103 protein-coding genes, 2 tRNA genes, 1 other RNA gene, 1 riboswitch and 1 other annotated feature (2 of these 108 only partly in view) are annotated in these 114739 nt (G+C 59.9%); of the genes, 59 read left to right on the forward strand and 47 right to left on the reverse strand.

The window, feature by feature from the left end; genetic code table 11:
• Both WLQ66_RS12295 and WLQ66_RS12300 read left to right on the forward strand, forming a co-directional pair.
• On the forward strand, window positions 1-757 hold the 3' portion of the coding sequence (locus WLQ66_RS12295; protein ID WP_340546636.1) for an ABC transporter permease. It extends 209 nt beyond the left edge of the window; 757 of the gene's 966 nt are visible here — the last part of the coding sequence; its start codon lies beyond the left edge, outside the window; the stop codon is at window positions 755-757.
• A 50-nt stretch (window positions 758-807) separates the two neighbouring features.
• On the forward strand, window positions 808-1728 hold the full coding sequence (locus WLQ66_RS12300) for a hypothetical protein (RefSeq protein WP_340546637.1): 921 nt from the start codon (window positions 808-810) through the stop codon (window positions 1726-1728).
• Here WLQ66_RS12300 and WLQ66_RS12305 read toward each other — a convergent pair.
• The 8 genes from WLQ66_RS12305 to WLQ66_RS12340 all read right to left on the reverse strand — a co-directional run bounded on the left by WLQ66_RS12305 (window position 1723) and on the right by WLQ66_RS12340 (window position 9806).
• Window positions 1723-2754: a LacI family DNA-binding transcriptional regulator gene (locus WLQ66_RS12305; protein WP_340546638.1), complete on the reverse strand. Its 1032-nt coding sequence runs from the start codon at window positions 2752-2754 to the stop codon at window positions 1723-1725. The two genes, WLQ66_RS12300 and WLQ66_RS12305, sit on opposite strands and share 6 nt — an antisense overlap.
• A 194-nt stretch (window positions 2755-2948) precedes the next feature.
• The gene (locus WLQ66_RS12310; protein ID WP_340546639.1) at window positions 2949-3344 is read right to left on the reverse strand and encodes a RidA family protein; all 396 of its coding nucleotides are present in this window, start codon (window positions 3342-3344) and stop codon (window positions 2949-2951) included.
• A complete protein-coding gene (locus WLQ66_RS12315; protein ID WP_340546640.1) occupies window positions 3341-4255 on the reverse strand; it encodes a sugar kinase in 915 nt (304 codons plus the stop codon). Before WLQ66_RS12315 ends, WLQ66_RS12310 begins: the two co-directional genes overlap by 4 nt.
• Window positions 4256-4316: 61 nt before the next feature.
• Window positions 4317-5372 (reverse strand): D-TA family PLP-dependent enzyme, encoded by a 1056-nt coding sequence (locus tag WLQ66_RS12320; RefSeq protein WP_340546641.1) that lies wholly within the window; start codon window positions 5370-5372, stop codon window positions 4317-4319.
• Window positions 5369-6835, reverse strand: coding sequence for a M81 family metallopeptidase (locus tag WLQ66_RS12325; protein WP_340546642.1), 1467 nt, complete (start codon window positions 6833-6835; stop codon window positions 5369-5371). The genes WLQ66_RS12320 and WLQ66_RS12325 overlap by 4 nt, the downstream gene beginning before the upstream one ends.
• Before the next feature lie 89 nt (window positions 6836-6924).
• Window positions 6925-7962 (reverse strand): TRAP transporter substrate-binding protein, encoded by a 1038-nt coding sequence (locus WLQ66_RS12330; protein WP_340546643.1) that lies wholly within the window; start codon window positions 7960-7962, stop codon window positions 6925-6927.
• Between the two features lie 37 nt (window positions 7963-7999).
• On the reverse strand, window positions 8000-9283 hold the full coding sequence (locus WLQ66_RS12335; protein ID WP_340546644.1) for a TRAP transporter large permease: 1284 nt from the start codon (window positions 9281-9283) through the stop codon (window positions 8000-8002).
• A 1-nt stretch (window position 9284) separates the two neighbouring features.
• Window positions 9285-9806, reverse strand: a complete 522-nt coding sequence (locus tag WLQ66_RS12340; protein ID WP_340546645.1) for a TRAP transporter small permease — start codon at window positions 9804-9806, stop codon at window positions 9285-9287.
• Window positions 9807-9998: 192 nt separating this feature from the next.
• Here WLQ66_RS12340 and WLQ66_RS12345 point away from each other — a divergent pair, with 192 nt between their 5' ends.
• From WLQ66_RS12345 to WLQ66_RS12365, 5 genes are all read left to right on the forward strand, one after another.
• Window positions 9999-10934 carry a MurR/RpiR family transcriptional regulator gene (locus tag WLQ66_RS12345; protein WP_340546646.1) on the forward strand — a complete coding sequence of 312 codons (936 nt, stop codon included), beginning with the start codon at window positions 9999-10001 and terminating at the stop codon, window positions 10932-10934.
• A 181-nt stretch (window positions 10935-11115) separates the two neighbouring features.
• A complete protein-coding gene (locus WLQ66_RS12350) occupies window positions 11116-11733 on the forward strand; it encodes a paraquat-inducible protein A (RefSeq protein WP_340546647.1) in 618 nt (205 codons plus the stop codon).
• Window positions 11700-12335 carry a paraquat-inducible protein A gene (locus WLQ66_RS12355; protein WP_340546648.1) on the forward strand — a complete coding sequence of 212 codons (636 nt, stop codon included), beginning with the start codon at window positions 11700-11702 and terminating at the stop codon, window positions 12333-12335. The genes WLQ66_RS12350 and WLQ66_RS12355 overlap by 34 nt, the downstream gene beginning before the upstream one ends.
• The gene (locus WLQ66_RS12360; protein WP_340546649.1) at window positions 12332-14416 is read left to right on the forward strand and encodes an MlaD family protein; all 2085 of its coding nucleotides are present in this window, start codon (window positions 12332-12334) and stop codon (window positions 14414-14416) included. Before WLQ66_RS12355 ends, WLQ66_RS12360 begins: the two co-directional genes overlap by 4 nt.
• 1 nt (window position 14417) lies before the next feature.
• Window positions 14418-14975: a PqiC family protein gene (locus WLQ66_RS12365; protein ID WP_340546650.1), complete on the forward strand. Its 558-nt coding sequence runs from the start codon at window positions 14418-14420 to the stop codon at window positions 14973-14975.
• A 197-nt stretch (window positions 14976-15172) separates the two neighbouring features.
• Here WLQ66_RS12365 and WLQ66_RS12370 read toward each other — a convergent pair whose 3' ends face one another.
• On the reverse strand, window positions 15173-16195 hold the full coding sequence (locus WLQ66_RS12370) for a GlxA family transcriptional regulator (protein ID WP_340546651.1): 1023 nt from the start codon (window positions 16193-16195) through the stop codon (window positions 15173-15175).
• Between the two features lie 54 nt (window positions 16196-16249).
• Here WLQ66_RS12370 and WLQ66_RS12375 point away from each other — a divergent pair, with 54 nt between their 5' ends.
• From WLQ66_RS12375 to WLQ66_RS12400, 6 genes are all read left to right on the forward strand, one after another.
• Complete coding sequence (locus WLQ66_RS12375; protein WP_340546652.1) at window positions 16250-16636, forward strand: RidA family protein; 387 nt, start codon at window positions 16250-16252, stop codon at window positions 16634-16636.
• A gap of 219 nt (window positions 16637-16855) precedes the next feature.
• A complete protein-coding gene (locus WLQ66_RS12380; protein ID WP_340546653.1) occupies window positions 16856-17266 on the forward strand; it encodes a cupin domain-containing protein in 411 nt (136 codons plus the stop codon).
• 257 nt (window positions 17267-17523) lie between these two features.
• Entirely contained in the window at window positions 17524-18978 is a 1455-nt protein-coding gene (locus WLQ66_RS12385; RefSeq protein WP_340546654.1) for a M20 family peptidase, read from the forward strand.
• A 218-nt stretch (window positions 18979-19196) separates the two neighbouring features.
• The gene (locus WLQ66_RS12390) at window positions 19197-19652 is read left to right on the forward strand and encodes an ATP-dependent zinc protease family protein (RefSeq protein WP_340546655.1); all 456 of its coding nucleotides are present in this window, start codon (window positions 19197-19199) and stop codon (window positions 19650-19652) included.
• Window positions 19649-20554, forward strand: a complete 906-nt coding sequence (rimK, locus tag WLQ66_RS12395) for a 30S ribosomal protein S6--L-glutamate ligase (protein WP_340546656.1) — start codon at window positions 19649-19651, stop codon at window positions 20552-20554. The genes WLQ66_RS12390 and rimK overlap by 4 nt, the downstream gene beginning before the upstream one ends.
• Window positions 20554-21597, forward strand: a complete 1044-nt coding sequence (locus tag WLQ66_RS12400) for a succinylglutamate desuccinylase/aspartoacylase family protein (RefSeq protein ID WP_340546657.1) — start codon at window positions 20554-20556, stop codon at window positions 21595-21597. Before rimK ends, WLQ66_RS12400 begins: the two co-directional genes overlap by 1 nt.
• Window positions 21598-21663: 66 nt before the next feature.
• Here the strand turns inward: WLQ66_RS12400 and WLQ66_RS12405 are convergent, their stop codons facing one another.
• Window positions 21664-22554 carry an AraC family transcriptional regulator gene (locus WLQ66_RS12405; RefSeq protein ID WP_340546658.1) on the reverse strand — a complete coding sequence of 297 codons (891 nt, stop codon included), beginning with the start codon at window positions 22552-22554 and terminating at the stop codon, window positions 21664-21666.
• A gap of 286 nt (window positions 22555-22840) precedes the next feature.
• On the opposite strand from WLQ66_RS12405, the gene WLQ66_RS12410 reads away from it, so the two are divergent.
• Together WLQ66_RS12410 and WLQ66_RS12415 are read left to right on the forward strand one after the other, a co-directional pair.
• Window positions 22841-23653 carry an SDR family oxidoreductase gene (locus tag WLQ66_RS12410; protein ID WP_340546659.1) on the forward strand — a complete coding sequence of 271 codons (813 nt, stop codon included), beginning with the start codon at window positions 22841-22843 and terminating at the stop codon, window positions 23651-23653.
• Window positions 23654-23889: 236 nt separating this feature from the next.
• Window positions 23890-26769 (forward strand): Hint domain-containing protein, encoded by a 2880-nt coding sequence (locus WLQ66_RS12415; protein WP_340546660.1) that lies wholly within the window; start codon window positions 23890-23892, stop codon window positions 26767-26769.
• 570 nt (window positions 26770-27339) lie between these two features.
• On the opposite strand, the gene WLQ66_RS12420 is transcribed toward WLQ66_RS12415, so the two are convergent.
• The 5 genes from WLQ66_RS12420 to WLQ66_RS12440 all read right to left on the reverse strand — a co-directional run bounded on the left by WLQ66_RS12420 (window position 27340) and on the right by WLQ66_RS12440 (window position 33177).
• Window positions 27340-29133 carry a TniQ family protein gene (locus WLQ66_RS12420; protein ID WP_340546661.1) on the reverse strand — a complete coding sequence of 598 codons (1794 nt, stop codon included), beginning with the start codon at window positions 29131-29133 and terminating at the stop codon, window positions 27340-27342.
• Window positions 29130-30086: a TniB family NTP-binding protein gene (locus WLQ66_RS12425; protein ID WP_340546662.1), complete on the reverse strand. Its 957-nt coding sequence runs from the start codon at window positions 30084-30086 to the stop codon at window positions 29130-29132. Before WLQ66_RS12425 ends, WLQ66_RS12420 begins: the two co-directional genes overlap by 4 nt.
• Complete coding sequence (locus WLQ66_RS12430; protein WP_340546663.1) at window positions 30073-32211, reverse strand: TnsB C-terminal domain-containing protein; 2139 nt, start codon at window positions 32209-32211, stop codon at window positions 30073-30075. The genes WLQ66_RS12425 and WLQ66_RS12430 overlap by 14 nt, the downstream gene beginning before the upstream one ends.
• Window positions 32208-32708 carry a TnsA endonuclease N-terminal domain-containing protein gene (locus WLQ66_RS12435; RefSeq protein WP_340546664.1) on the reverse strand — a complete coding sequence of 167 codons (501 nt, stop codon included), beginning with the start codon at window positions 32706-32708 and terminating at the stop codon, window positions 32208-32210. The genes WLQ66_RS12430 and WLQ66_RS12435 overlap by 4 nt, the downstream gene beginning before the upstream one ends.
• Window positions 32709-32931: 223 nt before the next feature.
• Complete coding sequence (locus WLQ66_RS12440; RefSeq protein WP_340546665.1) at window positions 32932-33177, reverse strand: helix-turn-helix domain-containing protein; 246 nt, start codon at window positions 33175-33177, stop codon at window positions 32932-32934.
• Window positions 33178-33344: 167 nt separating this feature from the next.
• Between WLQ66_RS12440 and WLQ66_RS12445 the strand changes: the two genes are divergently transcribed.
• Complete coding sequence (locus WLQ66_RS12445; RefSeq protein ID WP_340546666.1) at window positions 33345-33950, forward strand: hypothetical protein; 606 nt, start codon at window positions 33345-33347, stop codon at window positions 33948-33950.
• 313 nt (window positions 33951-34263) lie between these two features.
• Here WLQ66_RS12445 and WLQ66_RS12450 read toward each other — a convergent pair whose 3' ends face one another.
• Window positions 34264-35160: a DMT family transporter gene (locus tag WLQ66_RS12450; RefSeq protein ID WP_340546667.1), complete on the reverse strand. Its 897-nt coding sequence runs from the start codon at window positions 35158-35160 to the stop codon at window positions 34264-34266.
• The gene (locus WLQ66_RS12455; protein WP_340546668.1) at window positions 35161-35781 is read right to left on the reverse strand and encodes a LysE family translocator; all 621 of its coding nucleotides are present in this window, start codon (window positions 35779-35781) and stop codon (window positions 35161-35163) included. It abuts the gene before it with no gap.
• Window positions 35782-35924: 143 nt separating this feature from the next.
• Between WLQ66_RS12455 and WLQ66_RS12460 the strand changes: the two genes are divergently transcribed.
• Window positions 35925-36371: an Lrp/AsnC family transcriptional regulator gene (locus WLQ66_RS12460; RefSeq protein WP_340546669.1), complete on the forward strand. Its 447-nt coding sequence runs from the start codon at window positions 35925-35927 to the stop codon at window positions 36369-36371.
• A 191-nt stretch (window positions 36372-36562) separates the two neighbouring features.
• Here the strand turns inward: WLQ66_RS12460 and WLQ66_RS12465 are convergent, their stop codons facing one another.
• Window positions 36563-36937, reverse strand: coding sequence for a GNAT family N-acetyltransferase (locus WLQ66_RS12465; RefSeq protein WP_340546670.1), 375 nt, complete (start codon window positions 36935-36937; stop codon window positions 36563-36565).
• Between the two features lie 361 nt (window positions 36938-37298).
• Here WLQ66_RS12465 and WLQ66_RS12470 point away from each other — a divergent pair, with 361 nt between their 5' ends.
• The 3 genes from WLQ66_RS12470 (at window position 37299) to WLQ66_RS12480 (ending at window position 40192) form a co-directional block, all read left to right on the forward strand.
• The gene (locus tag WLQ66_RS12470; RefSeq protein ID WP_340546671.1) at window positions 37299-37880 is read left to right on the forward strand and encodes a recombinase family protein; all 582 of its coding nucleotides are present in this window, start codon (window positions 37299-37301) and stop codon (window positions 37878-37880) included.
• Window positions 37881-38094: 214 nt separating this feature from the next.
• The gene (locus WLQ66_RS12475; protein ID WP_340546672.1) at window positions 38095-38982 is read left to right on the forward strand and encodes a tyrosine-type recombinase/integrase; all 888 of its coding nucleotides are present in this window, start codon (window positions 38095-38097) and stop codon (window positions 38980-38982) included.
• Between the two features lie 13 nt (window positions 38983-38995).
• A complete protein-coding gene (locus WLQ66_RS12480) occupies window positions 38996-40192 on the forward strand; it encodes an IS91 family transposase (RefSeq protein WP_340546673.1) in 1197 nt (398 codons plus the stop codon).
• Window positions 40193-40666: 474 nt separating this feature from the next.
• On the opposite strand, the gene WLQ66_RS12485 is transcribed toward WLQ66_RS12480, so the two are convergent.
• Together WLQ66_RS12485 and WLQ66_RS12490 are read right to left on the reverse strand one after the other, a co-directional pair.
• Window positions 40667-45046, reverse strand: a complete 4380-nt coding sequence (locus WLQ66_RS12485; RefSeq protein ID WP_340546674.1) for an NACHT domain-containing protein — start codon at window positions 45044-45046, stop codon at window positions 40667-40669.
• A gap of 28 nt (window positions 45047-45074) precedes the next feature.
• Entirely contained in the window at window positions 45075-48971 is a 3897-nt protein-coding gene (locus WLQ66_RS12490) for a hypothetical protein (protein WP_340546675.1), read from the reverse strand.
• A 153-nt stretch (window positions 48972-49124) separates the two neighbouring features.
• On the opposite strand from WLQ66_RS12490, the gene WLQ66_RS12495 reads away from it, so the two are divergent.
• The 3 genes from WLQ66_RS12495 to WLQ66_RS12505 all read left to right on the forward strand — a co-directional run bounded on the left by WLQ66_RS12495 (window position 49125) and on the right by WLQ66_RS12505 (window position 52662).
• On the forward strand, window positions 49125-49619 hold the full coding sequence (locus WLQ66_RS12495; RefSeq protein ID WP_340546676.1) for a hypothetical protein: 495 nt from the start codon (window positions 49125-49127) through the stop codon (window positions 49617-49619).
• A gap of 233 nt (window positions 49620-49852) precedes the next feature.
• Complete coding sequence (locus tag WLQ66_RS12500; protein WP_340546677.1) at window positions 49853-51001, forward strand: P-loop NTPase family protein; 1149 nt, start codon at window positions 49853-49855, stop codon at window positions 50999-51001.
• Window positions 51002-51433: 432 nt separating this feature from the next.
• Window positions 51434-52662 (forward strand): IS3 family transposase gene (locus WLQ66_RS12505; protein ID WP_340546359.1). Its coding sequence is split into 2 segments (ribosomal slippage): window positions 51434-51722 and window positions 51722-52662, totalling 1230 coding nucleotides; the frame shifts between segments, so codons are not numbered across the junction.
• Window positions 51715-51831: a sequence feature (AL1L pseudoknot), on the forward strand. (Overlaps the previous gene by 117 nt.)
• A gap of 1319 nt (window positions 52663-53981) precedes the next feature.
• Here WLQ66_RS12505 and WLQ66_RS12510 read toward each other — a convergent pair.
• The 4 genes from WLQ66_RS12510 to WLQ66_RS12525 all read right to left on the reverse strand — a co-directional run bounded on the left by WLQ66_RS12510 (window position 53982) and on the right by WLQ66_RS12525 (window position 57449).
• A complete protein-coding gene (locus tag WLQ66_RS12510; RefSeq protein ID WP_340546678.1) occupies window positions 53982-54821 on the reverse strand; it encodes a hypothetical protein in 840 nt (279 codons plus the stop codon).
• A 113-nt stretch (window positions 54822-54934) separates the two neighbouring features.
• Window positions 54935-56770 carry a site-specific integrase gene (locus tag WLQ66_RS12515; RefSeq protein WP_340546679.1) on the reverse strand — a complete coding sequence of 612 codons (1836 nt, stop codon included), beginning with the start codon at window positions 56768-56770 and terminating at the stop codon, window positions 54935-54937.
• Window positions 56771-56871: 101 nt separating this feature from the next.
• A tRNA-Ala gene (locus WLQ66_RS12520) sits at window positions 56872-56947 on the reverse strand.
• Between the two features lie 175 nt (window positions 56948-57122).
• Window positions 57123-57449 (reverse strand): TIGR02300 family protein, encoded by a 327-nt coding sequence (locus WLQ66_RS12525; RefSeq protein WP_340546680.1) that lies wholly within the window; start codon window positions 57447-57449, stop codon window positions 57123-57125.
• A 100-nt stretch (window positions 57450-57549) separates the two neighbouring features.
• Between WLQ66_RS12525 and WLQ66_RS12530 the strand changes: the two genes are divergently transcribed.
• On the forward strand, window positions 57550-58242 hold the full coding sequence (locus WLQ66_RS12530) for a M48 family metallopeptidase (protein ID WP_340546681.1): 693 nt from the start codon (window positions 57550-57552) through the stop codon (window positions 58240-58242).
• An 86-nt stretch (window positions 58243-58328) separates the two neighbouring features.
• Window positions 58329-58985 carry a GntR family transcriptional regulator gene (locus tag WLQ66_RS12535; RefSeq protein ID WP_340546682.1) on the forward strand — a complete coding sequence of 219 codons (657 nt, stop codon included), beginning with the start codon at window positions 58329-58331 and terminating at the stop codon, window positions 58983-58985.
• Between the two features lie 445 nt (window positions 58986-59430).
• Here WLQ66_RS12535 and WLQ66_RS12540 read toward each other — a convergent pair whose 3' ends face one another.
• Complete coding sequence (locus tag WLQ66_RS12540) at window positions 59431-60393, reverse strand: acetyl-CoA carboxylase carboxyltransferase subunit alpha (protein WP_340546683.1); 963 nt, start codon at window positions 60391-60393, stop codon at window positions 59431-59433.
• Between the two features lie 120 nt (window positions 60394-60513).
• Here WLQ66_RS12540 and WLQ66_RS12545 point away from each other — a divergent pair, with 120 nt between their 5' ends.
• Window positions 60514-61350, forward strand: coding sequence for an AraC family transcriptional regulator (locus WLQ66_RS12545; protein ID WP_340546684.1), 837 nt, complete (start codon window positions 60514-60516; stop codon window positions 61348-61350).
• A gap of 3 nt (window positions 61351-61353) precedes the next feature.
• On the opposite strand, the gene WLQ66_RS12550 is transcribed toward WLQ66_RS12545, so the two are convergent.
• Window positions 61354-61950 (reverse strand): LysE family translocator, encoded by a 597-nt coding sequence (locus tag WLQ66_RS12550; protein ID WP_340546685.1) that lies wholly within the window; start codon window positions 61948-61950, stop codon window positions 61354-61356.
• Window positions 61951-62023: 73 nt separating this feature from the next.
• Between WLQ66_RS12550 and WLQ66_RS12555 the strand changes: the two genes are divergently transcribed.
• Window positions 62024-62476 (forward strand): Lrp/AsnC family transcriptional regulator, encoded by a 453-nt coding sequence (locus WLQ66_RS12555; RefSeq protein WP_340546686.1) that lies wholly within the window; start codon window positions 62024-62026, stop codon window positions 62474-62476.
• A 53-nt stretch (window positions 62477-62529) separates the two neighbouring features.
• On the opposite strand, the gene WLQ66_RS12560 is transcribed toward WLQ66_RS12555, so the two are convergent.
• Together WLQ66_RS12560 and WLQ66_RS12565 are read right to left on the reverse strand one after the other, a co-directional pair.
• Window positions 62530-63135 carry a hypothetical protein gene (locus WLQ66_RS12560; protein WP_340546687.1) on the reverse strand — a complete coding sequence of 202 codons (606 nt, stop codon included), beginning with the start codon at window positions 63133-63135 and terminating at the stop codon, window positions 62530-62532.
• Window positions 63136-63187: 52 nt separating this feature from the next.
• Window positions 63188-64150, reverse strand: coding sequence for an L-malyl-CoA/beta-methylmalyl-CoA lyase (locus WLQ66_RS12565; protein ID WP_340546688.1), 963 nt, complete (start codon window positions 64148-64150; stop codon window positions 63188-63190).
• 315 nt (window positions 64151-64465) lie between these two features.
• Here WLQ66_RS12565 and dgcN point away from each other — a divergent pair, with 315 nt between their 5' ends.
• From dgcN to WLQ66_RS12580, 3 genes are all read left to right on the forward strand, one after another.
• Window positions 64466-65467 carry an N-acetyltransferase DgcN gene (gene dgcN, locus WLQ66_RS12570; protein ID WP_340546689.1) on the forward strand — a complete coding sequence of 334 codons (1002 nt, stop codon included), beginning with the start codon at window positions 64466-64468 and terminating at the stop codon, window positions 65465-65467.
• Between the two features lie 174 nt (window positions 65468-65641).
• The gene (gene dgcA, locus WLQ66_RS12575; protein ID WP_340546690.1) at window positions 65642-66607 is read left to right on the forward strand and encodes an N-acetyl-D-Glu racemase DgcA; all 966 of its coding nucleotides are present in this window, start codon (window positions 65642-65644) and stop codon (window positions 66605-66607) included.
• 10 nt (window positions 66608-66617) lie between these two features.
• Window positions 66618-67478, forward strand: coding sequence for a D-amino-acid transaminase (locus tag WLQ66_RS12580; protein WP_340546691.1), 861 nt, complete (start codon window positions 66618-66620; stop codon window positions 67476-67478).
• 80 nt (window positions 67479-67558) lie between these two features.
• On the opposite strand, the gene WLQ66_RS12585 is transcribed toward WLQ66_RS12580, so the two are convergent.
• From WLQ66_RS12585 to ald, 4 genes are all read right to left on the reverse strand, one after another.
• The gene (locus WLQ66_RS12585; protein ID WP_340546692.1) at window positions 67559-68233 is read right to left on the reverse strand and encodes a type 1 glutamine amidotransferase domain-containing protein; all 675 of its coding nucleotides are present in this window, start codon (window positions 68231-68233) and stop codon (window positions 67559-67561) included.
• 30 nt (window positions 68234-68263) lie between these two features.
• The gene (gene curA / locus WLQ66_RS12590) at window positions 68264-69295 is read right to left on the reverse strand and encodes an NADPH-dependent curcumin/dihydrocurcumin reductase (protein ID WP_340546693.1); all 1032 of its coding nucleotides are present in this window, start codon (window positions 69293-69295) and stop codon (window positions 68264-68266) included.
• 73 nt (window positions 69296-69368) lie between these two features.
• Window positions 69369-69953, reverse strand: coding sequence for a TetR/AcrR family transcriptional regulator (locus WLQ66_RS12595; protein ID WP_340546694.1), 585 nt, complete (start codon window positions 69951-69953; stop codon window positions 69369-69371).
• Between the two features lie 143 nt (window positions 69954-70096).
• Window positions 70097-71212: an alanine dehydrogenase gene (ald, locus tag WLQ66_RS12600; protein ID WP_340546695.1), complete on the reverse strand. Its 1116-nt coding sequence runs from the start codon at window positions 71210-71212 to the stop codon at window positions 70097-70099.
• A gap of 137 nt (window positions 71213-71349) precedes the next feature.
• Here ald and WLQ66_RS12605 point away from each other — a divergent pair, with 137 nt between their 5' ends.
• The 3 genes from WLQ66_RS12605 to ppk2 all read left to right on the forward strand — a co-directional run bounded on the left by WLQ66_RS12605 (window position 71350) and on the right by ppk2 (window position 74635).
• Window positions 71350-71808: an Lrp/AsnC family transcriptional regulator gene (locus WLQ66_RS12605; RefSeq protein WP_014875917.1), complete on the forward strand. Its 459-nt coding sequence runs from the start codon at window positions 71350-71352 to the stop codon at window positions 71806-71808.
• Between the two features lie 102 nt (window positions 71809-71910).
• On the forward strand, window positions 71911-73500 hold the full coding sequence (locus WLQ66_RS12610; protein ID WP_340546696.1) for a GMC family oxidoreductase: 1590 nt from the start codon (window positions 71911-71913) through the stop codon (window positions 73498-73500).
• Between the two features lie 217 nt (window positions 73501-73717).
• On the forward strand, window positions 73718-74635 hold the full coding sequence (ppk2, locus tag WLQ66_RS12615) for a polyphosphate kinase 2 (RefSeq protein ID WP_340546697.1): 918 nt from the start codon (window positions 73718-73720) through the stop codon (window positions 74633-74635).
• Between the two features lie 480 nt (window positions 74636-75115).
• Here ppk2 and rpsU read toward each other — a convergent pair whose 3' ends face one another.
• The gene (rpsU, locus tag WLQ66_RS12620) at window positions 75116-75322 is read right to left on the reverse strand and encodes a 30S ribosomal protein S21 (protein WP_005614280.1); all 207 of its coding nucleotides are present in this window, start codon (window positions 75320-75322) and stop codon (window positions 75116-75118) included.
• A gap of 241 nt (window positions 75323-75563) precedes the next feature.
• Between rpsU and WLQ66_RS12625 the strand changes: the two genes are divergently transcribed.
• On the forward strand, window positions 75564-76286 hold the full coding sequence (locus WLQ66_RS12625; RefSeq protein WP_340546698.1) for a COQ9 family protein: 723 nt from the start codon (window positions 75564-75566) through the stop codon (window positions 76284-76286).
• Window positions 76287-76377: 91 nt separating this feature from the next.
• On the forward strand, window positions 76378-77370 hold the full coding sequence (locus WLQ66_RS12630) for an NAD(P)H-quinone oxidoreductase (protein WP_340546699.1): 993 nt from the start codon (window positions 76378-76380) through the stop codon (window positions 77368-77370).
• Window positions 77371-77419: 49 nt separating this feature from the next.
• On the opposite strand, the gene WLQ66_RS12635 is transcribed toward WLQ66_RS12630, so the two are convergent.
• Window positions 77420-78277 carry a DUF2189 domain-containing protein gene (locus WLQ66_RS12635; RefSeq protein WP_340546700.1) on the reverse strand — a complete coding sequence of 286 codons (858 nt, stop codon included), beginning with the start codon at window positions 78275-78277 and terminating at the stop codon, window positions 77420-77422.
• A 214-nt stretch (window positions 78278-78491) separates the two neighbouring features.
• Complete coding sequence (locus tag WLQ66_RS12640; RefSeq protein WP_340546701.1) at window positions 78492-79175, reverse strand: ribonuclease T2 family protein; 684 nt, start codon at window positions 79173-79175, stop codon at window positions 78492-78494.
• Between the two features lie 142 nt (window positions 79176-79317).
• On the opposite strand from WLQ66_RS12640, the gene WLQ66_RS12645 reads away from it, so the two are divergent.
• Window positions 79318-80088 carry a DUF1013 domain-containing protein gene (locus tag WLQ66_RS12645; protein WP_340546702.1) on the forward strand — a complete coding sequence of 257 codons (771 nt, stop codon included), beginning with the start codon at window positions 79318-79320 and terminating at the stop codon, window positions 80086-80088.
• A gap of 255 nt (window positions 80089-80343) precedes the next feature.
• Window positions 80344-80420 (forward strand) — tRNA-Met (locus WLQ66_RS12650).
• Window positions 80421-80572: 152 nt separating this feature from the next.
• Here the strand turns inward: WLQ66_RS12650 and recR are convergent.
• The 4 genes from recR to WLQ66_RS12670 all read right to left on the reverse strand — a co-directional run bounded on the left by recR (window position 80573) and on the right by WLQ66_RS12670 (window position 83939).
• Entirely contained in the window at window positions 80573-81172 is a 600-nt protein-coding gene (gene recR, locus WLQ66_RS12655) for a recombination mediator RecR (RefSeq protein ID WP_340546703.1), read from the reverse strand.
• Window positions 81173-81329: 157 nt separating this feature from the next.
• The gene (locus tag WLQ66_RS12660; protein ID WP_019298230.1) at window positions 81330-81674 is read right to left on the reverse strand and encodes a YbaB/EbfC family nucleoid-associated protein; all 345 of its coding nucleotides are present in this window, start codon (window positions 81672-81674) and stop codon (window positions 81330-81332) included.
• Between the two features lie 10 nt (window positions 81675-81684).
• A complete protein-coding gene (locus WLQ66_RS12665; RefSeq protein WP_340546704.1) occupies window positions 81685-82056 on the reverse strand; it encodes a hypothetical protein in 372 nt (123 codons plus the stop codon).
• Window positions 82057-82073: 17 nt separating this feature from the next.
• Window positions 82074-83939 (reverse strand): DNA polymerase III subunit gamma/tau, encoded by a 1866-nt coding sequence (locus WLQ66_RS12670; protein WP_340546705.1) that lies wholly within the window; start codon window positions 83937-83939, stop codon window positions 82074-82076.
• A 230-nt stretch (window positions 83940-84169) separates the two neighbouring features.
• Here WLQ66_RS12670 and WLQ66_RS12675 point away from each other — a divergent pair, with 230 nt between their 5' ends.
• The gene (locus WLQ66_RS12675; protein WP_340546844.1) at window positions 84170-84721 is read left to right on the forward strand and encodes a protein-tyrosine phosphatase family protein; all 552 of its coding nucleotides are present in this window, start codon (window positions 84170-84172) and stop codon (window positions 84719-84721) included.
• A 125-nt stretch (window positions 84722-84846) separates the two neighbouring features.
• Here the strand turns inward: WLQ66_RS12675 and WLQ66_RS12680 are convergent, their stop codons facing one another.
• From WLQ66_RS12680 to WLQ66_RS12690, 3 genes are all read right to left on the reverse strand, one after another.
• Window positions 84847-85260, reverse strand: coding sequence for a hypothetical protein (locus WLQ66_RS12680; protein ID WP_340546706.1), 414 nt, complete (start codon window positions 85258-85260; stop codon window positions 84847-84849).
• 92 nt (window positions 85261-85352) lie between these two features.
• A riboswitch (cobalamin riboswitch) is annotated at window positions 85353-85593 on the reverse strand.
• A gap of 207 nt (window positions 85594-85800) precedes the next feature.
• Window positions 85801-85899, reverse strand: an RNA gene (gene ffs, locus WLQ66_RS12685) — signal recognition particle sRNA small type.
• An 86-nt stretch (window positions 85900-85985) separates the two neighbouring features.
• Entirely contained in the window at window positions 85986-87854 is a 1869-nt protein-coding gene (locus tag WLQ66_RS12690; RefSeq protein ID WP_340546707.1) for a 5'-nucleotidase C-terminal domain-containing protein, read from the reverse strand.
• A gap of 314 nt (window positions 87855-88168) precedes the next feature.
• On the opposite strand from WLQ66_RS12690, the gene nudC reads away from it, so the two are divergent.
• The gene (gene nudC / locus WLQ66_RS12695; protein ID WP_340546708.1) at window positions 88169-89164 is read left to right on the forward strand and encodes an NAD(+) diphosphatase; all 996 of its coding nucleotides are present in this window, start codon (window positions 88169-88171) and stop codon (window positions 89162-89164) included.
• Window positions 89165-89233: 69 nt separating this feature from the next.
• Window positions 89234-89701 (forward strand): SRPBCC family protein, encoded by a 468-nt coding sequence (locus WLQ66_RS12700; protein ID WP_340546709.1) that lies wholly within the window; start codon window positions 89234-89236, stop codon window positions 89699-89701.
• 102 nt (window positions 89702-89803) lie between these two features.
• Here the strand turns inward: WLQ66_RS12700 and WLQ66_RS12705 are convergent, their stop codons facing one another.
• Window positions 89804-90637, reverse strand: coding sequence for a prephenate dehydratase (locus WLQ66_RS12705; RefSeq protein WP_340546710.1), 834 nt, complete (start codon window positions 90635-90637; stop codon window positions 89804-89806).
• A 118-nt stretch (window positions 90638-90755) separates the two neighbouring features.
• On the opposite strand from WLQ66_RS12705, the gene WLQ66_RS12710 reads away from it, so the two are divergent.
• From WLQ66_RS12710 to fnrL, 6 genes are all read left to right on the forward strand, one after another.
• Complete coding sequence (locus WLQ66_RS12710) at window positions 90756-91259, forward strand: c-type cytochrome (protein WP_340546711.1); 504 nt, start codon at window positions 90756-90758, stop codon at window positions 91257-91259.
• Window positions 91260-91491: 232 nt separating this feature from the next.
• Window positions 91492-93414, forward strand: a complete 1923-nt coding sequence (locus WLQ66_RS12715; protein WP_340546712.1) for an extracellular solute-binding protein — start codon at window positions 91492-91494, stop codon at window positions 93412-93414.
• A gap of 9 nt (window positions 93415-93423) precedes the next feature.
• Window positions 93424-94509 carry a microcin C ABC transporter permease YejB gene (locus tag WLQ66_RS12720; RefSeq protein WP_340546713.1) on the forward strand — a complete coding sequence of 362 codons (1086 nt, stop codon included), beginning with the start codon at window positions 93424-93426 and terminating at the stop codon, window positions 94507-94509.
• A gap of 3 nt (window positions 94510-94512) precedes the next feature.
• The gene (locus tag WLQ66_RS12725) at window positions 94513-95619 is read left to right on the forward strand and encodes an ABC transporter permease (RefSeq protein WP_340546714.1); all 1107 of its coding nucleotides are present in this window, start codon (window positions 94513-94515) and stop codon (window positions 95617-95619) included.
• An 88-nt stretch (window positions 95620-95707) separates the two neighbouring features.
• Window positions 95708-97318 (forward strand): ABC transporter ATP-binding protein, encoded by a 1611-nt coding sequence (locus WLQ66_RS12730; RefSeq protein ID WP_340546845.1) that lies wholly within the window; start codon window positions 95708-95710, stop codon window positions 97316-97318.
• Between the two features lie 293 nt (window positions 97319-97611).
• Complete coding sequence (fnrL, locus tag WLQ66_RS12735) at window positions 97612-98352, forward strand: transcriptional regulator FnrL (protein WP_340546715.1); 741 nt, start codon at window positions 97612-97614, stop codon at window positions 98350-98352.
• 63 nt (window positions 98353-98415) lie between these two features.
• On the opposite strand, the gene WLQ66_RS12740 is transcribed toward fnrL, so the two are convergent.
• Window positions 98416-99255 (reverse strand): universal stress protein, encoded by an 840-nt coding sequence (locus WLQ66_RS12740; protein WP_340546716.1) that lies wholly within the window; start codon window positions 99253-99255, stop codon window positions 98416-98418.
• Window positions 99256-99462: 207 nt separating this feature from the next.
• Here WLQ66_RS12740 and ccoN point away from each other — a divergent pair, with 207 nt between their 5' ends.
• From ccoN to ccoS, 9 genes are all read left to right on the forward strand, one after another.
• On the forward strand, window positions 99463-101073 hold the full coding sequence (gene ccoN / locus WLQ66_RS12745; RefSeq protein ID WP_340546717.1) for a cytochrome-c oxidase, cbb3-type subunit I: 1611 nt from the start codon (window positions 99463-99465) through the stop codon (window positions 101071-101073).
• Between the two features lie 13 nt (window positions 101074-101086).
• Window positions 101087-101815, forward strand: coding sequence for a cytochrome-c oxidase, cbb3-type subunit II (gene ccoO, locus WLQ66_RS12750; protein WP_340546718.1), 729 nt, complete (start codon window positions 101087-101089; stop codon window positions 101813-101815).
• Between the two features lie 12 nt (window positions 101816-101827).
• Entirely contained in the window at window positions 101828-102025 is a 198-nt protein-coding gene (locus WLQ66_RS12755; protein ID WP_340546719.1) for a cbb3-type cytochrome c oxidase subunit 3, read from the forward strand.
• Window positions 102022-102891, forward strand: coding sequence for a cytochrome-c oxidase, cbb3-type subunit III (gene ccoP / locus WLQ66_RS12760; RefSeq protein WP_340546720.1), 870 nt, complete (start codon window positions 102022-102024; stop codon window positions 102889-102891). The genes WLQ66_RS12755 and ccoP overlap by 4 nt, the downstream gene beginning before the upstream one ends.
• Before the next feature lie 154 nt (window positions 102892-103045).
• Entirely contained in the window at window positions 103046-103846 is an 801-nt protein-coding gene (locus WLQ66_RS12765) for a transglutaminase-like domain-containing protein (RefSeq protein WP_340546721.1), read from the forward strand.
• A gap of 555 nt (window positions 103847-104401) precedes the next feature.
• Window positions 104402-105841: a cytochrome c oxidase accessory protein CcoG gene (gene ccoG, locus WLQ66_RS12770; protein ID WP_340546722.1), complete on the forward strand. Its 1440-nt coding sequence runs from the start codon at window positions 104402-104404 to the stop codon at window positions 105839-105841.
• On the forward strand, window positions 105838-106308 hold the full coding sequence (locus tag WLQ66_RS12775; protein ID WP_340546723.1) for a FixH family protein: 471 nt from the start codon (window positions 105838-105840) through the stop codon (window positions 106306-106308). The genes ccoG and WLQ66_RS12775 overlap by 4 nt, the downstream gene beginning before the upstream one ends.
• Before the next feature lie 6 nt (window positions 106309-106314).
• Complete coding sequence (locus tag WLQ66_RS12780) at window positions 106315-108495, forward strand: heavy metal translocating P-type ATPase (RefSeq protein WP_340546724.1); 2181 nt, start codon at window positions 106315-106317, stop codon at window positions 108493-108495.
• A 43-nt stretch (window positions 108496-108538) separates the two neighbouring features.
• Window positions 108539-108697: a cbb3-type cytochrome oxidase assembly protein CcoS gene (gene ccoS / locus WLQ66_RS12785; RefSeq protein WP_024095921.1), complete on the forward strand. Its 159-nt coding sequence runs from the start codon at window positions 108539-108541 to the stop codon at window positions 108695-108697.
• Between the two features lie 81 nt (window positions 108698-108778).
• On the opposite strand, the gene WLQ66_RS12790 is transcribed toward ccoS, so the two are convergent.
• The 3 genes from WLQ66_RS12790 to WLQ66_RS12800 all read right to left on the reverse strand — a co-directional run bounded on the left by WLQ66_RS12790 (window position 108779) and on the right by WLQ66_RS12800 (window position 111772).
• Window positions 108779-110359 carry a D-alanyl-D-alanine carboxypeptidase family protein gene (locus tag WLQ66_RS12790; protein ID WP_340546725.1) on the reverse strand — a complete coding sequence of 527 codons (1581 nt, stop codon included), beginning with the start codon at window positions 110357-110359 and terminating at the stop codon, window positions 108779-108781.
• 322 nt (window positions 110360-110681) lie between these two features.
• Window positions 110682-111008: a hypothetical protein gene (locus WLQ66_RS12795; RefSeq protein WP_340546726.1), complete on the reverse strand. Its 327-nt coding sequence runs from the start codon at window positions 111006-111008 to the stop codon at window positions 110682-110684.
• Window positions 111009-111058: 50 nt separating this feature from the next.
• Window positions 111059-111772, reverse strand: a complete 714-nt coding sequence (locus tag WLQ66_RS12800; protein ID WP_340546727.1) for an HAD family hydrolase — start codon at window positions 111770-111772, stop codon at window positions 111059-111061.
• An 88-nt stretch (window positions 111773-111860) separates the two neighbouring features.
• Here WLQ66_RS12800 and clpS point away from each other — a divergent pair, with 88 nt between their 5' ends.
• The 4 genes from clpS to hemF all read left to right on the forward strand — a co-directional run.
• A complete protein-coding gene (clpS, locus tag WLQ66_RS12805) occupies window positions 111861-112202 on the forward strand; it encodes an ATP-dependent Clp protease adapter ClpS (protein ID WP_340546728.1) in 342 nt (113 codons plus the stop codon).
• A gap of 14 nt (window positions 112203-112216) precedes the next feature.
• Entirely contained in the window at window positions 112217-113209 is a 993-nt protein-coding gene (locus WLQ66_RS12810; RefSeq protein ID WP_340546729.1) for a class I SAM-dependent methyltransferase, read from the forward strand.
• A gap of 106 nt (window positions 113210-113315) precedes the next feature.
• Complete coding sequence (locus tag WLQ66_RS12815; RefSeq protein ID WP_340546730.1) at window positions 113316-114119, forward strand: SDR family NAD(P)-dependent oxidoreductase; 804 nt, start codon at window positions 113316-113318, stop codon at window positions 114117-114119.
• Between the two features lie 33 nt (window positions 114120-114152).
• Window positions 114153-114739, forward strand: the 5' portion of a protein-coding gene (gene hemF / locus WLQ66_RS12820) for an oxygen-dependent coproporphyrinogen oxidase (protein WP_340546731.1). It continues 307 nt past the right edge of the window; the window shows 587 of its 894 coding nt (coding positions 1-587); it begins with the start codon at window positions 114153-114155; the stop codon falls past the right edge of the window.

A 114739-nucleotide genomic window follows, 5' to 3' on the forward strand; every position in this document is an offset into this window, starting at 1 on the left:
CTCCATGGTGGCCGTGTCCGCCTGTCTGACCGCCTGGATCGTCGAGAAGCTGGCCGGAAACGCCATTGAACCTGCCACCTGGACCGTCATTGCCGCCTTTGCCGGGACGCTGCTGTTTGCGGCCTCGGTCGGGTTCATGTCGGGCAAACTGCGGCAATTGGTTCAGGTGCCGACCTTCATCACGTCTCTGGCGATGATGGCAACCCTTGCGGGCTTGGCCAACCTGATCACCAATGGCGTCCCGATTTCGAGCTTTCCAAGCTGGTATTACGTCATCGGGTCAGGCCGTTTCTGGGGTGTTCCGGTTCCGGTTTTCCTGCTGGCGATTGCCTTTGCCATCACCTTTACCATCTCGAATTTCACGGCGCTGGGCCGGTCGATCTATGCGGTCGGCGGCAATATGGAGGCCGCGCGCCTGTCGGGCATCAATGTCTGGCGCACCAAGACCATCTGCCTGATGATGACCAGTGTCTTTGCTGCAACCGGAGGTATTATCTATTCGTCGCTGGTCAATGCCGGCAATCCGACCATTGCGCGTGGGCTGGAGCTTGAGGTGATCTCGGCCGTGATCATTGGTGGCATCAGCCTGTTCGGCGGCAAGGGGACGATCTGGGGCGCATTCATCGGTGTGCTGTTTCTGGGCGTGCTGCTGAACGCGATGACGCTGTGGGGTTTCAACCCCTATGTGCAGCAAGTGATCAAAGGCGGTCTGATCCTTGGCGCGGTCTTCATCAACTTTTTCATCGACCGAAAGTGACTTGGCTCAACTGGGATAAAGGGCGTGCGCGTCTCACCCGATGTGGTGCGATGCTGACCGACCTTGAGTTTGACCTCCCGGACGGTCGCCGCATTGCGCCTTTGCATAAAGCACCCTGGCTGGGTGAGCTGTTGCCCGATGGTGTGCCGCCGCTGCTTGCCGGGCTGCAAGGAGAGTGGCCCTGTGTTCCCTTTGGCATGGCGCCACAGGGCCCTCTGGCCGGGGATTGGGCCGGTCTCTCCCGCATGCCTGATCCATGGCCGCACGGGTATGCCGCCAATCACGACTGGCGCATAACACCCGATGGCCCGCAGGCGGTGCGTGCAGACATCGCCTATCCGGGGACCGATCCAATCCATCACCTGACACGGCGGGTGAGCGGGGTGAGCGGCAAGGCTGCGGTAGACATCGCTCTTGGCATCCATATGCGCCGCAAGGCCTGCCTGCCAATTGGGTTGCATCCGGTCTTTCGTCTGCCAGCGGCCACCGGACAGGCGGGTCTGTGTCCCGGGCGCTATAAGCAGGCGTTTTGCTACCCCGGTGATACCGGCGGCCCCCCCGGTATTTCACGCCCCGCGCCGTTCCGGTTGGAAGATCTAACAGGGTTCGGGTTTGATCCAGTGGCGCTGCCCTATCCTGACCGGTCCGAGACGCTTTTGCTCCTGAGCGGCACCGACGGGACCTTCGCGCTGGAGAACCGCGCCGAAGATTATCGCGTCACACTTGATTGGGATGCAGAGGCCTTTCCCTCGCTCATGCTGTGGATCAGCAATGGAGGGCGAAACGCGCCACCGTGGAACGGCCGCCATTGGGCGCTTGGGGTCGAACCCGTTTGTTCCGCATTTGATTTGGGATGCTCGATTTCAGCGACAGAAAATCCCCTGACAAAAACCGGTGTGCAAACGTCGCGCATGCTGACGCCGGATAGCCCATTTGACACCCGCTACAGCATATCCATCGCCGCGCTATAGGGTCTTGGGTGCGGGTCCGGTGCTGTCACGTTCGACGATCTGCAAGCTTAGAGCTGAAAGATCCGGTTTCGCGAAACGCTCCGGGTTGATCCGGTTCAGAAGCGTTTTTGCGGCCAGCTCTCCCAGCAATGAAATCGGCTGATTTACGGTGGTCAGGGTCGGAAAAATATGGGCGCTTTGTGGCAGGTTGTCGAACCCGATCACAGAAATGTCCTGAGGCATTTTCAGACCGCGTTCATGCGCGGCATGGATCGCGCCGATTGCCGCGATATCGGTTGTCCCAATCAGGGCGGTTGGTCGGTTTTTCGCCAGCACGTCCCGCGCCAGGGCGAAACAGGTATCAAAGCTATGATCTTCGCCAAGAGACACGCTGACCGGTTCAAGCCCCTGAGCCGCCAACGCCTCTTTGATCCCCTCCAGGCGCAGGGTGATGGGTCTTGAATGGGTGGGCGCGCCAATGACACCAATTTGCCGATGCCCAAGGCGCAACAGATACTCTGCCATCAGACGCCCACCTTCCCGGTGGTCAACGGATACCAGATTCACCGCGATCTCGTCGGGAGAACGGTCAACGGCGATAATTGGAATATTCTGATCTGACAGCCGCGTGAAATTCTGGTTCGTTGCAACTGACGCTGCGATAATGCCATCCACTTTCTGGCCAATGAGTGTCGAGATATATCGTTTTTCATTCTCTTCATTCTCCTCGGTATTGCAGATCAGGCAGTGGTAGCCGTTTTGAAACAAGGCTTGCTCAAGCGCCTGCGCCAGAATGCCAAAGAAGGGGACATCAAGGCTCGGCAGCAGGACGCCGACCAGCCCGCTGCGACCGCTGCGCATCTGACGTGCGCCAGCGTTTGGTTCATACCCCAGCTCTGCAATCGCCTTCTCAACCTGCGCGCGCGTCTTGTCGCTCACCGAGGCGCTTCTGTTCAGAACACGCGACACCGTTCCAAGCGATGTTCCCGACAGTCTCGCAACATCTTTTACGCTTGCCGGCTGTTGTTTTGGAGGCTTTGACGGCACAGGAAATCACCTTGTCAGTTGTGCACCGAGTTTAAGTGACCGCGACAGTTTAGACCAGCTGTCAAAACCTGCTTCGTGACCTGGTATTGCCTCTGATACTGGTCGGTATTGCATGCGATTTTTTGGGTGCATTTCTGGCAGGTGAGGAGTGTGCCGATCCCGAAGGAACGGTTCTCGTTTGAAGCTGGCTTGTCCTAGAGGGGTTTATAGGCGATGGCGTCGATCTCGACCTTGGCGTCCACCATGATCTGTGAGCGCACTGTGGACCGCGCCGGTCCGCCGTTTGGGAAATAGCTGGCATAGACACGGTTGAAGGTCCAGAAATCACGCGGGTCATCGAGCCAGACGCCGATTTTGGCAACATCCTCCAAGGTGCAATCTGCCAGGGCGAGGGCTGCGATCAGGTTCTCCATAGTCCTGCGAGTCTGGCTTTCGATGCCGCCTGCTTCGATCTCGCCGTTTTCCTTCATCGCAACCTGGCCTGAGATGAACACCAGATCGCCTGCGCGCACGGCGGGGGAAAATGGCAGCGGCTGTCCCCCGGCGCCGGTTCTGTCATGGCCGATGCGCTCGATTGTTTTGCGGGTCATGTCGGACGTCCTTCTTTTGATTGCAGTGTTGGTCTGTGCGGGATCGGCGCAACCGCCCCGTAGCCGGTGGTGGACAATGCAGCGCCGAGGTTCGCATGTTCTGCGGCTCTGACGCTGTCGCCATGACGCAGAAGCTCGGACAGGAATATGCCGTTGAAACAATCACCGGCGCCGGTTGCATCGACCGATTCCACAACCGCCCCCGGAACAAATGTGACCCCCTGATTTTCCGATACCGCCACGCCGTCGCGACCCAATGTCAGAGCAACGATGCGCGCGCCGAGGTTGTGATAGAACCGGATTATCTCGTCGGGGCTTTGACGTCCGGTGAGCTGGCGGGCGTCATCAAGTCCGGGAAGCGCAATATCGACGTGGCGCATCAGATCATGTGTCACGGCGCGTGCCTCCTCCAGTGACCAAAGCGCAGTCCGCAGGTTTGGATCAAATGCCGTGGTCACGTTTGACGCACGCGCGGTCATGACGGCGTGATAGGTTGTGGCGCACATGGTGCTGCTGATGCCGAGATTGATCCCTGAGGCGTAGAATATCCTAGCGGTGCCGATGGCATGTGTTGGCAGGTCGTCGGGGGTCATCCTGCTGGCGGCGGAGTGCCGTCGCCGATATAGAAAATGATGCCCCAGGTCGTCGTGGAACACGAAGTAGAGGCCGGTTTCCCCGTCTGCGACTGTCGAGACCAGACTGCTATCGACATGCTCGCGGTGCCAAAGCTCCAGCAGCGCCTGGCCAAAGCGATCATCGCCGAGGCGCGATATCAGGGAGGTTGCCGTGCCCTGTCTCGCCGCCGCGATTGCAACATTCGAGACATCGCCGCCATATCCCATTACTAGCTGCCCGTCGGGTTTTTGATTGAACTCGATGAGGGGTTCGCCGAGGCAGACAAGATCAGTCATTTTCCACCTCGCAGATCAGGGCCCGGCGGAGCCGGGTATTCGATGTATGGAAGGGAGGCTGTCACCAGACTGCCCCCCGCGCGGCGACGGGGCAGGCGCCCAGAGATGTGGATCCGCGAATGAGCTCGACCTGATCAAGCATGTTGCTGACCACACAGGCGTGGTTGGGAACGATCCTTAGACGGTCGCCGACGCTGAGATGGATCGCCTCGGCCCGCAGAATGCCGTGTTCCTCGGATAGGCTGTCGACCCGGATATCCGGGCGGCCCATTACGTGGCCATGACCGTTGAGGCCCAGAAGGTCCGAGGTCAGGACTTTGGAGCCGGCGTCAATGATTGCGCGATCTTCGGTCGGGACGGACACCACCGTTGCCAGGACTGTCAGAGCGCAATCATCCCATGTGCAGATGCCCCGCGCCACCAGCGAGCGATCATTGTAGACGTAGGTTCCGATCCTGTATTCGGTCGCGATCGGGACATCCTGCGCCTGCCACATGCCCGGTGAGCCGCCGCTGGACACGACGCTGACTGTCCCGCCCGTTGCGTGAATGCGTGCTCTGGCCTCTGCGAGCCAGTTCTGGACGGATGCGTCTTTTCCAACAGGGGGGTAGGTCATCAACCCGCGAAACGCCAAGCCGGGGCGCGAGGCGATATAGCGGGCCAAGCTTTCAGCTGCCTGAGCGGTTTGCACACCGCAGCGCCCGGCCCCGGTGTCGCACTCGACCAGCACATTCAGCGGGGCCTCGGCGGTTTCGAAGGCCTGGGACAGGCCGTCGACAGTTTCGGTGTTGTCGGCGACAACGCTCAGCTTCACCTGCTCTGACAGGGCCCGAAGCCGCTTCAGCTTGCGCTCGCCAAGAATATTGTAGGTGATCAGAACATCGTCAATTCCCCCTTCGGCCACCATGGCCTCGGCTTCGCTGATCTTCTGGCAGGTGATGCCAAGCGCCCCGGCCGCGATCTGGCGCCGCGCCAGAAATGGCAGTTTGTGGGTCTTGATGTGGGGTCGCAGGGATAGGTTGTGCCTGTCACAATGGGCTTGAAATCGGTCGATATTCGCTTCGGCAATATCAAGGTCGACAAGGACTGCCGGTGTGTCGATCTGGGAAAACATCATGAGCCCTCCGATGCGTGCGGGTTTTCCACAATCGGCCAGATCGCGCGGGTCAGCCGTTTGTAAGCCGTCTTGGTGGGATCATTCGGATAGGGCCCGTCGACAGCGGCATAGAGGATCTTGGATGCAACTGCTGAGAATGCGCCGTGGAAGTGATTGGTGGATTTGACGACCAGAATTTTCTTGCTGTGGATATCAATGCCCAGATTGGTGAAGAGATCCGGCGAGAATGCCTGACTGCGGTTGGTATTCAGCACAACTTCGATGCCATCGACCCTGATGACAGAGCAATCTCCCAGTGGAACAACCGAGGTCCCGAAGCTTTGCACCGCGTTGCGCTGGTTGCGAAGAACGGTCACGACGGCGTCTATCGGATCACCGGCAAATGCAGAGGTCTTGCTGCCAAATCGCAGCTCCAGTTCCGCACCTTCCCCGGCGGCGTGACACAGGCGGACGGCAATGGGATCCCAGATTGTGCCGAAGGCCGCAGAGGTGATGCCCTGGCGTAGCGCTTCTGCGAGGATCAGCGTGGAATCGCCAGCTACGCCGCCGCCCGGATTGTCCCAGACATCGGCAATGACCACGGGGCCGTTTGGTGCATTCTGGGCCAGTCGCAGAGCATCAGCGGGGGGCAGATATTCGGGTTTGGCGATACCTCGAAATGAAAACAACTCCTGCCCCAGCTCGCGGGCAATTTTCTCAGCTTTTGGCAGGTCGCCGTCAGTGATCACGATGATCTTTGCGCCAAGATCGGGGGAATCCCCGGCCATGAACCCGTGAATGGCTGAGATGGACAGAACCTCGCCCGCTGCTTCCATCGCCTTCATCCTGTCGACAAATCCGCGCATCGGGTTGCGGCTGGTCGGCAAGACATCAATCATGCGAACGTCGTAGACTGCTTTTGTTGGTGTGATTTCGCCACGGGCCCTACGCAGGGTCAGGTCTACGCATTCTTCACCGGTCTCGACAAAATCGGTGTGCGGGAATTCCTTGAACACCGTTATGATGTCGGCATTCTTCACCCGCTTGTCACTCAGGTGGCTATGCGGATCGAAGCTGACGCCGATTGTGGTCTCGGGGCCGGCGATCTGGCGCACGCTCTCGATAAGCGATCCTTCGCAATCGACGCAGCCTTCGGCGATCATGGCCCCGTGCAGGCCAAGCACCACGGCGTCCAGAGGCAGTGCCGCCCGGACCTGATCCATAAGTTCCTGCTTCAGCTGGTGCCAGGTGGACGCATTCAGCAACCCGCCGGGTTCGGCCCATGTGGCGGTTCCTTCAATGAGTTCAAACCCTTCCTCTTTGGATCTTCGGCGAAGCGCGGGAAAGACGGCGCTGCACAGGGTCGGAGTGTCAGGGTGCTTTCCCGGAGGGGCGTAGAAGCTCTGCTCGAAATTGGAAAAATCCGTGCGCAACGGGGAAAACGTATTCGTTTCGGTCGCAAGAGATGCGCAGAAGATCCGCATTGTTGTGGTCCAATCCGTAGGGAGATGCCGGAGGTGTGTCTTGGCTTCCGGTGGGCGTTTCCGCCGGATTGCTCCGGCGGAAGGGAGGATCAATCGAGATAGGCGTCAGCGTTTGCCGCGGAGACGGCATCACGGAACTGGCTGAGCAGTTCGCGGGCCTTGTCATCCATGTTTTCGGCGACATGTGCTTCGAACGCAGGCTGAGCCGCCTTTGCCATCGCGGTGCGTTGCTCGGCTGTCAGGGCGGTCACCTCGATTTTGTCCATCAGCCCGGCAAGGCCGCGATCGGATGCCTCAATGATCCGGCTCAGGCCACGGCTGGCCACGACGCAGTTTTCTGCGGCGGTATGGATGGTTGCGCGTTCGTCATCTGTCAGACCTTCATAGAATGCGCGGTTCATCAGAAATGTGTATGGCGAGAACAGGTGGTTGGTCAGCGTCATATACTTCTGCACCTCGGCAAAATTTGCGAAGGAGATGATTGGAACCGGGTTCATCTGACCGTCGATGACACCTGTTTGCAGGCCCGAGTAGACCTCGCCCCAGGACAGTGGATAGGCTTCGGCACCAAGCGATTGCATGATTTTCTGGTGCGATGGCAGCGTCATGGTGCGCACCCGAATGCCGTCAAAATCCTCGAGATTGGCAATCGGTCGTTTTGAGTTGGTGACAGCGAAGAATCCGCCGGTGTCCGGGAAGCCGAGGACGACGACGCCGGGAAGTTCTGCTTCGATATCGGCTTTCAGCGCCTCACCAAAGGGACCGTCGAACACCGCATATGTGGACGCGTTACCCGTAAATGCGAAGGGCAGGTTCAGAATGTCGATGCGCGGATAATAGCTGGCCAGCGCACCAGTCGATGTCAGTGTCGCCTGGATGATACCGTCCTGCAGCTGCTGCACGTGCTCGGCGGCAGATCCGAGCTGGTTGGACCCAAAAACTTCGACGGTCACCGCGCCATTGGTATCGGCGGCGACGAGGTTCGAAAACACGGCGGTACAGGCATGTGCCGGGTTTTCGAATGGGTCGGTTTTATTGTCATGGCCGAAGCGGATGACGCTTTCTGCGCTGGCAGCATTTGCCGTCGTAATGGCCGCGACGGCCAGTCCCGCGAAAAGAGATTTCATTTTTTCCTCCAGTTGGTTCTTGGTTGGTTGGATCGTCTTATTGGGCGTAGCCAAGCGCTCTGGGCAGCCACAGGGCCGCGTCCTCCCAGAAGGCAAAGGCGAACAGGATGCCGATTTCCGCGATCAGAAACGGAAGGAGCTTGATCGAAATTCTCTCCAGTTTTTCACCGGTGACAGACGACAGAACGAAGAGGCAGGCCCCCACCGGAGGCGTCATCAGCGAGATGTTGAGGGCGAGAACAAAGATGATCCCAGCGTGGATCGGCTCTAGGCCGACGCTTTCGGTCAAAGGCACCAGAACAGGTGCCAGGATGATGAGAATGGCGGTGATATCCATCACCATGCCGATGAGCAGAAGCAGGCCGATAATGATGGCGATGACCATGTAGCGGTTGTCAGAGAGGCTCAGCACGGTATTGGCAATCAACTGGGGGATACGTTCGAAACTCATCCACCAGCCAAGAATGCCTGCGAAGGCGATAATGACAAAGATAACGCCCATGATGCGCGCGGTGCGCACAAGCATCATGTAAAAGCTCTTGAAGGTCAGCGTCCGGTAAACAAAAACGCCGATGAACAGCGCATAGGCCACCGCGATAGAGGCCGCTTCGGTTGGCGTGACGACACCGCCCAGAATACCGCCCAGAATGATAACCGGCATCGCCAACGCCGTAAGCGAGGACAGGAATGTCTCCCAGATTTCTCGCAGGGTGGCGCCGCGGATGGCTTTCGGCAGGTTTTCGCGTTTGCCGCCGATGACAATCACAACCATGCAGACGAGGCAGATCACCAGCCCGGGCAGCACACCCGCCGCAAATAGTCCCGCAATAGAGACGCCCATCAATGAGCCGTAGACCACCATGAGACCCGATGGCGGAATGGTCGGCCCGATGATTGACCCCGCAGCGGTCACGGCACAGGCGTAGTCGCGTTTGTAGCCCTCCCGGACCATGGCGGGCACAAGCGTACGTCCGAAAGCGGCGGCGTCAGCCGTGGCCGATCCGGTCAGCCCGGCAAAAAACACCGACGCCAGCATGTTGGTATGTGCCAAACCGCCACGGAACCGCCCGACCAGAACCTGCGCGAGTTTGACAAGGCGGCTGGTGATCCCGATGTCATTCATGATCTCGCCGGCCAGAATGAAGAACGGCATGGCAAGAAACGGAAAGATGTTGAGACCGTTGAAGATCTTGCTCGGCCCAACCGCGAGAAAGTTTCCGCCCCCCATCTCGATAAGGCCGACAACCCCGGCAAGACCGATAGCAAAACCAATGGGCATGCCAAACAATACGAGAACGACAAATGCGGCGGCAACGATCATGCTATCGCTCCTCAGCCTGGCCGGGATCCATGACCGGCGGGCGGTCGACATAGGTGCCCAGATCACGCACCAGGACGAGCAGGATCTGCACACAACAGATGGCGGCAGCGGCGGGGATTGCGGCGTAGAACGGGGCCAGGCTCATCCCGAATATCATCGCGTCACGCGGGGCCCCGCTCATCGCGAAGCCGACGCCGTAATAGGCGACGTAGAGAAACAGCAGCAGCGTCAGAACATCCATCAGTATCAAAAGCGCCTGACGCATCCGGACCGGAATGGCATGGATAAATGCGGTCAGCCCGATGTGTTCGCGGCGTGAGATGCCGGAGGACACTGCAAGCATCGCGGCCCAGATCATGAGATATCGGGCGATCACTTCGGGCCAGGGGAGCTGCCAGTGAAAGTAGTAGCGGTCCATAACGCCCAGCCAGACATCCAGCACCAGGGCCAGCATCAATGCCGCGACAATCGCTTCGATCACCGCATTGATTTTCGCGCTTGTCTGCGCAAACGCCTGTCGCATAAACATCCCTCCCAAAAAAAAGCCGACAGCGTAACCGAGTTACACGATTACAAGGAAAATTGCGATTATCAAGACCAATTTGTTACTAAGGTCCGTTATTGCTGTTAAAACCCTCGTATGGCGACCCCATCTTGCGGAAATTCTGCGCCATGTGTAACTTAGTTCCGTTGCACCTTCTGAGGGAACTGAAACTTGAAAAGCCCCGCCAACTCGCTGCAGAACCGAGATATCCCGCCGCAAAATGCGCAGCTGAGCCCCGTTGATCTGATCTCCGTCCTACGTCGCACGGACGGTAGTTTTGCGTCGCAGGAGCAGAAGGTGGCGGATTTTGTGCTGGAGAACCTCAATACCATCAGCTCGATGACAATTGGGGATCTGGCAGACAAATGCGGTGTCAGCAAACCCACGGTTATTCGTTTCTGTCGCAGCCTTGGTTGCGAGGGCTACCGGGATTTCAAGCTGCGGCTCGCTCAGAATGTTGCGGTCAGTGCCCAATATCTGTTCGGCGACGCAGACGATTCATCGAACTCAGGCCATTCAACGCTCGATCAGGTTCTGGGAGCGGTATTTGCCACCCTGAATGTGATGCGGCGTCAGGTTGATGTTGACCAGCTGATGCAGGCCAAAGCCGGGATTCTGGGGAAACGCCAAATTCTGTTTGCCGGAATAGGCGGTGGATCGTCCACAGTCGCACAGGAAGCATCGAACCGGTTTTTCCGCCTTGGCATCCCGTCATTCTTTGTCAGCGACAGCTACGTCCTGCAAATGCGCGCGGCTGCGCTTGGTCCGGAAGACGTTCTGTTTCTGGTGTCGGCAAGCGGTGAAGCGGATGCAATTGTGGGGGCGGCAGAAGTCGCCAATGGATATGGCGCAACAACCATCAGCGTGACGAAACCCGAAACACGCTTGTCATTGCAGACAAAGATCTCAATTCACACCGATCTGCCCGAAGACAACGACATCTATAAGCCAACCGCATCCCGCTATGCGCATCTGGCCATCATCGACACGCTTGCCATGATGGTCGCGCAGGAACAGTCCAGTGAGACCAAGGAAAACCTGAGGCGCATTCGTGCGTCCCTGACCGCCTACCATGGCCGGACAGGCCCGCAACCGCTTGGCGATTGACGACATTCGAGCTGATCATAGGGGCGGGCGCGAGCAAGCTCTTGCAGGCGCGAAGGGCATTGATGACCAGATAGGAGCGGCGTCGCCCGGAGGGCCGAAGAGGAAAGGCTCCCGTCGCAGGCCGAGGCAGAGTAACATCCGAATCGTTGCGGATTGCGCAGCTTGGCCGGGTGGGGATGATATGGATATCGAACAGCTAATTGCCTGTCCTGTCTGCGACGTGCTGCACCGCGACCAGGCTGTGGCGGCGCATACGGTGGCCAGATGCGCCCGATGTGGCACGGTGCTGGCGGCCCCCAGAACCGGTGCCATGACCCGGATCGCGATGTTGTCGCTGACCGCTCTGATCCTGCTGGTCGCCGCTGCCGGTTTCCCGTTTCTGGAGCTGAAGGCGCAGGGGTTGTCTCATCGGGCCTCGGTGCTGGATGCGGTCATGGCCTTCTCGCGCGGGCCGATGGCGCCGCTGTCTCTGGCGACCGGTCTCCTGATCGTTCTGTTGCCTGCCGCACGCTTCAGCGCGCTGATCTACACCTTGGCGCCGATGGCTCTGGGCTGGCACCCTGCGCCGCGCGCTGCAGCTGTCTATCGCTGGGCGGAGAAGCTGAAACCCTGGGCGATGGCAGAGATATTCATCATCGGTGTGGCGGTGGCCCTTGTCAAAGTCTCCGGCCTGGCGCAGGTCGGGCTGGGGCCTGCGTTCTGGGCCTTTGCAGCGCTGCTGGTGGTGACAATCCTGACCGACAATTCGATTTGCAGGCTGACTGTATGGAAAACACTGAAGACGCGCAGCGCTTCCTGACCGCCGCTGTGGCCGGTCTGGTCGGCTGCCGCGCCTGCGGCACGGCGAACCCCGGAGGCGCGCGGTCCTGTGGCTGCTGCGGCAGCAGCCTGGAGCCTGCCGGGCCGGGTGGCCTCCAGCGTGTCTGGGCCTGGCTCGTGGCGGGGATGATCGCCTATGTTCCCGCCAACCTATACCCGATGTTGCGGACCACCACCTTTGGTCGCAGCTCCGAGAATACACTGATTGGCGGCATAGCCGAGCTGTTCAGCCATGGCGCCTATGGGGTTGCCTTTATCGTTTTCCTTGCGAGCATCGTAATCCCGGTCGCAAAATTCCTGGCCATCGCCTATCTTGCAGTTTCGGTCCGAAGGCCCGCAGCCTTGGGCAGCCATGGTCGACTGGTGCTCTACGAGATTGTCGAATTCATCGGACGGTGGTCGATGATCGATGTTTTTGTCGTGGCGATCCTGACCGCCCTGGTCCAGCTGGATTTTGCGGCGGCCATCACGCCGGGAGTTGCAGCGGTCAGTTTTGCATTGTCGGTTGCCTTCACTATGCTGGCAGCTCAAAGTTTCGATCCGCGCCTGATCTGGAACGCGGAAAAGCGAGAATATGAATGAGCACCCCTGAACCCGCCCCGATGACCATCGCTGCGCAGCGTGTCTCGCCCTGGCGGAACCTCTCTCTGGTCTGGCTGGTACCGCTGGCTGCTTTGGCCGTATCGCTTGGGGTAGCCTGGAAGGCCTATAGTGATCGCGGCGTCCTGATCCGCATCACTTTTGAGAACGCCTCGGGCATCGTGGCCAATGAAACGACAGTGCGCTATCGCGACGTTGTTATCGGCCAGGTCGAGGATGTGGGGTTTGCCGAGGACCTGAGCAAGGTCGCCGTATGGGCGCGTATCGACAAGAAGGTTGCCCCTTATCTGGATCAGGATGCCGCCTTCTGGGTGGTGCGCCCCGAAGTCAGCGCGCGGGGGATCTCGGGTCTCAGCACGGTATTGTCCGGCGTCTACATCGAAGGCGCCTGGGACCAGGACCGGGGCAGTGCCGAAATCAGTTTTGAAGGGGCCGACCGGCCGCCCCTTGTGCAGCCGGGCCGGGGTGGGCGGCGGATTACCCTGCGCACCAACGACGGGCGGATGATCTCCGAAGGCGCGCCGGTGCTTTTCCGCGGCATCGAGGTTGGCCGGCTGGAAAGCCCGCGTCTGACCGTCAGCGGCAACAGCATTGTTGTCGATGCCTTTATCGAGGCGCCCCATGACCAGCGGATCAATTCGGCGACGCGTTTTTGGGATACATCCGGCTTCTCGGTTTCCATTGGCGCCAGCGGGCTGTCGCTTGATGTGGATAGCATCGCTTCGCTGGTGGCAGGCGGGATCGAGTTCGACACGGTATTCGATGGCGGCCGACCGATCAGTTCGGGCGCCGTCTTCGACATCCACCCGGATGAGGCCGCAGCCCGCCGCACGGCCTTTGCCCGTTCGCTGACGGGCGGGGTCGCGGTTTCGGTTGCCTTTGGCGAGTCGGTTGCTGGCTTGACCAGCGGCGCCGCGGTCAAACTTGGCGGGGTGAAGGTCGGCGAGGTCAGCAGTCTGAACGCCGCGATCGAGAACGGGACCGACGAGGCAGAGGTCAGGCTGATTGCCAAACTGATGCTTGAACCGTCGTTGATGGGCCTGCCGCCGGGAGCGGGCGAGACCGAAGTGCTGGATTTTCTGGAGCAGGCGACCGCAGGCGGTCTGCGGGCCAGGCTGGCTGCGGCCGGGCTGTTCAGCTCTGAGCTGATTGTTGAATTGGTCACCTTGGATGCGGCGGAGCCTGCACTCTTCAATCGCAACGCGGAGCCCTTCCCCGAATTGCCCAGTGCGCCCTCGGACCTGCCCGATTTTACCGCAACCGCAGAAGGCGCATTGGAGCGGATCAGCGAGCTGCCCGTCGAAGAGCTGATGGCGCAGGCGATCGCGACCTTGGCCAGCATTGAATCCCTGGCCTCCGCTGAGAGTACCCGGCAGGCGCCTGCGGCGGCGGTGGCCCTGCTGGATGAGACCCGGTCGCTGGTCGCGGACCCGGAGACGCGGGCGCTGCCGGGGGAGCTGCGTGCAGCTGTGGCTGACCTTCGCGATATTCTGTCTGAGTTGCAGCAAGGCAGAGCGGTGGCCAGTTTGACAGAGGCTTTGGAGCAGGGCAGCCAGGCCGCATCCAGCCTCGCGGCGGCATCGGAGGAATTGCCGGCGCTGGTCAGCGATTTCCGCGCCCTGGCAGCCAAAGCCAACGCATTGGAAGCCGAAGAGTTTATCCGGTCCGCCAGCCAGCTGATGCAAAGCGCTGACAGCATGATCGATTCCGATGGCGCGCGCGCGCTGCCTCCGGCCCTGACCAGCGCGCTGGATGAAATGCGCCTCACCCTGTCGGAGCTGCGCGGCGGCGGGCTGGTAAACAACGCCAATGCGACAATGGCCTCGGCCCGCAGTGCTGCCGATACCGTCGCGGCCGCAGCCGAGGGGCTGCCGGCGCTCTCAGCCCGGCTGGAACGGCTGGTCGCACAATCCGAGACCTTGATCACAGCCTATGGCGCTCGCTCGAACTTCAACTCCGAAGCGCTGGATGCGCTAAGGGAGTTCAAATCGGCCGCCCGTTCGGTCTCCCAGCTTGCCCGCAAGATTGAACGTGACCCGAATTCCCTTTTGTTTGGAAAGTAAGATGAAAAAAGCCGTGTTACTGACGCTGACCCTTCTTGCGATGGCAGCCTGTGCTCCGACCAATGATGCCCGGTATCTGATCTCTGCGGCCCCGGGCGAGAAGATAGCCAATCTGCGCTCCCGTACGATTGAGGTCCGGCTGGCCTCTCTGCCGTCTTATGCGGCTGCGTCCGATATGGTCGCCGAGGGGGAAGGCGGCGCGCTCTTTGCGCTTGGTGGTGCGCAATGGGCGGATGATCCGGCTCGCGGCATAGCCGCCGCCCTGGCCCGTGGGCTGACGGAACGCACTGGCGCCTCTGCCGCAATCGAACCCTGGCCGCTGAACACCGGCCCTGACGCCCGTCTGGATGTAAGGGTGGACCAGGCCTATGCGCGTGCTGACGGAGTATTCGAGCTGACAGGCCAGTTCGCGGTCTCCTCCCCCGAAGGCACAGTGCGGGAATTTGTTAAGCGTTTCGACATCCAGACACCCGTCAGCGGTGAAGGGCCATCCGCAACCGCCGATGCGCTCGCCCTGGCCCTGGCGGACCTCGCCCGGCAGATCTCTCTGGCAATGTAGTGGCCTGCCGCGAAGGGGACGATGAAAGGGGCACTGCATCGCCCTCACAACATTGAGCTGACAGTGTCTATTCGCTGTTGGGAGACAAAGGACACCGATCAGGCCGCAGCTCACAGGGGTGTTCGGAGGCAACCCGGCCTTGCAGCAGGTTGAAGCGTGCCGGGTACACTCCGGCGACATCGGTCGGGCGCCCTTTGTCAGCGATTGCTGTGGTCACCACCAATGGCGGTTTCCCCGAACCGGTTCCGATAGTCGGTTGGCAGGATGCCTAGCAGTTTCATGAAGCTGCGCCGCATTTTCTGTTCAGTCATATATCCTGACAGCGCGGCGATTTCCTTAATGGGTTTCCTGCTGCGTTCCAGATATATTCGGGCGACTGCAAGCCGCCGCTCTTCGACGAAGCGCGAGGGGGTTTGGCCAAATTCATGTGTGAAATCGCGGTGCAGCGTCCGCTCGGTCGCACCTGCTATCTCGGCCATCCTGGACACGCTCCAGGCGGCGCTCGGGTCTTGTTCGATGAGGTTATAGAGTTCGGTTAAACGCTTGCTTGATGTCGCCTGTGCCTTGAGCGGTTCTGAGTACTGAGATTGTCCTCCCTGTCTTTGCATGAACACCACCATTTCCCGAGCGACGCCCAAGGCAACCCGCCGTCCGTGATCCACTTCAACAAGTGAAAGGGCGAGATCAATCCCGGCCGTCACACCTGCCGAACAATGAAATTTGCCGTCATGGGTGAAAATTTCGTCCAGATGCCAATTGACACCCGGAAACCGCGCGCGGGCCAAGTCTACCCGTTCCCAATGTGTCGTGGCCTTTCTACCGTTCAATAGCCCGGCGGAGGCGGTAAGGAGGCTACCTGAGCAGATCGAAACGAACCGCCTTACGTGAGGGTCCATTCGCGTCAGAAAACGTTGCAGGAGCGGATCATCAAGCCGTTGATCGACAACGGGGCCGCCCGGAACGATGAAGACATCCGCCTGGGTCATGGTTGCGAAGGTTCCATGAGCGCGGAGGGTCAATCCTGTGTCGGTTACAACATCCGCGCCGTCCTCGCTTACAATGGCAATGTCGTAAGCTTGCCAACCCAAGATCTTGTTTGTGGATGTGAATACCTGTGCCGGACCGGCCACGTCCATCAGAAGGACGTCGGCGAGGCCCATGATGACAACAGATTGAGGGCGCTTTGTCTGATTTTGAAGGCAGATGGTCACGTCTGACATCAGTCATGCAGCCTAGGATGCTGTCAACAGCTTCCTTTGCAGTGAGACCAGCACATGCCACGCCAATTTATCACCGACGTCCCGGGTGTCCCCACATCACGCTCGCCGATTTCTCAAGCGGTCGTCGTTGGGAATACCTGCCATATCTCGGGTCAATTGGCCGTATATGAGGACGGCTACCGACCCGGCAGCGCAGCCGAAGAGACTGACAGGGCTTTCGATCTGGTGTTTAAAATCGCTGCCGCAGCGGGGTTCTCTTTGGAAGAGATCGTTTATGTGGATATCGCGTTTTCTGACATTGAACGGGATCTGGCGGAGGTAAATGAAGTCTGCCGAACGCGGTTCTCGCAGTTTCCGGCAAGGACGATCTATGAGGCTGCGCGACTGCCTTATGGTGCAAAAATCAAGATACAGGCCATCGCAATGAAAGACGGCCTGTGACGGAAGGATAAGGTCGCTTGCGGGATAATCATTGGTTTGGCTGCGGTGGCACCTTCTACGGGGGGGCTGTCGCCGGGCGGCGTGACACGCGGCGGCTCGGTGCGCTCGTCAACCTGTCCAATTCAAAGGGGATCGTCTTCGGTATGCGCCTGATGATTGGGCGAAGCTGAAGCGGATACCTGCTATTGATGATAAGACCATGCAAAAGGATGGGAAACGATGACCGGTAAGACAGACAACACCAAATCCGCGCAGACATCAGCTGCGCGAACCACATCGGCAAGATCAAGCGACGTGGTACGACACCCTTTTTCTGATGTTGCTAGACAGCTGACCGAAGCGGCGCCCTTTGACGTCGTGTTCGAGACGCCTGAGGTGACCGTGGAACTCTACGCGCCTGTCGGCATAGACAAACAGAAACCGCATGAGCGGGATGAACTCTATATTGTCGCGACCGGTACAGGTACTTTTTCGCGCGGTGACGAGTTGGTGCCATTCGGGCCAGGCGATCTGCTTTTCGTTCCCGCCCACGTGCCGCATCGCTTTGAGAGCTTCACTGACGACTTTAAGGTCTGGGTGATCTTCTATGGAGATGTGCGGTTCAAAGAGACAGGTGCCCATCCGAAATAGCCGCCAAAAGCGGAGCCTGAGAAGCGGCGGAACGGGTGCTGCGCGGTTCAGTCATGATCCCTGGTCCGCAGGTGGCGCTCACATCATGCCACAGCGTCCCGTAATGGTGCGGCGGTCGGTCGCCATCTCGAGATGGGGTGGCAAACTTCGGGCTCCGCTTTCAGAAATTCGGGATGGTTGTCGTCAGGTCATCTTTGACAGGTTATCCAACTGTGTCTCTGCTCGGCGGTTAGGGCGTGTTGGGAGGGCGCGGAGACATGCGGACGATTTTTCGAAAGAGCCTGCTTGGGCTTTTGGGTGTGTTTGTGGTCATGCTCGCCGTCCTTGCGATCAATACGATGCGATATCAGGCTGACATACGGACCGATGTGGCAGCCTATAGCCTGGGTGCGGATATTGGGCAGGCGACGGAGTTGCTGTCCCGGGCTATTCAGTTTGAGACGGATAGCACCAAACCCGATGCAGCTGATTTCAGCGCCTTCACGGATTTTCTTCAGCAGGCGTTTCCGGGCGTCTTTGCAGCTGTGGATCTGGAGATGATGGCTGCGAACACGCCGCTCCTGAGGTGGCAGGGAACTGATCCTGACCTCGCCCCCGTTCTTCTGGCAGCGCATTATGACGTCGTGCCCATCGCACCGGGATCATTGGATCGCTGGGATCATCCGCCGTTCGCCGGTGTGGTTGCCGACGGCTATATCTGGGGGCGCGGGACGTTGGACAACAAGGGCGCGCTGATCGCAATGCTCAGCGCGGCCGAGCATCTCATCCAAGAGGATTTCACCCCCAAACGGTCTGTCTACTTTAGCTTCGGTGGCGATGAGGAAGTTGGTGGGGACGGCGCGCGGTCTGTCGCCAAACATCTGAACCAACAGGGGATCCAACTGGCCTGGACATTGGACGAAGGGTCTTTTGTACTCGACAACGTGATCCCCGGGCTCGATGTGCCGGTGGCAAGTATCAACCTGTCCGAAAAAGGCTTTCTGACAGTGAAACTGGTGGCAGAGGCCGAGGGTGGGCATTCTGCTCTGCCACCCAAGATGACGGCTGTCGGGCGTATCGCCCGCGCGGTTGATCGCGTGCAGAATTCACCGCTGGAAGGTGGGCTTGACGGAGTGACGGCTGAGTTCTTTGATGCTTTGGGTCGTCACTTTACCTTGGACAAGCGCGCATTGTTTGCGAACCAATGGCTGTTCAGCCCCCTGCTTGAAACGGGGCTTTCGAATGCGGCCTCGACCAATGCGATGCTGCGCACGACGACAGCGCCAACCATGTTGAGCGGATCAAACAAGGCCAATGTTCTGCCGACCGAGGCGACCGCCACGATCAACTTCAGACTTCATCCGCGGGATACTGCCGAACATGTGATTGCGCATATCGCGAAGGTCATTGACGACCCTGAGATTGACATCGTTTTTGATCCTGCGGCGGTGCGCGAAGCCTCTCCTGTTGCAAGCTCATCTGCGCAGGGGTTCGAGGATATCGAGAGTTCGATCCTGTCGGTTTTTGGCGAGATTGCTTCCGTTCCCGGCCTGACAATTGCGGCGACGGATGCCCGCCACTACGCACAGGCTTCGGACAACGCATATCGCATCAATCCGTTCCTGGTCGAAGACGATGATATTGCGCGTTTTCATGGAACGAATGAACGCCTGTCGGTTGCAAACCTGGAGCGCGGGATCAATTTCTTTGGCGCCCTCATAACCAGACAGTAGCGCAGAACCGGCCCGCCGCTCAGCTGCCCCCGCCGCACGGTCGCTATTGCGGCGACCGGCGGCGGGGTTTCCGCGGATCGGGCAGACACCCCTTGTTGATGCTCATAACCCTCGCTGTTCATTTGCAAATGACCGTTCTGACAGTCCGCTACCCCAATTGGCTAATCATTCGGGAGCTGTCATAACAGGGGCAGCTATGGAAACAGGAGACGATTCATATGCTCGTTGTCGGCTGGCAGGAACGGGTTGATCTCCCGCTTCTTGGACTTACGAACCTGAAGGCGAAAATCGATACAGGTGCGCGCACATCGGCGCTTCATGCTACAGATATTGTGACGTTCGAACGCGACGGCGTTCCCTGGGTTCGTTTTCACACACGGTTCGACGATGATTCACACGACACCGATGTGGAATCTCCGATCCATGATCAGCGCGAGATCAAGAACACCAGCGGCATTCCGGAAACCCGGATCGTTATCCGGACCAGATTTCGGATATCGGACCGCTTGTGGAAGATCGATCTGTCGCTGACCGAGCGTACCGAGATGAAATTCCGCATGATCGTGGGGCGCACGGCCCTGCGCGGGCATTCCATCCTGGTGAACCCCGCCAAGCGCAATTTGACGGCACCGAAACCAGCAGCCGCAATCGTCGGCAGAAGGAAAAACTCATGAAAATCGCGTTGCTCGCCAGAAACGCCAATCTCTATTCCCACAAACGGCTGGTGGAAGCCGCCGAGGAACGCGGTCACGAGATCCACGTCATCAACACGCTGCGGTGCTACATGAACATCGCGTCGCGGCGCCCGGAGATTTATTACAACGGGGAAAAACTGGAAGGTTACGATGCGGTCATTCCGCGGATCGGGGCCTCTGTCACCTTCTATGGCATGGCGGTTCTGCGCCAGTTCGAGATGATGGGTGTCTACCCATTGAACGAGAGCGTGGCGATCGGGCGGTCGCGCGACAAACTGCGCTCAATGCAGCTTCTGGCGCGCGACGGGGTTGGCCTGCCGGTGACGACCTTCGCCCATGATCCCAAGCAGACCGAAGAGGTGCTGGAGCTTGCGGGCGGTGCGCCTCTGGTGATCAAGCTGCTGGAGGGGACACAGGGGCTTGGCGTTGTTCTGGCCGACACGAATCGCTCCGCGAAATCGGTCATTGAAGCGTTTCGTGCGACCGACACGAATATCCTGATCCAGGAGTTCATCAAGGAAGCCGGCGGGACCGACATCCGCGCGATCGTGATCGGGGGACGGGTCATCGCGGCGATGAAGCGTACCGGGGCCGAGGGGGAATTCCGGTCCAATCTGCATCGTGGCGGCTCGGCGCAATTGATCAAACTGTCGCCGGAAGAGCGCTCAACCGCCGTGCGGGCTGCGAAATCCATGGGGCTGAATGCCTGTGGTGTCGACATGCTGCGTGCAAATCACGGGGCGGTGGTGATGGAGGTGAATTCCTCCCCCGGACTGGAAGGCGTTGAAAAGGCGACCGGTCTTGATGTTGCTGGCAAGATGATCGAGTTCATCGAGAAGAACGCCAAACCCGGCAAAACCAAAACGAAGGGCAAGGGCTAATGATCAAACGCCCGGGGTTTGATATCGGCGGGGAGCTGATCCCGCCCGGCACCCGGCGCACCGTTGATCTGCCTGTCAGTTCACTGTCAGACCATACGCCGGTGAATATGTCAGCCCATGTCGTTCATGGCAAAACGGAGGGGCCGGTTGTCTTCGTCAGCGCAGGGGTGCACGGCGACGAGGTGATTGGCATCGAAATCGTACGGCGACTGCTGAAATCACCTGCGTTGCGGGGCCTCAAGGGCACGTTGATTGTGGTTCCGATTGTGAACTCTTTTGGGTTCATTAACCGGTCCAGATATCTGCCGGACAGGCGGGATCTGAACCGCTCTTTCCCTGGGAACGAGGGCGGATCGCTTGCTGCGCGTCTTGCGCATCTGTTCCTGAAGGAGATCGTGTCGCGCTCTGACGTCGGGATCGATCTCCATTCGGCGGCGATCCACCGGATCAACTATCCGCAGGTGCGCGTGTCGCCGGAGGATGCCGTGGCACGGGAGATGGCGGATGTCTTCGGCGCGCCGATCATCATGGAATCGGCGATACGACAGGGATCCCTGCGAAACTCGGCAAAGGAGCTGGGAAAGACCGTTCTGCTCTATGAGGCGGGTGAGGGTCTGCGATTTGATGAGGTTTCGGTGCGCGCCGGGCAGGCGGGCATTCTCAGGGTGATGAAATCATTGGGGATGATTTCCGCCCGCGGCGTGGCGCCCGCCAAGGCGCGCCCGCAGTTCTGCCCGTCCAGCAAATGGCTGCGGGCGCCGATGGGTGGCCTGTTTCGCAGCCTGAAGGCAGACGGCGATCCGGTGCGCCAGGGCGACGTACTGGGGGTGGTGTCTGATCCCTTTGGCGAAGAAGAAACCGAGGTCGTCGCGCCGTTCGATGGTATCATCGTGGGGCGGGCGGTACTGCCGGTGGTGAACGAAGGTGACGCCGTGTTCCATCTGGCGCGGGTTCAATCCATGAAACAGGCCGAGAATGCCATGGATGATCATTCATCACAGCTCGCGGATGATCCCATGTTCGACGAGGATGAGATCATCTGATCCAGGCGGCATGGGCATTTCAGTGTTCCCATCGTTGTCCGACAGCCCGCGGCGAGACAGGGGGGGCTAGGTCGGCGTCGCGGTATCGCGGTCCTGCCTTGGAGATCTGCCAAACTTGCGGGAGTATTCGCGCGAGAACTGCGCCGAGCTCTCATAGCCGACGGAAAAAGCTATTTCCGACACTTTTGCATCGGTTGACCTGAGCGCGTCGCGGGCTTTCAGAAGGCGCAGATCCTTTTGGTATTGCAGCGGGGATGTGCCGGTCACGGCCTTGAACTGTTCGAAGAAGGCAGAGTTGCTCATGCCGATCCGGTCGGCAAGCTCGCCGATTGCGATTGTCTGCGAGAGATTTGCCTGAAGGTCACGGGTGGCGAGATGGATGCGGCTTGCTGTGCTTTGGTGCCAGAGCAGCCGTTGCAGACCAGCCGCGTGCTGCCCGATCAGCAACCTAGCGTGGACTTCGCGGGCGGTGATCGGGGCCAGCATTTTTGCTGTCTCAGCCCCCTCGCATTGGTTGAGATAGCGCGAGAGGGCGTCCTCAAGGCCGGGATCGGTATCACACAGGCAGATCGAAAACGGGTCGCAAGGAGTGGATATCGAGGCGGGCGGCACCGCAGATGCCAGAGACCGCAGCACATCCAGGTCCAGTGGGAAGACAAGTGCCGTGTAGGGGTGTTCGGCCGATGCCTGGGTGATGCGCGAGATGACCGGGAGTGTATGGCTGACCACGAGGGACTGGCCCGCGCTGACGGTGAGGGTTCTGTGGTTTGAGCCGACGGATTTTGCGCCCTGCAGAATCAGACATAACAAAGGTCTGTAGACGGTCGACTCCAGCCCTGTGCTGGCGTGGAGGCGCAGCATATGCGTGTTGCTGGCGTCGTGGTGTATCGCGCCATCCCTGACCCCCGACCGATCCAGTATCGCGGTCACCTGTGCGTATAGACTCTGCTTGGCCATGCAGCTTTTCCTCCAGGGCTGCTTCGGACATAGCAGTCGGCGAGGTCTCTACATAACAGAAATCACCAGTTTCGGAGGATCAGGCAAGTATTCTGGATAAACGAGAAAGAATAACGGCGAGTCGGAGAGCATTGTGGGATCAGTGATGGTTGTGAACTTCAACAGAGGGGAGATGCACCATGATGGAAAAGGCGACGAGCCGGTGCCTCACCACATCACCCGCCATGTCACGACGCGCGTCGGTATCGAAGAGATGTTCACGCAGAACCCCTGAAGGAGAGCGACTATGAAAACCATTCTGATTACGGGCGCCTCGTCGGGTATCGGCGAAGCCACTGCCAGACACTTTCAGGCGCAGGGCTGGAATGTCATCGCGACCATGCGAAGCGCCGACAGCACGGGCGAGCTGGCGGCACTCGACAACGTCCATCTGGCGCGGCTGGATGTGACCGACCCGGCGTCGATTGCAGCGGCGGTCAAACAGGGCATTGAGCGTTTTGGCCGAATTGATGTGCTGCTCAACAATGCAGGCTATGGCGCCTATGGCGCGCTTGAGGCGTTTTCGATGGAGCGGATCCGGCGCCAGTTCGACACCAATGTGATCGGGTTGCTGGAAGTGACCAAGTCCGTGTTGCCGCATATGCGGGAGAACCGGTCAGGCACGATCATCAATATCTCCTCCATCGGCGGACAGATCACATTCCCGCTCGGCACGCTTTATCATGGCACAAAATTCGCTGTCGAAGGTCTATCGGAAGCGCTGCATTACGAACTGGAACCGCTGGGCATCCGGGTTCGGATTGTCGAGCCGGGCATGATCAGAACGAATTTCGGTGGCAGCTCCTTTGATTTTGCACTGGATGACAGCCTGCCTGACTATGCGCCCACGGCTGAGGCCATGGGGCGGGTGTTCAGCAGGCTGGCCTCCAGCCCGTCTGCCCCTGCAACCGTCGCCGAAGTGATCTGGGGGGCCGCCAATGACAGCGGCGACCGTCTGCGCTTTCGGGCCGGGCCAGATGCTGTTGCGCTTCTGGATCAGCGGCATCAGCAGGATGACGCCACATTTATCGGTGGCATCAAGGAGCTGATGAAACCATAGTTTCAACGGTTTCGGCGCTGGCTTTCAGCGGTTGCAAAGTGACGCTGGGAGATCGGGCCGGATATCGGTTCGGGCGGGCCGTTTTACGGCTGGAACACGCGTTTCGGCGCCAGTTTACTCTTTTTTATCGCAAGACCTCTAAATTGGCCTTGGTATGTGTAGATACCATTGGCCATGGGTCCGTTCCCACTGGTCATGAATACTGCGTTTTGATCAGCTAAGGATTGATACCCGCCATGCCCCGTCCAAGTTGGCTCGAAGATCTCCTTGCTACTCTTGTCGGTGGCCGGGGTAATGACAGAATGGGCGGCACCACCGGTGACGATACCATGGATGCCGGTGAGGGAGACGATACCGTTGCCGGTGAGGAGGGCAGCGATGTCATCGACGGGGGCCTCGGCAATGACGTCATCTATGGCGACATGGGGGACGGTTTTGCGCAGGGGGCAAACGCATCACCGCTGACGCTCGACATCAACAACATCCAGAGCGTGGTCCATGACGGCAGCACCGGCTCCGTCGGGAACTATGCGATTTTCAGGGATATCGCCAAGCTTGAGGATGGCACCAGCATCTCCGGCAGGCTGATCCTGCTTGAAAAATCCAACGCCAATATGTCGGTTGAATTCGGCTATACCGCCGGCGCGGAAATCCTCTTGACCGGGAACCAGCCGGGGGATCAGGCCAAATTCCGGCTGGAGTTTTTTGATCCCATAACCGGTGAAACGGTCTATCTGAACTCGACCGCGACCTTCAACGACATTGATGACAACAGTCAAACCGGCGACGCCGAGGCGGTGATCATCGATGGCAACAGTTTCACCTCTTTTGGTATTTCCTCCGATTCCTCGCTGACCACGGGTATCGACGGAAATGTGGTCAAGGCCACCGGATCGGAACTGAACGATTATACGGATCAGGATTCCTGGTTCTCTGCCTCGTTTGAGGATCGTTCGTCGATCGAGTTCACCCTGCAGACCCGTGTCGGATTGTCGGGTTTTACCCTATCGGGTGATATTCTGGACGATCCGGTCACCACGATCATCGAACAGGGCGCCGATACCGTGCTGGCGGGCGACGGCAATGATATTGTCTACGGTCAGGGCGGCAATGACTCCATCATGGGCGAGGAGGGGGACGACCATCTGGAGGGCGGTGATGGCGATGACGTCATGGATGGCGGCGTCGGCGCGGATACCCTGATTGGCGGCGAGGGGGGCGATACCCTCTCCGGCGGTGACGGCGATGACTATATCGAAGGTGGTGCCGGTGATGACCAGCTGTCCACCGGAATTGGCAACGACACGCTGATCGGCGGCGAGGGCAATGACACCCTGAACAACTCGGCCGGCGATGACAGCCTGGTCGGCGGGGTTGGCAACGACAGCATCGTTGCGACCGACGGTTTTGACACGCTGGAAGGTGGCGATGGCGACGACACCATGTACGGGGGCAATGACGGCGACCTCCTGCTTGGCGGCGCCGACAACGACCTGATGTATGGCGAGTCCGGCAACGACAGCCTCGACGGCGGTGATGGCAACGACGTCATGGACGGCGGCATTGGCAACGATACGTTGATGGGTGGTCTCGGGGCCGATACCATCTCCGGTGGTGACGGGGATGATTACATTGATGGCGGCGATGGCGACGACAGCCTGACCACCGGCCTCGGGAATGACACGCTGATCGGGGGTGCAGGCAATGATACCCTGCGCAACTCGGCCGGTGACGACAGCCTGGTGGGCGGGACCGGCGATGACAGCATCGTCGCAACCGATGGCAACGACACGCTGGAAGGCGGCGATGGCGCCGACACGATGTACGGCGGCAATGACAACGACCTGCTGGTCGGGGGCAGCGGCGCTGACAAGATGTATGGCGAAGCGGATGCCGATACGTTCCAGATGTCGGACGGCTTTGGCAATGACACGATCTCGGGCGGTGAGGCCGGCAATGACTCCGACCACATCGACATGTCAGCAGTCACCAGCAGTGTCACGGTAACCTATACCGGGTTTGAAGCGGGGCAGATCACCGACGGCGCCGATACGGTCACCTTCAGCGAGATCGAACGGCTGACCCTGACGAACCAGGGCGATGTGGTTGATGCCTCCGTTGACAATGCCGGTGTCAATATTGATGCCGGTGCCGGGGATGACACCATCACGCTGGGTAGCGGCCAGGACTCGATCATCGGCGGCGCCGGCGATGACCGGCTGATCCTCACCCAGGCGGGCGGCGTTGATACCGTCGGCGATTTCGATCTCAACGATGACGATGGCAATGGCTTCTACAACGATCAGCTGGATGTTTCGGGGCTGACTGGTGGCAGCGGAGTCGGCGGCGCGGTCATGACCAGCGATGTTGTCGTTTCCGACGATGGTTTCGGCAATGCCCTGCTGACCTTTCCGGGTGGTGAACAATTGGTGCTGCAGGGGGTTACCCCCGCGCAGATGAGCAGCCACAATCAGCTCTATTCAGCGGGGATCCCCTGTTTTACCCCGGATGTCCTGCTTGCAACGCGGCGGGGGGCGGTTCCGGCCGGTCAGATCCGGGTCGGCGATCTGCTGCAAACCGCTGACAACGGCTTTCAGCCGGTGATCTGGGTCGGCAAGCGTCATCTCAGCTCGGCCGAGCTGCTGCAGCGCCCGCATCTGCGTCCCTATTGCCTGCGCCCCGGTGGGATCCTCTCGCCGGAGCGTCCGATGCTGCTGTCACCCCAGCATCGCCTGATTGTCAGTGATCGCGCCCTGATGCCGGATCATTCCCGCGACGAAAAGTTCATTTCGTCGAAATTGCTGGCCGAAGCTGATCCAGACTTCACCTGCCAGATCGCGCATCACGCACCCGTCACCTATGTGCATCTGATGACCGAGCAACATGAGGTTATCTTTGCCGAAGGCATCGCGACCGAAACTTTCTGGCCCGGCCCCGAGGCCATCCGAGGCCTTTCGGTCGATGATATGCGAGAGTTGCTGACCTTGTTCCCCGACCTCGCTGCGGTGCATGGGTTGGCCGGCGAGCCTGGACGTAGCCGCGTGCGCGGAGCCTATGGCGATCTTGCACGTCGATCCCTCAGGCGCCGCGACATCGGGCATCTGCACGCGGCCTGACACGGCGCGAGGGCGAGGGGCGCAGACGCTCGCGCGGCGCAAGGTGCCCGATCTGGGGATCGGCATGACCGCAAGGTGACGACGCCGCATGACCGCATATCTGCTCGCAGCACATCTTTCCAAGCCATCGTCGCGTGCGGCGGGCGTCATGAGCGGATGGTGGTTGTGCTGTGGCCGTGGTCTTCGGCTCAGGGTCTATTATGCGCTACCAAAAATGCAAAACGAGGAGATGGTCGCCCATTTGCCGTCCCCCGATCTGGCGGGATAAAGGACTGCAAGGCGATCTTTCTGCCCCAGGGTGCGGATCAATGCGGCAGTGATTGTTGAGTGAAAACAGCACCGTGCGGAACATATTAGCCAGTTAACGCTGTGGGGTGAGCCACGCCATCTCATTCATTTCAGAGAGTGGGAATTGTCACAAAGTTCTGCCTCTGAGCTTTAAGTTTTCTCTTTGAAATCAGTGGGGCAAAATTCCGATGTCGAACCAGATCTGCCTTTTTCGTCAGATAGGTTTGCCTCTGGCGGGATATGAAAAAGCCGGCGCATTGGCCGACTTCTATTGGGATCAGCTCAGAGAACGTCGCTTCGCCTGAAAATCATGTTGGCGCGTGGGTCCAATGGTAGCGGCTTCGCCCCGCGATCAAGCTGGATCACAGCCTCGACGCCTGGCAACCGCTCGTTCTTCGCTGCCAGGTCGACCACCGAGATATGGCTCTTGGAAAACTGCTCCATTGACTTGGCGCAGACGTACCTCCTTATGCGCCCGCTCTTCAGCTCCTCAACCTCGCGGAACTTCAGAACACCTGTGTCCATCAGGCTCCGTATCGTTCGAATGTTGATGCCGAGGATCTTGGCGGCACGGGTCGGGCGAACGGTCCCCTCGTGATCCGTGGCGATGACCTCACGCAGCATGTCGAGCGAAACACGGAAATCTGGGAAGCGTGGGGTGGCATGGTTGGCGACGCCCAGCGGAATCTGGTTTCTCAGAATGATTTCGATCACCCGTTCGGTCGGTATCCGAACCCGGTGCGAAGCCGTCGCGATGTCGAGCAGATCGTCCGTCTGTGGAAGATCGGCGCGCGCCCTCAGCTTGCCGAGAAAGCCATCGAGATCGCGGGGGTGGTACATCGGCGAGGCATTCTTCTCGTCGAAGTACTTCTCGACCAGCCCTGGCTTCGTCAGTTTGGCCATCATGAAGCGCTCGACGCCGAGATATTTGCCTGCTTCGGTCGCGTTCAGAAGGGTGTCGAAGTCTGTCGCGATGTCATTGATGATTGCCGTAGGTACATAGGCGTTCAGCACAAAACCCTGGCCGGAAGCATTCCGTTCCGCCAGGCCCATCGAAGCCAATCGCCGGGCAAGCTTCCAGCCAGACAGGCCGTACCTTGATCGTGCAGTTGATAGCGAGTGAACGTACTGCTCCGGGCATGGATGGCCCAGGACAATCGAACCTTCCGAGATCGGGAAGTTGCGGAAGATGAACTCCCGGACCAGATAGCGGATCACATCGAACTGAGGATCGTCGTCACGATGGCGCAGCCATTCGAAGAAGACGCGGTAGCGGGTCCGGTAGAGCGTGTTGTCGATTGGATGGGCACGCTGGATGTCCTTTAGTTTCTGCCTGAAAGCATCGGGCCCGTGACGCAGCACTTCAAACCCCGCTGTGCCAGCAGCAGCCCATTGGGCGGCGGTTGTTGTTTCCCGCCGTGCCTTGGCACCTCTTGTCAGCAGCAGCCCGAACCCTTCACAGGTTTGTGCCGCGACATGGAACGGCAGGCGGTCTAGCCACGAGTTTCCTGGACCTTCCTCAATCCTGTTCCTCAGATAGCGTTCGAAGACCAGGTCGTGTTCGTTTGCACCCTGCGGTTCGGGCGGGGAAAAGCCGGAAATCAGATGGATGAAATCGAACCTGTCCCTTGTTCCAGGCGCCTTGGGCAACGAAACAAGGTGGCAGTTGTGCGTGGCGCAGGTCCGGATCGAAGTCAGCTGCCATAACCCGAAGTGCGCAGCATCAGTATCGTGCATAGTGTCATGCAGGCATTGTGGACAGCCCATGAGAGCTGTCCGGCTGAAGGCCGTGAACTTGATTTCCTCCTGCCCTAGCCGGAACCAGCCGGGAGAGACAAGCTCTGGCGTGCTCCGTTGGAGCGCAGCAGGCTCGATACCAGCTAGTGCGGCCAGTCGCGCACAGTCTTCTTGGCACCCATTGGTCAGGCCGAGATAGTCGATCCCGAAATCGGAGACGAACAGGGCCATGCTTGGCACGCCATTCCGGCGTGCGAGGCGGGACGCAAGTGATGTTGCGGTTTCCCCCTGATGGAATTTCACATTCAGCGGTAGCGCCTTGATTGTTGAGAACATCATGTTCGGTTCTCCCGTGTGAACACCTGTCGTGCTTCAATTCGAAGGAAATCCGGCACGACGAATGGGTTGAACTCCGGATCGCAGGACGTGCGCAGATGGTATGCCCTTACGAAGTTGTTTCGGTTCGGTGTTTTCTGTTCTTGAAGCAAGGCGTCTTCGATGGCGGCCAGAATGAGCTCGATGACGAGGCCAAATTGGTTGGCGGCGGCATGCACGAGACGCTCTCCCTGCGTCAGCTCAAGAACATCTTCCTCAGGACCAAGCTGAGCCCGTTCGCAGAAACTCTCCAGAAGATCGACGACGTCTTCGCCATGGGCGGTCGGAGAAAGACTCTCGAAGCGTGTCGTTTTCATCCGCCTTGCCAACTGGGGATCGTGATTCAGGATATCCTCCAATTCGTTGGTGCGTGAAAGGATGATCCCGACAGGCCAGTCCTTGTCCGTCATCAGTGTCTTGAGCATCGATGCGACTGCGTTGAGTTCATGTTTGGTTCCTCGCGATACGAGGTCTTGGGCCTCGTCGAGATGGACGAAAAGAACGCGCCGCTCCTTAAGATGGTGGCGCACCAAGTCCCATATGTACCAAGCCTGCCGCTCAGAGCTGATCTGGTAACCGAGTGCGCACAGCAGGGTCTGCCCCAAGAATTTCAGTGTTGCGGGTGAGGGCACCCGCAAGCTGATGATCGTAGTCTTCCCATAACCCTCGTCGGCTAGCCTTCGGATTTGACCGCCCAGCAGAAATTCGATGGCGGCACTTTTTCCTGCGCCTGATGGCCTCGCGAGAGCGAGCCCGTGGGCTTCATTGACCATGCCAGCCGATAAGTCGGCGAGCCGCTTTTCGACCAGCATTTCGAAGCTGGCGGCGAGCGGGGTGTAGCGTTCGTGGTGAATGAAGCGGCCTTTCAGCACTGCAATACGCTGAGCAGCTTGGATGATGCGATTACTCTTCATCATCGAACCTCCAACGCTTACGACGCTCGCGCTGTTCTGGCGGATCGGATGGTTTGCTGACCGGCGCTTCCGCTTCGCTCTGGCCGTTGCGCGGGGTAATGGAAATCGCATCATCGAGCAGATTTGTGCTGGGCGTAATCTGCCCCAATCGCATTTCGTCGGAACGGATCGGGTAGTGCAGTGCAGCTTGAGACCGCTCTACCTCTTCGTCAGTCACATGGAACGGCGTCAGTTCGCGAAGCGCGAAGGCCCGTCGGTTGGCCTCGGAAATTTTCTCGATGGCGCGCTGAACCTTGGGGGCATCCAATTCGACGCCACGCTTATGCTTGTGGCGCACAGACCGTATGCCTTCGCGGAGCTGTTCGAAGGTGATCCCGTCAAAGCCAGGTTGGTTGGCCATGGCGGGATACCAGGTCGCGCCGACACGGACGGCAATCCACCCAATGTCATGTAAATCCGCCCTGATCTCGACCTCTCGTGTTGGTGAGTGAAGAAAGGCTTCTCGTAGTACTTCGCAACTATAGGTCAGGCCCGCGAACATGACCCCATCACCACGCAATTTGCGGATCAATGGACGCCTGAATGCTTTGCGTATGGTAAGTCCGTCAGGAACCGGCGGTGTACCATGTTTCGAAACAAGCCGCGCCCAGGCTGCATTCGGCGTTTCCCCCTTGAGCGACCCATGCGGTTGATTGTGGTAGATATCAACGATGTAGGTCAGCAGAATCTTGATTAGATCGTTATCGCAAAGACAGGCCAGCGTTTCTGAGGGATAGTCACCGCGCTCCACGGTATGGAAAAACGTGCGCCCTGCCAGCAATGGCATGAGCTGATGCCCCAGCGTGCGAAAGAATGACTCGATGAACCCTCTGAGCCAGGGACGCCCTGCATGAGGGAGATGGGCGGTGATCGCGAGTGAGCTCACCGTTCCCTGAAAATCATCGGAAACGAAGGCCGGCCCCATATCCGAGACAAGTGTTCCTATCCCACCGTGATGGTGCCAAGTGCTTTCGCATGCCGCTGCTTGAGCAAGGTGCGTCTTGTCCTCGAAGATGTCGCGCAGCGCGCGGATCGCGTCGTCGGAGTTGGGGGTCTCAGCCAACCGCATAGAGACGACGCATTTCGTGGCACAATCGATTGCGATGTAGAGCCAGCGGCGTCCGGTCTCGAAGCGCTCTTGCCGTTCGCGGGGGAGGTGGCTCCAAATCCCGGTCAGGGTCAGAAGAGAGATGACGTCGAGCCGGTTCTCGTCCATCTCGACGCGCTCTATCGGGCGGACAACGTCTGGCCCGATACTGAACAGCGTGAAATGAGCCGCTGCAGCGGCTGCGCCGTGCCGCTTGGCATAGAGGTAGAATGGGTCTGCCATATCCAGGCGGCGCTGGATGCTCGAAGCAGACGGAATTACCAAAGGAGCGGCGCCCGCATCTGCGCGTCGTCGATTTTCCTCCTTGAAGAGGGCTTGGGTTTCCTTGATCGCTTGCACCCGCGTTGGGCGCTGCGTGTCAGCATAGATTTCCACGACCTGGTTCATCAGGGCTTCGGCGTGGGGACACCAGCGTCGGTCTCGGGTTCCAGAGCGGTAGGTGTCAGGGATGAGCGCGAGGGGCGAATAGCTCGACGCCTGATAGGCGCGCACCCACTGAAACGCGGTTCGGCTGCCGGGAATGCCTCGTATCGTGATTTCCTCGCCCGGCCGTGCTTTCTTGGGAGCAGCGGCAGCTTCGCCGACAAGCCTCTGTGTTTCCGCTCCGAGCCGTGCTCGGGCTTGGTCATAGGCTTCTTGCGTGCGTTTGATGTCGCCCGCGGCTTCGAGGGCGAGGAAAGCGTCACAGAACGCCTTTCGCCAGATCACCAGCCGACTGACTTTCTCCGGCAGTTCGCTGATGACTTCTACCGGCTTGCTCCGGCGAATTTGCTGCGCCGCCCGGTCAAAATACCCCGCGAAATAGGTCGTGTCGGGCCGGCGCATCATCTCGGCAAGCTCCTGGTGGGAGAAAGCCTCAGTGATTCCCGGCTGCCCAACGCGCTCGAAGGTGCCGCCTGCATCGTTGATCTCCAGGGGGCGCATGGCGACGCCCGCCGTGGTGATCATGTCAGTGTTTGAGAAACGGAAACGAAGGGTCATGCGGCCACCTCCGTCAGAGAGGGGCGTGCCCAAGCGAGTGTTCGGGCTGCTTCTGCAGCCGCGCTCTTGTCGATGTGGTGATCGGTTACGAGCGAGATGCGGTCCGCAAAGGTTTTGGGGACCGCGGCCGCAACTGCCTCGAGCTCCGACGCAAAATTCAGCTTCAGGGCACGTCGCATGGGTTTGATCGCCACCGCGACACGCTCACCATCCTTCTTCGTGACAAGGAAGTCGAAGACATGCTGCGCCGACTGGCCATCGGCACCTACGTATGAGATCGCTGGTGGCTGTTCCCGAATATGGTGCACGTCGTCTCGCACCAGCATCAGGCAAAGAAAGGCGTATTCGGGCGCGCTCTCGAAGTAGATGACGCGCGGGCGCTGGAAGCCAGGTAGCATGGCAACCATCGAGCCGCGCAGGCTGCCCTTGGACCGGCGTGCAGGTATACGTGTCGCGTGGCTCGGCTCCGGCTCGCGGTAGATCAGATTGTCGTTCATGATGATTGGAGCGCACCTCACCTGGACGCCGACCCATGCGGATCGGAGCAGGTGCGGGGCGGCATCCCCCTATATTTGAGATGAGTTGAGCAGCCCTGCCGAGAGACGCCCCGGCAGGTTGACTTTTCGTAGGACTCAGGGGATGAATAAGTGGTCGGTCGCTATCGACGCTTATTCAAAAGGCCTTCCTGTTGGCGCAGGAGGGTCTTTTATTTTCCCGATGTCAGGATTTACTTGCCGCGCTGTCCTCCTCTGCTGGATAACGGTCGGGGAAGAGCTCGGCCGGTGTTGTCTCGACAGCATCGGCAAGGGCTTTTTCGATTTTCAAAGACCTGCGCAGACCTTGGCTGACCAGCGTAACCGTCGAACGCAGAACTTCGAGCTCGCGGGCGACCGAGGCAATGGGCTTGCCACGTAGCCGTAGCTCCATTTTCAGGCGTTCATGAGCTGGGTTCACTGTGTGTGACATCGACGCTGTAACCATGGTTGCTGAGACTTCGTGATCCGGAGGGAATCAGCTATCAACGAGTCAGTCAAGGATAACTGTTTTAAATCAGGTGGTTAAAAAATACGGTGAAATTCCCAAGATTGTTGCCTTGGGGATTTTACCGGAGTTTTCGGCCAAGGGAGGCCTGGATGGCGGTCGCAAAAAACTGTCTGGCAGTCGCTGGCGAAACCGTCTTCATCTTTGCCAATGGTGAAGGAGAAGGCGTGCATCATTCTGAACTACTCGATCTGATGACGAGCACCCGGTCCTTGGCTGAGGTTCGTAAACGCTTTACGGCTAGCCGCTCCAACCTAATCAATACGCTGGATCATTTCGGATACGACTTTAACAATCTGCTCAAGGAGCAGTTCCAAGAGGGACTTCGAGACGCCGCGTTGGCAAAGCTCCATGGAGTTGATGCGAAATGGATAGCTGAGAAGCGGCGGTCTTTGGGCTTTGCGAGCAAACCAGGGAGGGCGCGTATTAAGTTTTCGACGGATAAAATCATGCGGGCCTACGAAGCAGCCGGAAGCTACGTTGGAGCGGCGGCGCTGCTCGGCATCAATCGGAAGACCTTCAAGAAACTATACCTATGTGCCCTGGAAAATGGTGATCAGATCGAGCACCGATCTAGCGCGTTGGCCGAACGCGTAGCAGCATTACAAGAGAAAGCAATGGCACTCGGTCTCACTGCAACTTTGACTGAAGCGGAACTGAAAGCCTTTATGGATGATCAATGGGATGAGGGCGACTAGCCGCCTGAGGGTCCAGCCCAAGGCGACCTGAAATACATTCTTAGCCAGATCGAGCCCGACCGTGATGTTTCTGACATGACCGCTCTCCTTTGTGGATCGTTGCAGACCCTCCTTGGCACATGGATGCCGTCGGGAGGGGCAGGATGGCTCCGGCCTGGTGCCGCCTGCCGGCACTAGGCTGGAGCCCAGTCGCGAGCTGAAGGCTCGGGATTTGCCCGTTCTGGACCGGCCGTTCATGCCGTGCGCGGCGAAATTTAACTTTGAGCCCAACCTCACCGATGCTGCGGAACGCATGAACGACCGCTTGTTGATGCTATCGCCGGATCAGCCAGTCGGCCTTCCCTTGGAAAAGAACAACAGAGCCTATGATCGCAGCAGCGGCCAATGCGCTGAACCATGTCAACTGATCGCCGAAGGTGCAGGCCCCGATGATCGCTGCGAAAAACATTGAGATATAGTTGGCAAACGAGACGTATATCGCACCGTGATCACGCGCGATTTTGAGATAGAGCATTAATGCTCCGCCTTCGCAAAGGATGATCAGTGCCATGGCAGGCGGGTTGAGGGACGCCTCTATCCAAATTGACAACCCGCCCATCGTCAACCCACCCGCAAGAACGGCGAGTGAAAAGATCAGCGCCTGTGCATGAGCAACCTGGATGGCATCGGCGGCGACTGGCCATTTGGTTGCAACGAATACCGTGTTTGCTGCGTAGAGGACGGGTACACCTAACGCGATTGCGATCCAGATCATGTCCGCGCGGCCCGTTTGGGAAGGTTGCACGGTATCCCATATGAGGAACAGCGCCCCGATAAAGCCAAGCAGAACAGCAGAGACCGCATTCTTGCTCAGGGCTTCGTGCCCCACAACTGCCGATATGGCCAATGTCACAATCGGCATTGTAGCGATGATTACGATCAGTACGAAGACGGGCAAATGTGGGGCAACCAGAATTTCGAGCGTGAAGGGAAAAATGAAACCAAACACGCCGCTCAAGATGTAGAAGATAGTCGTTGCTTTGCTCAATGATGGCCAGTTGCCGCGCATCAGTGCAACGGCAGTGAACAGGATAGCGATGCCAATAATCGAGACGCCGACAACCACATGAACCGGGATGCCGGAAAGCCCGGCGGATTTGATCGCGGAAAGGCGTGTGGCCCAGAGCAATCCAAGCGAAACAAGAAGAATAGCTTTGGTCAATGGGTTCACTCAACTCACTTGGACGGCCAGCATGGCCGCGAACCCGAGCAGAACGAGGCCAGAACAAACGCGAAATGCGTCGTAGCGCGTCTGTGTCAGGAAACGTTCCCGGACCTTGTCAGCCAAGAGCGCATATGTGCAGAGCGATAGGATGGAAAGCCCGCAGTAGGTCAAAACCAGCACCGTCGATTGAGGCCAAAGCGACCGGGCCGGGTCCAGGACTTGTGGGAATAGTGCAAGATAGAACAACAGCGCCTTGGGGTTTGCCAAAGCCAGTAGAAATGCTTCGCGAAAAAGGAGCCGTGGCGGCACAAATTGGACCAGACCCTTTCCCAGAGCAATGGGTTCACGCCTGATCATCAGTTTCAGACCGAGCCCGCCCAGATAGGCGACCCCAAGCCAACGAAAAATCGCCCAAAGAATTTCTGACGTGACTACGAACGCGGCCACCCCGCCCGCACATAGGAGGCCACCAACTGCGAGGCCCAGTGCATTGCCTAAGATCGTCGGCAGCACCGGCACGAACCCGAGCTGCAATGCCCGTCTGAGCGTGTTGAGGTTGGCAGGCCCCGGCGTCACGATGTTGGCGGCTGATATTGTCGCGTACGAAAGCCATAGTGCCCATGCCATATCTCAAACTCCGTTCCGGCGCGCCCATGATGATGCGCTATGGCGGAGTTTAGACAGACACGCGGTCGAAATACTTTGCATGTCGAAAGTTAATTCGAGATTATCTCGTCATATCGAAAGCAATCCACCAAGACGCCCTCATTATGGAAATCACACTTGATCAACTTGACCGCTCACTCCTTCAGGAACTGAGCCGTGACGCCAGATTGAGCTGGCGCGAACTTGCCGCAATGACCGGGGTGTCGGCCCCGACCGTACGGGACCGCATCAGGCGGCTCGAAGACACAGGCGTCATCACAGGTTTTGGTCTCGAGTTGTCGCCGAAAGCGCTTGGCTACACCCTAGAGGCGATTGTGCGCATCAAACCCTTTCCTGGAAAGGTTCATTTGCTCGCCGAAAAGATCATCACATCAGATCGCATCGTGCAGTGTGACAAGGTCACTGGCGAGGATGCGTTCGTTGCGCGCATGCTGCTCAAGGATATCTCTGAAATGGACAGTTTGCTGGAAGAGTTTTCAACACACGCATCCACGCAAACAGCAGTTGTCAAATCCAGCCCGGTGCGCATGCGGCCACCGCCGCTTGAGTGAAATGTTTGCAACCCAAAAGGCCTGACTGGGTTGTTGATTTTGAGTAGAGCGGACCTTCGCGCAGCCGCAGCGAAAGCTCGGAAAGTCCCGCTCACTGCTAGTCCAAGCCCAACCAGGCGAACGGCCCCTGTCTCGGAGATCAGCCATTCACGCCTGGCGCGGCGAACTTGCGGCATGAGCCCGTAGCACACCTACAAGCCGACAGCTTCTCGCTGCATGAAGCAGTGGATCTCGGAGCTACTGATCTCTTTGAAACCATGCCGCCGGTAGAGCGAGCCTACCGGGTTCCAGTGCAAATACTCCAATCTAACAGGTAGCCGCAGGCTATCGGCCACCGCGAGACAGTGCGCGAGAATAGTCGAACCGGCTCCCTGGCCTTGATGCTCTGGGAACAAATAGAACTCTCCGAAGCGCACGTGATCCGACTGCCTCTGAAGCGAAAGCGTTCCAAGTCTCTGTTCCGAGCGCCTTATCTCGAAAAATGGCTTCTCGCTGTAATGACGCTCATGCAGGTCGCGTTGGAATGCTTCATCCCAAGGCCAGCGTTTGATGATGTGCGGCCCCATGGCCGCTCGTTTAGCTTGCGAAAGCAAAGGCAATGTCGCCGGGATCGCTGCCAAGCCGAGGGAATTTCATATCAGGAGGGAGGTCAGGCAATTCCATGCCACGAACCTTTTCAGATCATGGCTGTGCCTGCAATGTCCGGCTCACCGCCAATTCACGCGCGACCAGGTGAACGGCCCCTGTCTCCGAGGGCGGCCATTCATGCCTGGCGCGGCGAAGGTTTCCCGCATGTCCGAAAGGGGATCCTTTACCGGACGATTTTGAACTCGCATCTGGCCTCCGCTGCTGCTGGGGAAACATCGTCTCGATAGATTGGTACGATTTGTTTATCGCTGAGCGGACCTCTTGCGTTACATTTCTCCTATGGCAGACCTTCGCATCGGCTATGCCCGCTGTTCTACCGACGCTCAGGATCTCGCCGCGCAGCGTGCGGAACTGGAATCCCTCGGCGTTGCCCCCGATCGCATTTACACCGACCACGGATTCACCGGGCGCAACCGCGACCGGCCTGGACTAGCTCAGGCGTTGGCTGCCGTGCGCGCAGGCGACACGCTGGTTGTTCCCAAGCTCGACCGGCTGGCCCGCTCAGTGCCGGACGCGCGCGACATCGCCGACGGTCTAGCTGAGCGCGGGGTGCGCCTCGCGCTAGGCAGCACGGTCTACGACCCGGCTGATCCGATGGGACGGATGTTCTTCAATGTGCTGGCGACCTTCGCTGAGTTCGAAGCCGACCTAATCCGGCTTCGCACTCGCGAGGGCATGGCGGTGGCCCGCGCCAAAGGGAAGCTGAGGGGCAAGAAACCAAAGCTTTCCGACCGGCAGGCGGCGGAGCTGAAACGGATGCACGCAACTGGGGAGTATTCGGTGTCGGACTTGGCCGAGCTCTTCTCTGTCTCGCGACCAACCGTCTATCGCACGCTGGCGCGGCAGGGGCCGAAACGTTGATGGCCGACGACCCCTGCCAACCCTTTACAGCCGACCCTTCCAGCGACGGCACGGAGTCTACAGTGGGCAGGATGGGCGGGTGGACGAAGCCGCTCGCGCGGCAGGGGCGGCTGTGGCGGGCGCACCTCGCTGATCTGACCCCCCCTGTGCATTTGGGAATGACCGGATCTGTCTGATGATTGGGACCTTCTCAATCCACAGACAGGAGGGTCCCATGAAGGATCATAGAACCACGCCGCTGCGCGCGCGGATGATCGAGGACATGCGCATCCGTGGCATGGGCGAGAGCGCCCAGAAAGCCCATATTCGGGCGATGAAGGATTTCGCGGGATACCTCGGGCATGCGCCCGATACAGCGACGCCGGAAGAGCTTCGGGCCTACCAGTTGCACATGACCGATACCGGCGTCTCGGCCTCGACGTTCAACGTGCGGATCTCATCGCTGCGGTTCTTCCTCGGCATCACATGCGGCCGCGAGGAGATGAAGCGGTACATGCAGTTCCGAAGCAAACCCCGGAAGTTGCCGATCGTCCTCAGCGTCGAAGAGGTGGGCGACCTGATGGCCGCGGTGCCCGGACCCGGGCTGAAGTACCGTGCGGCCCTGGGTATCAGCTACGGAGCAGGTCTGCGGGCCTCCGAGGTCTGCAATCTCAAGGTCACGGATATCGACTGTGACCGGATGCTGATCCACGTCGAGGACGGCAAGGGCAGCCGGGACCGCAAGGCGATGCTGTCGCCGGGGCTGCTGGAGCTTTTGCGCGACTATTGGCGCGAGGCGCGGCCGGAGGGCTGGCTGTTCCCGGGCAAGCCGAAGATCAACCCGCTGTCACCGCGGCAACTGAACCGGGCGTTCACGTCCGCAAAACACATGGCGGGGATCAACAAGCCCGCAACCCTGCACACGCTCCGCCATAGCTTCGCGACGCATCTGCTGGAGGCGGGGACGGATGTGCGGATCATCCAGGTTTTGCTGGGCCACGCCAAGCTCAGCACCACCGCCCGCTACGCGCATGTGGCCACCAAGACGATCCGCTCCACCGTCAGCCCGTACAAACGTCTGAAGGAGCTGCAGGACCACACTCTCCGGCGCGGACTGGTGTGACCTGACGCCGGGGGTGCCCGGGCGGCCGGGACTGGAGCTTGCTGACATCTTCCGAAGACACGGACCCGCGTGGCGGCGGGCCAATGCCGGGCATGTCAGCCTAACCCAGCTCAAGGTGATGTCGGCGATCGAGGCCTGCCGGACCGAGGTGCTCGGCGGGCATGTCGCTGCGTGCGGAAAATGCGGTCACCGGCACATCGCCTACAATTCCTGCAAGAACCGGCACTGCCCGAAGTGCCAGGGACCAGCCGCACGTGACTGGATGGCCGCGCGGGCCGAGGACTTGCTGCCGGTCGAGTACTTCCACGAGGTCTTCACCCTGCCGGCCGAGATCGCGCAAATCGCTTACTGGAACAAGAAGGCAGTCTACAGCCTGCTGTTCCGCGCCTCGGCTGAGACCGTGGCGACCATCGCCGCGGATCCCCGGCATCTCGGCGCCCGGGTCGGCATGACCAGCGTGCTCCACACCTGGGGCTCGGCGCTGACCCACCATCCGCATGTCCACATGATCGTGCCCGGCGGCGGCCTGTCGCCGGACGGCACAAAATGGATCGCCTGCCGCCCCGGGTTCTTCCTGCCGGTGCGCGGCCTCTCCCGGTTATTCCGGCGACTCTTCCTCGAAGGGCTGGCGGTCCTGCACAAGGTGGGCGCGCTTCAGTTCTTCGGCGACCTCAAAAACCTGGCTCAGGCCGGCGCTTTTGCCACCTACCTCGCCCCGCTGCGCAAGACCGAGTGGGTCATCTACGCCAAACCGCCCTTCGGCGGCCCCGAGGCCGTGCTCGCCTATCTCAGCCGATACACGCACCGCGTGGCGATCTCGAACCATCGCCTGATCAGCGCCGATGCTGCGGCCGTGGCATTCCGCTGGAAGGACTACCGCATCAAGCACGGCGACCGGCAAAAGGTGATGCGCCTCGAGACCGGCGAGTTCATCCGCCGGTTCCTGATCCACGTCCTGCCCGATGGATTCCACCGCATCCGGCACTACGGGCTGCTGGCCAGCGCGGCTCGCAAGGCCACCATCGCCCGCATCCGCAGATTGCTCGGCGAGGCGCCGCAGGACCCGGACCCGCAGGAGAGTGCTGAGGTCATCCCACTCACACTGCGCGAACCGTGCCCCTGCTGTGGCGGGGCGATGCGCATCATCGAGATCTTCCGCCGCGGTCAGAAGCCGCCATCTCGAGCACCACCCCGGGAGCAGGCCGCATGACGCAACGCCCGTCTCAAACGCGCGAAACTCACCAGCTGCCGCCCGCAGGCTGGACCGCTCCTGGCCTGCCCGTTACTGCGCTTTGCTCAGGAAAATGCAATCAACTGTTCCGCCGGCATCCGAAACCCACGCCCCCAGTCGTCCGAGCGACCTCCAGTGATAGGCACGCCATGTCCGGTCGGTGGCCAGACCCCACCCCCGCAATCACCCGCAGCACGCTTTCCCCATAGACAGCGCCCGGGTCCCGCGGCTTCCTCCTTCCGAGGTTTGTCAACGCGGGCCGACGCCCGCAGACGCCCCGCTGTCACGCAGCGGCCCGCATCGAAAAACCTTCAGGATTCCGGACGTTCGCCGCAGGTGCAACGCGATCGGATAGAACTGCAAAAGCGGACCTTTGGCGCTTTCGAACACATCCACGTTACACAGCAAAGGTGCGCGACTGCTGTATCGACTGCGCAAGCTCGCGGCAATCTTTCAACTCGCATCCTCAGGAGATTGAAGGGATGCTAGGATTGGCCAGGGCTTCCCGGACGCTAAGTCGGGATGCCGAGGCTCCGACTCTGGGGCACCGTGCTCATCCCGGAGATTGTCAATCAGGTCAAGACAGCGAGCAGCGGGGTCATCTTTGCCACCATTGCTTGTCACTGCCAGTAACTTCCCACGCAGTTCAACTGCTGGGACGGGCACGATATTGTAAGCATTCTCCCAGTTTTCCACCGGGACGTGTTCTGTGACTGCGTTTTGGATCGACTGCCAAGTCATGAACGCTTTTCCTGTTTTCATCTCAAAATCGATCAGCATCAGGACGTCTTCGGTGCTAGGGTCTTCGGCAACTGCGGCAGCGAGCGAGGCAAGCTGCTTCGTTGTCGGCCCATCCTTTAAGAGGTCGCGGACATGAGCCCGGACTTCGGAAAACTCCGAGATCAAGCTACTCAGTTCGCGTCTCCAATGCCATCCGTCGTATGAACTGCCATCGATCGCACCGCTGACGGTCAGCTCGATAAGGCGGCGAGCGGCGGACACGGTGCCAAACCGCAACACGGTCTCGCGCCACGCATGGTTTCGATAAAAGCGTGGGTCGTCTTCGGCGAGAATGAAAGTCACGTCTTCAGTTTTGTCCAAAGACGAACTACGGAGTCCGTGAACCATCTCTTCGAGCATTCGTGGATTACGCTGCGCCTCCGGCATGCTGCTTACGATGGCGGGCAAGTTGGTGACGGGGGTAGCGAATGGCAAAAGGCGCAACCAATCGCGTAGCTGATACGCGTCGCTCTGTGTCAGGATCCAAGTCTCCTTCTCGGCCGCCTCGAAGGTCTCAGCTATGCCGTTGGCCACGAGGTTTATATCGATGTCCTCGCCAGAGAGAACCAGCGACAACAATAAGGCTGCGCGCGCTTGCCGCGGCGCGAGAGCAATTAGCTTACTGATCGTCGCGGCACGTTGGCCGTCAGGAAGCCGTGCTCCTACAATGCCGAGCGCAACTGCAAGCTTCACTTGCGCATCTGACGAACCATCGACAATCAATGTCTCGATTGCGCCGAAGATAGCCTCCGCTTCGATAGATGTCGCGGCGGGATCGGTGGCCCGGGCCTCCCGGCGCGTTTCGACGCGCGAGAAATCTACGCCGATCAGGAACTTCTTGTCGTCTTTGGGTTCATTTGCCTCAGACCACTGGGCAGCCAGCACACGCGCCGCGAGCTCGCCAAAGTGCTCATCCGTCAGGTATTCACGCATCAGCGCTGCGGTCTCCGGCACATTCATCGCCAAGAACGCTCGTTGGTACTCATGCATGTGTGGATGCTGCGCTTCGTGCATAGCGTCGCGATCCTTCCAGCCGCTCGCGGTGGCTTTTTCGCGGAAAACCCGATAGCGATGTAAATTGTCGTCAAGCATTCTCTTCAAGAGTGGAAGATGCGCGACGGACGGTGCGCGGCTCATCATCGTTGCAATGGTAGCTACGCGCCAGCGCTTCTCATCCCCTCCGGCGAGCATGCGCTCAGCCCATTCGCACGCCAGCTTGCCGATTCCAGCCAAGGCTTCTTCGCTAAAGGGTCGCGCCCGTTCTTCATCGCCGTTGGTCTCGCGGGAAAACAGCGCGGCCAGTTGAACGATTTCTTCAATATCGGCATCTGCCGCCCGCGCCTCAATCGCGGCTACCAGATTTGCGCCCGGCGTATGGCCGATGCGGTCGCGCAGACCGTGATAGCGATCACCTGCAGCCTGATTGTATTTTCCGCTGGCATCGCGCACGACTTTTCCAGCAGCAAGATACGCGTCGATCAGCCGACCAACAGCGGTTGGTCCAAGCACTGAGGAGGCAGCTTCAGCGTGGTCGTCGTGGCGGTTTGTCTCTTCGAGGGCAATTTCGAGCAGTTCGTCGTCCTCAAGGGCAAAGCCGGCGGCGGCAAGAACATTATCCGCGCCGTAGAAGAGCTCGCGGCGTTCGCGCAGGCGACGCAGCAACCCACTAGCGAGAGCCTGGGGATAGCGTTCTCGTACTTCGTACAATAGATGCCTATCGCTATCGCGCTTGCGGTCGATCTCCATTTCCGCAACAAACTCAGCAATGTCGGCATCGCATTCATCTCCGCGTGGCGAGTAGATGAGCGTACGCAGGCGCTCAATGTGCGATATTCCGGCAGCAGTGCGTCTTTCGCGCGCTCGCTCGAGTTCTTGCTGGACAGCGTCGACTGCAATGTCGTCGAGGTGACCCTTTCGGGCGAGGATGTCGTAGGTCGCGTCGCCCGCGTCCTCTAGTAAGTCGGCGACGTGACGGTCCGCCCGTCGAAATGACAGCGCATCGACAACCGTCGCTTTCACTTCCGGCTCGCTGTCACTCCTCGCTATTGCGGTCGCAAGATCGAGGCCGTCAATTCCGCTATTCGATGCGATTTCATGCAGTACATGCTTGCGGATTTCCGATGGCAATGAAGCAATCCGCGTAGGCGCGTCACTCCCAAGTACGGAGGGACGAAACTGCTTCGCCGCCCGGAGCGCGTGCAGGTGCACCTGATCGTCCGCGTGCGTGACAAGTGGCCAAACAAGATCGCTGAATTCCGGCCTGCCGGACGCAATCATGAAACGCACCGCACGATCCACCTTGCTTGGCGCGTGCCACTGCTCGGCGAGGCTCCGCATTTCGGTGCCAATCGGTGCCCATACCTCGTCAGTGGCGCGGAATATCATTTCGCCCGCGAAGACAGGATCGACTTCAAAAGCTGTGCAGATGGCGGCGCTGCATGCGGCCCTATATACGGCGTCCCCGCGTGCGCACCGTTCGATTGCGAACAGAACTGCTTCTTCCCAAGGCCGCTGATTGAGCACGTCGACCTTAAGTTTTTCGCTTGCTGCCGGATCGCTGACGGCCTGCAGTATCAGTCGCTCGACGTAGTGTGAGGCGTACCATTCCTGAAATTGCTGGTGCTGAAACGAGTAGCCCGGCGTGTCGCCGGAGCGCGTCAGAACGTGATTGCTGACAAGCGTGTCGAGCAACGTGTCGGGCTGAGTGGAGATGGTGATTTGTCCGTCGTCCAGCAGAACCCGCGCGGTGTTAGCGACCGATTTGCGCGCGTTGCTGTCCGTGATCGCCGTGTTGGCCGTTGTCGTTGCAAATACGGCGAGGTTATCCAAATAGTCCTGCTGGAAGCCGAGGGCCACGGCATGAAGCGCAGCCGCACTGCGGGCTTCCTGTTCGTGTGCGGCAATGAAGCGCCGTAGCACTTCTTCCTTTGTTGTCGGAAAAGGCGTGCCCTCGGGCAGCGAAAGAAGTGCCGTGAGGTAGAGTGGGATGGTCACAAGATCCCGGACACCCGCTGTCCGCCAAGCCTGATCAACGAGTTGTGCGCCAGCGTCGCCCCGCAAGCCGTGCGCGATCTCCATTTGCTGATCGTCGTCAAGCGGCAGTAAGTCGACCCTCGTCCCGCTGAACGGAATGTCGAGCGCTTGCTTGCGTGTGGAAATGACAAGACCGAGCTCGGGCAATTCAGCCTTGAGCGCAGTGATTTGCACGCGGGCGCGTTCACGTGCGGCGGCATCCAGTTCGTTCCAGCCGTCAATAAGCAGAACGACACCGGGGTTCGCCGCGACGGCGTGGAAATCCTGCTCGGAAATTCCGTTGAACGCGGGGCGTTTCAGGATGGATGCGAGCAATGCGACGCCTTCGGTGGACCAATCTCCCAGCGGCACGATAAGCGGCGTGCCATTGCCGTTTTCCAACAGACCTTCAGCCATCTGAAAAAGAGTTGTCGTCTTTCCCATTCCGGGCGCCGCGACAAGGATAAGGTCATCCAGTTTGGTCACCGCGTCGGCAAGTGCGCTCGTACTGAGCGCCTCGTCCACATGCTTCACCTTTAACGTCAGCGTGAGTGCCACTTTCGTGCCTGGCCATTTGGGTGTTCGACGGAACACGACCAAGTCCGCAGCGGCGGCTTTTTGAAAGCGCGCAGTGATTTCCGAAACGGTCGGCGGCATGGTCGGACCGAAGGGAAGCTTGTCGATAACGCTGCGCCACATGTCCTCAGAGTGCTTCTGCTTCCAAGAGTGCAGTAATGCCTCAGTGAAAATGGGATCATCTGAATCAATTGCCTTTGCACAGTCTTGGCAAAGCCAAATCCCGTTCTCTTGCGATTTCCTTTGTTCGGGCGTCATTTCGGCGCGATAACGGCGCGCACCAACTCCGGGGGCTGCAGCACAGATATGAGCGGCAACTCCAATATTCACCTCCTTTGAGCCATTGCTGGTCGGCGCTGACGTCAGCTTCCTGCAACTGGGATTGCTACAATGATACCGGGCTTGCTTCGCTAGGCGATTCTTGGTCGCCTGAGAAAAGTCGTCCCTGTTGTTACTCTTGGCCATCGACGGTCTGCTCGGATTTGGTCGTGTGTCAACGTTCTATATTTCGCCCGCCGGTGGATTTGTTGCGGATCTCGGATGAAATCAAAAGCAGAGAAAGATACTCTGCTTCCTCGACGATTTTGCTTAAAGTTCCGCCAATCGCAGCCTGCGCTTCTGCGGCGAAATCAACGTCCCCAGTTCGCAGATGCTCGATCAATTCGGACACATCCGATTGCAGGGCTTGGTCAAAAGCATTGAGCCGCCGGGTCAGTTCCTCGTACTTTCTTTCGAAGGCAGCCTCCAAACTCCGACGGGCAGCAATCTCTTCTTCGGGACGAGTCTCATCGCCGAGCCGTTGTTGATCCATTGCTCCAAGTTCGCTGGCAAGGCTCAGCACCTCCCCAAACATGCTTGCCATAACAGATGGGGCTTGTGGCAATCCGAGTTGTTCAGCCCAGAAGGCAGCTCCTTCCACGTCGGGAAGGAGGGTCTGGTAACCAGACTTTGCGAGCGACGGGAACGCGATATCCTCAATGTAAGGCATGATTGTCAGGTGGATAGACGAGTCCATCAATGACCGCACGAGTTCGGCTTGTTCAGCGAGCGTGATCACCGCATCCGCAATGTCGGGCGCAGGTAACAGCGCGAGAACGTCTGCTGGCGGCCACGGCAGAATACCCTTGGCGTTAGCGCGAAGATGGAACTGTGCGACGATCCCGGTTTCCTCTACCAGGCGCTCAATTTCTGCCTTTCGCTGAGCTAGTCGTGATTCCCCGGCAGTTTTGGCAGAGAGGGATACGAGCCGAACGGAGTTGCCTACTCGCGCGCCTTTGCCGCGCGCCGACCAAGTTACCGCTGGCGCCTGCTTCCTTTCATGGGCTTCTCCGGCCAGAACTCGCAACGTCTCCAATAGCGTCTTAAGTCGAGTAAGCACCGGTGGAGGACCGTCGGCGACGAGATGCCAAGGCTCTTCGGCAATTGCAGTGTCGACATCGGCGATGAGATCGCTCAACCAGGCAATGAATGCACCAGCTTGGTCGGGCAGTATTGCGAACCTCTTGACGAGATTGACGCTTGCGCTGTGCAGGAGGTTCTGGAACTTGGTGACGGCGGTGTTAGCCTCTCCGTGCCCCGCGCCTGACGCTTCCAATGATGAAACAGCGGGAGGTGTCAGTGCTTCAGTATCCGCATTCAGTGAGTTCAGCTTGTCGGCGAGGTTGCCGAGTGCATCCTTTCCTCGAAAATGTGCGTCGAAGACCTTCTCCAAGGTCGGCACAAGGGCATCGAGAATTGCCACGCCTCTGGCAAGATAGTCGCTATAGCTCGGAGCGGCGACGCGGCGGGAAATCAGATCACCCCACCGCCGATTCCACTGAGGAACTGACGGAGGGGGTAGATTTTCTCGGGGAATCCGCTTTGTTGCGAGCGGCAACTGGGCAAGGCCTGCTAATTCGCCACTTGCAGTAATAGCGTTGGACACCGCAATGTCAGCCGACGGACACAGTGCCAATATCCGCTCACACAAACTTACAACCGCGTCGTGCGGATTTTTCTGTACAGAGCCGGCAACGTACCAAAGATCGCAACGGACGATCACTCCATCATCGGCATCTTCGATTGTTACAGGCCCGGCCCAAGCTGTCTCTGCCTGAATCCGTGCGAACAGCGCCTCTTGCCCAACCTCGGCGACCCAATCACTGGCGATCTCACGATCCAGGGCGGACAAGGTGCCCATCAGAGACCCCAAGAGATCGAGATTGGCATTCAAGAGGCCTTCTGGAGCCTGCATGAGACTCGCCCGCACCGCGGCTGGCAATGGCATTCCGACCAACGCAGCGAGAAGCTCATCTAAGCTCGCCAAATCCGCTGTCTCGACCAGGACAGACAAGACAGAGGGTGACATACGCTCCATCAACAGGCGGCGAGGGTCGTCTTCCGGCGAACCTTTGATCTGCGGAAGTCGATCCGCTGCGGCCTGGACCTCAGGGATGATGCTGAGACCACTCAGATCAATACCCGCAATCCCGAACATTGCGGCGCTTCCGACTTGCGTTCGCGGCAGCGCACGCACTTCAGGCGTTTCCAGCCATTCGTCGACGCCCAAGGAAACACGGCCTGAACCTAAACCCCGGAGCGCTGAGGCCAGTGCCCGCGCATCCTGTTCGTCCTTCAAGCGGGCAATCAGGCCATTGAGCACCGTTGGAGCAGGCAAGCGCCGCGCAGATAGCGTGTCCGCGACCAACGGCTCGAGATCAGCGGCGGGCACACTCGCGATCGTCCGTTCGAAACTCGTTTCGAGGGTCGGCAATGTTGTCTGGTGCGTGAGCTGCAGCAATTCTTCGGATCGAAGCTGGTGTAGGCCGGTGACCGCGCCCGGAGCAGGTGAACGAACCAGATGTTCCTGGATGAGGCGCTGTAAGGCGCGTGACAGATCGGCCTCACTGACTGAGAGCGCACGCGCCAATCGCGATGCATCGACTTCAGCATTCGCTGTGCCTGCCCAGGCGCCGGATCGCAGAATATCCAGTTCAAGGGAACGCTTCGGATCTGAAACTCTGGCTGCAACCTGGTCGGCGAGGAGTTCGTGCATCCTCTGTCCGCGCGTCAGGATATGGACATATTCGAGAAGAAGGCCATCGCTCATCTTCCACGGCTCGTACCAACCTGCCCAGTTCGTCTTTTCGGCTTCGCGCAGTTCTCGCCAGAGTCGTTCTGCGAGTTCGTCATCGGGATCGGCGCGTATTTCGGCCGCCCGCGCTCGCTCTGCAATCAGCGTAACATCTTCTTCCCGGACCGAACCGAGCAGGACGACGCCGGGCACAGACATCGCCTCTTTGAGCAAGGCGCCCCAGCTTTCCGGCCCATTCCTGCCGACATCATCCATGACAAAGCCTAAGGGACTGCCTTCTGAAGCGCGAAACGTCCGGATCAACTGGCGCAGAGATGGAATATCCTCCGCGCTCGGACGACGGATACGAAACCACCGCACCGTATGGCGCAACGTGTTGGCGACTTCCCACATTAAAGCGGATTTTCCGGCCCCTGACGGCCCGACGATCAACGCGGCCCGGCGTTGTTCAATACCATCCACCGAAGCCGACCTGCTTCGGGGGCGTTCGGCCACCAAACCTGCCGCGATGTGACCGGGTTCTACATCGACCCCGAGATAGAAGTTTGGGTCGTTGAGAGGCGTAAGGAAATCTACCGGTTCGCAGACGCCATCCCTGAGGGCGCGTTCGATCGCGTCAATGTCGATAGCGGCCAAGACATCGCGGATTGACGTTTCGGTGTCGGAGATCGAAACGCCACGATAGTTCTCCGGCGCTAACCGGCCATTTGCGTCTGCCAGAGCACCCACGCGGACCAGCAGATCGGCAAAGCACATCTGGGCTGCGATCGGGGCGCAGTTCAATCGATCTACGATCAGGCTGATCGCCCATTCCTGCGGTGAAGTCGCCACGACGATTGATGTTTGTGGGAGAAGATCGGAAGCCCCACTGAACTTTGAAAGTCTTGTGCTGATCGGACCTTCGATTGAGCGGACTGCGGGGTGGTCGTTGAGGGGGTTGAGGCCCGCCACCTCCCGCTCAAGAACGAGTTCCAGTCGCTGCGGCTGCGGTGCGGAGCCAAGCGACCGTTTCCACAGATCTTCTATGTGTCCGGCCGTCTCGCCTTCTGTATAGTCCCCAAGGTGTTCCCGCCGGCTCTTGACCTGGACAAAGCTCGTTGCTTGGCCACGCAGCTCAATATCGTCGCCACCTTCCGGGATCACGATGGCGGGCGCTTGCTGACCAGCCCATATTTCTACCGCTAACCAAGCGGACACGGCGTCCTGGTAACGAAAACCCCGGCCTGCATTGGATCCGGCCCTGGATGCAGCCTTGGCCGGTATGGACGGAGATCCTGAGGCGCTGAGCCTGGTTTTCTTCTTTGTTTTCCGGGCCAATCAAGTCACCACAAGGTCATAATCAATGACCTCAAAACATACAGAATTTGCCCCGGAAGAACAGGTTTTTTGGCAAGTAGCCAGGGCATCTAGTTTCGAGGTAGACTGCATTCGGCGTTGATATGCGCAAACTGATCGAAGGAGTGGAAACAGGTGTTATCGTCGGTCCTTTCGATATTCGGACTTGGGCAAAAACACACTCATGCCGTCAGCGCCAAGTATTCCGAAGCGACCCAATTGAACGCTGAATTCGAGCTCAACCTCAACAATACGATTGAGCTGCTGAGGTCAGAACAATTACATTTAAGACATCGTATTGCAGCCATCTGTGAGCATCCAGATGACGAAAGCACCCTTTTAGGTCAGGTCAATCCGCTTATTGAACAATTGATATCGGAAACAGAAGTCGGTCTAACAACCTCGCAGAACACTCAGGTTACGATCTCAAATAGCTCCCGCTTTGCTTCAATGCGAAAATGGGATGAGTGTTTGGGTATTCTTCACCGGCAGGTCGCCGCACCTCGGCACCAATTCAACCGCGTCGAAAGGGTTATTGGTCAGTTTCATCGTGTACTTGATAATGTTCAACAAGAAGACAAAACACTAGAAGGATTTGAAGAGAGCACGAAGTCGATTGAATTAGACTAGTCTCCCAAAAATACGAGAAGGCAAGCGCAGTGTCGACCTGCTGGTTCGGATGCTTCCGACGGGAGGCTTGACCTTGCTCGTTTCTCGACGAATACTGCCGTTGGCCTGACGCGTAGGCCGGTGTGCCCGCCATGCGAAGCAAAGCGACGCGATATTGACTTCATTGATACCATGCCGTTGGCAGGGTCCGATGAGCAGCGGGCACCTTTTCGGATCCAGCTCGGAAATGGATCATGAAACCGAACTATTCTGTAAAGAAGCTCAAGGAACTCTCAAAGCGCTACGCGCGTGCGCAACGGGTGCCATTACACAAAGCACGCGACACTGTCGCAGAGAGGCTAGGGTTCCCTCATTGGAATGATGTGACAAAGGCGAACAAGGCTGGTTGGAGCCCGACACCGGCGCAACTATCAGACATAGAGAACCTACTCAGGGACACGCTCCCTTGCAGTCAATCTGGGCGACCCGAAGATGAGCCATATATCGATGCTTCGCTTCTTGGAGAACATGCTCAACACGGCACTCTTGACGGACACGAATACTGGATCTCCGTGTCGCTAGGCGATGTACATATGTACGGGACAGGTTGGCACCTTCATGTGCCAGAGGCACCAAACAGCGCACCGCGTCTAGAGGTAGCCGAGCAGATTGAACATGAGGCTCCAATTTACGATGCCCAATTTCAGCAGAAGGCGCTAGAAATTGCAGGCGCAAGGGCAAAACAGGTTCGCGCAGGAATTGCATCAGATTGGCCGAGACGGTCCACCAAACCAGATAAAGACGGTCTCGTCCGCCATCCCATAAGCGGAAGCGACTCAGATAAATGGTACTGTCTGCATTGCGATTCATCTATGAGTGGCGAACAAATCGCCAAGAGCCTTTGGCATTGCCCCAATTGCGACGCGTCCCCCACCGATATCCACGAGAACCCTTGGTGGGTTGAAGATGGTGATGCTGGACCCAAACCAATCAGGGACGGGGATAGTCAACGGCGACCTGAACTGGTCGTCGATGTTGCAGACACTCGGCTAAAACTGGAGCTCGACGCCGACAAGATAACACTGCTGATCCGAAGCGCACTTGTTGAAGATGCCTTAAACGCAACCGAGCGTCTGGGTGCGTTATCTGCAGACATTACTGTACTCGAGGACCATGACGTCTGGATAACTTTTGATGAGGATCTTTGGCCCGAGCACAAGGAACCGGTGTCGGCCCTCGCGGTTGCCGCTCTTCTAGGAATTAGTGTTGAGCAAGAACTGTGCCTAAGACAGTTACCCTTTGCGTGGCCGGGATTGGGCGAACATACCTCCAGTACCGCTGAGTACACGAAAATGATGCTCGAAGCGTATGCTAGTCAACGGTCCGACAAATCTGTCGACTGACCATTGATCGGGAGAAGGAAGGTTGCGGGCGAGATCTCCGCAGCTTTCCTCGCTGTGCATGTGTTTCTCACCGCTGATACCTCGTTAGCTTTCAAGAGGAAGTGATGATCGGTAAGAACTTCTGACGGCAAGATGAACGTCTGCTTTGGGGAAGTTGCGGCGCAGCAACTTCAATCAGGACGAAAGACTGTTTTGGGCCGTGAGTGTCGGGCAGCGGGAGGCCGGAGGGACCATGCGGTTTGTCTGCTTCAGCAGTTTCGCCACGGCATCTAGAGATGACGGTCAATTTGCCAGTTGCTTACAGAAAAAGCCGGCGCGTGTTACAATGTCGGCGCGCGGCAGCTCCGTGATTTTGTATCCGAGGGCGGTGTAGGCCTCTGAACCGCACCGGGTTTGCCGGAGGCTTCAACTCCTGAGTAGGATGAAGTCACAATGAGCAAGACAACAAACAAGTATTCTCCTGAGGTCCGCGAGCGTGCGGTGCGTCTGGTGCTGGACAACCAGGGCCAGCACAGTTCCCGCTGGCAGGCAATCATGTCGATCTCTGCGAAGATCGGCTGTTCGGCGCACACGCTGAATGAGTGGGTGAAGAAGGCGGAAGTCGACAGCGGCAAGCGGGCGGGTGTTCCAACTGATGTCGCCGACAGGATGAAGGCGCTTGAGCGGGAGAACCGCGAACTGCGCCAGGCGAACGAGATCCTCCGCAAGGCATCGGCGTATTTTGCGATGGCGGAGCTCGACCGCCGGTCGAAGTGATGGTGTCATTTATCGACATGCATCGCGGTGAGCATGGGGTCGAGCCGATCTGCACTGTCCTGCCGATTGCCCCTTCCACGTATTACGAGCATCTGGCGAAGCGGGCCAATCCGGCCCGGTTGTCGGACCGTGCCCGGCGTGACGCGGCATTGCGGCCCGAGATCCTGCGTATTTTCGAAGAGAACTGGCGGGTCTATGGCGTGCGGAAGATCTGGCGGCAATTGCAGCGGGAGGGTTTCACTGTTGCCCGCTGCACGGTCGCCCGGCTGATGAAGAGCATGGGTATGCAAGGCATCATCCGGGGCAAGCCGCACAAAACCACGGTGCCCGACAAAAGGGCCCCGTGCCCGCTGGACAAGGTGAACCGGCAGTTCCGTGTGCCCGCGCCCAACATGCTCTGGGTCAGCGATTTCACCTATGTTGCCACCTGGAAGGGGTTCACCTATGTCGCCTTCGTTATCGATGCCTATGCCCGCAAGATCGTTGGTTGGCGTGTCAGCACCTCGGCGCATGCCGGGTTCGTTATCGATGCTCTGGAGCAGGCTGTTCACGAGCGGCGGCCGACAAAGGCGATGGGGCTTGTTCACCACTCCGACCGCGGCAGCCAATACCTGTCGATCAAGTACACAGAGCGGTTGGGAGAAGCTGGTATCGAGCCCTCTGTCGGCAGCGTCGGAGACAGTTACGACAATGCCCTGGCCGAGACGATCAACGGCTTGTTCAAGGCTGAGGTCATTCACCGCCGCGGCCCTTGGCGCAACTGCGAGGCGGTGGAATACGCAACACTCGAATGGGTGGATTGGTTCAACAACCGCCGCCTGCTCGAACCCATTGGGAACATCCCGCCGGCAGAAGCAGAGGCCAATTTCTACACCGCTCTGGAAACTGAGGGCATTGCCGCGTAACTAACTGAAATCAGCCTCCGGTAAACCCGGTGCGGTTCACCCGCTGCAAGTTCCGGTGTGACCACAGCCCAGCCCTTGCTCCTTGCTCGACAGTAGGTGGCCCAAGGGGCATTCATGGAAAGCTTGTTGAGTTCCCACTCCTTGATCCCGAGCTGAGACGCGAGGTTCACCGTTAGCTCTCGCTGCAACGCGTCGTATCGTCCCGTGATTTCTTTGCGGGCTTCCTGGCTAGGGTTAGTGTCCAGCTCGGCATCACGCTGGTGAGACAAGGCGCGTTGTGCCGCCTTCATCTCGCACCACTGTCCGATTGCTTCGGCGTTATTGCGAAGTTGAGAGGCTGTCGTGACAGCCGGTCCATCGGAAACGGGCGCGGGTGCCGTTGCAGCCGAAGCTGTTTCTACGCGGTCAGTGGCACTCTCCAGTGCGAGCGGTACTGATGCCTTGTCGCCGCTGGCGTCAGCCGTCTCCTCGTCCAATACCACGCCCAGAGCAGCGGTACACACAAGAGCGCTGAAGGCAGAGCCTGCGGCCAGTCGCGCTCCCTTCCTGCGACGGCTTCTGAATAGAAGCATGACGAGCCCGACAAGTACGGCAATGGAGGAGGCAACAATAGCTAGAGATAGAATAGTAGTAACGACACTCACGTTTAATACTCCCAACGGTCCAAAGAAATGGTCACCAGAGAGCCTCTGGTGACCGGGGAGTTCGTAAGCCGCCCGTAGACAGCCGCTACGGCCTTTAAGCCGAGGCTCTGGACATACGCCGCAGCCTCCCCGACCATAAAGGTTGAGGAGGTGGCATTACGGCTGACACCAGCCGCTACGGGAGGGGTTACGACGCCCCGAGACCACGCCGTTTTACGCAGTCCTGTCAGTATTTTACTCTGTGCCAGAGCCTAACTCAAGGAGAATGGGGTGTGGCTGACAGGTCATCTCGAGGCTTGCGCGGGGGTGTGGCGGTCGCTTTGCCGTGGTGCGCAGCAATGGTTCACATGGGGCTGACATCAGAGACATGCCCACTGCCTGAGCTATGCATCAGTATCACGCTCAGATGCGCCTTCGCCACCGTGCACCTCAGCACGAAGCACCTGCCCGGCGCGATGGTACTCCTCGGCTAGAGTGCGCACGCGACCACGGATCGGGGCTAGTAGCACTCGACGCCTTCGCAGAAGATGTACTCTTTGGCTGAACCGAAATGGTGACAGTGATGGACGCTCGTTGTGTATCAGGCCTGCCACTTCCACTGTGGCCGCCAACAGCAAATATGCCGCGCATCATTTGTATGTGCACCGGGGTTCAATCCACTGCGATAGTACGGAGTTATTTTTGGCGCAGGGGCTCCGGGCGGTGATAGATGGCACCTGCCGTATCGCGGCATGTTTCGAACTTGGCTTGGACTTCCATCAGCACCTCTAGTTGGTCTTCCAGCTCATCAAACCTGTTGAAAATTTCATCCCAAGACATGTCTAGGCCTTGTCGTTGCTCAAGCACGTCTAGAGTGTTCTGCTTGCCTGCCTCATGGGCCTTGATGAGAAACTCTAAGTTGGCAAGTTCAGAGCGTGTATTATCGAGGTCCCGGCTGAGGTGGTCTTCGAAGAACTCATAGCGTGTTTCGAGATGCTCATGCCTGTTCTGAAAGTCTTGCTCCCAAGCGACAGCGCGCTTGGTGCTAAGCCAGGGCCACCGGTCTGCTGTAGTCGTATGTCGCCAATGATCAGAAGGCTGTGAGTTTGTAGCCGACTTCCCAAACAGTATCTCCTCGGGCGCGCCTCCTTTATTGAACCTTCTGCGTACCGTATCGGGCTTCAAATCGAACTCGCGACACCAATCGGTGACGGTCTTCGTTTGCCCCTTATAGGTGAGCACTTTCGTGCGCTTCTGGTTGGAGGCTTGCTGCGCCTTGGTCAGCCATCTACACTTGTCTGGGCTGTACTCAGGGTCATGCGGGTCTATTCGGTCAAGCGTCATGCCTGGTTCGGGCATGAGACCAATCAGCCGTAGAAAGTCGCCGAAGTCCAATATGCTGGGGTGAACGACTGCGCCGTCACGGCGACGGCTCTTCATGTTCTTCCAGCTCTGGTACTCCTGAGGGTACTTATTCTTCAGCTCTGTTCGCGAAAGACCTTCAAGGTCACGTTCAAAATCGTTGTCGTCAGGCATCGTACATTTTCTAATCAAGAGGACGGTTTTCTTAGGGACATGCATCCCGTCCCGTAGAAAACTATCCGATAGCGCAACGGATACAATCTAAGCGTACATGTGTCCATGAGCGGCTAATGTTCACCGTCAGCGTAGTGATGGCAAGTGTGATGCAAATGATCGAGCGTCAGGCCCTCGTATCTGACCTTGGCAACCTCGCTAGCGGCTGCCTTAAGCGCAAGGCTCGACGCATAGTGATCTGCAGTATCCTTAGATGACCAACCACCGACTTGACGAATGATATCCGGGTTTGCATTGGCATAAGACATCGCCCCACGAAAGCAGTATCGAAAGCTGTGAAACACCTTCGAGCGGTCACTGATGCCAAGGCCGCGAATGTACCTGCCAAACCAGTCGCCCACGTTGCGGGAGACTTTGCCGTCACTGCGAGCCGGTAGTTCTGGGAAAAGATAGTGCTGCCCTTCAGCTTTGCGCCGTTGGTGAAAATCAAGAAGCCCCAACCTTACCAACTCAGGGTGTATTGGGATGCGACGCACGGAGTTGTCATTCTTGAGGTGCTTCCTGCGCCCGGTTTCCAACTGGTCAGTCTCTTCAGCAATGTCCCACTCTGTCGAGATGAAGGGGATACCGTCCTGCTCTCCGATAGCGGCGACCTCAAGCTGGCAAATCTCTTGCAGTCGCATACCGGAGAAGAGTGCAATCAAAGGCACCCAGTAGCGCGCGTGCATAGGAAAGGCTTCTGGATCGAAGCTCATGCGCGTCCGCGCTGGGCTGGCGTTTTCCTTATACGCCTTGCCGAAGATCATGCTCAACTCAGCATCGGTAAACGGTCCACGCTTCTTCAGGCTGGGTGGGTTGGCAGATCGGGCCTTAAGGCCGAGCGCCACGTTCTTGTCAGCAATCTCCTCAACCACGCAGAACTGCAAGAAGGCCCTGAAGTTTGAGAAGTGCTTGTTCAAAGTAGCGGGTGCGATAGTTTGGCCCTCAGCCATCTCATTGGCGCGGCTGGCCTCTGGAGCGGTCATGTGCCGGAACTCAGAGTGCTTGGCGGCATTGGGGGGAAGGTGCTCCAACATATGCAGGAAGTCGCGCGCATCCTGCCGTGTGATGTCCCGGATCGGTTTGTCCGACCCGAAGAAGTCCTTCATCATCTCACCGAAGGCTTTGAGGTATTCGACAGACTTGAGCCGTAGCTTGCGCTTGTCGGACAGATACTGCTCGAATGTATCCCGCAGGCAGGCGCAGCATTCTGAATGCGCCACAGAGTGTGTGGCCAAGGCGGCGCTGGGCGCAAGCTCTGGCGTGAAGTCGCCGCGATAGCGATCAAGGCTTTTGCGTTCTGATCTGAGGGCTTGGCGCATCAGCAAACTGGTTAGTGTGCTGCGTTTGTCACTGGACAAGTCAAAGCCGTGCTCCATGAGAAGCGCTTTTGCCCGCTGCTGGAAAGCCCCCAAGGCCGATGTGTCGCCGTTCTGGATGACAGCGATGTCCTCCAGCGTGTTGTTTAGCGCCGCTCTCTGCGCCTCGGGATCACCAAGTAGCTCGGTTGCGTTGCGTTCCGCATCGGCCTCGATCTGGGCAAAGTAGGCTTCGGAAAGTGCAGTCAGGTCTTGCTCAGTCGCAGCGACGGGCTCGTGACTATAGGCGGAACGGATGACTTGGAATGCCGTTTCCAGTTCGTTGCGGAGCGCGAAGTAGGGGGCCTTGGCATCAGTGAGTTTGCGCACTTTGAGCGTCCGCTTGAACTCCTTCTTCACGCTGAGCGGCTGGCCGCGCTTTGTACTGGTCAGCGCATCTCGCCATTTACTCAGCCGTGCACCCGGGTTCACTGCAAGAGCTTTCCAGACCGATGGATCACCCTCAATCAGCGCTGCAATGTCTTGCGGTATGCGCATTCGGACGGCGTAAACACCGCTCGGCTTTCGAACTAGGCCGGGATATGCAGACAAGTCTTCCACACCTCGTGTGTACCACCAATGTGTACCACTCGGGAAGATAAAGCTGTTTGATTTCAATGACCTCCTAAAGCATCAAGTACTTAGAAGGTGTTTGGTGGAGCCTAGCGGGATCGAACCGCTGACCTCCTGCATGCCATGCAGGCGCTCTCCCAGCTGAGCTAAGGCCCCAAACCGCCGCGTTTCGTTTCCGTCTCGCGGTGTGTGACGGTGATTTAAGGGAGGCTGGCGCGGGCCGCAAGCGGAAAATGCACCATCGTCCGAGATTTTTTTGGCAGCTGAATTTCGGCTGTAATTCTGGCTGTCCGGGGGAGGTGGCAGCACCTCCCCCAAGGGCCGTGTGGCCTTAGGAATCGTCGTCTTCAGAGGCGACGTCGGCGATATCTTCAAGCGAGACGTTGTCCTCGTCGTCATCGTCATCCAGGACGTCGTCGCCCAGATCCAGATCGACGTCATCTGCATCATCAAGCACCGCGTCATCGCCGTCGGTGTTTTCCTTGGCCTTGCGGCTTGCCGCGTCTTCGGCGTCGGCTTCGATCATCCGGCTTTTGCTGTTGTTCAGTTCGACCACCTCGCCAGTGTATGGGCTGATGATCGGGTTCTTGTTCAGGTCATAAAAACGTTTGCCGGTTGTCGGGCAAACGCGCTTTACACCCCATTCTTCATTGGGCATGTGGATCCCCTTGATTTTCTGCTGAGTCGGTTCGACGATTCAGGTGCCTTGCCATATGCGCCGGGTGCTGTCAAAGCCTTTGCCAAAAGGGGAGGTCGCCATGGCTGATCATCACCTGCCCGGAGATCCGCCGGTTCCGCTGACGCTGCGCCGCTCGGCGCGGGCGCGGCGGATCAGTTTGCGGATCTCCGGGCTGGACGGGCGGGTGACGCTGACGCTGCCGGCGCGGGTGCCAGAGCGAGAGGCGCTGGCCTTTGCCCAGGAAAAGGAAGACTGGATCCGCGGCCATCTGGCGCGGCACCCGGATCCCATAGAGGTAGGCTATGGCAGCCTGCTGCCCATTGACGGGCAACCGCGACGGGTGGTGGCTGGAACCGGGCGTCGCCTGCTGTTGCAGCCGGGACAACTGGCGGTGCCGGGGGCGGTGAACGGGGCGGGGCCGGGGCGCCGCATCCAGCGCTACCTGCAAGAGCTGGCCCGCGACCGGCTGGCGGCGGCGTCGGATCAATATGCGGCGGCGCTGGGCCGCAGCTATTGCCGGATCAGCCTGCGGGATACGCGGTCGCGATGGGGATCCTGTTCCTCCGATGGCGCGCTGATGTACTCTTGGCGGCTGATCCTGGCGCCACCGGAGGTGCTGCGCTACGTCGCGGCGCATGAGGTGGCCCACCTGGCGGAGATGAATCACTCACCGGCCTTCTGGGCCATCGTCCGAGAGCTTTACGGGCCATATGACGGGGCGCGTGGCTGGCTGCGCAGCGAAGGCAACCACCTGCATCGCTACCGGTTCTGACGGCGCCGGGGGGCGCGGGGGAGGGCTCAGGGCCTCACGCTGTGAGAGCTGTTGACGTGACGTGGTTTTGTGATCACAAGGACTTCATGTCCAATCCCGTTCGCCCCACCGCCGAGCCGCCCACAGGGTCCGCCCATGATCGGGTCTACCGTACCTTGCGCACGCGGATCATGCATGGCGAGATGACGCCGGGGGAGGCGCTGACCCTGCGGGGGATTGGTCGCGAGTTTGATGTGTCGATGACGCCGGCCCGCGAATCGGTACGGCGGCTGGTGGCTGAGGGGGCGCTGTTCCTGTCGTCTTCGGGCCGGGTGTCGACGCCGGAGCTGACAAACGAGCGGATCGAAGAACTGGCGGCCCTGCGCGCGCTGATCGAGGTGGAGCTGGCCAGCCGGGCGCTGCCGCGTGCGCATATTGCCCTGATCGACCGGTTGCAAAGCATAAATACCAATGTGGCCGAGATGATCTCCAAGCGCGATGCGGTGGGCTATATCCGCACCAATCTGGAGTTTCACCGGACGCTTTATCTGCGGGCGCAGGCGCCAGCGATGCTGGCCATGGCAGAGACCGTCTGGTTGCAGCTGGGCCCGACCATGCGGGCGCTCTACGGGCGGTTGCGGCGGACCGAGCCGCCGCAGAACCACAAGCTGATCATTGCCGCGCTGAAGGCGGGGGATGAGCCGGGATTGCGGCTGGCGGTCCGGTCTGACGTGACCCAGGGGCTGCGGCTGCTGGCAGGGTGAACGCCGGATCTGCGGTGTCCCAATGTCGGCCGGGTGCTCCCGGCGGCTCCGGCCAATTATAACAATTGTCCTCGCAGTTGGGCCTGGCCCGGCGCCATGCGCCGGGCCAGGCCCAAGGCCGCCAGCGGCAGCGGCGTAAGCCGGTGACGCGTGGCCGCGGGAGCGCTTGCGTACCGTTGCCCTGAGGGCCGGCGCTGATCGAGGATCGGAGGGAGCTGGATGACCGATCCCTCCTGTCTGGCCGATGAGGACGGCGAGACCGGGCCAGCAGTGCGGGCCGCTTTGCTCAGTTGCCGGTTGGCAGCCGGTGATGCACCGCTGATGTCACAAAGCCGACCGGGCGAGGGTCGGCTTTGTCGGCTGCTGTAGTGATGGCCATGCGCCCTGGCCCGGGCCGATATCCGCCCGGCGCCGCAAAGATGCGGACTTCAGGGCGGGGAAGGCGTCAGGCCGCCAGCCCCTTGGAGCCGATGTCCAGGAACTTCTGGCGCCGGTCCTTGATCAGCGTGGCGGCATCTTTGCCCTCCAGCTCGGCCAGCATCTCCGCCAGCGCGCCGCGCACCGCCTCAAAGGCGGCTTCGGCATTGCGATGGGCGCCGCCGAGCGGTTCCGGGATGATCTTATCCACCACGGCCAGCTCCTTGAGGTTCTGGGCGGTAAGGCGCAGGGCTTCGGCGGCTTCACGCATTTTCTCGGCATCCTTCCAGAGGATCGAGGCGCAGCCTTCGGGGCTGATCACGGAGTAAACCGAATGTTCCAGCATCGCGACGCGGTTCGCGGTGGCAAAGGCCACAGCGCCACCGGAGCCGCCTTCGCCGATGATGATGGAGATCAGCGGCACACCGATCTTGAGGCACATCTCGGTGGAGCGGGCAATGGCTTCGGATTGGCCGCGTTCTTCGGCACCTTTGCCGGGATAGGCGCCTGCGGTGTCCACAAGGGTCACCACGGGCAGGCCGAAACGACCGGCCATTTCCATCAGGCGGATGGCCTTGCGGTAGCCTTCGGGGCGGGCCATGCCAAAGTTATGGGCGATGCGGGCCTTGGTGTTGGACCCTTTTTCATGGCCGATCACCATCACCGGCTGGTCGTTGAAGCGGGCCAGGCCGCCCATGACCGCCAGATCATCGGCAAAGTTCCGGTCACCGGCCAGTGGCGTGTATTCGGTGAACAGCGCATCAATGTAATCGCGGCAATGCGGCCGTTCGGGGTGACGCGCGACCTGACATTTGCGCCAGGGGGTCAGATCCTTGTAAAGATCGATCAGCAACTGCGCCGCCTTGGCGTCTAGCGCTGCGGCCTCATCTGTCAGATCGGCCTCTTCATTGGCCCGGGCCAGGGCGCGCAGTTCTTCCGCCTTGCCTTCGATTTCGGCCAACGGTTTCTCAAAATCCATGTACTGGGTCATGTCGTCTCACTCGAGCGGTTTGCCCGATATATGGCCTCAAGGGGCGGCGGATGCAACTCAGCAAGATTTGTGAAGTGCTGCTATGGCACCCAAAACCGGTCAGAAGAGGGACGTTTTCCGATGAGCAACTCCTATGAGGACCGCATTCTGCGTGTGCTGGCGTATATCTACGACAACCCCGATGGGGATCTGTCGCTGGATGCGCTGGCGGATGTCGCGGCGATGTCGCGGTTCCATTGGCACCGGGTGTTTCGCGCCCTGACCGGGGAAACCTGCGCGCAGGCGGTGCGCCGTATCCGGCTGCATCTGGCGGCGACCGCTCTGGTGCAGGGCAGCGCGCGGATCGAGCGTATCGGCGAGGCTGCCGGCTATCCCAATCCACGTTCTTTTGCCCGTGTTTTCGCCGATGCCTATGGGGTGTCGCCCGCTGCGTTTCGCAAAAGAGGCCGTCTTCTGCCGCCAAATCCCAATCTGATTGCCAAAGGAGAACCCATGTTACCCGTTACCCTTCGCACCGAACCCGGCCGCAGGCTGGCCGCGCTCGCCCACAAAGGCGCCTATAGCGAGATTGGTCGCAGTTTCGAGGCCTTTTCCGCGCTTTGTACGGCGCGCAATCTCTGGCCGCAGATGCGCCAGATGATCGGTGTCTACCTCGACAGTCCGGATGCTGTTCCGGATGCGGAGCTGCGCAGCTTCGCCGGGGCCAGCACGGCCGATGACAGCGTCCTGCCGGAGGGGATGGAAGAGGTTGTCTTGCCCGGCGGCAAGACCGCAGTCCTGACTTACAAGGGGCCATACTCCGGGATCCATGCGGCCTATGGCGATCTGTTCGGGGCCTGGTTACCGCAGTCGCAGGAAGAGCCGGCCGATGCGCCCTGTTACGAGATCTATCTCAATGATCCGCATCAGGTCGCGCCGGAGGAGCTGCTGACCGAAATCTGCCTGCCGCTGAAGTGAGTGTCAGCCCTGTAGCAGGATCGCGGCCAGCGAGGCCAACAGCAGCGCCGCCATGGTCCAGTTGAATGCCCGCAGCTGGGCGGGCCGGGTCAGCAGCCGTCGCAGTTGCTGACCCAGGATGGTCCAGGTCGAGGCTGAGAAACAGCCAATCAGCAGATAGGTGCCCGATACCCAGAGGATCGCCGTCACATCGCGGCTGGCTGCATAGAGGGTGATCGCGCCGAGTGCCATTGCCCAGGCCTTTGGGTTGACCCATTGGAAGGCACAGGCCTGAAGAAAGCTGAGCGGCGTGCCCTGTGCCTCGCCGTCCTGCGGCGGGGCCGCATTGGCGACCTTCCAGGCCAGCCAGAGCATATAGGCCACCGACAGGGCGGTCATGATCCAGGTGAGTGGCGGGAAGGCGTCGAACAGCTGCATCACGCCAAGGCCCACCGGCAGGATCATCAGCGGAAAGCCGATCGCCACGCCAAGAAGATGTGGCAGGGTGCGCTGGAAACCGAAATTGGCGCCTGAGGCCATCAACATTAGATTGTTGGGACCGGGCGTGAAAACAGTGCCGAAGACAAAAGCCGCAAGGGCGAGGAAGAGTTCATAAGTCATGGCGATGAAAATGCAGGGTCTCGGCGTGAATGAAATTGCGTTCTCTGCGTGAATGGATCATGTTTTGCAACAAATGGCGAAACTTGATCAGATAAACGACAAGATATTGCGTGAGCTAACCCGGGACGGGCGGATCAGCAATCTGGAGCTCGCCGGCCGGGTTGGTCTGTCGCCCTCCGCCTGTCTGCGCCGGGTACAAGAGATGGAGCGCAGCGGTCTCATCACCGGCTACCGTGCGGTGTTGAACCGTCAGGCGCTGGGCGTGGGGTTTGTCACTTATATCGGCGTTGGCCTTGGCGAACACACCAAGGAGGCGCAGGAGGCCTTTGAGGTTGCGATGCGACAGGCGCCGGAGGTGGTGGAGTGCCACAATATCACCGGCACCATCGAATATCTGCTGCGGGTCGAATGCGCAGATCTGCCAAGTTACAAGAAGTTTCACACCGATATTCTGGGCACGTCGCCTTATGTCACTTCGATCACCACCTATGTGGTCATGGGATCACCCAAGGATCTGCGGGCCTAAGCGCCGGGGTGGTGGTATTTTTGAGTATTTGAGGAAAGGTGACAGGGCTGCTGTCACCTTTCGGCCAGGGTGGCGCGCATGGCGATGGCAGGGGAGGCCAGTACGGGGATCTCCGTTTTCACGAGATCAGCAGCCCCGGCCATCGAGGCCTGCGCCAGGACCACACAGGCGGTATCAGCCACCAAGGCCAGGCTTGTGCTGATCCAGGTGGCGATCTCGGTGTGGAACAACTCGCTGTTGCCATTGGTGAAATGAGGCCAGAGGCCGGTCAGCGGCAGGCTGCGGATCTCGGCGGTCTGGCCGTTTTGGGCGAAGGCGCGTTCGAGCAGCGCAGTGGAGGCCGCGCGGGTGCTGTCCAGGCAGTAGGCGAGCAGCACCGGACCGCCGATCTGGGCGGCGACCTGCATCATCGGCCAGTCGAGTCGCGTGGCGCCAGCGGTTTCCGCCAGCTCGCCCAGCGTGGTGCAGGTGCACAGGGCGGGACCGGTGACCTGGCGGATCTCGGCGGTGACCTCCTCGCGCAGGGTGTCGTCGATGCCATTTTGCGCCCGTTCCAGCCAGTCGGGGCGGACAATGTGGTGCAGTTTTGCCGAGCCGGCCAGCGCCTCGAAGGTTGCCACATGGACGTCGGCCGTATGGATGAGCGTGAGGTCGGTCATGATCTGCGCCTGTGGTTGGGCGGGAGCGCGGTTGCGCTCCCGGCTTTCTGGGTCAGCTGTTGCTGGCGATCAGGTCCGATTGGGCGACAATCACCTCGGCCTGTTTGATCGAGGCGATATCGACCAGGCGACCCTTGTAGACGGTGGCGCCTTCGCCGTTGGCCTTGGCGGTTTCCATTGCGGCAAGGATTTCGCGGGCCTCGGAGACTGCCTCTTGCGACGGGGTGAAGACCTGATTGGCCAGTGCGATCTGTTTGGGGTGGATGGCCCATTTCCCGACCATCCCCAGCGTGGCGGAGCGTTTGGCCTGGGCGATATAGCCCTCGTCATCAGAGAAATCTCCGAATGGACCGTCCACCGGCAGGATGCCATGGGTGCGACAGGCGGCAACGATGGCGGCCTGCGCCCAGTGCCAGGGATCGGACCAGTGTTTTTCGCCCGCGCGCAGCATGTAGTAGTCTTCCTGCGTGCCGCCGATGCCGGTGGTCTGCATGCCCATCGAGGCCGCGAAATCCGCCGCACCCAGCGACATGGCCTGAAGGCGCGGGCTGCTGGCGGCGATGGCTTCGACATGGGCGATGCCCGCAGCGGATTCGATGATCACCTCAAAGGATACCGGTTTGCTGCGGCCCTTGGCGCGTTCAATGGCGGTGACCAGCGCGTCGACCGCATAGACGTCTTCAGCGCAGCCCACCTTGGGGATCATGATCTGATCGAGGCGGTCACCGGCCTGTTCCAAAAGATCCACAACATCGCGATACCAATAGGGCGTATCCAGCCCGTTGATGCGCACCGACATGTATTTGTTGCCCCAATCGACCGTGTTCAGGGCCTCGATCACATTGGCGCGGGCGCTGTCCTTGTCGGAGGGGGCTACCGAATCTTCTAGATCGAGGTTGATCACATCCGCTGCCGAGGCCGCCATTTTGGGAAAGAGCTTGGTGTTGGAGCCGGGGCCGAACAACTGGCAACGGTTGGGGCGGGCCGGGGCGGCGGGTTGGATGCGAAAACTCATGCTGGTGACCTTTGGGTAATGAAGTGTCAAATTTTCCTTCTGTTTTGGTATTAAATTACGATCCGACCTGCAAGGAATTTGTGCAAGCGCAGCATTGCAGATGCAGAAAGCGGCAGCTCTGACGCGTGCCTGCGGGCGCAACCAAGCAAGGAACGCGCGCATCCTTCGCGAGGATCGAACAATCTTCGTGTAATTCGCGAAAACGTCGAAGAAATCTGCGTTGACCTGCGGATATTGCGTGGAATTCGGGAGCCTCTCGCAGAGCGGCTCTCTTACACTCGCGCGGAACTCGACTTTTACTCAGGAGGCCCCGCCATGATCGAGACCCCGTATCTGCTGTTTCTGGGCGACGCGCCCGATATGCTGGCTGCCAAGGTGGCCATCGGTATCCGTGACTGGCGGCCCGACCATGCGGTGGGCCAGATCCGCCTGCCAGGCTGTGGTGCCGATCTGGGGCTGACCGACATGACGCTGGCAGAGGCCAAGGCCGCCGGTGCCAAGACGCTGGTGATCGGTGTTGCCAACCGGGGCGGCGTGATCTCTCCGGCGTGGAAAGAGGTGCTGATTGCGGCCCTCGAGATGGGCTATGATCTGGCGTCTGGCCTGCACAACCTGCTGCGCGATGAGGGCGATCTGGTGGCAGCTGCCCAGACCCATGGCGGCACCCTGCATGATGTGCGCGTGCCCACTGTTGGCTATCCGATCGCCAATGGGGTGAAGCGCAGCGGCAAGCGCTGTCTGGCGGTTGGCACGGATTGTTCGGTCGGCAAGATGTATACCGCGCTGGCGATGGATGCCGAGATGCAGGAACGCGGGATGAAGTCGTCCTTCCGCGCGACGGGTCAGACGGGTATTCTGATCACCGGCCAGGGCGTGCCGCTGGATGCCGTGATTGCGGATTTCATGGCCGGTGCCGTCGAGTATCTGACGCCGGACAATGAAGACGACCACTGGGATCTGATCGAAGGTCAGGGCTCTTTGTTTCACGTGTCGTATTCCGGGGTGACCATGGCACTGGTGCATGGTGGGCAGCCGGATGCGCTGATCCTGTGCCATGAGCCGACCCGTGAGCATATGCGTGGCCTGCCGGGATATAAGCTGCCGAGCCTGGAGCAGCTGCGTGATACCGCGCTGCCGCTGGCGCAGGTTTCCAACCCGGACTGCAAGGTTGTCGGCATTTCCGTCAACACCCAGCATTTGAGCGAGGAAGAGGCGAAATCCTACCTCGCCGAGGTCGAGGCGCGGATGGGTCTGCCTGCGGTTGACCCCTATCGCCATGGCGCTGGCCGTCTGGTGGACGCGCTGAACGCGGTGTGATCTAACCTTGCTGTCGCCGGGGTGGTCCGACAGGATCGGAGCCTCCGGCGGGAGTATTTCGGGAAAGATGACATCCGGGGCCTGCGTCCTTGCCGGCGCCTTGTCCGGTTGGATCCCGCGCGGTCGGATTTGACCAAATAGAGATTGACTAAAACCGCAGTGATGGAGACAGCCATGCAGATCAGCGTGACCCCCGATACCTTCAAGCTGGCGCAGGTCTTTACCATCTCCCGCGGCTCGCGCACCGAGGCCAAGGTGCTGACGGTCCGCATTGAGCAGGATGGTATGACGGGCTGGGGCGAATGTGTGCCCTATGCGCGCTATGGCGAGACGCTTGAGAGTGTCACTGCCGAGATTGAAGGTCTGCCCGAGACATTTGGTCGTGAAGAGCTGCAATCGCTCCTGCCTGCGGGCGCGGCGCGCAACGCAGTGGATTGTGCGCTATGGGATCTGGAAGCGAAACGGGCGGGCAAGCGCGTCTGGGAGCTGGCAGGTCTGCCGGAGCCAAAGCCCGAGATCACCGCCTATACGCTGTCGCTTGATAGCCCCGAGAACATGCAGGCGCAGGCAGCGAAGAATGCCTATCGTCCGCTTCTGAAGATCAAGCTGGGGACCGCTGACGATATGGCCCGCCTGGAAGCCGTGCGCGCGGGTGCGCCTGATGCGCGGATCATCGTTGATGCCAATGAGGGGTGGAGCGCGGAGGTCTATGCCGATCTTGCCCCGCATCTGGTGCGGCTGGGTGTGGCGCTGGTTGAACAGCCGCTGCCCGCGGGAGAGGATGAGGCCCTGTTAGGGATGGAGCGGCCGGTGCCGGTCTGCGCCGATGAGAGCTGCCATGACCGTGAGAGCCTTGCTGCGCTTGAAGGGAAATATGATGTCATCAATATCAAGCTGGACAAGACCGGCGGGCTGACCGAAGCGCTGAAACTGCGCGAGGCGGCACTGGCGCGGGGCTTTGATGTGATGGTGGGCTGCATGGTGGGATCGTCTCTGGCGATGGCCCCTGCGACACTGGTGGCGCAGGGTGCGGTGGTCACGGACCTTGACGGGCCGCTGCTTCTGGCCGAAGACCGCGAGGAACCGTTGAATTTCGACGCAGCCGGCGTGCACCCGCCGAACGCAGCCTTGTGGGGTTAAGGAGACCAAGATGACCCGTACCGTATATGTGAATGGCGAATACCTGCCCGAGACCGAAGCCAAGGTCTCCATTTTTGACCGCGGCTTTCTGATGGCGGATGCGGTCTATGAGGTGACGTCGGTTCTGGGCGGCAAGCTGATCGATTTCGAAGGTCACGCCGTGCGTCTGAAGCGCTCGCTGGATGAGCTGGAGATGGCGGAGCCCTGCTCGAAGGAAGAGCTGCTGGAGATCCACCGCAAGCTGGTTGAACTGAACGGTATCGAGGAAGGCCTGGTCTATCTGCAGGTCAGCCGTGGCTCGGACGGGGATCGTGATTTTGTGTTCCCCTCTGCCGATACCCAGCCGACGCTGGTGCTGTTTACCCAGAACAAACCCGGTCTTGCGGACAGCCCGGCAGCCAAGAAAGGCGCCAAGATCATCTCGATCGAGGACATCCGCTGGGGCCGTCGCGACATCAAGACCGTGCAGCTGCTCTACCCCTCCATGGGCAAGATGATGGCCAAGAAGGCCGGCGCAGATGACGCCTGGATGATCGAGGATGGTCATGTGACCGAGGGGACGTCGAACAACGCCTATTTCGTCAAGGATGGCGTGATCGTCACCCGCCCGCTGTCCAATGACATTCTGCACGGCATCACTCGCAAGGCGGTTCTGCGCATGGCGGAAGAGGCGCAGCTGAAAGTGGAAGAGCGCCTGTTCACCATCGAGGAAGCCAAGGCGGCGGATGAGGCCTTTACCACCTCGGCTTCTGCTTTCGTGATGCCGGTTGTTGAAATTGATGGTGTAGCGCTGGGCGATGGTACGCCGGGCCCGATCGCCAAGCGCCTGCGCGAGATCTATCTGGAAGAAAGCATGAAAGAAGCGATCTGATCGCGCTGTTCTGCGAGACCGGAAAAGGCCGCCCCCCGTGATGGAGGGCGGCCTTTTTATTGGTGGTCTTTCGCGCGTCGTTAGAGAAGCGACATCAGCTTGCGGGCTGCATCCTCGGAGGAGGCCGGGTTCTGTCCGGTGACCAGCTTGCCGTCGATGATGGCAAATTCCGCCCAGTCGTCCTGTTTTTCATACAGGCCGCCATTGGCTTTCAGCATGTCCTCGACCAGGAAGGGCACCACATCGGTGAGGCCAACGGCCTCTTCCTCGGTGTTGGTGAATCCGGTGACACGCTTGCCCGCCACCAGCGGTTTGCCATCGGCCCCCTCGGTGTGGCGGAACACGGCCGGGGCGTGGCAGACGGCGCCGACCGGGCGGTCGCTCCGGGCGAACCCTTCGATCAGGCGGCGGCTGTCGGCGTCTTCGGCCAGATCCCAGAGCGGGCCGTGGCCACCGGGGTAGAAGATCGCATCGAAACCTGCGTCTGTCACCTCGGACAGCACCTTGGTGTTGGCCAAGGCGCCCTGTGCGGCGGGATCGTCCTTGAACCGGCGGGTGGCTTCGGTCTGGGCGCTGTCATCGTCGCTTTTGGGGTCAAGTGGCGGCTGGCCGCCCTTGGGCGAGGCCAGCGTGACTTCGGCTCCGGCATCTTTGAACACGTAGTAGGGGGCGGCGAATTCCTCCAGCCAGAAGCCGGTTTTTTCGCCCGTGTCGCCCAGTTGGTCGTGGGATGTGAGAACCATCAGGATTTTCATCTCGGGTCTCCTTTCCATATGAGGTTCAGATCAGTCGGCGAGGTGAATGACGCGTTTGCCAAAGGCCTCGCCTCTCAGGAGACCAACGAATGCGGCGGGCGCTTGTTCCAGACCTTCGATCATTTCCTCGCGGTATTTCACTTTGCCGTCCTGTACCCAGCCGGTCATCTGCTTGGCGAACTCCGGGTAGAGGTGGCCGAAATCGTCAAAGACAATGAAGCCGCGCATGGTGATGCGCTTGCGCAGCAGCTGGCCCATCAGATAGTTCATCCGGTCGGGGCCTTCGGGCAGGGCGGTGGCATTATACTGGGAGATGAGGCCGCAGAGCGGGATCCGAGCCGAGGGGTTCAACAGCGGCATCACCGCATCGAAGACTGCACCGCCGACGTTCTCGAAATAGATGTCGATGCCATCCGGGACCGCCTTGGCGAGATCGTCGGCAAAGCTATCAGTCTTGTAATCTATGCAGGCATCAAAGCCCAAAGTGTCGACGACATGCTGGCATTTTTCGGCCCCGCCGGCGATGCCGACAACGCGCAAACCGAGGATCTTGCCGATCTGGCCAACGGTCGCGCCCACGGGTCCGCTGGCGCCTGCGACCACCAGTGTTTCGCCTTCCTTTGGCTGCCCGATCTGGGTGAGACCCGCCCAGGCGGTGAGACCGGGCATGCCCAGAACACCAAGCGCCCAGGAGGGGTTCTGCGGGGTCTTGCCCATATTGATGGTGAGGGTGCCATCAGACAGTGCATAGTCCTGCCAGCCGCCGAAGGCGACAACCCAGTCGCCCGGTTCGTACCCTTGAAGGTTGGAGGTCACGACCTGGGCAACGGTGCCGCCCACCATGACCTCTCCGATTTCGACCGGAGCGGCATAAGACGGGGCGCTGCTCATCCGGCCGCGCATGTAGGGGTCCAGCGACAGGTATTCGTTGCGCAGCAGCATCTGGCCTTCGCCGGGGGTCGGGATGTCGCTGGTTTCCAGGCGCAGGGTGCTGTCGGTCGGCTCACCCTTGGGGCGCTCTGCGAGGACGAATTTGCGGTTGGTGCTGTCGGACTGTGGCATGGGATGGTTCCTCTCTGATGAAGTTGCGAACTAGACCGATCGTCTAGTGGTTGGAAAATTTTTTTGGCGCGGATCAGCTCTGCGGTGGTGGGAGCATGATCAGGGTCTGGGACATGGCGGTTTCAACCGGCGCGCCGTCCTGGGACAGATGTGCCATGAGGCTGGCGCCCAGCCAGATCTGGTAGAGGGTTGTGGCGGTCTGGTCGGGATCGACACTGGTGGCCAAAGACCCATCCGCCTGCGCGCCGCGAAGGCAGTCGGACAGGCGGGCGACGATCGATTCAACGCCGTGTTGCAGGATCGCGCGCATGTCGGCGGACAGATCGGACACTTCTGCTGCTAGCTTCACGATCAGGCATTTCTGCTCTGCGTTGCCGGAGATCTGGCGATCTTTCCAGCAGCGGAAATAGCCCAGCACCTGATCCCGCCCCGATTGTTCGGGATCATTCAGCGTGTGCCGGAGCTCCAGCCGATATTGATCAACATAGTGGCGCAGGAGCGCGCAGCCATAATCCTCTTTCGAGGCGAAATAGTGATAGAAGGAGCCTTTGGGCACCTGCGCCGTGCTCAGCAGCTCGGTCAGGCCAACCGAGGTGTAGCCGCGCTGTGCGGTCAGCTTGCGGCCGGTGTCCAGAATTTGCAGGCGTGTCTCACTCATGACGCTAGACATAAGCTGACTAGACCGATTGTCTAGTGGCGCTTACAGAATTATTTCTGCGGCGGATCAAACCTGCTGAAAATGCGACAAGGCCCCGCGATTGCGGGGCCTTGTTCAGGCTGATGCCAAGTGTGAGGGAGGTGTTACTTGATCATCAGTTGTGGGGAGACGACGTCGATACCCAGTGCCTTGCCGACGGCGAAATAGGTCAGCTTGCCCGCGTGGACGTTCAGACCGTTCAGCAGGTGCGGATCATCGGCGCAGGCCTGTTTCCATCCTTTGTTGGCGAGGTTCAGCATGAAGGGCAGGGTCGCATTGCCCAGGGCCTGGGTCGAGGTGCGCGCGACGGCGCCCGGCATGTTGGCCACGCAGTAGTGCATGATGCCGTCGACTTCGTAGATCGGGTCGGCGTGGGTGGTGGCTCTGGAGGTCTCGAAGCAGCCGCCCTGGTCGATAGCGACGTCGACCAGAACCGCACCCGGCTTCATCTCGCTGAGCTGTGCACGGGAGACCAGTTTCGGCGCCGCGGCACCGGGGATCAGAACCGCACCGATCACCATATCGGCGTCACGGACCAGCTCAGCGGTGGCACCAGCGGTGGAATACTGGTTCTTGAAGTCGCGACCGAAGACATCGTCGAGGTACTTCAGGCGTGTGAGCGACCGGTCGAGAATAGTGACATCTGCGCCCATGCCCGCAGCGATCTTGGCCGCATGGGTGCCGACCACACCGCCGCCGATCACAACAACCTTGGCGGGGGCCACGCCGGGCACGCCGCCCATCAGAACGCCACGGCCACCGTTTGCCTTTTGCAGGGTGTATGCGCCAACCTGCGGGGCCAGACGGCCGGCCACTTCGGACATCGGCGCCAGCAGCGGCAGGCCGCCACGGTCGTCGGTCACGGTTTCATAGGCGATGGCGGTACAGCCGCTTTCCAGAAGGTCCTTTGTCTGCTCCGGATCGGGGGCCAGGTGCAGATAAGTGAACAGCAGCTGGCCTTCGCGCAGCATCTTGCGCTCAACGGCCTGGGGTTCCTTGACCTTCACGATCATGTCGGCGGTCGCGAAGATCTCTTCGGCGGTGTCGATGATGGCGGCACCAGCGGCGACGTAATCCTCATCGGTGAAACCTGCACCCATGCCAGCACCGGCCTGGATCAGGACAGAATGTCCGTGGTTAACGGCTTCACGGGCGGCGTCCGGCGTCATGCCGACGCGGAATTCCTGCGGCTTGATCTCTGTGGGGCATCCGATTTTCATGTAATCACTCCTCCTACATGCTTGCGCTATTGTGCCGCAGGCGCAGTGAAAAGTGCTTCTTTTTTGGGCAGATTAAAAAGGTGCAGATCGAAGGTTCTTCGAATATATTGTAACTTTGACGAAGGATCTTTCACCATATGTCACTTGATCACACGGATCGTCGGATCTTGCAGGTGTTGCAGAAGCAGGGCCGGATCTCCAACGCAGAGCTGAGCGAACAGGTTAACCTGTCTGCGTCGGCCTGCCACCGACGGGTCCAGCGCCTGGAGGCGGATGGCTATATCCGCAATTATGTCGCGCTGCTGGATGCACGCAAGATGAACTTGCCCGCAACGGTATTTGTGGAGATTACCCTGCAAAGCCAGGCCGACGAGCTGCTGGACGCGTTTGAGAAGGCAGTGGCACGCATTCCGGATGTGCTTGAATGTCATCTGATGGCGGGAACGGCGGATTACATCCTGAAGGTGGTGGCTGAAAACACCGATGATTTCGCCCGCATCCATCGCCAGCATCTGACGCGACTGCCCGGCGTGGCGCAGATGCAAAGCTCCTTTGCGCTGCGTACGGTGTTCAAGACCACGGCGCTGCCGGTCTGATCGGGGCAGCGGCCCTTTGGCAGGGCGGCTTGTCAGGCTCCGTGATCTGGGAAAGACTGCTCCGGCAGAACAAGACGGCAGGATCGTCGCGGGCGGGGGCATATGGACTGGGACTATATCATCATTGGCGCGGGCAGCGCGGGGTGTGTGCTGGCCAACCGGTTGAGTGCCGCAGGGCAGCGCGTGCTGCTGTTGGAAGCGGGAGGCCGGGACAACTACCATTGGGTGCATATCCCGATGGGATATCTCTATTGCATCAACAATCCGCGTACCGACTGGATGTATCGGACCGAGGCCGAGGCCGGGCTGAACGGGCGGGCGCTGATCTATCCGCGTGGCAAGGTGCTGGGCGGCTGTTCCTCCATCAACGGGATGTTGTACCTGCGCGGACAGGCGGCGGATTATGACGGCTGGCGTCAGCGCGGCCTGACCGGCTGGGGCTGGGACGACGTGCTGCCCTATTTCAAGAAGTCAGAGGATTACGTCGAAGGGCCGTCCGATCTGCACGGCTCGGGCGGCGAATGGCGGGTGGAAAACCAGCGGCTGCATTGGGATGTGCTGGACGACTGGATGCAGGCGGCCGCGGACTGGGGGCTGCCAAAGGTCACGGATTTCAACACCGGTAACAACGAAGGAGTCGGTTACTTCCGGGTGAATCAGCGTGGCGGCTGGCGGATGAACACCGCAAAGGCGTTTCTGCGGACTGCCACCGGCGAGACACTGAAGGTCGAGACCGGCGCCCATACACGGCGCATTCTGATCGAAGAGGGCCGGGCGGTGGGCGTGGAGTACAGCCAGGGTGGCGTGATCAGGACCGCGCGGACGCGGGGGGAAATCGTGCTGTCGGCGGGCGCAATCAACAGCCCTCAGATCCTGCAACTCTCTGGCCTGGGTCCGGCGGAACTGCTGCGGGCGCATGGGATCGAGGTGCATCGTGACCTACCTGAGATTGGGCGGAACCTTCAGGATCATCTGCAGCTGCGCTGCGCCTGGCGGCTGAGCGGGGCAAAGACGCTGAACACGCTGGCAAACTCGCTGATTGGCAAGGTGAAGATCGCTGCCGAATATGCGCTGCGCCGGTCTGGCCCGATGTCGATGGCGCCCAGTCAGCTGGGTGCGTTTTCACGGTCGCGCCCGGATCTGGCAACGCCGGATCTGGAGTATCACGTGCAGCCCCTGACGCTGGAGGCATTTGGTCAGCCGCTGCATGACTTTCCGGGGCTGACGGCGAGTGTGTGCAACCTGCGGCCCGAAAGCCGGGGTGAGGTGGCGATCACCAGCGCCGATCCGATGCAGGCGCCGCGTATTGCACCCAATTACCTGTCAACCGCAGGCGATCGTCAGGTCGCGGTCGCCGCGATCCGGCAGGCACGCGCGATCATGGGGCAGTCCGCCATGCGCCGCTATCTGCCGGAGGAGCTGAAGCCGGGCGGCGGATCCGATGAGGAGGCGGATCTGATGCAGGCAGCGGGTGATATCGGCACCACGATATTTCACCCGACCTGTACGGTGCGGATGGGCATCGAGGAGACGGCGCCGGTGGATGGGGCACTTCGGCTGCGCGGAGTGGCGGGGCTGCGGGTGGTTGATGCCAGTGTGATGCCGGTGATTCCCAGCGGCAATACCAATGCCCCCACAATCATGATCGCGGAAAAGGCAGCTGACATGATTTTGAGTGATCATCGCGCGTAATTGGCGTTTCTCGCACCGTGCCCCCTTGCGCCCGTTCGGATTATTCGATTCCCTGTTCTGACCCTGTCGGCGGTCGCGCCACGGGGAGCGATGGCCTGTTGGCAGTGACGGCGCGGAGTGCCGACGGATCTCTGCGACGGTATGGTGTGACATGAAACAATCACATCCGCCTGCTACTGCCGCGTGACTGACCACTAACCGACCAAGGAGCCCGAGCGTGACCAGCGAGTATGACCCTGATTCCTTTGACTGGCTGGACGCTGAACTTCAGGACACGTTGGACGAAGATTTCGAGATCGAGTTCGCCGAACCGATGCTGTCGATGGAGCTGCGCAAGATCTATCGCTCACAGCATCCGGAGATGCTGGACCGTAAGGTCTATTTCCGCAATCTGCTGCGGTTGCAGGCGGAGCTGATCAAGGTGCAGGACTGGGTCCAGCACACTGGGGCAAAGGTCTGCATCCTGTTTGAGGGCCGCGACAGCGCAGGCAAGGGCGGGGTGATCAAGCGGATCACCCAGCGCCTGAACCCGCGGGTAGCGCGGGTGGTGGCCTTGCCCGCCCCCAGCCGCCGTGAGCAGAGCCAGTGGTATTTCCAGCGCTATGTGCCGTATCTGCCGGCGGCGGGTGAAATCGTGCTCTTCGACCGCTCCTGGTACAATCGCGCCGGGGTGGAGCGGGTCATGGGATTTGCCAGCGATGACCAGGTCGAACAGTTCTTTCAGGACGTTCCCGAATTCGAGCGGATGCTGGTTCGGTCGGGCATCATCCTGCTGAAATACTGGTTCTCCATCACCGATGAAGAACAGCAGCTGCGGTTTCTCATGCGGATCCATGATCCGATGAAACAGTGGAAGCTGTCGCCGATGGATCTGGAGAGCCGAATCCGCTGGGAGCAGTATACCAAGGCCAAGGAGGATATGTTCGAGCGCACCAATATCCCGGAAGCGCCCTGGTATATCGTCGAGGGCAACGACAAGAAGCGCGAGCGGCTGAACTGTATCGAGCATCTGCTGACGAAGATTCCATATAGCGAGGTGCCGAGCGAACGGGTCTCGCTGCCGGACCGGGAGTACAAGCCCGATTACGAACGCCGGGTGCTGCCGGATGACCTCTATGTGCCCAAGATCTACTGACGGCAGGCCGTTTGTCGCGTCTGGACAGCCGCCGGGACCGGGCCCTGGCTGCGCCTGATCGGGCGGGCGCGCAGGCGTGGTGCGGGGCTGTTAGGGAAAGCGCAGTCAGGGCGCTGTCTACCCGTGGGTTCTGAGGAGAGAAGGAACCCGGAGCGGCAAATGCCTTGGTTGTAAGGGGGTAAGACAAGCGCCTGATGGGGGGGAGACGCTGCCTGCTCCGGGTTTAAACCACCGGGTGTTCCAGATCCGATGGAGCGGGCAGCTGCTGGGGAAACGCTTCAGCCTGCCCGTGCATTAACCAGACTAGCGCAGTTTTCCTGAAACGAACACACGTATTGCGTGTATTTTTTGATAAAATATTAATTTTATAGGCGACGGATTGTCGCACTCGCTATTTTTGGGGAGGCCAAAAACGACAAACCCCCGCGGCAAAGCCTCGGGGGTCGTCAATTTTGCGTCCAGAACTGCGGATCGAAGGGCTCAGAGGAGGCCTTCGCGCTGTGCTTTCTTACGTGCCAGTTTACGGGCACGGCGAATCGCTTCAGCTTTCTCACGCGCTTTTTTCTCGGACGGCTTCTCGAAATGTTGCTTGAGCTTCATTTCGCGGAAGACGCCTTCACGCTGCAGCTTTTTCTTCAGGGCACGAAGCGCCTGATCGACGTTATTGTCGCGAACACTAACCTGCATGTGGTTTTCACCACCTTTCTAAGTTGAGTTGCAAGGATTTGCAGGAGCTGGCCATATAGCAAGGTCGTGCTAGCTTGTCCAGTGCCGGGCAGGGGCGGTGCAGATGCTCCTGTAGCTGTTTGATGCGTCATTGTCGCTGAGCCGAACAGTCCGGGCGTGTCTGTCCGCGCCGCAGGTGATACCCGGTGTCCAGAAGACGCGATTGCGATTAGAGAGAGATGAGATTTCGGAAGGCGATATCATGACGATTGAGGATCACACCGACCCGCGCTCCGTGCCTGAGGCGGGCGACACCATCGAGCGGCTGCTGAATGCCGCATTACTGCATGTGCCCTTTGATGGCTGGAGCGCCTCGACATTCTCTGCAGCGGTGGCGGACGCCGGTGTTGCCCCGGCGCTGGCGGAGGCGTTGTGCCCACGCGGCGCGGTAGATCTGGCGGTTGCCTTTCACAGGCGTGGTGATCAGCTGATGCTTGAGCGATTGGCGCAAGAGGACATGACCGGCCTGCGGTTTCGCGACAAGATCGCACGGGCGGTGCGTCTGCGGCTGGAGGTCGTCGACGATAAGGAGGCCGTGCGCCGTGGCACCACTTTGTTTTCGCTGCCACAATACGCAGGCGATGGTGTTCGGCTGATCTGGGGCACGGTGGATGCGATCTGGACCGCGCTTGGCGATTCTTCGGAGGATATCAACTGGTACACCAAGCGGGGATCGCTTGCGGGCGTTTATTCTTCGACCGTGCTCTATTGGCTGGGAGACGACAGTCTGAACCACCAAGCCAGCTGGGAGTTTCTCGACCGTCGCATCGATAACGTCATGCAGTTCGAGAAACTGAAGGCGCAGATGCAGTCCAACCCGTTGCTGAAACCTCTGTTGGTGGGGCCGAACTGGCTGGCCCAGCAGATAAAGGCGCCGAGCGCGCGCGACGACCTGCCGGGCAGTTGGTCGACCCCGCGGCGCTGATGGGCGCAACGTTCTGGTTGCCTGCGCCAATGCAACGTCTTTGACGGGCAGCCGTCCTTTGCTAGGCAGTGACAACAGCGGAGGAATGCCAATGACCGAGATGATGCAGGCGATTGAGATTCGCGAGCCGGGTGGGCCTGAGGTTTTGCAGGGATGTGCGCGCCCGATGCCGACCCCGACGCATGGGCAGGTGGTTCTGAAAGTGGCCTATGCAGGAGTCAATCGCCCGGATGCGCTGCAACGCGCGGGCAAATACGCACCTCCCCCGACCGCCAGCGACCTGCCGGGCCTGGAAGCCTCAGGCGAGGTGGTCGCCATTGGCGCCGGGGTCAGCGAGCTGACTGTGGGCGACCGGGTCTGTGCGCTGCTACCCGGCGGCGGCTATGCCGAATATGTCGCGACGCCAGCGGCGCATTGCCTGCCGGTGCCTGAGGGGCTGTCAATGAAGCAGGCGGCCTGCCTGCCGGAGACCTGTTTCACCGTCTGGTCCAACGTCTTTACCCGCGGGGGCCTGCTGGCCGGGGAGCGGTTTCTTGTTCACGGAGGGTCATCCGGTATCGGAACAACTGCGATTCAGCTTGCTTCGCAGCTGGGCGCGCGGGTCTTCACGACCGCCGGATCAGATGAGAAATGTGCGGCGTGCCTGACGCTTGGGGCCGAACGGGCGATCAATTACCGCGATGAGGATTTCGTCGAGGTAATGAAAAGCGAAGGCGGGGCCAATCTGATTCTGGACATGGTGGGCGGCGACTATATTCCGCGCAACGTGCGTGCGCTCGCGGATGATGGCCGCATGGTCCACATCGCGTTTCTGTCAGGTCCGAAGGTGGAGTTGAACTTTGCCCAGGTCATGGCGCGGCGTCTGACGCTGACCGGATCAACACTGCGACCACAGAGCGATCTGGCAAAGGCGCAGATTGCGCGGGATCTGCGCGAGGTGGTCTGGCCACTTATCGAGGCAGGGAAATTCGCGCCGGTGATGGACCAGACCTTTGCCCTGGAAGATGCGTCGGCGGCCCATGCACGGATGGAAAGCTCTGCGCATATCGGCAAGATTGTTCTGGAGGTCGGCGGCGAGGGGTAGGCCCCGCCGCGCGGGCTGATCGTGCTGGCGCGGTTGTCGCCGACACGTGTCAGGCAACGGCTCGGCGATAGAGATGCCAGGTGGCGTGTCCCAATACCGGGACCACCACGATCATGCCCGCAAACATCGGGATCGCAGCGACCAGCAGCGCAAGCGCGACAATGAGGCCCCAGACCAGCGAGACCCAGAGATTCCGGCGCACCACGCGCAGGGATGTGGCGACAGCGATGGGCAGGCCGACATGCCGGTCCAGCAACAGCGGAAAAGACACAAGGCTGACCGCGAGCGCTGCAAAGGCGAAGATCCCGCCTACGGTGCCGCCGATCACCAGCATTGCCCAGCCGGCACCGGTGGTGAAGATATCCTGGGTAAAGGCCGCCAGAGATGTCGGGGCCTCGGGCCCGAGCGTGCGGTTGTAGATCGCCGCAGCCACCGTCAGCCAGAGGATGCAGAGCGCGGCCAGATATAGGCCCAGCATCAGGATCGACAGGAATGCCGGGGAGCGCAGCACGGCAAAGGCGTCCATCCAGCGCGGTGTGAAACCGGCCTCGCGGCGTGATGACATCTCATAGAGCCCAACGGCGGCGACCGGGCCAACCAGCGCAAATCCGAGGACCAGCGGGAGGATCAACGGCAGGAGGTTCATCGACAGGCTGAGGACAACCAAGGCCACGCCAATCAGTGGGTAGAGAAAGACAAGCGCCATTGCATCAGACCGGCAGGCCGCGAAATCCTGCCACCCGGCCCGCAGCGCAGCACCGAGGTCTGCCATGTCCAGCTGGAGCACGCGGGGCATCTCGCCTGCCTTGTCACTGCCCAGATGGTCCACCGAAGCGGAGAGATGGGAACTGGTCAGGCCAACGGATTTTGCCAGCCAGCTGATGGGGTTTCCGATGGTTCGTGCCATGATTATTCCTCTTGGGTTCGCGCAGTGCGCGGCAGTCCGGTCAAGGGAGGTGAGCACGACAGGTTCGGATCTGAGGTGCTCTCAGAGTGGTGCATATGCTCAGTCTACCATAAAGGCAGCGCAAATTGGGTCACTATGGCGCGAGGGATGCCATTTCCCGGTGCCTCTCCCTGTGCTTCGGCGCAGGGGCCGTCTGGCCGTGCGGATCGCAGCGCTAGCGGATCGGCTCGAACACCGCGTTTTTCTGCGTGCAGTCCCGGATCACATCGCGGCCGCAGGGCACGGGTTTCAGGTCGCGGGATAGACAGATGCGGGCTTCCTGGATGTGGCCATTGCGGCAGGTGATGGTCAGCGTGTCGGGCTTCAGATCGGGGTTGTCCTGCAGAAAGGCCTGCTCCACCAGACTGGCGGGTAGGGTCACGGCTTGGGTCAGCCTGCGAAAGGCACGCGGTCGGTTGATCTCTGCGTAGGCCTGCCGGGAGAGGGCGAAATATTCGCGAGCGGACAGGCCACTACAGGTTCCGTGTTTCTTCCACTGATGCCAGGCGAGGCCGGAGGTCCCCATGATGTCGGCCATCTGCTGCGTCTGCTGGCGGGTCGGCGGTGCCTCTGCGGTGCGGCAGTAGCTCGGCCAGCCACGATGGAACTGCGGCCAGAGCCCATGCAGGGTCCAGCCATGATCGTGGCGGGGGTCGCATTGCTCGGACCGTTTGGCATCGCCTTCCAGCGCACACCAGTTCGGCGACCAGCTGAGACTGAGGACATAGTAGTCGAACTGCCCGGCAATCTCGCCTTCGGCTGTTGCCTGTCTCGGCGATGTCGCGGCAAAGGCGATGCCCAGTCCGACAGTTGCTACCGCAATAAGGGCTGCCTTCAGGGTCCGTTTGATGCCGCGCATTCGCCTCTTTCCTTATAGAAACATCGCGACTATATAGAATTGAAGTTCCCCGACAACGGAAACCGCCCCAAATCGGGGAAGCCTCTTTCAGGCGACGGGAAAGATGTATCTGGGACAACCGTGTTACTAAGGAGATGAGCGCATGGCAAAACCGTTGATGGCCAAGGCGACCGCCGTGTGGCTGGTGGACAATACCACGATCAGCTTCAAACAGATTGCCGATTTTGTCGGTATGCACGAGCTGGAAATCCAGGGCATCGCTGATGGCGATGTGGCTGCTGGCGTCAAAGGGTTCGACCCGGTTGCCAACAACCAGCTGACGCAGGAAGAGGTGGATAAGGCCGAAAACAACCCGCTGCATAAGCTGAAGTTGAAGTTCAACCCGGCTGCTGCCGGTGAAGAGAAACGCCGTGGACCGCGCTACACGCCGCTGTCCAAGCGTCAGGACCGTCCGGCGTCGATCTACTGGCTGGTGAAGTTCCACCCTGAGCTGTCCGATGGCCAGATTTCCAAGCTGGTGGGCACCACCAAGCCGACCATTCAGGCGATCCGCGAGCGGACCCATTGGAACATTGCCAATATCCAGCCGATCGACCCGGTCGCGCTGGGCCTGTGTAAACAGTCCGAACTGGATGCCGCCGTACAGAAAGCCGCCGCCAAGAAGGCTGCCGAAGGTGGTGTGATGAGCGATGACGAACGTCGCAAGTTGGTGTCGACTGAACAGTCGCTGGAGATGGACGCAGAGCCCCGTATGCCGTCGGCGATCGAGGGTCTGGAGACCTTTACCCTCGGTGGCAGCGACAAGCCGAGCCGCGCCGAAGAAGAGGATGTGGTTGACGCTGACAGCTTCTTCAACCTGCCTGCCGGTGGCGATGACGAGGATGACGAGGACGATACGGATCCCCGTTTCTAAGCCACACGCGCCCCTGCACAGGGGTGACGCAAGATAGAAAAAAGCCACGGGATGCACAGCGTTCCGTGGCTTTTTTGCGTTTCAGGCGCCTTGCCTTCGGGGTGGCTGTGGCGTGGATGCTGGCAGGCCGCTGAGCTGCGGGCAGGCCAATTATTCGACCGTTACAAAAAATTCGCCTTTCGGTGCGGATCGCTGCATTTTTCTGACATTTCTGCCTTGACGCGCGGCCGTGGCTGGCGTACCTCGCACCCCGACGGCGCGGTAGCTCAGTTGGTTAGAGCGAACGACTCATAATCGTTAGGTCGGGAGTTCGAGTCTCCCCCACGCCACCATTTCTCCTTGAAAACAAAGACTCGACCGCTGGCATATTGCTGGGTGACTGCGCGGCGTTTCCGCCTGTGAACATCAGCGTCCAGCCGCTGTGTCTGATCAGATATCGCCTGGGCATGGGGCGTGGCCGTGGGCCAAGGGTGGCACGGGCGTGTCAGATGTCCTTGCGGGCGCGCAGGGCCGCCGTGATGGTGCCTTCGTCGAGGTAATCCAGTTCTCCGCCGATGGGCACGCCCTGCGCAAGAGAGGTGAGCCGAACCCGGCCGTTGAGCTGATCGGCAATGTAATGCGCCGTGGTCTGGCCGTCGATCGTGGCGTTGAGCGCCAGAATCACCTCCGTGACGTTCTCGGCTTGAACCCGGTCCACCAGACGGGGAATGCGCAGCTCGTCAGGGCCGACGGCATCCAGCGCCGACAGGGTGCCGCCAAGCACGTGATAGCGCCCTTTGAAGACCGCAGCCCGCTCCATCGCCCAGAGATCCGCGACATCCTCCACCACGCAGAGTTCGCCATTGGCGCGGGTCATATCCTCGCAGATGGTACAGAGATCGCTGGTGCCGACATTGCCGCAGTTGAGGCATTCACGAGCCGAGGCTGCAACGTCACTCATCGTTTCAGCCAGTGGTGTCAGCAGCAGGGCGCGTTTGCGGATCAGGTGCAAGACCGCCCGGCGGGCAGAGCGCGGCCCCAGCCCCGGCAGTTTGGCCATCAGGGCAATCAGGTCTTCGATATCGGTGGTGGAGTTCTTGATCATGCCTAACGCCCCTGTCTGCCCTGCTATATAGGCTGATTGCCCTTGGAAAGCACAAGGGGGCGCAGGCAGTCTGTTCAGGTTTTGTTTTACAGTGCCTGCGGGGCAAAAGAAAAGGCGGCCACAGGGCCGCCTGATCGGGTCTGCATGATGCCGCAGCTTAGAACGGCAGCTTGATATCCTTGGGCAGGCCCATGCTTTCGGTCAGCTTGGCCATTTCGTCCTGCGCCTTCTCGGCTGCCTTCGCTTGGGCATCCTTGATCGCGGCGAGGATCAGGTCTTCGACCACTTCCTTGTCGTCGCCGTTGAAGATCGACGGATCAATATCCAGCGCCTTCAGATCGCCCTTGGCCGAGGCGGTCGCCTTGACCAGACCTGCGCCTGCTTCGCCGGTGACCATGACATTGTGCAGGTCTTCCTGCATCTGCGCCATTTTGGTTTGCAGTTCCTGTGCCGATTTCATCATCTTGGCCATGTCGCCAAGACCGCCGAGGCCTTTGAGCATCTGTTTTCTCCTAAGTGCGAGGGCGCAGCGCGCCGTAAGTCATCCCGGCACATATCGCAACTGCAAGGCCGATGAACAAGTGGGGTGGCGCCAAGCAATCTTCTGCAAGGTCGTAGGCTACCGCATAATCCAGCGCGTTTTCGTACCGGTCAACCGCAACGACAAAGGCAAGACCGGCCCAGAGCACGGCAGCGATTGCGAAGGTCGGGCGGTTTCGTGTGGTCAGAGCAATGCCCGCAAGGGCAAGCAACGCAAGGGACACGGGCAGGGTGGAGAGGCCAATCAACTCATCCCAGGCGGTGGCCGGACCATCACCCGGTTTCCAAGACAGTCGTTCCTTATCACAGACTTCTGCAATTGCTGCGGCGGGAAACAGCGTCATTAAGCCTGCAAAGCAAGTTACTCTTCTTCGAAGGGGTCCCATTCGTCCTCGACCTCTGGCAGGGCGTCTGCTTCGACCTCGGCGGCGAGGTCTTCGGCGGTGCGGATCTTGATGATCCTGGCCTTGGGGAAGCTGTCCAGAACGGCCTGTACGATCGGATGTTGACTGGCCTTGTCGCGCAGGGCGTTTTCAACTGCATTGTCGCGTTCGGTGATCGTCTCACCACCGCCTTCGTTTGCGATGGAAATGACCCAGCGTGCCTGCGTCCAGGTCTGCAGCTGCTGGCCAAGGCGTTGTGCCAGATCTTTGGGCGCGTCATCGGTGGGCTGGATGGTGATCCGCCCCGGCTGGTAGGAGACCAGCCTCAGGTAGGTTTTGACATATTCCAGCAGCAGGCCATCCCGGCGGACGCGAATCAGTTCAACGATATGTTCAAAGCTGGGGTATCGGGCCAGCGCCTGATCCATCTGCGGCGCAAGGGCAGTGGCCGGTCCGCCGCCCGTGGCGGAGATGGTCTGCGACATCGTCGGCCCGCTGCCAGGGCCGGGCTGATAGCCGGAGGCTGTCTGACCCGTGTTGTGGCCGGAGTTTTGATTCTGGCCGGTGTTTTGGCCCGCATATTGCCCGGCATGGTGCCCCTGCGCGCCCGCCTGCGGCAGGGGGGCGCCATTGCCGGGGCCAGCTGGTGGCGGCGGCGGGGTGTCCTGAAGCGTGCGCATCAGCTGTTCGGGGGTTGGCAAATCAGCCACATGGGTCAGGCGGATCACCGCCATTTCGGCCGCCATCATCGCGTTGGGGGCGGCGGCAACCTCCTCCAGAGCCTTCAGAAGCATCTGCCACATCCGCGTCAGCACCCGCATCGGCAGGGCTTCGGCCATCTGGCCGCCACGGGCGCGCTCATCGGGGCTGACGGTGGGGTCTTCAGCCGCATCAGGCGTGATCTTCACCACAGAAACCCAATGGGTGATCTCCGCCAGATCGCGCAGCACCGCCAACGGGTCTGCGCCCTCGGCATATTGCGCACTGAGTTCCGTCAGTGCCGCCGCCGCATCGCCGCGCAGGATCATGTCCATCAGGTCCAGTACCCGGCCGCGGTCGGCAAGGCCCAGCATGGCGCGGACCTGATCGGCGGTGGTCTCGCCCGCGCCATGGGAAATCGCCTGATCCAGGAGCGAGGTCGCATCCCGGGCAGATCCTTCGGCGGCGCGAGTGATGAGCGCCAGCGCGTCGTCGGCAATCTGGGCGCCCTCAGCCGCTGCGATCTTGCGCAGGAGGGCAATCATCACCTCCGGCTCGATCCGGCGCAGGTCAAACCGCTGGCAGCGGCTGAGCACCGTCACCGGCACCTTGCGGATTTCGGTGGTGGCGAAGATGAACTTCACATGCGCGGGCGGCTCCTCCAGCGTCTTCAAGAGCGCGTTGAAAGCACTGGTCGACAGCATGTGAACTTCGTCGATGATGTAGATCTTGTAGCGGGCCGAGGCGGCGCGGTACTGCACCGAGTCAATGATCTCGCGGATGTCTCCGACACCTGTGCGCGAGGCCGCGTCCATCTCCATCACATCGACATGGCGGCCTTCCATGATCGCCGTGCAATGCTCGCATTTGCCGCAAGGATCGGTGGTGGGGCCGCCCTGGCCATCCTCGCCGATGCAGTTCATGCCCTTGGCGATGATCCGGGCGGTTGTGGTTTTGCCGGTGCCGCGGATGCCTGTCATGATGAAGGCCTGGGCGATGCGATCGGCGGCAAAGGCGTTCTTCAGCGTCCGCACCATGGCGTCCTGACCCACCAGATCGGCAAAGGTCTCGGGCCGGTATTTGCGGGCCAGAACCTGGTATTGACCCGAGGTTTGGTCTGCTGTGTCGCCTGCTGTGTCGCTCATGATGTCTCGTGCCAGATTCGGGGGTCGGTCGTTGATGTCCGGGTAAAGTAGGCAAGCCCGCGCGTGGCGTCCACCGCTGATGGTGGTCGCGGCAGGATAAGGGGTGTGTGCCATCGGGCTTTCAGAAACCATTAGGTGCAGGGCCGACAGATCGCTACATTGGAGGATGTGATCGTCCGGGGGGATTGCTGGCGTAGGATCAGGCGGTGAATTGGCAGTGGGGGCTGACCATGGAGGATGGATCTCAACACGGTGACATCGAAGAAGAGCGGGCCGGGGGCACGCTGATCTTGCACGCGCTTTCGGTGGCGGATGGTATTCTGGCGCTATGCCCGCTGCCCGGTGCAGGGGGCGATTATCGTGGCGACATGGACCACATTCGAGAGTGGCAGCCCGGTTTGGTCATTTCGATGACCACGGAGGAGGAACATGCCGCAGTTGGTGCCGAGACGATCGGGACGGATCTGCAGAGTATTGGCAGCCGATGGATACATTTGCCCGTCCCTGATTTCAGTGCGCCGCCGCCGGAGATCCTGAGCCGTTGGCCGGAGGTCAGCCATCTGGCGCGCAAGGCGCTTGTTGGCGGTGGTCGCGTGCTGGTGCATTGCCGGGGTGGCTGTGGCCGGTCTGGCATGGTGGTGCTGCGGCTGATGACGGAATGCGGCGAGCGGCCGGATCTGGCGTTGGCACGGCTACGGGCCATTCGCCCCTGCGCAATCGAGACCGACGCTCAGATGATCTGGGCGTATGGCCCGAGGCGTATTCCCGGCAAAGGCTCCTGACAGCGGCTGTGTGAAAGGGGCCGGCGCGGGGAGATGCTCCCGCCCGGATATGACCTTCGGCAAGGTCATATCCCGTTGGGCGTGGCGCCGCGCAAGCGCGGCGTGCGGTCCTTTCAAAGCGGCGTTCAGCTGACAGCTGCGAGCTGCGGCGGGGTGATTCGGGCCATCTGAGGTGCCAGCGGCACAGCCTGTGCCAAGCCGCAGGGGTAATCCGGCAGCTTGGAAAGGGGGAGGCTGTCAGCCGAGGGCAGAAAGAGGGCATCCGCGAAACGGTCAAGACCGGCCAGATCCGCCTCTTGCGAGACACCACAATAAATGCGGATGCGGTCATGTCTGGCGGCAAATCTCGCCTCGCAGGGCCGGTCGCAGGCGGTCAGCTCGCATGTCCCGGCAATTTCGAAATCCTCGGTTGTGACGGCTTTTGCCTGTCCCATGGCGGCGGCGAGGCGCGCAATCATGCGCTCTGCCGCCGGGCAGGGTTGCCCCAGATGCTGGCAGGTGCTCAGGGAATAGCCATGTGTCGTATCAGTCCAGTTCATTGCGCCCTCCGCGCGAAGGAGGGGATGAACGGTCAGAGCTGGCAGGCCAATCGGCGGACATGCAGACCCTGCCAGGACACCCCGCCCGGTTTCGAGTTTCTCATCAGATGGCAGGTCTCCTGACTCGCGGGTCGCGGCAACTTCGGGGCCTTCCCAACACCGTGAGATCCAACGGGATCCGTGGCATCAGTGGCATGGTCCGAGGTTGCTCACCGCTTACAGTTGCGGGGGCAGTCGCGGCATTGATCCGGTATGTCTACCATCTCGCACCGTGTTCCCTTTTCATCCTGATCGCGTGGCAGCGATGCAGGAACCATCTGCCACTAGGGCTAGCGGCTGGCGGGGCGAGTCGTCAAGCGCTACGTCAGGGGATGGGGTATTTCTTCGGCGTATTGCCTACCATATCGGGGCGGAGTGGCGCCCCGTGCCACTATATATAGCGGCAATGCCAGAGTCGTTTGGTGTGGTGGATCAGCGGCCAAACTGGCAAGAGGCAGCTAACTCTGCCGTGGGCGGCGACTGAATGTCGGGGATGGGGGGAGGTGAGAGGTTGGACATCGACCCAAGCGGGGCTCGTTGTGGCTGCTTCCTTCCGGATCTGACCAGGTTGGCGAGGCGCTTGCCCGCGCCAACCTCTCACTGGTCGATATAGGAGGGCAGATCAGGAATGGCAAGCCCGTCTGACCGCAATAAGGCGCATGGCAGCGGGCGCATTCAGGCGGGGATCAGAGCTTGACACCGATCCGCAAAAATCCGTCGGCGGTTGTGCCGTACAAATTGTGGCGGGCCGGGTCGAGATCGGTGAGATATGTGCGGGCGCCGGGTCCGGTAAAGATCTCGACCTCGGTCGAGGGGTGACTGGACAGTCGCCAAGGGGGCGGCGCTTGTTCCAATGGATCTCGCATCAGGCGCCCGGCGACATAATCGCAAATCACGTCCCTGACCCGCAGGGGGGGCGTCGGCAGGCGGGTCGCGGCCTGGGCCATCGTGAAGTTGCCGCCGCCGCCAATGCGGTAACTGCTTACTGCTACGGCGAAATGTTGGTTCTCTGGTATTGGAGCTCCTTTCCAGCGCAGATTGCGGATTCGGTGATTGCTGGGGTCAATCAGCTCACCATCGCTGGCAAATCTGGCAGGTACGGAGACATCGATGTCGTATTGCAGCCCAAAGATGACATCAAAGTTGTGACCGGCCCGGTCCGTGTCCAACAGCGGGTCTCCAGAGGTGCCCGGCGCGATCTGATTGAAGAGACCCGCCGACATCTCCAGCCAATCGCGCAGCTGGGCACCATTCAGAACCACCGTGCGCAGCTCGTTCGGGAAGGGCTGGATGTCGACGACATGGCGCATGTACATCTGGCCGGCCGGTACATCTGTGTAGTTGGACGGACCTGACCGGGCGCCGAATTTGCCGGGAGCGGTCGCTGAGAGCAGTGGCAGGTTTCCGGCAACAGTATCTCGCAGGGCGGGGCGCACGGCAGCCGCCTGGGCCCAGGCCACCAGCGCGAGGGCCTGATCGCGACCAAGGAAGGTGAAATAAGAGTGCAGCGGTCTGCTGGTGCTGCCGACAGGCTGGGCCATCCGCCTGCGTGTCTCTGCGTGGTCTTCTGTGAGGGCGTCGACCATGACGGGGTCTTCGGCCACCAGGGGAACGAGCATGCCACCCGCGTCGGCGATGGTCTTGCGCCGGGCGATAGGGCGCAATCTGCAGGTGGTTTTGGTCACGGTCCAGCGGCCCGATTGCAGCTGGACGTGCAGGTCGATCACGCCGAGGTGTGAGCCATGGGCACCCGGCATCACCACAGGCACGGATACGGGGTGGCGCGGATCCGGCAGGGTCAGATGAGTGTGACCTCCGATGATGGCGTCCAGAACGCCAAGATCTGCAAGCGGGTGGAGTGCGTTCTCAATGCCGTATCCGGTAGTTTGCTCTCCGATACCGGTATGGGCCAGCGCGATGACGATATCGCAGCCCCTGGCGCGCAACGCGTCGGCCTGCCGGGCGGCACATTGCACCATGTCGTCGATGGTGACGCGACCCTGCAGCTGATGCGCGGCCCATTTCAGGGTTTGCATCGGCAGAACCGAGAGCACGCCGATCCGAAGCGGCAGATCCTCCGAACCGGGGAAAACGCGTTCGAGCACTGCGGACTGGCAAAAAGGCAAGGAAGCCTGCGGATCCACCAGCTGCATATTTGAGCAGATGACGGGGCAGGAGATCTGCAGCAAGGCCTGCCTGAGCTGATCCAGGCCGAAATCGAAATCATGGTTGCCGAGCCCGATCGCATCGTAGCCGAGTAGGTCGAACGCGCGGGCAACCGGGGCCGGGCGGGTCTCGCTGAGCTGCATCGGGCGCTCTGCTATCGGGGTGCCGAAGATGCTGTCGCCATTGTCGACAAGCAGCGTCGCGGCGCCTTTGGCAGCGGCTTCCTCGCGCGCCTCAGCGATCAGTGTGGCAACACGAGAGAGCCCCAGGCTTGGGTCGGGGCGATCAGAATAATAGTCGTGACTCAAAAGATTAGCATGCAGATCCGTGGTCGCCAGAATGCGCAGGGATCCGACCTTTTCGTCTTCGGTTTGATCCGATCCTGTCATATTGCGTTTCTTAGCGGTCTCACGGCGAACCCCGGGGTGGCATTGATTGCCAATTTATTAACAAGCCTGTTTGCCTGTTTGAAGCAATCAAATGTGACGCCCGAAAGTCGCTTGTTGCCGAAAATTCTAATCAATCGCGTTGCTTTCCACTTGAGATGCTGCGGAATTACGGTTTTCACCTGTTGCGAGGGGTCAGGATATTTCTAGATCACTGTGGCGCAGAGGAAACAGCTTATCATCTCATAGATGTATTTCTCTGCCAGATTCAGGTGCTGCGACACATCCGTGCGCAGACGTAGCAGCGGGGCAGCGCGATGCGACAGGCGGAACAAGTGACATTTGGTGGCAGCGGTCTGGACCGGGCCGCACAGCTCCGTGATGATCCGGCGGCCCTGACAACACGCTGGCAGAGCGAAAATTGCCGTATCCTTTTGATTTGGAGAGGGAAACCGCTATGTACGCTACCCGAGGCGGGAGTGGAGAGCGGCGCTGTGCCGGATGCTCTGGCTTGGATCGGGTCCGATCATCCCCTGGCGACGGCTGGTGTGGGGCAGGCGGTCTTCCTGGGATGCTGTGCTGCTGGTTTGGCACGGTTCTCGCTTGATATCAGTGGGTGGCAGCCAGACAATCATGACGAGAGCGCGCTGCGCGGCTTTGTCGACAACAGTGAACAGCGGCACCCGGATTTGCCCACTGACACGGGGTTTGTGGAGCTGCGCCGCATCATGGCACAACTCAGTCGCGAGGACGCCGAACTGGCAGCGATGGCACGGGCGGTGTTCGGCTGGCATCACAGCCATGGGTTCTGCGCCTGTTGTGGCGCGAAGAGCAATATGGCGCAGGCTGGCTGGCAGCGGCTTTGTCCCAGTTGCGGTGCGGCCCATTTTCCGCGTACCGACCCGGTGGTCATCATGCTGATCACCCATGGTGATGCCGTTCTGGTTGGTCGCTCGCCGGGGTGGCCGGAGCGGATATATTCGCTGCTGGCCGGTTTCGTGGAGCCGGGAGAAACGCTGGAAGCAGCCGTGAGACGCGAGACGGAAGAGGAAACAGGGGTGAAGGTCGGCGCCGTCAGCTACCTGTCCAGCCAGCCCTGGCCGTTTCCTATGTCGTTGATGTTTGGCTGTGCGGGCGAGGCTCTGGGGCGGGAGATCACCATCGACCCGAAAGAAATCGAAGCGGCGCGCTGGGTTTCGCGGCAGGAGATGATGACGGTTTTTGAAGGGGGCCATCCTGAAATTCGCAGACCGCGCAACGGCGCAATTGCACATTTCCTTTTGCAGAACTGGCTTGCAGATACACTGGATTGAGACGAATAGTAGAACTCAGCTCAAGACTGCCATTGGATCTTGCAGATCCGCCGTAACGACAGGATGCCCATGGATTTCTCCAGCAAAGAAGACATCGACGCACCTATCGCCGAAGTCTTTCGGTCGATTTCTGATTTCGAGAGCATGGAGCGGATGGCGTTGCGTCGGGGTGTCGATGTGCAGCGCCTGGGAGATGCACAGCATCCGGAGAACGGGCTGGCCTGGGACATCGAATTTCAGTTCCGCGGAAAGAAGCGCAATCTGCATCTGTCGCTTAGCACCTACGAGCCGGTAACTCAGATGATTCTGAGCGGCACGGGTAGCGGGATGGATGGCACGATGGATATTGAGCTGCTGGCCCTGTCGCCCCAGCGCACCCGGCTTTCCGTGACCCTGACGCTGACACCGAAGACACTGTCAGGGCGTTTGATGGTTCAGTCGCTGAAACTGGCCAAAACCAAACTCAAGCGTGGTTTCAAGAAGCGGGTGTCCGAGTTCGCCAAGCAGACGGAAGAGCGCGTCAATCGTTCAGCCTGAGCGTGGCCCGCGGGCCAACCGGCTGCTGAGTTGGATTCGGGATGACCGATCCGGGGCCGGTGGCTGAGGTCGTTATCGACGCGTTAGCCGCGACGACACCGGTCAGAACCGGTCGTCATTGGCCGGGTAGACACCCAGTATTTCAATGTTGGTGGTGAAATAGGCCAGCTCGTCCATGGCGAGCTGCACATTTGGATCGTCGGGATGACCGTCGATATCTGCATAGAACTGGGTCGCTGTGAAGGACCCGTCGACCATGTAGCTCTCCAGCTTGGTCATGTTGATACCGTTGGTCGCGAATCCGCCCATCGCCTTGTAGAGAGCTGCCGGGATGTTGCGGACCTGAAAGACAAAGCTGGTGATCATGCCGTGGTTGCCACGGCGCTCCAGATTCGGCTCACGCGACATGGTCAGGAAGCGCGTGGTATTGTTGCCATGATCCTCGATATGGCGTGCCAGCACCTCAAGGCCGTAGATCTCTCCGGCCAATTCGCTGGCCAGCGCCGCATGGCTCTTGTCGCCTTGTTCAGCGACATCGCGCGCGGCGCGGGCGTTGTCCGGGCTGACGCGGCCGCGAATGTTGTTTTCGCTGAGGAAACGCGCACATTGCGGGAGCAGCACCAGATGCGAATGAGCGTCCTTGATATCCTCAAGCCGCGCACCAGGAACGCCAAGAAGATTGATATGCACCCGCACAAAGGCCTCATCAATGATGTGCAAACCGCTGTGGGGCAGCAGGCGGTGGATATCCGCAACGCGCCCGTAGGTGGAGTTCTCCACCGGCAGCATCGCCAATTCGGCTTCGCCGTTGCGGACAGCGTCAATGGCATCCTCGAAGTTGCGACAAGGCAGCACGTCCATGTCGGGGCGCTCCTTGCGGCAGGCTTCGTGGCTGTAGGAGCCAAGCTCCCCCTGAATGGCAATTCTATGGGTCATAACTGCGACATCCGTGCAAAACTTCAAAAACGGGCGTTTCGTCGCGCTGTCTATACCTTGCCACTTGAGAGGGGAAGCCTTAGACACCCTCCCAGACAGCTGAAATGGACTCGCGATCATGTTTGACACGATGACCCTTACCAAAGCGACCGCAGGCTTTTGCGGCGCTTTCCTCGTGCTCCTGCTAGGCAAATGGGCCGCAGAGGGGCTCTATCACACCGAAGCTCATGGCGAGGCTTCCTATGTGATCGAAGTGGAAGAGGCAGGTGCGGAAGAAGTAGTTGAAGTCGTCGACTTCGGCGAACTGATGGCCGCAGCAGATGTTGGCAAAGGTGCCAATGTCTTCAAGAAATGCTCCGCCTGCCACAAACTCGAAGCTGGTGCCAATAGCACCGGTCCTTACCTCTACGGAGTCGTTGGTCGCCCGATTGCTGCCGCAGATGGCTTTGGCTATTCCGCGTCGCTGGCGGGGATGGGCGGCGAATGGACAGCTGAAGAGCTCGATGCCTTCCTGACCAAGCCATCGCAATATGCGCCGGGCACCACCATGAGCTTCAGTGGCCTGAAAAAACAGAGCGATCGGGTGAACCTGATTGCCTATCTGGACAGCCTCGACAACTGATTTCAGTTGCTTTTGCCCATGATCAAAAGACCGCGCCAGTTGGTGCGGTCTTTTTGCTTTCGGGGTGTGCTGGTGCGGATTTGATGTCTAGGCAGGCGGGTTCATGCCCTGACATCGGTTGACACACGGGAAATTCAGCCAATCTGAACTTGAATGTAGGGGGTCGGCCCGCTTAGCTTTGGGACAGAGAATGATCCTGGCAGCGAAGGCCGGACAATGGAGGTATTGGCAGATGAAGACGCCCACCACACCGCGTCGTGCCGTTTTGGCCCGAGCGATTGATCCGCAACCGCTTTTCCGGGCCGTGATGACAGGGTTTGCCGCATTTGCGATGCTGGCACTGGCCGCCACCCTGGGACATGCCGAAGACAAGGTAATCAGAAGCCACGGGTTCACCGAATTTGGAGAGTTGAAATATCCCGAAGGCTTTGAACATTTCGACTACGTCAATCCAAAGGCGCCCAAAGGGGGCGAACTGTCTCTGTCGGCGGTGGGCACCTTTGACAGTATGAACCCCTATACCCGCAAGGGTCGGGGCGGCGCGATGTCGGCGGACCATTTTGAATCGCTGATGATTGGATCCTATGACGAGCCGGGATCCTACTATGGGCTGCTGGCCGAAAGCCTTGAGTATCCCGAAAGCCAAGATTGGGTGATTTTCAACATGCGCCCCGAAGCGCGGTTTTCGGATGGAACCCCTGTCACAGCTGAGGATGTCGTGTTTTCCCACAACCTGCTGCTGGAGCAGGGATTGCAGTCCTATGCGGAGGCGGTGAAGAAACGCATCCCCAAGGCCGAGGTTCTTGGCCCGCATCGGGTAAAATTCTACTTTTCGCCGGATTTCCCGCGCCGGGCGATGATCACGCAGGTCGGCGGCACCTCAGTGTTCTCCAAGGCATGGTTCGAGGCAGACCCGGAGAACCGCCGCCTGGATGAGCCGCGTCTGGATCCTGGCATCGGATCAGGTCCCTATGTGGTGGAAACGGTCGATGTGAACCAGCGCATCATCTACAAACGCAACCCCGACTATTGGGGTAACGACGTCAACGTGAACGTCGGGCGTCACAACTATGACCGCATCCGCATCGAGTACTTTGGCGATAGCGTGGCCGCGATGGAAGGGTTCAAGGCAGGCATTTACACCATGCGGCCAGAAAACAGCTCCAAGAGCTGGGCAACGTCGTATGAGTTCGATGCGGTCAAGGAGGGGGATGTGGTGAAGGGGGAATTCCCGGATGGCAATGTCCCGGCCGCCAGTGGGTTTGTGATGAACCTCCTGCGCCCTAAATTCCAAGACCCGCGCGTGCGTGAGGCGGTTCAGCTTGGCTATAATTTCGAATGGACCAATGACAGCCTGCAATATGGGCTGTTCGCGCAGCGCCATTCCTTCTGGCAAGACACAGCGCTGGAAGCCAAGGGCCTGCCCGAGGGGCGCGAACTGGAGGTGCTGAAGGATCTGGGCGATCTCATTGATCCAGCGCTGCTGACCAGCGAGCCGGTGATGGCTCATAGCTCCAACCCGGATCGTCCGGCGGATCGGCGTAACCTGCGTCGGGCCATGAAGCTGCTGGATGAGGCGGGATGGACTGTTGGCAACGACGGTCTGCGTCGCAACGCCGAAGGAGAGCTGCTGAAGCTGGAGTTCCTGATCGATTCGCCGACGATTGAACGGATCGTGCAGCCCTATATCGCCAATCTACGCCAGATAGGGATCGACGCGATTTCCAACCGGGTCGATTTTGCGCAATATACCAGCCGCCGTCGTGAAAAAGACTTCGACATGATTACCTACGCCTACCCGAAATATTTGCAACCTTCGACCGGGCTCTATCAGCAGTTTGGGTCTGACGCGCACGAGTTTTCGGTGTTCAACCCGGCTGGAATGGCGGACCCAGCAGTTGATACGCTGATCGGCGCGATCGTGAAGGCAGAAGAACAGGAAGAACTATATGCCAATGTGCGTGCCCTAGATCGCGTCCTGCGCGCCAAGCGGTTCATGGTGCCGACCTGGTATCTGGATGTGAACTGGGTGGCCTATTGGAATTTCTATGAGCAGCCAGAGACCCTGCCGCTGTTCGATCTGGGGCTGAGTGATGTCTGGTGGGTCAACGCCGAGAAAGAAGCGGCATTGAAATCCTCCGGCGCGTTGAGGTAAGCGCCTGACATGGCAGCCTATATCCTTAGACGTTTTCTTCTGGTGATCCCGACCCTGTTCGGGATCCTCGTCATCAATTTTGCTCTGGTGCAATTTGTGCCGGGGGGGCCGGTTGAGCAGATGATCGCTCAGCTGGAAGGCGGCGGTGACGTCTTTGAAGGCTTCGCCGGGGGCGGCGGGGATGCGGGCAGTGAGGCCGTTGCCGCCAATGACAACTACGCTGGCCGACAGGGGCTGCCGCCGGAGCTGATCGCAGAGCTGGAACGGCAGTATGGCCTGGACAAGCCGCCGTTGGAGCGGTTCCTCCTGATGGTCGGCAACTACATGCGCTTTGACTTTGGGGAGAGCTACTTTCGCAAGATTGATGTGATGGATCTGGTGCTGGAGAAAATGCCGGTGTCGATCTCCCTGGGGCTCTGGTCGACGCTGATAGCCTATCTGATTTCGATCCCGCTGGGCATCCGCAAGGCGTTGCGCGATGGCAGCCGGTTTGACACCTGGACCAGCGGTCTGATCATCGCAGCCTATGCGATCCCCGGCTTTCTGTTTGCGATTCTGCTGCTGGTGCTGTTTGCCGGCGGCTCTTACTGGCAGATCTTTCCACTGCGGGGGCTGACCTCCGACAATTGGGAGAGTCTCAGCCTGTTTGGCAAGGTGGCGGATTATTTCTGGCACATCACGCTGCCGGTAGTCGCCTCGACCATATCCGCCTTCGCCACGCTGACGCTGCTGACGAAGAACTCCTTTCTGGATGAGATCAAGAAGCAATATGTCATGACGGCGCGGGCCAAGGGGCTGAGCGAGCGGCGCGTGCTCTACGGCCATGTCTTCCGCAATGCGATGCTGATCGTGATCGCGGGTTTTCCGGCAGTCTTCATCGGTGTGTTCTTCTCCGGCAGCCTGATCATCGAAACGATCTTCTCGCTCGATGGTCTGGGGCGGCTGGGGTTCGAGGCGGCCGTGGCGCGCGACTATCCGGTGATCTTTGGCACGCTGTTCATCTTTGGTTTGATGAGCCTTGTTGTCGGCATTATCTCCGACCTCATGTATGTGATCGTCGATCCGCGTATCGACTTTGAAAAGAGAGAGGGCTGACAGATGGCTTTGTCTCCGCTCAACCAGCGCCGCTGGAACAATTTCTGCCGCAATCGCCGGGCTTTCTGGTCGCTGTGGATCTTCTCGGTCCTGTTTGGCATTTCGCTCTTTGCCGAGTTCATCGCCAACGACAAACCGATGCTGGTCAACTACCGTGGTTCATATTTTACCCCGGTGTTCAATTTCTACCCGGAGACAGTCTTTGGTGGCGATTTCCAGACCGAGGCGGCGTATCGCGACCCTGAGGTTCGGTGTCTGATTGCCTCCGGCGGGATCGAAGACTGCTTTGACGACCCCGAAACTATTCTGGAAGAGATCGAGGCCGGTACATTTTCAGCAGACGGGTTCGTAGAAGGATGGGCCATCTGGCCGTTGATTCCCTATTCGTTTAACACCACGGTCGACCGGCCCGGTGCGGCACCGCTGCCACCGAATGGAGAGAACCTGCTGGGCACCGATGACACCAAACGGGATGTGCTGGCGCGGGTCATTCATGGTTTCCGTCTGTCGATCCTGTTTACCCTGATGGTCACCGGTGCAGCAACATTGGTCGGTATTGCTGCGGGTGCGGTTCAGGGGTTCTTTGGCGGGTGGCTGGACCTGATCTTTCAGCGCGTGATCGAGATCTGGGGATCCATCCCGCAGCTCTATGTCATCATCATCATGTTTGCGATCCTTGGGCGCAGCTTCTGGCTGTTGGTGGTGTTGATGATCCTGTTCAGCTGGACCGCCCTTGTGAGCGTGGTGCGGGCCGAGTTCCTGCGCGCGCGAAATCTGGAATACGTCCGCGCTGCCAAGGCGCTCGGGGTCGGGAATATGACCATCATGTTCCGCCATATGCTGCCCAATGCGATGGTGGCGACGCTGACGTTTCTGCCTTTCATCGTGACGGGCACAATTGGCACGCTTGCAGGGCTGGACTTCCTCGGCTTTGGCCTGCCGTCCTCGGCGCCCTCGCTGGGCGAGCTGACCTTGCAGGCAAAACAGAACCTGGAGGCGCCCTGGCTTGCTTTCACCGCGTTTTTCACCTTTGCCATCATGCTGTCACTGCTGGTCTTCATCTTTGAAGGGGTGCGCGATGCCTTTGACCCGAGAAAGACCTTCTCATGACCGGTTCAGGCTCTAATCCGCAGAATAGAGGCGTCGCGGCCTCCTGTTCGCCGCCGTGCGATGGTGCGACCCGCAAATGCTCCAACCCATGGGCAATCCGATGACAACACGCGATCAAACTGCGCCGCTATTAAACGTCGAGAACCTGCGCGTGTCTTTCCGCCAGGATGGAAAGGTGACCGAGGCCGTGCGCGGTGTGTCCTTCTCTGTTGGTCGCGGCGAAACAGTCGCGCTGGTGGGGGAGAGCGGGTCCGGGAAGTCGGTGACTGCGCTGTCCACCGTGTCATTGCTGGGGGACAGCGCCACTGTCAGCGGGTCTGTCACCTACGACGGACAGGAAATGGTCGGCGCCAGTGACCGCCGCCTTCGGCAGGTGCGCGGCAACGATATCAGCTTCATCTTTCAGGAGCCGATGACCTCGCTCAACCCGCTGCACACGATCGAGAAACAGCTGGCCGAGTCGCTGGCACTGCATCAGGGGCTGGCGGGCGCTGCGGCGCGGAACCGGATTTTGGACCTGCTGAACCGGGTTGGTATCCGCGACGCTGAAACCCGTCTCGATGCTTATCCGCATCAATTGTCGGGTGGTCAGCGCCAGCGGGTGATGATCGCGATGGCCTTGGCCAACCAGCCCGATATCCTGATCGCGGATGAACCCACCACCGCACTGGATGTCACGATCCAAGCCCAGATCCTTGAACTGCTCGCGGACCTGAAGGCCAGCGAGGGCATGGGGCTGCTGTTCATTACCCACGACCTGAGCATTGTGCGCCGGATCGCGGATCGTGTCTGTGTCATGCAGGCCGGAGTAATTGTCGAGACCGGACCGACAGCTGAGATTTTCGCCAATCCGCAGCATCCCTATACCCGCAAACTGCTGGATGCCGAACCCACAGGCCAGCCGGAGCCGGTGCCTCAGGCTGCTGAAGAGTTGGTTCGGACCGAGGATCTGAAGGTCTGGTTCCCGATCCAAAAAGGCTTGCTGAAACGTACCGTCGGCCATGTGAAGGCTGTGAACCCGACATCGCTTTCGGTGCGGGCGGGCGAAACGCTGGGCATCGTCGGCGAAAGCGGCAGCGGCAAGACAACGCTGGCTCTTGCCATCATGCGGCTGATTGCGTCGGACGGGCGTGTGGAGTTCCAGGGACAGGATCTGCGCCAGTGGTCTACGAGGGATCTGCGGCGGCTGCGTGCCGATATGCAGATCGTGTTTCAGGATCCTTTTGGCTCGCTCAGCCCGCGTATGACCTGCGCGCAGATCATTGCCGAAGGTCTGGCCATCCACAATGTCGATCAGGATCGGGATCCTCGGGATCTGGTGGCTGAGGTCATGACGGAGGTTGGTCTCGATCCGGCCTTTATGGATCGTTATCCGCATGAGTTTTCCGGCGGCCAGCGGCAGCGGATCGCCATTGCGCGAGCCATGGTGCTGCGGCCGAAACTGGTCGTGCTGGACGAACCCACATCGGCGCTGGACATGACGGTACAGGTTCAGATCGTCAACCTGCTGCGCGACCTGCAAAAGCGCTACGGGCTGGCCTATCTGTTCATCTCCCATGACCTGAACGTCGTGCGCGCGATGTCGCACAAGATGATCGTGATGAAGCAGGGCGATGTGGTGGAGGCGGGATCCGCTGCGGAACTCTTTGCCAACCCGTCGGATCCTTATACGCGACAGTTACTTGCTGCGGCTGGATGACGGCGTGTTTCTGCGGATTGGCCGGATCCTGAGCTTTGGCTCCGATGGTATGGGTGTCGCGACCGTTCGGCCGATCCAGGTTCCTAAAACGGCTGAGGCTGTCGCCGGCGCCTAACCTGCTGAGATAGCTAACAAGACTGCCCTGCACGGGTTATGTGGTGGGGCAGCCGTCCGGTGGGTTGGCACATCATGTCAACAAACGCGGCGTCGCCAATTGTGATTTGCGCGGCACATGTTTAAGTTGGTGGTTGCAGGTTGGCTTTGGCCTTGGCGCAGATCAAATCGGATCAATCATGAACGCTCCTACCATTCACAATGTGAACTGCGGCGATTGCCCCATTCGTCACCGCGCTGTTTGTGCGCGCTGTGATGCGGATGAATTGGAAGTCCTGGATTCGATCAAATACTACCGCACATATGAGGCCGGTCAGCCGATCACCTGGTCCGGCGACCGGATGGATTTCGTAGGGTCGGTTGTGTCCGGCATTGCGACCCTGACGCAGACGATGGAAGATGGCCGCACCCAGATGGTCGGCCTGCTCTTGCCCAGCGATTTTGTCGGGCGACCGGGGCGCGATACGGCTGCCTATAATGTCGTAGCGACATCCACGGTGGTCATGTGCTGTTTTCGCAAGAAACCGTTTGAGGACATGATGTCCCAGACGCCGCATGTGGCGCATCGGTTGCTTGAGATGACGCTGGACGAACTGGACGCGGCGCGGGAATGGATGCTGGTTCTGGGACGCAAGACAGCGCGCGAAAAAATCGCCAGCCTTCTGTCCATTCTGGCCCGGCGCGATGCGTCCCTACAGCGCCACAAGGACAGCAATCGGCGGGTATTCGATCTGCCGCTCACCCGGGAAGCAATGGCTGACTATCTGGGGCTGACGCTGGAGACAGTCAGCCGACAGGTCTCAGCCCTGCGTAGGGATGGTGTCATTGAACTGGAAGGCAAACGGCATGTGACCGTGCCCGACATGGGCCGCCTGATGGAAGAAGCTGGCGACGACAGCGACGGGGGCTGCCTGATCTGACTTTCCGATAGAGCGCATGAGCAAGGGGCCAGCAACCGCAGCCCCTTCTTTTTTGGACCGCGGCTAATGCGCCATCAGAACCGGGACTTTGGCCTTCTCAAGCATGTTGCGGGTCGCACCGCCCAGGATTGCCTCGCGGAACCGGGAATGGCCGTAGGCGCCCATTACGATCAGATCGGCAGCCGTATCCACGGCGTGGCGGTTCAGCACATCGGAGACCCGGGTCATTGTTTTGCTCAGTACGTCGATCTCACATTTGACCCCGTGGCGTGACAGCATCTGGCAGAGCATTCCACCTGGATCGGAACGTTCTGGGCCGTGCTGCGGCGGGTCAATCACCACCACACGCACCACATCCGCTGCCTGAAGCATCGGCAGCGCCTTGCGAATGGCGGTCATCGCTTCGATGCTTTCGTTCCAGGCAACCAGAACGGTTTTGGGTTGGTCGGGCAGTGGGCAGTCATCTGGAACCACCAGTACCGGCGCGCGGCCTTCGAATAGGGCGGCCTCGACGATGGCCTCCGCTTCGGCGGGGCGATCCTTGCCATAGGGCTGGCCCAACACGACAAGATCAGAGAACCGCGCCATTCGTGCAACATGACGGCCGATATCGGCCATTTGCGCGACACCGGTCTCGACATTGAAAGTCACGGCGGATCGCGTCAGCCGCTCGGTGGCGGCGGTTTCGATCTCGGCGACCTCCTCTTTGGCGCGGGCAAGGGTCTCCTGCAGTACCATCGCGTTGGCACCGGCGTAGTAGTACCCGGTCTGGGTGCGATCCACCCCCAGGCACAGGGCATCCAGATGGCCGTCGCTCAGGCGGGTCAGCGAGATGGATTGCTCCAGCTGGGCTCCGGTGTTTGCGGGTGTGGTCAGCACAGTCAGTAGTGTTTTGTAGGACATATTAACCTCACATGAGTATGAGCGACCGCAACAAACTTGTGGTTGTGCCGCGTGTTGCGCCATTGTGAAAGTGCTTCTCACATTCTGCGGCAAACCGTCTTGATACAGATCAAGGCGTTGTCCGGCGCAGTTTTGCATTTAAGGCTCAGAAAAAATCTGTCTGACGCGACCCAGAGAATCGTGTCGGGCAAGGAAAAGGGACGCAAGATGTCTAATTATATCAAGCTGATCGCGCTTGGTTTGGTCACGCTCTTTGCGATGATCGCGACCAATTACGCGCGGGATTTGGCCTATCAGGTTCATGCGATCATCATCATGATCGTGGCTGGCGGGCTGTTTCTATACACCCTACAACACACCGATGAGCCTGTGACTGCAACGGGATCGTTACAGGGCGAGTACTTTGACAGTGTTGTACGCGCCGGTGTGGTCGCAACCGCGTTTTGGGGTGTGGTCGGGTTTCTGGTCGGGGTGTTCATCGCCTTCCAGCTGGCCTTTCCGGTCCTGAACTTCGAATGGGCGCAGGGGCTGGCGAACTTTGGGCGGCTCCGTCCATTGCATACCTCGGCGGTGATTTTCGCCTTTGGCGGTAACGCGCTGATTGCGACATCTTTTTATGTGGTGCAGCGCACCTCCGCCGCCCGTCTCTGGGGGGGCAATCTGGCGTGGTTTGTGTTCTGGGGCTATCAGCTCTTCATCGTGCTGGCGGCGACCGGATATCTCTTCGGCTCGACCCAGTCGAAGGAATATGCCGAGCCGGAGTGGCACGTTGACCTGTGGCTGACCATCGTCTGGGTTGCCTATCTCGCGGTGTTCCTGGGCACCGTTATCAAGCGCAAGGAGCCGCATATCTATGTGGCCAACTGGTTCTACCTCGCCTTTATCGTCACCGTGGCGATGCTGCATCTGGTCAACAACATGACCATTCCGGTCAGCATCTGGGGATCCAAATCCGTGATCCTTTGGTCCGGTGTGCAGGATGCGATGGTGCAGTGGTGGTATGGCCACAATGCCGTCGGATTTTTCCTGACTGCGGGGTTCCTTGGCATGATGTATTATTTTGTGCCCAAGCAGGCGGAACGACCGGTGTTTTCATACAAGCTGTCGATCATCCACTTCTGGGCGTTGATCTTCCTTTATATCTGGGCGGGTCCCCACCATCTGCATTACACCGCGCTGCCGGATTGGGCGTCGACCCTTGGCATGGTGTTCTCCATCGTGCTGTGGATGCCCAGCTGGGGCGGCATGATCAACGGCCTGATGACACTGTCGGGTGCCTGGGACAAGCTGCGCACCGACCCGGTGATCCGTATGATGGTGATCTCGATCGGCTTTTATGGCATGTCCACCTTTGAAGGTCCGATGATGTCGATCCGCGCGGTGAACTCGCTGTCGCATTACACCGACTGGACCATTGGTCACGTTCACTCCGGTGCGCTTGGCTGGAACGGCATGATCACCTTTGGTGCCCTCTACTTCTTGGTGCCGGTTCTGTGGAAACGAGAGCGCCTCTATTCGCTCAGCCTGGTGTCCTGGCACTTCTGGCTGGCGACAATCGGCATCATTCTCTACGCGGCGTCGATGTGGGTGACCGGCATTATGGAAGGCCTGATGTGGCGTGAAGTGGATGCCAACGGGTTCCTTGTGAACTCCTTTGCCGACACCGTGGCCGCAAAGTTCCCGATGTATGTGGTGCGCGCCCTCGGCGGGGTCCTGTTCCTCGCTGGTGCTCTGATCATGTGCTACAATCTCTGGATGACCGTACGACGGGCGCCGGCCAAAGAGGCCAGCCTGACCGTTGCGGTTCCGGCTGAATAAGGAGGGCCGGACAATGGCAATTCTCGACAAACATAAAATCCTCGAGACCAATGCGACCCTCCTTCTGGTGTGCAGCTTTCTGGTTGTCACCATCGGTGGGCTGGTCCAGATCGCACCGCTGTTCTGGCTGGAAAACACCATCGAAGAGGTGGAAGGCATGCGCCCCTACACCCCGCTGGAGCTGGCCGGGCGTGACATCTACATCCGCGAAGGCTGCTATGTCTGCCACAGCCAGATGATCCGCCCCATGCGGGACGAAGTGGAACGTTACGGTCCTTATTCGCTGGCAGCGGAGTCGATGTATGACCATCCCTTCCAGTGGGGGTCCAAACGGACCGGCCCGGATCTGGCCCGTGTGGGTGGCCGCTATTCTGACGAATGGCACGTGGATCACCTGCGCGACCCGCAGTCGGTTGTCCCGGAATCGGTGATGCCCAAATATGGCTTCCTTGAGAACAACCGGATTGACGGCGAATACATCGGCGATGTGATGGCGGCGAACGCTTTTGTCGGTGTGCCCTATTCCGACGAGATGCTGGAAAATGCAGAGGCCGACTTCCGCGCCCAGAGCAATCCCGACGCCGATTATGACGGGCTTCTGGAGCGCTATGGCGAGAAGGTCAGCGTACGCAATTTCGACGGTCAGCCGGGGATCTCCGAGGCCGACGCGCTGATCGCTTATCTGCAAATGCTGGGGACTTTGGTTGATTTCTCGACCTTCACCCCCGCAGCCAACCGCTGATTGGAGGCAGGCATGGATATCTACACTCTGCTTCGGGAATTTGCGGACAGCTGGATGTTGCTCTTTCTGTTCGTGTTTTTCCTGGCTGTTGTGATCTGGGCGTTCCGCCCCGGCAGCAGCAAGGTCTACAAGGACACCGCCAACATCCCCTTCCGGCATGAAGACAAACCCGCCCCAGAAATGGGTAAAGCCAAGGAGGCGCGGTCATGAGCAAGAAAGTGAAGAAGTTCGAGGACGATCCGAATACCACCGGCCACAGCTGGGACGGGATCGAGGAGTTCGATAACCCGATGCCACGTTGGTGGCTCTGGACCTTTTACGCGACCATTATCTGGGGCATTGGCTATACCATCGCCTATCCGGCCTGGCCGGGCATCCAGTCTGCGACTGCCGGTGTGTTGGGCTGGAACTCGCGGGCGCTGGTGGCAGAAGAAATCGCCGCGGTGAACGAGGCGAATGCCCCGATCAACAGCCGCCTTGAGGAGATTGAGCTTGCGTCGATTTCCACCGATCCCGAGCTGAACGGCTATGCGGTCTCGGCTGGTTCTGCGGTGTTCAAGACCTGGTGCGCCCAGTGTCACGGTGCCGGTGCCGCCGGGGCCAAAGGGTATCCGAACCTGTTGGATGACGATTGGCTTTGGGGCGGATCGATCGAGGATATCCACGCGACGATCGCCCATGGGATCCGCAACGAAGAAAGCGACGAGGCGCGTTATTCGGAGATGCCGGCCTTTGGTCGCGATGAGTTGCTGGAGAAGGAAGAGATTGATCAGGTCGTGAACTTCGTGATGTCGCTTTCGGGCGATCCTCAGGATGCGACGAAGGTGGAGGCGGGTGCGGTGGTCTTTGCCGACAATTGCGCCTCCTGCCACATGGACGACGGTACCGGTGACCGTTCGCAGGGCGCTCCGAACCTGGCCGATGCCATCTGGCTCTATGGCGGGGATTACGCAACCCTGACAGAGACCGTCCACAATTCACGTTACGGGGTCATGCCAAACTGGAACACGCGTCTGACCGAGGCGCAGATCCGCGCGGTTTCGGCTTATGTGCACCAGTTGGGTGGCGGCGAATAGCTCTGCCTGTTTCGTGTCGCTGGACATGATCTCTGGGGCTGCCTTCGGGCGGCCCCATCTGCGTTTTGATAAGGTGAATTGTGGCGGATTTTTTTGCTTGAAGCTACAGTTGCTGTAGGGTTTAGCAGGGTGGGGCAACCAGATAGGTGACCCCATGTCAGATACTCGCTTCCTTACCGCAACCTCTATGCTGGATATCACCGCGCCAGCAATTTCTGCTTTGATTTCAGCGCGTGGCTGGCAGCAGCTCGTACCCGCTGACCGGATCGGCGCCGCCTATACCTACGTCCGCAATGATATCCTCTTTGGCTATAACATCGCTGATACGCGGACGGCATCGCAGGTTCTGGCGGACGGCTACGGCCAATGCAATACCAAGGCAACCCTGCTGATGGCGCTGCTGCGGGCTCTTGGCATTCCGTGCCGTCTGCATGGCTTCACCATTGATAAGAGCCTTCAGCGCGGTGTTGTACCCGAACTGGTGTATTGGATGGCTCCGCGCAATATCCTGCATTCCTGGGTTGAGGTTCAGTTGGACGGCCAATGGATCAACCTGGAGGGTTTCATCCTGGATCAGGGCGTGCTCGGGGCTTTGCAGGCGGCATTTCCGGGGCGCGACACGCTATGTGGCTATGGCGCTGGCACCGATTGCCTGCAAGCGCCGATGGTCGCATGGCAAGGGCGCGACACCTATATTCAGAAAACCGGGATCAATGCAGATCTTGGTGTGTTCGATAGCCCGGATGCCTTCTACGCCCGCCACCGGCAGGACCTGCGCGGCATACGCGGTTGGCTCTATCGGAATGCCATTCGTCATTGGATGAACCATCGGGTCGCCGGGATCCGTCGCGGGCAGGTGCCGGTACTGCCAGGTGGGAGCAGTACATTGGAGCCGCAGTTCTCCAGTCCGCTTCTTACCGCGGACACCGGCCCGTATTCAACAGAGGGAGAGTAGATTTTGGCCGGTCTTTGATCCCGGTCAAATACAATGGACGGGAGGCCGGATAGTCTTGCCTCATCAGACAGTGCCACCGATGTGCCCTTTCCAGCGCCGGTGGCCGTCCAGTCCGCCACCTGTCTTGCAGGGAAACGGACCCAGCGTCGGCTTTTCGATCTGTTCGCGCGTTTCCTGAAAAGCCGACGCTCTCGCTATCCTAAGCGTTCATCTCCATGTGCGGTGCCGGTTGCTCAGCCGATTGGGTTCTATCCCGCTGGCCACAATCACGCTAGGCTTGTTCCCGGAGCGCGGGACCGGTGACATCTAGAGGCTGCGCCCTGGTGTCACATCTGCGACGTGGCGACGCGGCCGACCGCGGGGAGAGGAGCGCAAAGGCCTCTACTCTATGGATTTATTGGGCGCGCCGTGGTTTCGGACGGAATGCCGCGCCCGGTTGACGATGTCGTCGCGACGGCAAAGATGTGTTCCGCATACGCGTTTGATCCACGTCAAGGTTCGTCCGGGGCGCATCTGGGACAACCGCTACAACAATGCAAGATTTGGAGTGAGTCCGTGAGCGATTCCGATCCCGCCCCCAGCCTATATGCCGCCCGAGAGCCGATATTCCCCCGCCGCGTGTCCGGCGCCTTTCGTAACCTGAAGTGGTATATCATGGCGGTAACGCTGGGGATCTACTACCTGACGCCATGGATCCGCTGGGACCGTGGTCCGGCGCTGCCTGATCAGGCGGTGTTGCTGGACCTGGCCAATCGGCGGTTTTACTTCTTCTGGATCGAAATCTGGCCGCATGAGTTCTATTTCGTTGCGGGCTTGCTGATCATGGCAGGGCTGGGGCTGTTTCTGTTCACCTCGGCGCTGGGGCGTGTCTGGTGCGGCTATGCCTGCCCGCAGACGGTCTGGACGGATCTGTTCATCCTGGTCGAGCGCTGGGTCGAGGGGGATCGGAACGCGCGCCTTCGCCTGCACCGCCAACAGAAGCTGGATTTTCGCAAGGCGCGTCTGCGGATCACCAAGTGGGTGCTCTGGCTGTTGATTGGTCTCGCAACCGGGGGGGCCTGGGTCTTCTATTTTGCAGATGCACCGACACTGCTGCATGATCTTGTCACCGGGAATGCCCACCCGGTCGCTTATACCACTATTGCCATCCTGACCGGGACCACTTTCCTCTTCGGTGGTTTTGCGCGTGAGCAGATCTGTATCTACGCCTGCCCCTGGCCACGCATTCAGGCGGCGATGATGGACGAGGATACGCTGACCGTCGGCTACCGCGAGTGGCGGGGAGAGCCGCGCGGCAAACCGCGCAAGACCGATGAGCCGGGGCTGGTCCACGGCGATTGCATCGACTGTATGGCCTGCGTCAACGTCTGCCCGATGGGGATCGACATCCGCGATGGTCAGCAGATGGAATGTATCACCTGTGCGCTTTGCATAGACGCCTGCGATGATGTGATGGAACGGATCGGTAAGCCGCGCGGGCTGATCGATTATATGGCGCTCAGTGACGAGGCGAATGAGCGCGCAGGCCATCCGCCCAAGAACATCTGGAAGCATATCCTGCGCCCGCGCACGCTGATGTATACGGCACTCTGGGGGGGCGTTGGTCTGGCGCTCCTGTTTGCCCTGTTCATCCGTTCGGACATCGAGTTGACGGTGGCCCCGGTGCGCAACCCGACCTTCGTGACGCTCTCGGACGGCTCGATCCGTAACACTTATGATGTGCGGTTGCGGAACAAGACTGGCGAGCCACGCCCGTTTGAACTTTCGATCAAGGGAGCGCCTGGCATGCAGCTCACGCTGGAAGGCATTGATGGCTCGATCGTCACGGTGCCTGCCGATACCAGCCTGCTTCAGCGCGTTTATATCGTGGCACCGAAATCCGCCGATGCCGCCGCAGCGCGCAGCACGCCGGTGCGGATCTGGGTTGCAGATATCGACAATGGCGAACGTGCGTATAAGGATACCAGCTTTAACGGGAACGGGAGCAGCCAATGACCGAGGGCAAGCCGACACGACAGTTCACCGGCTGGCACGCGCTTATGATCTTCGGCGGCGCCTTCACCGTGATCATCGCTGTCAATATCGCACTGGCGGTCAATGCGGTGCGGACGTTTCCCGGGCTGGAGGTCAAGAACAGCTATGTCGCAAGCCAGAGCTTCGATGCCCGTCGCGATGCGCAGCAGGCTCTGGGCTGGTCAGTCTATGCCTCGGCCGCCGGGGATCAGGTGAAACTGGAGATCACCGATGCCAATGGCGCACCGGTTGAGGTGGCACATTTGGCAGCGACACTCGGCCGTGCCACCCATGTGAAGGATGATCAGACACCTGATTTTCGCTTTGACGGTACGGCCTATGTCGCAGCTGCGCAGCTGAGCGCGGGCAATTGGAACATCCGAATGGTGGCCCGGGCCGAGGATGGCACCGAATTCACGCAGCGGGTCATCCTGCATGTGGCGCGGTAACTGGCCATGAGCACCGCCTTTGGCCCCCAACTGGCCGCATGCCCCGGCTGCGTCGCAGCGCCAAACGGCGCGGTTGAGCAGGCGCCGACCGAGGCACGTTTGGCCCTGTCGCTGCCCAGTATTCATTGTCAGGCCTGCATCTCCACGGTGGAGCGGGGTCTGAATGCGGTGCCGGGCGTGCGGAGCGCTCGGGTCAATCTCACTCTGAAACGCGCGCTGATTGAGGCCGATCCCGAGGTGCGTGCGCTTGATCTGGTGCCAGTATTGGAACAGCTTGGGTTCGAGGCGCACGAGCTTGACCTGTCGGCGTTGGGCGCGACCGAGACCGATCGGGCGGGACGTGAGCTGCTGATGCGTCTGGCGGTGGCCTTCTTCGCGTCGATGAATGTGATGCTGCTGTCGGTCTCGGTCTGGTCAGGGGCAAGCGATGCAACCCGTGACATGTTCCACTGGATCTCTGCGGCGATCACCTTCCCGGCGATCCTCTTCGCCGGGCAGCCTTTTTTTCGCAACGCCTGGCAGGCCTTGCGGGTGGGGCGGCTCAATATGGATGTGCCGATTGTTCTGGCAATCGTCCTGGCGCTGGTGACCTCTCTGTGGGAGACCTCGCTCTCTGGTGAACACGCCTATTTCGACGCGGCGCTGACATTGACGTTCTTCCTGCTGGCCGGTCGCTATCTGGACCATCGTACCCGCGCCGTGGCGCGTTCTGCGGCCGAGGAACTGGCGGCACTGGAGGTCCCGCGTGCCCTGCGGCTGGATGAGGCCGGGCAACCGGCGGAGGTTGCCGTTGCCGATCTGGCCATTGACGATCGTATTCTGGTACGCCCGGGCGGTCGGATGCCTGTGGATGGTGTCGTCCTGGACGGGCAGTCGGAACTGGATCGCTCTTTGCTGACCGGTGAAACGCTGCCGGTTTTTGCCGAAGTTGGGAGCCTTGTTTCGGCGGGTGAGGTCAATCTGACCGGACCCTTGATTGTGCGCGCGACCGCCGTCGGGGCCGAGAGTTCCCTGCATCAGCTTGCCGATCTGGTCGCCATCGCAGAGTCCGGGCGGTCACGCTATACCTCGCTGGCGGATCGCGCGGCGAAGCTATATGCGCCCGGGGTTCATATCCTGTCCGCGCTGGCCTTCCTTGGCTGGTATCTCTTTACCTTCGACATGCGAGTGGCGCTGAATATTGCCGCTGCGGTGCTTATCATCACCTGTCCCTGCGCGCTGGGGCTGGCGGTCCCTGCGGTGACAACTGCAGCCTCGGGGCGGCTGTTCAAAAAAGGCATGTTGATCAAACACGCAACTGCGCTGGAACGTCTTGCTGAGGTTGATATCGTGGTGTTCGATAAGACCGGCACGCTGACCAATGGCAACCCTCAATGCGATGACTTCGACCAGCTGTCTCTGCCAGATCAGCGGTTAGCCTATGCGCTGGCACAGGGGTCTGATCATCCGCTGTCGGTTGCAATCTGCCGTGCTGCGGAACAGGCCGGGATTGAGCCTGCGTTGCTGACAAGGCAGGAAGAGATACCGGGATTTGGCACCGAGGGGCAGCACGGGGGGCAGCGGGTGCGTCTGGGGCGCGCGGCATGGGTCGGCGCGGCGCCGGGGCAGAAGACCGCCGCCTATCTTGATCGCGGTGATGGTGCGCCACAGGCTTTGACGTTTTCGGATAGTCTGCGTCCCGGCGCCGCTGCGGCAGTAGAAGCGTTGCAGGCGGCGGGGAAGGACGTCTGGCTGATTTCGGGTGACACTGAAGGAGCGGTGAGCGAAGTTGCAGGCCGCCTCGGGATCCAGAACTGGATGGCCTCCGCCTTGCCGCAGGATAAATGCGATCAGGTCTCGGCCCTGTCCAGCGCGGGCCACCGGGTGCTGATGGTCGGTGATGGTTTGAATGACACTGCTGCGTTGGCGACAGCACATGTGTCCATTTCGCCCGCTTCGGCGCTGGATGCAGCGCGGGTTGCGTCGGATATCGTTCTGCTGGGACAGGATCTGGCCCCCATAGCCGAGGCCTGCAATGTCGCGCAGAAGGCAACACGACGCATTCGCGAGAACTTTCGCATTGCGACACTCTACAACGTGATCGCGGTTCCCTTGGCGGTGGCAGGGCTTGCGACCCCTCTTGTGGCTGCCTTGGCGATGTCGACATCGTCGATTACAGTATCCCTGAACGCGTTGCGCCTGCGCTGATGATGACCGCAGGCGACCGGCAGGCCAATTCAAGAGAGCCAAGATGAGCGTACTTACCTATCTGATACCGATCTCCCTTTTCCTGGGGGGCGTGGGACTTGTCGGTTTTCTCTATACTGTGCGCTCGAACCAATATGACGATCCAGAAGGTGATGCGCGCAGGATTCTCAGCGACGAATGGGATGATCACCCCAAGCCGTGATTGAACGCTCGCGTGATGGCACGGACCTGCAAAAGAAAAGGCGCCTTCTGGCGCCTTTTCTTATTGGCTTTGTGGCCCGCTTCAGGAGGGGCCGACCGTTTCGCAGGTGATGTTGCGGGCAGAGAGGCGGCGGCAGGCGAGGGCCGCACTCTCCTTGGTCATGCCAAGAAAATTGGCATCAAAGCCACGAGGTGTCTTAACAACTTTGCGCAGGCTGCCATCGAGGGTTGCCATTTCGGCAAGTGCCGTGCGCAGCAGCACTTTTTCGGCCTGATAGCGGCTGCCGTAGCGGCCTACGTTGATACCCCAGTAGCGCCCGCCCGAGGTTGAAAGCCGGGTGACAACCACCGGTTCCGGCTCGGCTGCGGTCTGGTTCGTGGCCAGCCGTGCCGGACGGGCCATGGGGCGCAGACCTACAAAGGGGCGTGGCCTGGCAATCGGAGCAGCCGTTTGTTCGGCTACGGCCGCTACGATTTCTGCCTCGGCGATGGCCGCCGTGATGCTGGCCTGTAGAACATCGCGATCCAGCTTCGGCGGTGCCTCTGCTGCTGGGATTTCGCTGGTGGTCGTCTCAGTCTCAGCCTCGGTCTGAGCCTCGGCCAGCACTGATGCGGCCTCAGGTTCCGCGGCGCCTGGACGGCGTCTGGGGCGCAGGCTGGTTTTCACCAGACCCGAGACGCGAATGGTCTTGCCCGCCGCCCCGTCGGCTGCGGGTTCGTCAGCGCTGGCCAGCTGGGTGCCAAGACCACGATTGCCCTGATAGGGCGGGCGCGCCGGCCGCCGCAATTTGGCGCTGCTTGGCGCGCGGCGAAACCCAAGATCGAGGAGTTCGGCGACTTTGGCATTACGAGAGGTTGATGATTTGCCGCCAAAAACAGTGGCAATGATCCGTTCGTTGCCACGTTCTGCGGAGGCGACGAGATTGAAACCTGCGGCCCGGGTGTAGCCGGTCTTGATCCCGTCGGCACCGCGATAGGCCGCAAGAAGACGACGGTTGGTGTTGGGCACGTTGCGCACACCGGCATCCGCCGAACGGCGCGAGAACAGATTGTAATACTCGGGATAATCATAGAGCAGATGCCGCCCGAGCGTGGTCATGTCACGCGCGGTGGACAGATGCCCGTTCTGGGTGAGGCCATGGGCGTTTTTGAAGGTGGTGCGAGACATCCCAAGCGCCTTGGCCGTGCGGGTCATGCGGCGCGCGAAGGCGGCTTCCGATCCGGCGAGTGTCTCGCCAATGGCAGTGGCGGCATCATTGGCGGATTTTACGGCAGCGGCCCGAATTAGGTAGCGAAAGGCGATGCGCTGTCCGGCCTTTAAACCCAGTTTCGATGGTTGCTCGGATGCGGCGTTACGGCTGATCTTCACCTCTGTATCGATGCTAATCTCGCCGTTGCGAATGGCTTCAAACGCAATATAGAGCGTCATCATCTTGGTCAGCGAGGCCGGGTGCAGCCGGGTGTCTGCATTTCGGGAGTGCAGGACTTCGCCCGTCCGGGCGTCGATGACCATCGCGGCATAGGGGGCTGCCATCGCACTGGGCGGCGCAGTTGCGACCATCGATAGGAAAATAACCAGTCCCAAAACCCAACGCCCCAAACGGGAATACACCCGCAAAGCGCGGATCAGCGGAGTCCGCCTGACCTGCACGATATCTGCCATTTTTGCCTCTTGTCGCCGGTTTTCCGACTGACGTTTTTGCCTGTATTAAAAAAGCGTAGCACAGGGTCACTTTGGAATAAACAGCCCGGTTTTTAAGGAAAAATCGAGTTCAGAGTTTGCTCTTCGACATCTAGTGGTGCGCTGCAATGATGACCACTAGATCGGCGGTTGGTTAAGGAAGTGTTAGCGAAAAAAATTGCCGCGGCGCGTGCTATTGGCGGTTGCACGCCTGCGTCTGGTGCCCTGCTGCAACAAGGCACGGCCGACACGCCGCCCATTGAGCGATTCCAGCAGGGCATGACGGGCTGAATCCGCGAGTCTGTCAGGGGTGATGCGGTCCTGTCGTGTAGAAAGGGCCCATGTCGGCCAGCTCCAGAGAAAAGGCGCAGGGGGTGGAGATTCGTGCTGTGATTGCGGTTTTCAACGCCGCAAGCAGCCTGTTGGAAAACGCGGCATCGCGATGGGGTTTCACCAGAACGGAGACCTTCACCACAACATGGCTGTGATGATAGGCGTCGGTCGGATAGCCGCGTCCCTTGCAATCACCGGCCCCATCGTCGTGGGATAGGATGACCTGTTCGATTTCTGCCAGGATCGCGGGGATGTCGAGATCCAGATCGCTGCTGTATTTGATTTCGGCGTGGGGCATTGGTGTGTCCGTTTGTTAGGTGATGAAGGCGAGAGTCGCGACAGCGCGGATCAGCCGATCTCGGCCACCAGCGCGGGCAGTGCGCCCAGATCCGCGATTTCGGTGTATCGAGGGCTATGGGTCGGCGCCGGAGCAAACTCGACCTCCCAGATCAATCCATGCGGCACATATGTGCCCCAGCCGCCTGCCTCGATTGCCGGGACCACGTCCGAGCGCATGGAATTGCCAACCATCATCGCCCGCTCCGCGCCATCGCCGTGGCGCAGGAAAATATCGGCATAGATCTGCGGCGTCTTCTCCGAGACGATTTCGACCCCGTCGAACAGATCACCCAGCCCGGATTGCGCCAGCTTGCGCTCCTGATCCAGCAGGTCGCCTTTTGTGACCAGCACTACGCGGTGGCTGTCGGCCAGAGCTTCAACCGCTGTCCGCGCGTTCTCTAACAGCTCGATAGGGTAGGATAGCATCATCTGCCCGGCGGTGATCAGCTCCTGTATGACGCAGGCAGGCACCTGGGCTTCTGTCACGTCAATGGCGGTTTCAATCATCGACAGGGTGAACCCCTTAACGCCATATCCATAACGCCCGAGGTTCTGTTTTTCCGCTGCCAGCAGCCGCTCCCCCAAAGCCTGCGAATCGAGATCATCGGGAACGTGATCCATAAGCAATTCGGCAAAGCGGTCCTGGGTGATGCGGAAAAATCGTTCATCATGCCAAAGGGTATCATCGGCATCGAAGCCAATTGTTGTCAATTTTCGAGTCAATCCGACACTCTCAATCCCTTTTCCTATCCATCAGAAAGGCTATATAAGCGGGACATCAAAATCCATCCACGATCGGAAGTCTGTGCCAATGCTGCCAACGCCAGTTATGATGTCGGATCATTCAGATGACGATACCGATCTCGGTGTCCTGACCAAGACCCGACCCAAAACGCAGCGCCCGCCGCGCTACAAGGTGCTGTTGCTGAATGACGATTACACTCCGATGGAGTTCGTGGTTATGGTGTTGGAACGGTTCTTCAGCATGACCCATGCCGAGGCCTTCGAAGTGATGCTCACCGTTCACAAGAAAGGCGTCGCGGTGGTCGGCGTTTTCAGCCATGAGATCGCCGAGACAAAAGTGGGGCAAGTGATGGATTTTGCCCACCGCCATCAGCATCCGTTGCAATGCACGATGGAAAAAGAAGAATAAAAAGAGGCTTTTAGATGTCTGTTCGCCTGTCCCTGGCCGTCGAGACGGGCGGATTTTCCGTGCCCGACTCCGGCCGCATCGTTGTGTTTCAACCGCTTTCCGACCTTGACCTGTCGGCGCTGCCAAAAGAGCGGCTGCTGATCGTACAACCCTTTGCGCCCGATCATATTGCGCTGGCGGGCCAAGGCTACGATTGCGTGCCCGAACTGCCTGCGGACGAGCGGTTCGCGGCAGCGGTTGTTCTCTTGCCACGGGCGAAGGCTCTGGCGCGCGCGCTGTTGGCCAAGGCCGCCGGGGTCTGCGACGGCCCCGTGCTTGTCGATGGTGGCAAGACCGATGGGGTCGATTCGGTGCTGAAGGCGCTGCGTGCCCGCACCGAAGTGTCGGCCCCGATATCAAAGGCACACGGCAAGGCGTTCTGGTTCGACGCGACGCACTCCGATCTGGCGGACTGGCAGGGCGCAGCTGCCCAGGTCGAGGGTGGTTTTCAGACGGCTCCCGGTGTGTTCTCCGCCGATGGCATTGATCCGGCTTCGGCTCTGCTGGTCGCCGCACTGCCGGAGAAGCTGGGCCGCAATGTGGTCGATCTTGGGGCCGGGTGGGGCTATCTCGCCGCTGCGATCCTGCAACGCGAGGGCGTGACGGCGCTGCATCTGATTGAGGCCGATCATAATGCCCTCAGCTGTGCGCGAAAGAACGTCAGCGATCCCCGCGCCCACTTCCACTGGGCCGATGCCCGCAGCTGGTCTGCGCCAGAACGGGTTGATTGCGTCATCTCCAATCCGCCGTTCCACACTGGGCGCACGGCAGAACCGTCGCTCGGACAGGCGTTTATCACTGCGGCGTCCGGTATGCTGGCACCGTCAGGGTCGCTCTGGATTGTTGCAAACCGGCATCTGCCATATGAGGCGACGCTTGCCGAGCAGTTCGTAACAGTCGATGAGGTCGCCGGGGACAATCGGTTCAAGGTGCTGCGGGCCAGCCGACCGCGTCGTCACCGTCGCTGACAACGACCAAACACAAAGGGTGGTTCCCTTGTTTCTGTCGGCAGTCTAGGTTGCTGAAAAACGGGGTGGTGCCGTGGCGCCCCCCGGATCCTGACGGAGATCATTCATGTCTTTTTCCATTTCCGGCAAAACGGCCATCGTCACCGGTTCGGCCAGTGGCATCGGTCTTGCCATTGGCAAGCAATTCGCAGCAGCCGGTGCCAATGTCATGTTTGCCGATACCGATGAGGCGGCGCTGCTGAGCGAGCTTGGCACGCAAGCGGATGAAAGCAATATCCGGTACTTTGCCGGGGACCTTCGGGAACGGCTGACCATTGCCAATCTTTTGTCGGCAACCATTGATGCCTTCGACGATATCGACATCCTGGTCAATGGCGCACGGCAGGTGGTGCCGACCGATCCGCTCGACCCGGAAGACAAGTCGATGGAGCTGCTGCTCAACGAGACGCTGTTGCCGACCATGCGCCTGTCGCAACAGGTGGCACGGCGGATGATCAAACAGGGTGAGCAACGCGACAATGGCGGGCCCAATGGCGCCATCATCAATCTGTCATCCATCGCCGCGCGCCGCTCGCACCCGGAACTGCTGGCCTATTGTGTGGCCTCGGCTGCGCTTGATCAGTTGACCCGGTCGCTGTCGGTTTCGCTGGCCCCTCATAGGATCCGGGTCAACTCCATTGCGTTCGGCTCTGTAATGAGCGCGTCGATGCAGGCGACGCTCAAGGATAATCGCGCCTATCGGCAGGATATCGAACGCCATACCCCCTTGGGGCGTATTGCCTCTCCCAGTGAACTGACCGAGGCGGCGCAGTTCCTGGCCTCTGACGCGGCGGCCTTTATGACAGGCCAGATCGTTACCCTGGACGGTGGCCGCACGCTGCTGGACACTGTCGCGGTGCCGGTCCATTAAGCGGCTTTCACCTTTGCGCATATAGGCGACCAGATGAGCATTGAAATGATCGACGAAAAAGCCCGAGCGGCAGCTTGGTTCAGATCCTTGCGTGATACGATTGTGGCCGCCTTCGAGGCGCTGGAAGACAGCCATGCCAGCGGCCCTTTCAGTGATCAGCCTGCCGGCCGTTTCGAGGTCAGCGAAACCACGCGCTCTGCCGAGGATGGCAGTGATGCCGGTGGTGGCCTGATGAGCGTGATGCGCGGCGGTCGCGTCTTTGAAAAGGTCGGCGTGAATATCTCTGAGGTCTACGGCACATTGGGTGAGCGCGCCCAGAATGCCATGGCGGCGCGCAAGGGCATTCCGGGGATGAAGGACGATCCGCGCTTCTGGGCCTCTGGCATCTCTCTTGTGGCACATATGCAGAACCCCCATGCCCCCGCGGTCCATATGAACACGCGGATGTTCTGGACCCCGCATGCCTGGTGGTTTGGCGGGGGGTCTGACCTGAATCCATGTATCGAATACGATGAGGACACCGCCCATTTCCACCGCATGCAGGAACAGCACTTGGCGGCCCATGGCGCCGGGCTGTATCCCCAGCTCAAGGCCTGGGCGGATGAGTATTTCTACATCCC

The sequence above is a fragment of the Phaeobacter sp. A36a-5a genome (assembly GCF_037911135.1).
GTDB classification, from domain to species: domain Bacteria; phylum Pseudomonadota; class Alphaproteobacteria; order Rhodobacterales; family Rhodobacteraceae; genus Phaeobacter; species Phaeobacter bryozoorum.

Bases quoted from the DNA above. Each gene is read 5' to 3' on its own strand.
- WLQ66_RS12300 (WP_340546637.1), top strand. From the start codon at position 808: ATGCTGACCGACCTTGAGTTTGACCTCCCGGACGGTCGCCGCATTGCG.
- WLQ66_RS12310 (WP_340546639.1), bottom strand. From the start codon at position 3,344: ATGACCCGCAAAACAATCGAGCGCATCGGCCATGACAGAACCGGCGCC.
- WLQ66_RS12315 (WP_340546640.1), bottom strand. From the start codon at position 4,255: ATGACTGATCTTGTCTGCCTCGGCGAACCCCTCATCGAGTTCAATCAA.
- WLQ66_RS12320 (WP_340546641.1), bottom strand. From the start codon at position 5,372: ATGATGTTTTCCCAGATCGACACACCGGCAGTCCTTGTCGACCTTGAT.
- WLQ66_RS12325 (WP_340546642.1), bottom strand. From the start codon at position 6,835: ATGCGGATCTTCTGCGCATCTCTTGCGACCGAAACGAATACGTTTTCC.
- WLQ66_RS12330 (WP_340546643.1), bottom strand. From the start codon at position 7,962: ATGAAATCTCTTTTCGCGGGACTGGCCGTCGCGGCCATTACGACGGCA.
- WLQ66_RS12335 (WP_340546644.1), bottom strand. From the start codon at position 9,283: ATGATCGTTGCCGCCGCATTTGTCGTTCTCGTATTGTTTGGCATGCCC.
- WLQ66_RS12340 (WP_340546645.1), bottom strand. From the start codon at position 9,806: ATGCGACAGGCGTTTGCGCAGACAAGCGCGAAAATCAATGCGGTGATC.
- WLQ66_RS12350 (WP_340546647.1), top strand. From the start codon at position 11,116: ATGGATATCGAACAGCTAATTGCCTGTCCTGTCTGCGACGTGCTGCAC.
- WLQ66_RS12355 (WP_340546648.1), top strand. From the start codon at position 11,700: ATGGAAAACACTGAAGACGCGCAGCGCTTCCTGACCGCCGCTGTGGCC.
- WLQ66_RS12360 (WP_340546649.1), top strand. From the start codon at position 12,332: ATGAGCACCCCTGAACCCGCCCCGATGACCATCGCTGCGCAGCGTGTC.
- WLQ66_RS12365 (WP_340546650.1), top strand. From the start codon at position 14,418: ATGAAAAAAGCCGTGTTACTGACGCTGACCCTTCTTGCGATGGCAGCC.
- WLQ66_RS12370 (WP_340546651.1), bottom strand. From the start codon at position 16,195: ATGTCAGACGTGACCATCTGCCTTCAAAATCAGACAAAGCGCCCTCAA.
- WLQ66_RS12375 (WP_340546652.1), top strand. From the start codon at position 16,250: ATGCCACGCCAATTTATCACCGACGTCCCGGGTGTCCCCACATCACGC.
- WLQ66_RS12380 (WP_340546653.1), top strand. From the start codon at position 16,856: ATGACCGGTAAGACAGACAACACCAAATCCGCGCAGACATCAGCTGCG.
- WLQ66_RS12385 (WP_340546654.1), top strand. From the start codon at position 17,524: ATGCGGACGATTTTTCGAAAGAGCCTGCTTGGGCTTTTGGGTGTGTTT.
- WLQ66_RS12390 (WP_340546655.1), top strand. From the start codon at position 19,197: ATGCTCGTTGTCGGCTGGCAGGAACGGGTTGATCTCCCGCTTCTTGGA.
- rimK (WP_340546656.1), top strand. From the start codon at position 19,649: ATGAAAATCGCGTTGCTCGCCAGAAACGCCAATCTCTATTCCCACAAA.
- WLQ66_RS12400 (WP_340546657.1), top strand. From the start codon at position 20,554: ATGATCAAACGCCCGGGGTTTGATATCGGCGGGGAGCTGATCCCGCCC.
- WLQ66_RS12405 (WP_340546658.1), bottom strand. From the start codon at position 22,554: ATGGCCAAGCAGAGTCTATACGCACAGGTGACCGCGATACTGGATCGG.
- WLQ66_RS12410 (WP_340546659.1), top strand. From the start codon at position 22,841: ATGAAAACCATTCTGATTACGGGCGCCTCGTCGGGTATCGGCGAAGCC.
- WLQ66_RS12415 (WP_340546660.1), top strand. From the start codon at position 23,890: ATGCCCCGTCCAAGTTGGCTCGAAGATCTCCTTGCTACTCTTGTCGGT.
- WLQ66_RS12420 (WP_340546661.1), bottom strand. From the start codon at position 29,133: ATGATGTTCTCAACAATCAAGGCGCTACCGCTGAATGTGAAATTCCAT.
- WLQ66_RS12425 (WP_340546662.1), bottom strand. From the start codon at position 30,086: ATGATGAAGAGTAATCGCATCATCCAAGCTGCTCAGCGTATTGCAGTG.
- WLQ66_RS12430 (WP_340546663.1), bottom strand. From the start codon at position 32,211: ATGACCCTTCGTTTCCGTTTCTCAAACACTGACATGATCACCACGGCG.
- WLQ66_RS12435 (WP_340546664.1), bottom strand. From the start codon at position 32,708: ATGAACGACAATCTGATCTACCGCGAGCCGGAGCCGAGCCACGCGACA.
- WLQ66_RS12440 (WP_340546665.1), bottom strand. From the start codon at position 33,177: ATGTCACACACAGTGAACCCAGCTCATGAACGCCTGAAAATGGAGCTA.
- WLQ66_RS12445 (WP_340546666.1), top strand. From the start codon at position 33,345: ATGGCGGTCGCAAAAAACTGTCTGGCAGTCGCTGGCGAAACCGTCTTC.
- WLQ66_RS12455 (WP_340546668.1), bottom strand. From the start codon at position 35,781: ATGGCATGGGCACTATGGCTTTCGTACGCGACAATATCAGCCGCCAAC.
- WLQ66_RS12460 (WP_340546669.1), top strand. From the start codon at position 35,925: ATGGAAATCACACTTGATCAACTTGACCGCTCACTCCTTCAGGAACTG.
- WLQ66_RS12465 (WP_340546670.1), bottom strand. From the start codon at position 36,937: ATGGGGCCGCACATCATCAAACGCTGGCCTTGGGATGAAGCATTCCAA.
- WLQ66_RS12470 (WP_340546671.1), top strand. From the start codon at position 37,299: ATGGCAGACCTTCGCATCGGCTATGCCCGCTGTTCTACCGACGCTCAG.
- WLQ66_RS12475 (WP_340546672.1), top strand. From the start codon at position 38,095: ATGAAGGATCATAGAACCACGCCGCTGCGCGCGCGGATGATCGAGGAC.
- WLQ66_RS12485 (WP_340546674.1), bottom strand. From the start codon at position 45,046: ATGGCCAAGAGTAACAACAGGGACGACTTTTCTCAGGCGACCAAGAAT.
- WLQ66_RS12500 (WP_340546677.1), top strand. From the start codon at position 49,853: ATGAAACCGAACTATTCTGTAAAGAAGCTCAAGGAACTCTCAAAGCGC.
- WLQ66_RS12510 (WP_340546678.1), bottom strand. From the start codon at position 54,821: ATGCCTGACGACAACGATTTTGAACGTGACCTTGAAGGTCTTTCGCGA.
- WLQ66_RS12525 (WP_340546680.1), bottom strand. From the start codon at position 57,449: ATGCCCAATGAAGAATGGGGTGTAAAGCGCGTTTGCCCGACAACCGGC.
- WLQ66_RS12530 (WP_340546681.1), top strand. From the start codon at position 57,550: ATGGCTGATCATCACCTGCCCGGAGATCCGCCGGTTCCGCTGACGCTG.
- WLQ66_RS12535 (WP_340546682.1), top strand. From the start codon at position 58,329: ATGTCCAATCCCGTTCGCCCCACCGCCGAGCCGCCCACAGGGTCCGCC.
- WLQ66_RS12540 (WP_340546683.1), bottom strand. From the start codon at position 60,393: ATGACCCAGTACATGGATTTTGAGAAACCGTTGGCCGAAATCGAAGGC.
- WLQ66_RS12545 (WP_340546684.1), top strand. From the start codon at position 60,514: ATGAGCAACTCCTATGAGGACCGCATTCTGCGTGTGCTGGCGTATATC.
- WLQ66_RS12550 (WP_340546685.1), bottom strand. From the start codon at position 61,950: ATGACTTATGAACTCTTCCTCGCCCTTGCGGCTTTTGTCTTCGGCACT.
- WLQ66_RS12555 (WP_340546686.1), top strand. From the start codon at position 62,024: ATGGCGAAACTTGATCAGATAAACGACAAGATATTGCGTGAGCTAACC.
- WLQ66_RS12560 (WP_340546687.1), bottom strand. From the start codon at position 63,135: ATGACCGACCTCACGCTCATCCATACGGCCGACGTCCATGTGGCAACC.
- WLQ66_RS12565 (WP_340546688.1), bottom strand. From the start codon at position 64,150: ATGAGTTTTCGCATCCAACCCGCCGCCCCGGCCCGCCCCAACCGTTGC.
- dgcN (WP_340546689.1), top strand. From the start codon at position 64,466: ATGATCGAGACCCCGTATCTGCTGTTTCTGGGCGACGCGCCCGATATG.
- dgcA (WP_340546690.1), top strand. From the start codon at position 65,642: ATGCAGATCAGCGTGACCCCCGATACCTTCAAGCTGGCGCAGGTCTTT.
- WLQ66_RS12580 (WP_340546691.1), top strand. From the start codon at position 66,618: ATGACCCGTACCGTATATGTGAATGGCGAATACCTGCCCGAGACCGAA.
- WLQ66_RS12585 (WP_340546692.1), bottom strand. From the start codon at position 68,233: ATGAAAATCCTGATGGTTCTCACATCCCACGACCAACTGGGCGACACG.
- curA (WP_340546693.1), bottom strand. From the start codon at position 69,295: ATGCCACAGTCCGACAGCACCAACCGCAAATTCGTCCTCGCAGAGCGC.
- WLQ66_RS12595 (WP_340546694.1), bottom strand. From the start codon at position 69,953: ATGAGTGAGACACGCCTGCAAATTCTGGACACCGGCCGCAAGCTGACC.
- ald (WP_340546695.1), bottom strand. From the start codon at position 71,212: ATGAAAATCGGATGCCCCACAGAGATCAAGCCGCAGGAATTCCGCGTC.
- WLQ66_RS12605 (WP_014875917.1), top strand. From the start codon at position 71,350: ATGTCACTTGATCACACGGATCGTCGGATCTTGCAGGTGTTGCAGAAG.
- WLQ66_RS12610 (WP_340546696.1), top strand. From the start codon at position 71,911: ATGGACTGGGACTATATCATCATTGGCGCGGGCAGCGCGGGGTGTGTG.
- rpsU (WP_005614280.1), bottom strand. From the start codon at position 75,322: ATGCAGGTTAGTGTTCGCGACAATAACGTCGATCAGGCGCTTCGTGCC.
- WLQ66_RS12625 (WP_340546698.1), top strand. From the start codon at position 75,564: ATGACGATTGAGGATCACACCGACCCGCGCTCCGTGCCTGAGGCGGGC.
- WLQ66_RS12630 (WP_340546699.1), top strand. From the start codon at position 76,378: ATGACCGAGATGATGCAGGCGATTGAGATTCGCGAGCCGGGTGGGCCT.
- WLQ66_RS12635 (WP_340546700.1), bottom strand. From the start codon at position 78,277: ATGGCACGAACCATCGGAAACCCCATCAGCTGGCTGGCAAAATCCGTT.
- WLQ66_RS12640 (WP_340546701.1), bottom strand. From the start codon at position 79,175: ATGCGCGGCATCAAACGGACCCTGAAGGCAGCCCTTATTGCGGTAGCA.
- WLQ66_RS12645 (WP_340546702.1), top strand. From the start codon at position 79,318: ATGGCAAAACCGTTGATGGCCAAGGCGACCGCCGTGTGGCTGGTGGAC.
- recR (WP_340546703.1), bottom strand. From the start codon at position 81,172: ATGATCAAGAACTCCACCACCGATATCGAAGACCTGATTGCCCTGATG.
- WLQ66_RS12660 (WP_019298230.1), bottom strand. From the start codon at position 81,674: ATGCTCAAAGGCCTCGGCGGTCTTGGCGACATGGCCAAGATGATGAAA.
- WLQ66_RS12665 (WP_340546704.1), bottom strand. From the start codon at position 82,056: ATGACGCTGTTTCCCGCCGCAGCAATTGCAGAAGTCTGTGATAAGGAA.
- WLQ66_RS12670 (WP_340546705.1), bottom strand. From the start codon at position 83,939: ATGAGCGACACAGCAGGCGACACAGCAGACCAAACCTCGGGTCAATAC.
- WLQ66_RS12675 (WP_340546844.1), top strand. From the start codon at position 84,170: ATGGAGGATGGATCTCAACACGGTGACATCGAAGAAGAGCGGGCCGGG.
- WLQ66_RS12680 (WP_340546706.1), bottom strand. From the start codon at position 85,260: ATGAACTGGACTGATACGACACATGGCTATTCCCTGAGCACCTGCCAG.
- WLQ66_RS12690 (WP_340546707.1), bottom strand. From the start codon at position 87,854: ATGACAGGATCGGATCAAACCGAAGACGAAAAGGTCGGATCCCTGCGC.
- nudC (WP_340546708.1), top strand. From the start codon at position 88,169: ATGCGACAGGCGGAACAAGTGACATTTGGTGGCAGCGGTCTGGACCGG.
- WLQ66_RS12700 (WP_340546709.1), top strand. From the start codon at position 89,234: ATGGATTTCTCCAGCAAAGAAGACATCGACGCACCTATCGCCGAAGTC.
- WLQ66_RS12705 (WP_340546710.1), bottom strand. From the start codon at position 90,637: ATGACCCATAGAATTGCCATTCAGGGGGAGCTTGGCTCCTACAGCCAC.
- WLQ66_RS12710 (WP_340546711.1), top strand. From the start codon at position 90,756: ATGTTTGACACGATGACCCTTACCAAAGCGACCGCAGGCTTTTGCGGC.
- WLQ66_RS12715 (WP_340546712.1), top strand. From the start codon at position 91,492: ATGAAGACGCCCACCACACCGCGTCGTGCCGTTTTGGCCCGAGCGATT.
- WLQ66_RS12720 (WP_340546713.1), top strand. From the start codon at position 93,424: ATGGCAGCCTATATCCTTAGACGTTTTCTTCTGGTGATCCCGACCCTG.
- WLQ66_RS12725 (WP_340546714.1), top strand. From the start codon at position 94,513: ATGGCTTTGTCTCCGCTCAACCAGCGCCGCTGGAACAATTTCTGCCGC.
- WLQ66_RS12730 (WP_340546845.1), top strand. From the start codon at position 95,708: ATGGGCAATCCGATGACAACACGCGATCAAACTGCGCCGCTATTAAAC.
- fnrL (WP_340546715.1), top strand. From the start codon at position 97,612: ATGAACGCTCCTACCATTCACAATGTGAACTGCGGCGATTGCCCCATT.
- WLQ66_RS12740 (WP_340546716.1), bottom strand. From the start codon at position 99,255: ATGTCCTACAAAACACTACTGACTGTGCTGACCACACCCGCAAACACC.
- ccoN (WP_340546717.1), top strand. From the start codon at position 99,463: ATGTCTAATTATATCAAGCTGATCGCGCTTGGTTTGGTCACGCTCTTT.
- ccoO (WP_340546718.1), top strand. From the start codon at position 101,087: ATGGCAATTCTCGACAAACATAAAATCCTCGAGACCAATGCGACCCTC.
- WLQ66_RS12755 (WP_340546719.1), top strand. From the start codon at position 101,828: ATGGATATCTACACTCTGCTTCGGGAATTTGCGGACAGCTGGATGTTG.
- ccoP (WP_340546720.1), top strand. From the start codon at position 102,022: ATGAGCAAGAAAGTGAAGAAGTTCGAGGACGATCCGAATACCACCGGC.
- WLQ66_RS12765 (WP_340546721.1), top strand. From the start codon at position 103,046: ATGTCAGATACTCGCTTCCTTACCGCAACCTCTATGCTGGATATCACC.
- WLQ66_RS12775 (WP_340546723.1), top strand. From the start codon at position 105,838: ATGACCGAGGGCAAGCCGACACGACAGTTCACCGGCTGGCACGCGCTT.
- WLQ66_RS12780 (WP_340546724.1), top strand. From the start codon at position 106,315: ATGAGCACCGCCTTTGGCCCCCAACTGGCCGCATGCCCCGGCTGCGTC.
- ccoS (WP_024095921.1), top strand. From the start codon at position 108,539: ATGAGCGTACTTACCTATCTGATACCGATCTCCCTTTTCCTGGGGGGC.
- WLQ66_RS12790 (WP_340546725.1), bottom strand. From the start codon at position 110,359: ATGGCAGATATCGTGCAGGTCAGGCGGACTCCGCTGATCCGCGCTTTG.
- WLQ66_RS12795 (WP_340546726.1), bottom strand. From the start codon at position 111,008: ATGCCCCACGCCGAAATCAAATACAGCAGCGATCTGGATCTCGACATC.
- clpS (WP_340546728.1), top strand. From the start codon at position 111,861: ATGCTGCCAACGCCAGTTATGATGTCGGATCATTCAGATGACGATACC.
- WLQ66_RS12810 (WP_340546729.1), top strand. From the start codon at position 112,217: ATGTCTGTTCGCCTGTCCCTGGCCGTCGAGACGGGCGGATTTTCCGTG.
- WLQ66_RS12815 (WP_340546730.1), top strand. From the start codon at position 113,316: ATGTCTTTTTCCATTTCCGGCAAAACGGCCATCGTCACCGGTTCGGCC.